Consider the following 113,880-nt stretch of genomic DNA (forward strand, 5'->3'; position numbering starts at 1 on the left):
TCGACCTCAAGGGCGCGGGTGAAGAAGTACCCGGCATCGTCAAGCCGGTCCAGTGAAAGGCAGAGGTTGGCCAAGGCCGACAGCACCTCCAGATCCTTGGGCTGAACTGCCAAAAGCTTCACATAGATCTGCAGCGCCTCCTCGGTTCTACCCATCACAATATGGTACAAGTCGGCCAGGTTCTTCTGAATGTTTACATTTGCCGGCTCCAGCCGGGCTGCTTCCTCGTAGTGGGCAAGGGCCTTCTCCATTTCTCCGGTATTGCTGTAGAGGACCCCCAGATCATTGTGGGCCAGGGCAAAATCCGGGTAAGCCCTCACCAGTTCCTGCAGAGCCGTCATCGCTTCAACAGGCAGCCCTTCGCGGGCAAGGCCTTGAGCTTTCCTGTACAGCTCTTCAGCGCTGATCCCTGCAGCAACTTTCTCCGGTTGGTTTTCAAAGTTTCGCAGTGCCTCCAGCTTTGCCGGATGTCCATGTTCCATGGCTCGATTTCCAGAGCTCGGGTGAAAAAATATTCGGCGTCATCCAGTTTGTCCTGGGTGATGCAGAGTTTGCCGAGAGCCGTCAGTACTTCCAGGTCCTTCGGCTGCACTGCCAGAAGCTTCACATAAATTTGCAGGGCTTCTTCCGTCCTGCCAAGAACGACCTGGTAAAAGTCGGCAAGATTTTTCCGGAAGGTGGCATTGCCCGGCTCCAGGCGTGCCGCCTGCTCATGGTGAAACAGGGCCTTGTCCATTTGGCCGCCGTTGCAGCAGAGGACTCCCAGGCCATTATGGGCCAGGGCAAACTCAGGGTGCAGGGAAACCAGCCTTTCCAGTACGGCGCTCGCCTCGCTCGGCTTGCCGGCATCGGCCAGGGAAACGGCTGCAGCATAAGCGGCTGCGGGGGATTCCTGTTGCTCGCCTTCCACTGGACGATCAAGCGCAGAAGAAGCATTACTGGTGTCGCCAAAGAAGGCCCAGTACCATCTGACCCCTTCGGCCACCTCCTGATCGTCGATGGTGACCTTATCCAACCCGCTGTTATGGATCAGTTCTTCAATTTCCCCCATAGACCAACGGACATTCGGCTCGTAAGCCGCCAGGTGTGCATCGTCGGACCCACCTGCCGCATCGCAGAACTGGCAGAGGAACCTGCCGCCGGGGGCCATTTTTTTTGCCAGGCCGTTGACGTAGTTTCGCACCAGGTCCTTGGTGAGATGCTGGAAGACGACAATGGAGTAGACCAGGTCGATTCCCTGGGGAATGACCTTCTCCCATTCCTCGGCCAGCACGGCAGTGAAGTTGTCGATGCCCTGCTCTTTCATGAACCGTTCTGTTTTGTCGAGGAGGGTCCGACTGACGTCGATACCGTAGACATGTTTGACGTGCCGTGCCAGCAGCGCCGATTCCCTCCCGTAACCACAGCCGATGACCACGACCTTCATTTCCCGTTTCAGAGGAAGGAACTGCTGTACAAAGGCATCATCGTCTCCGAACAGCTTCAAGCCGTTATGTTCTTTGCCATAAAGGGGATGGTTTTCGAAATAGCCATCTTCCTGCAGTTTCTGCCAGAAGGGGACATTGGTGGCGAAAGAAGTATCCCGCCCGGTTGCCTTTGCGAGATATTTTCGCAGGGCAGAGGCCTCGGCAATTTTCTGCTCCCGGTCGAGGCATTCCGCCTTCCTTTCCAGGTCCTGAATGGGATCGTGCTTTTTGTAGGAAAAGGATTGGCCAAAGGAGGATGGCAACCGTTGAAAGGCCTGGCGGATCTCCTCGGGGTAGAAATCCTGCTGAAAGCTTTCGACGATGCCGGGCAGGTGTGCTTCAAGCTGTGCCTGCAGCTGCTCGCCTGCGCTTGTCAGCCATTCGTACATCCGTTCCAGCAGAGCCGGACCGTAGCCGCAGAGGTTGATCAGCGAACCGGGATTGGCAAGTATATGCAGGGTAAACTGCACCGCCTGCAGGGACTGGCTGGTGTCCCCCAGATCCGCCTTGGGAAAGAGGGCGGGAAAAGGATGGTTGTTGAGGAAATCGAGGCAGCTCCTGCCCGAGTCATAGATGCCGGCTTCAACGGAAAGACTGGTTCCCTGGGCGGGGTGGATGCGGGTGACGACAGTTCTCTCGTTTAGATACAGGGGCTGGTAGTGGGAGACGATGCGCAGCCACATGTCAAAGTCCTGACCGTTGCGCAGCCGTTCATCAAAATGACCCACCAGGTCAAATACCTGTCGATGGATGGCGATGCTGATGCCGTTGACCTGGTTTGCCTCCAGAAAGGCCGCCAGCTGCCGGGCCGGGTCGTTGAGTCCCTCCCCGTTCCGCTCCACCGGCACCTTTTCTCCTGTCTGATCATAGAGGAGGGAATAATTGGTGTGCATGAAGCGCACGTCGGGATGGTTGCGGATGGTTTCCAGGTGCAGGGACAGCTTGCCCGGCTCGAAGAGGTCATCGGAAGAAAGCCAGCAGATCCATTGGCCGCGGGCATGCTGCAGGCCAACGTTGAGGGCGGAGGCAACGCCACCGTTTTCCTGGTGAAAGGTCCTTATCCGGGGATCAAGGCTGGAATATCGTTCCATTACGGCGGCAGTGCCGTCGGTGGAACCGTCGTTTACCACCAGCGCCTCCCAGTTGGGGTAATCCTGGGCCAGTATGCTGTCGAGGGTTGCCGGGAGGAAGTTGGCCTGATTATAGGACGGGACGAGAATGGAAAACAGTAAGCCGCTATTCTCAGCGGACTCCTTAGGATAATGATCCATGGCAGCCTCAAGTTCCTTCATTTTTTTATTTGTCAGACAAGCATCCGGTTGTCGACCTGTTATCTTCTGGAACTCTGCAACTAGCATTCCGTATTGATGGGGGAGAGCATATCCAGCTGCGGTGGCCATGCCGCCGGCGATGATTCGCTGTCGCAGGTCGTGGTCTGTCAGCAGCCGTTCCAGGGCTTCGGCAATGGTTGCAGCATCCTGTTCGGCCACAAGCAAGCAGTTCCGGCCGTCCTCGATGATGCCCTCCAGGCCGTGATTGGCCACCTGCACCACCGGTGTGCCGCAGGCCATCGCTTCCAGCGACGGCAGGCCGAAACCCTCGTACCATGAGGCATTTACATAGACATCAGCATCCCGGTACTCCCGGCACATCTCCTCCGGCTCCAGCCTGGACTGAAGCCTGCTGGTGAAACCCGTGGCGTCGCTCTTTTCTGGCACGTCTTGCCCGCTGATGCTGGTGAGAACCAGTTGCCGGCCGGGATGCTTCCGGGCAAGCAGGGCAACCGCCTCGCGTACCACCGGTATTCCCTTGAGCGGATGCTGCGGATCGCCGGTGATGAGGATATGGTACCTGCCGGCCGGTCTTGCCGGTTTTTCCCCCGGCGAAAAGGCGCCCAGGTCAATGCCGTTGAAGATGGGGAAGCACCTCTGCCGGTAGCGGTCCTCGAAATAGAGCTGCAGATGGGGCGAAACGACAATCCTCCCCACCGGCAGGGAATTGAGGATCTGGAAGATGGGAGCGGCCTGGGGCAGTTCGCCGGCAGGGGGCCTGGTGACGTGGAACTCCTCCAGCCCCTGGCAGAGGTGAAAAATGCGCTTGCCCCTGGTGTGGCAGTAACGGAGCACCTGGGGCAGCTCCAACAGGGAATAGACGACGACAATCGGCTCGGTGATGGCCCCGTAGCGGCCGTTGTCGTGGACGATCTTGTAGAAAGTCGCCTTAAGCTCGACCCAATCGGGAGGATCGTCGTCGGAATAGACGGAGACCTTGAAGCCAAGTTCGGCGAGCCAGTTGATGTAGCGGTAGACGGTGATGGGCCCCTTGATGGAGGAGTGACGGATGGTGAAGGCAATGGCCGGCTTGACGGAGGTGGCGGCCGGGTTGCCGAAGTATTCACTGGAGCTTGCGGCGAAGTCGTAGCTGTTGGCAAAGACGGCGTAGAGGCTTTCACCGGAAATATTCAGCTCGTTACCGTGCTGGTCGGTCAGCTTTAGGTTCGCCAATTCCTGCCCATAGGGGAGGGTCACCATGGAGGTGAATATCCTGCCGCTGCTGTTGCGATAGTCGAAGCAGAGATGGTAGAGACCGTCGTAGGTGGTGCTGACGAAACAGTTGAGGATTTGAAGCTTGTCGTTGTTGAACAGAGGAGCTGTATCTTTCCGGTAAGCGGGAGAGACCTGAGGCAGGTACACAGAGTATGGTAGATTCATAGGTATTTTCCCTATCAGCTAAGGCCTTCAGTGCAGCTTCAACTCGCCTTATTTCTTTCTGAAAAATTGAATGTCGAGACTCCCATTTCTCCACCGGCAGCTCTTCAGCAGAATCTACAGCTTGCGCAGCTGCTATGTCATATATTTTTGGTGCCTGTTAAAACCAGTAAGCAACCTCTGCGATTTTTCTTTTGTAAAAGTCAGTAAATGCCCATTCAAGCCAGTCCTTTGATCTCCAGATGTTGTCAAATTCAAACATAATGGAGTCCGTTGTCTCAGGGATGATACCAAAGTTTTGATATGGGGTTGCGAACCTGTATCGGATAGACCCTGTGTCATCTACTAATGTCCCGCCGTAAAGATCTATCTGGGGCTTCCAATTAAAAATGTAATAGGGCTTTTCTGAAAAATATATTAATAAGGAGGGGCCTGAGGGGTTTCCCAAATGAAAGGCCGAATGGTGCAATAGCGATAAATCGTCAACCAGGCTTGTGCAATACTGCTTTGCATAGACTACATTCTTAAGCTTAGATATTTCAGAATCGATTTCGCCGAAAGAACTAATTATTATAAATTTGACCGGGTATTGGTCCGCTGCCGTTGCGAAAAAAATTTTCCACTCAGAAAGCAACGCATTTCTGTCACCATGGAAAAAAGGATTATTCCTTAAATTTACTGTGACAGGAACAAAAGGATAAGCATAATTTCTGTAGATTGGTGGGCCTTGTTTATCTGAAAATCAGAAAAATTTAAAACCGGATATGTCCTGGTTTCAAGTATATGATTGCAAATTAATTGTGCCGCATCATAAAAAAAATATTTTTGTTCAGCTAAATGTTCCAGTGATGGCCAAAAAACCTGGCTTTGATAAATAGTGGTTTTGTAATGCTCTATCACTTCAGTTGCTTGACGGTAAAATTTAATGTTCCTGATGTTAGGAACAAGTTGAAGTGATTGTATGATATCGAAGATTTTCCGTTTTTTGTTGCCTTCTGAGAGCAAATGGGCAATTTGCGGATCTGCATGTTCAAGTTCTGGATCATTGATTATGTTGACATCAATCGCTTCAAGAATATTTCTATCAACAAGGATGGAACAGACTAATAAGTTTTGTATGAAATCGCCTATGTTGATTGGTTGGCAATTGTAATCCATGCTAAGGACTAATGTTTTCATAATAAATGGATCCATGTAAAAACTGTTAGGAAGTCAATTTACTTTAATTGCATTCTGCTTGTTGTATGCGTTGAATGAGACAAACATTTTCTCAATGTAATCTTCCATATCGGCAGTCAGTTCAACGCAGCTATCACGGTTCAGTTGGAATAAATCTTTGAACTGCAAGTTTTATGAGCAAAATATTCCTTATAAATCTGAGTACCCGGATAGGGGGTAAATCTGTTCATAGAAACAAAGCTTGGTCTGATTTTCTGAATCAATTCTTCTGTGCGCTTTAGGTCATCTATCGTTTCAAAAGGGAATCCCACCACAAAAAAAGCCGACCAGGGAATACCGGCTTTATTGAGCCACCTGGTCCGGGAAATGATCTCTTCAATCCGCAACCTCTTTTCAACTTTATCCAAAATCCGCTGAGAGCCACTCTCGACGCCGACCAGAAGCTTGATGCCACCTTGTTGTGCAAAGAGTTCGATCTTTTCAGGGGTGAGAGCCATAATCCTGGAACCAGCGGTAAACTGGAACTGAAGTTCATTCAGCAATGCACTGACACTCCTAAAATGCTTTGTGTTCGAAAAAAAGCAGTCATCCATGATGTAAATAGGTGCGGCACCGTTATACCGATCCTTGATTTCTTCCAGTTCCATACGAATATCGTTGATATTTCTGTAAACAAGGCTTTTTTCAAAGGAGTGACAACAGAATGTGCATGTATTCGGACACCCAGTAGATGTCATGATCCCTGAAAAATTTGCTGCTGAATAAGTTTCATGCTGCATGATCAATTTTTTGTTTGGCCGAAGGCGGATTATTTCAGGTATCCGAGGGACAACAAAATCATATACATCACCAAAATCATACTCTGGATGCATTGTCAGCATACCCTGAACATGTGCGCCTCCAAGCATGATGATAATGTCTCTTCCCAACTCCCTTCTTATCATTGCAGCAATGATATTTGCAGAATCAATTTTTGCAGTGATTGATGTCAAACCAACCACATCGGGATTAAATTCCTTTATGACACGAAGGGTTTCTTCCCAAATCGGATGTTCTCTATCTGAAAGAGCAGCCTCATACTGCGGATAGTTATCCATTACCTCTAATCGGGTCAGTGATCTGCAATCGGGGGTCGGTTTGTCTGCATCAAAAATCCGTACAAAATGCCCCTGCTGTTCCAGATAAGTACCAACTAGAGTGAGCGTAATGGGATAGTGCCAGCGCTCATACCCGAAAAAACGATAAAAAGGAGGCTCAACCAGAAGGATTCTTGAATTCGGTTTTAGAGATTGCAGTGCTCTATTCACAGATAACCTTTACCTCGGGTAGTGGAACAATGAACTTGCCGCCTTCTTTGGTAAATGCCTCGTGTCTTTTCAAGATAGGCTGCGCGTAATTCCATGCAAGAATGACAACAACGTCGGGTTTCATCTCATACAGCGCCTCTGAGGGCAAAACCGGCAGATGCAACCCCGGCTGAAGGTACCCTGCTTGCGGGGGTTGTCGTCGACCAGATATTGGAGAAATTTTCCCAAACCGAGGTAGTAGATCAGGGTAGTTACCGTTGCCGAGGCCCCATAACCGGCAATTGTGCAGCCTTTTGCAGCCAAATCTTCCAGTAACCCTGTCAATTCCTGTTTAATGCCATCGAGTTCCGACACAAAATGTTCGAAGGTCTCTTCCCGGTCATAGGCGTTGGCCTTTTCGTACTCGATTTGCCTTCGGACGGAAGGTGTTACAGGGCGTAATCCTCCGGCCTGCTGGACAATCCCCCGGAAAGATCCCCCTTTTGTTGGAATGTTTATGAAGTCGATTAATTCGAGTCCGTGGCTTTGGAGGAAGGTCTGAAGGGGTTTTATGGAATGATAGCAGAGATGTTCGTGATAAATGGTATCGAACAGTTTGTTTTCCAGTATATGGGGGAGATATGACACCTCAAAACAGAATATGCCGTCCTGGTCCAGTAATGCCGCAATGCCGTCCGCCATGTCTCCCATGTTGTCGGCATGGGCAAAAACATTATTTGCCGTTATGATGGATGCCCTGCCATGTTTTTCCCTGATTAGGCAGGCGAGTTCTTTCGTGAAAAAGGCGGGGATGGTCTCGATCCCCGAAGCGGTTGCCTTTTCTGCAATGGTTTTTGCCGGATCGATCCCCAGGACACGCAGGCCATGGTTTTTAAAGAAGCGAAGCATGAGCCGTCGTTACTGCCGATGTCAACGACTAACCCTGAGGCTGGGGGTGATGCGTACATCATGATTTCATCGGCATATTTCCTGAAATGCTCGACCAACCCCAGAGAAACAGATGTTTCATAGGTGTAATTCGCGAAGAGAACTTCAGGATTAACCACATCGCAGAGCTGAACATGTCCACACGACCGGCAGAGATATACGTCGAGCGGGAAATATTCCTGCTGCTCCCCCCGCCGCGATGCTGGAACGTACTCATCGGCAATCGGGGTCTGAGGATAGGGAAGGACAATTTTCAGATCATTGCTGGTGCATAACCGACAGGTGGTTTTGTGAATAAAGTTAGCTGCAGGCACTCAGAAACTCCTCGATGTCAAATTTTGCGGGCAAGTGATGGCTGCGCTTGAAGCGATATGCCCCCGTCAACGATGATGTCCTGACCAGTTAAGAAGGAAGCCGCAGGGCTGCATAGAAATGCGATAACGCTGGCAATTTCAGCTGCGGTACCCATTCTGCCCAGAGGCGTAATTTTGCTGAACAGGTCGCACAGATCCGGGTTTTGTTGATAATATTCCCGTGATTCTTCCTTTATGAAAATGCTGGGAGATACCGTGTTGACCCTGATACCACGGCAGCCGAGGGAAACCGCGTAATATCTGGCCAGCTGATTCAGCCCTGCTTTGGCAACGTGATATCCGACCGGTTGTTCGTCTGCTACCAGGTGACTGACAATGGAGCTGGTCAGAACTATGGAATTGCTGGACGAGTCGGTAAATTCGCCTGCCAAATGATCGATTATTCTTTTTGTTGTCGTAAGGCTCGTCTGCAACTCCCCCGTCCATGCGTCATCATTTCCCTTGTAGCGATGGGCAAAAACCAGATTGGAGAGCTTGCCGCGCTCCAGAATAGTTCCAATTATGTTGATGAAGTGAGCTTCATCCGTAAAATCCATAGTCCAATACCTGATATGGCCAGTAACGTCGTCCTGCTTTTCCGGTCGGCGCTTGCCGATAACTGAAACTGCGTGCCCCTGTGAGAGCATGATTTTGGCTGTTTCTCTGCCTATACCGCGTGTGCCGCCAATGATAAGAGTATGGATCATGCAGATTTCCCCATTTCATAAATCTTGTTCTGAATAAACAATTGCCCGGCCTCAATCTCGTTTTCCTTGGGGGACCATTCCGCAAATGTCATGTCTGTTCGAATGAACGGCCCATTTGTGGTTTCGTGGAATACAAAATAGTCCGAACGGATAACCAGGGTATGAAACAGGATTTTATCCAGCCTGAAATAAAAACAGAGCCCTGATGCAGGTTCTCCCAGTTCAATGCATTTTAGAGCTTTGCCGTCATTATCAAATAAAATGACATCGGCACGTCCTTCGATGACGTGGAATGATTCTGATTTCCCTGTATGAAGATGGGGGCGTATGTAGTTTGCCTTCCCAAGTACTACCAACATCTCGTGGAGATTATTCGTCTCATCTGGATGAGCACAGAGGCGAGCCCGCTTTCTTGGATTTCCGGCAGCGTGCAGTTTCAATCCCTCGATATAAGATTGATTTACGCAGACGACGCCATCCAGCGCATACAGCACTTCATCGTTTACAACGGATATATTCACCATGTCTCCTGATAGCGAGCTTGCTTGCCGGGAAAATCGACCTGAACCGACCGCCATTCACCTGGAACTGATGGTGCCGAGCTATCACTTTTTCTTCGTTCAGTGGATTAAGGCCGAGCAGGCAGAGAGCAATCTGTCCGTTATGAAGTACGGAAGACGGAACGATCGGAAGGCGGGAACCGGGCATGTGCAGCCCTTGGCGATTAGGGTCATCATCGATTACGCACTCGATTAAATCCTGCAGCCCTAACAGATTGACGAATGAGCACGTCAGGTGACCGGCGCCAAGAATCGCAATTTTGCTGCCCTGACTTTTATATTCGTTAAGAACTTGATGATATTGTGCCTTTTCGGATGCAAAGGCAGCAAGATAGCCATTGGATAGAGTGCGTTCTTCTTCCTTTTCTGCTTCTGTAACGGTAAGAGCAGCAGAGTTGTCAGTTGCCGCTCTCACAAATGCCACCAGAGAATTCTCCAGTGGGTACTGGTAGTTCTCAATTCGTTCAACCTTGAACCCGTGAGACTCAAGACAGGCACGAAGGGTAGTCGGTGTGAAGTAGAGTACGTGTTCTTCCCAAATAGCACTGTAATCTTTCGTGGTCAGAACAGTTGTACAATCAGGTGCTTCAAACGCCATCAGCGCACCAGGCTTTATAATTTTCTTGAGGGCGGCAAGAAAGGCACCTGTGTCGTGGGCATGTTCCAGGACATGGCGGACAAGGAGGATATCCGGCCGTTCATGTGCAGAAGATATATCTTTAATGGTTTTGCCGCGTGACAGGCGTTCCTGGACAGTCTCGATTTCGATTTTGTTTCCATCCATTCCCAGATCATGCGGAGATATTCGCCAGGTGGTATGGATACCTCGTTCCCTAAGCCGCTCCAGCAGTGTGTCATCCTTGTAGCTGATTCCAGCTGCCACACACTCTTTCTTTGTTTTGATTGGATCACATAACAGGCCTGCAAGGTGGTCGAGATGCCCTTCCGGCTCGTTGTACATGATCCAAGGGAAACGCGGCACAATTTCAGCGACCGGAGGCGGGGAGGATAACTGCAGCAAGCCACAGGAACTGCAGGCAACCATCACCAAGGAATGGGTATATTCCGGTATGGTAGCCGCAGAGGTAAAACGATTGGACAGCACCTGTAAACCCAGGTCCAAGTGTTTTCCTTGCAGCAAGTTGTTACAACCGCGGCAGTTATGGTTACTGGATAAATTCAATTTCTTTCCCATTGATGTTCAAGATCAAATGATACGGCTTAATTTTCCCTCAACCTTGATACTTTATTTCTGATCAGTTGAGCATTTTGTTCTCCGAATTGCTCCGCCCGCTCGTTCACGGTAATGTTGTTTTGCTGTGCTTTAACGATGAGGTCTGCGGCCGCATCAAGGACAGAGCTGGATATAAGGTTGCTGCAAAACTGACGATTCTCCGGAACAACCATGATCCGTCTGATTCCCGCCCTGATGCAGCATTCCACAAATCCATCCAACTCAGATTGGGAAGCGTTATCGTCCATTACGATATATTTGACTGTAATCGGCCCGGTTTGAGCATAGTGGCTCAGGTTGTCCCAGACAGTATCAAAAAAATCTCTGCCTTTGATTCGTTCATAAACGGCTCTGCTCCCTGCATCTACGCTTACCTGTAGGTCAATAACCCCAGAACTCGCTCCCAAAGCAATCAACTGGGAATATTTGATAGCATTTGTATTGATAAATTGATGGATACCGCAACCCATCAAATACTCGGCTACGAAAGGAAAAGCACCATAAAGTGTTACCTCGCCTCCACCCCAATGAACTGTGCCGCTTGGGTTCAGATACCTGAAATCTATGATCTCCTTGATAATGGCTCGGAGATCATGTCTCCGTAGCTGGAAATTGTAGTTTTCATCGACGCAATAAACACAGCGTAAATGGCATTCTTGCCAGTCGTTGATAACCAGGTGGTCGATCAAATACCCGCTTGATGCCCAGTTCTTTTCTACAAATTGCGGACAATCTTGACAAGGAGACGTTCCCCGCTGATTTAGATAGGTTAGCTGGTTCCGAAAAGTGACGATTTCTTCGGTTGGGAATTTTGTGCCACTGAAGCCTAAACGTGTATGGCCATCCATGGCATGGGCGGAAGTACAGAGGGAGAGAAAGTCGGGGCCGATGTTTATTGACGCCTCTAAATTTCTACAGCTTTTCATTTTGCTCTCTCACTGTTGTTGTGCCCACAGTCAACATGCAGCTTTCGCCACTCTGAACGTACTACAACAAAGATGGGTTGTTGTTGCAAAATCACAGAAACTCCAGGTGCTCAGGCGCTGCATCCAGATATTCAATGACCATCTTGTTGCTCCCATCCACTACACAATGGTGGTTGCAGACTTTTGACGGGTCAATGGTGTAAAACCTGTTCTTATCCGAAAGCCATAACTCCCTGAACCCTTTCTCCTTAATCGAGCCAAGCAACCCTTCCTCCAGATTATAGGCCTTGTCGTGGCATGAATAGACATTGAGGTCGGCGCCGATCACCGGGGTAATCTGCAGATACGGGCACCAGTTGTAGGCCTTGGCAAAGGTTTCCAGTTGAGTATGGTAGGAATCGAAGATCTCAAAATCTTTACTGGCATACTCCGCTATCGCCCTGCCGGTCTGGTCCTTCACGGTATTAAAGATCGGATCGTGGTATTCGTTATTCTCATGACCGTTGTTGCTGACGATACAAGGGGAAACCTTGACGCTATTGACGCCGGTGTTGCGGAGGAGCTTGATCATTTCGTAGATGTGATGACAGTTTTTGTGGTCAACGACAATGCAAACCCCCAGATAGCATGGCCCATTCAGTTTCTTGAACTGCTCCATGTTGTGGATGATCCTGGTGAACTCTCCATCGGGGCAGCCGCGGTAATCCCGGTAGCTGGCGTCATCCCAGCCATCCATGGAAACACGCAGCCATGTTGCATGTTGGGCAAATACCCTGGCAACGTCGCCAGTGAGGCGCGAACCGTTGGTGAGTGCAGCAAATTTAATCGGGCTCTCAGCCAGCTTCTCAACCGTTTCCAAAAGATGGGGATAACAGAAGGGATCGCCACCACCACTGAAAGTCACCGCCTTAACCCCCATTGCCACCAGATCATCGATGATTTCCAGCATTTTCTCCCTGGGGATGTAATCCTTCAGGTTCATATCCTGGCCCAACTGGAGGTTTTCAGCGCGGTAGGCGCAGTACCAGCAGTTGTGATTGCAGGCATTGGTCGGCTTGATGCGCACGTTCACCGGGGGGAGGATGTTTTCCGAGGAGGCGGGCAATGAGGCGAGCTTCTCCGGGAAGTGAAAGATTTTCATTCTGGTGTAAAGTAAGCCCATTTGCGCACCTTAATCGAAGAATACAAACTCGTAATCGCCGCTGTAGCCGAATTCATTGAAGAGCCAGACCCATTCTTCGGGGGTGAAGAAGGCGGCACAGGTCAAAGCCCAGCACTGCAGGTTGAAGAGTTCCTCTTCCGTGCGGTATCCCTCCACCACCATGTATTTGCTTTTGCCGACCCGTTCCATTTCGCCCAGTGCCTTCTTCAGGTCGGGCAGGTGCAGGTTGTGCAGGGTGGTGAGCGAGATGGCCAGGTCGAACTCCTTGTCCTTGAATGGGAGGGGATCCTGGGCGCGGTGGAGGAACAGGCTGGTGCGGATCTCTTCCTTGGCATTGGCGATGGCATACGCGGAAATGTCGAAACCGGCGATACGTGCCTTCGGCAGCAGCTGCCGCAACTCATGGAGCAGAAAACCTTTGCCGCAGCCGATGTCCAGAATGGAGGCGTCGGCGGCCAGGTCGTAATCCCTGACCAGCTTTTCCGCGACCGGTTTCCAGCGGCCGTCGTATTTGAATCCGCCATAGCCGTAACGCCGCTCTCCATCCCAGAAATCCGCGCCGAATTTTCGTGCCACCTTCATGCACGCCACCTTGTCGTCGCACATGCGGGACAGGTAGTCCCTTTTGGTGCTTATGTGGAGCGGCGTGAAGTAATTTCTCAAGATTCCCATATCTTCCTCAGAGTAAGTGTCTCACTGCTGCGGCGATGGATACGGCGTCAATGCCGAAAAGCCTGCGCATGCCGGCAGTATCGTGAATTTCATGGATAAAGCGGGAAGGCGCACCCAAGGTGGTCAGGGAGCAGGCCAGGCCGCTTTCCCTGAGGAATTCACCCATGGCGGCCCCGAAACCGCAGGAGTGGTAATGTTCTTCGACGGTTAGCACCGCCCCGATCCCCTGCAGTGCTTCGGTGAGGGCCGGCCGGTTCAAGGGCTGCACCATGGGCACGGAGAGGACACGGGGACGGATGCCGGCGTCGTGGAGGATCTGCACGGCCCTCATGGCCTCTTCGCCGATGGAGCCGTGGCAGAGGAGGGCGACGGCCTCTCCTTCGGCCAGCACCTGAGGCTTGGTGATGTCCAAGTTCTGCTGCCGATGAATATCAGGCTCACCACGCTTGGCAAGGCGCACATAGACGGGGGCCTGGGCCGACAGGGCATATTTCGCGGCCAGACGGGCCTCCACCGGATCGATGGGGGAAAAAACCTCCAGGTTGGGCATGGTGCGGGCCAGACTCAGATCTTCGATGGAATAGTGGGTCATGCCCTGGGGGGCGTAGGTGACCCCGCTGCCGATGCCTGCCAGAATCACCGGCAGGTCCTGGTAGCAGATGTCGTTGCGCACCTGCTCGTAGCAGCGGTAGAGGACAAAGGGGATGATGTTGTAGAGCACCACTTTGTAGCCGGTTATGGCGAGCCCGGCGGCGAAACCGATCATGTTCTGCTCGGCTGCCCCCAGGTTTAGGAAGCGGTCAGGGTGCCGGTCCTTGAATGTATCGAAAACACCGAGCCCCGCATCACCGCTGATGATGAAGATGTCGTCCCGTCCGGCACAAGCGTCGAGGATGGTGTTGATGAAGGCGTTTCTCATGCCAGTTCCTTTAATGCTGCGGCTTTGTGTTCATCGGTAACCACATAGTAATGCCAGATTAGTTGGTCTTCCATGAAGGAAACCCCCTTGCCCTTGGTCGTCCGGGCGATGATCACCTTAGGCCTGCCATGGGCATCTTCTTCCAGGGCCGCCGTGAGTTCCCGGTGGTCATGGCCGTTCACTTCCAGCGCGTGCCAGCCGAAGGCTTCCCACTTTTCCTTGAGGGGTTCGAAGGCGCAGATCTCCGTGGGGCGGCCATACCCCTGCAGGTTGTTATGGTCGATGATGGCGGTAAAGTTGCCGAGGCCGAGCTTCGGCGCGAAGAGCGCCCCTTCCCAGATGGAGCCTTCCTGGGTCTCGCCGTCGCCGATCAGAGCATAGACCTTGCGCCCGTTGCCTGTTTATTGAAGCCGTAGGCAATTCCCATCCCCATGTTGAAGCCGTGCCCCAGGGAACCGGCCGAGACTTCGATCCCCTTCTCAGGGGAGCGGTCCAGGTGGGCCGGCAGGGTGCCGTTATCCCGGTAATAGCCTTCAATATCCTGATCGCTGAGGATGCCGAGGGTGTGGAGCGTCGAATAAAGGGCCATGGCAGCGTGTCCCTTGCTGAGGATGAAGATGTCCCGCTCGCTCCACGGGTCGAGGTGCAAGGTCCGGCAATAGAGGGTGGCCAGAATGTCGGCGCAGGAGAGACAGGAACCCACATGGGGGCTCTTGGAGCGGTTGGCCATTTCGATGATCGTCCGTCTAATTTGCGATGCGGTAGCAGGTGTTTTCATGGGCTAAGGGGGCTCCTAATATTTCGGCGGCAGCTGCCGCTATATTTCTGGTCTGGAAGTGGGCCATGCACTCTTTGCCGCTTCGGCACCTTATATCGAAACAGGGCATGGCGGAACACCGGCAGGATGAGCGGAGCAGCTTGCCCCCCGTGTAGAAACAGACCTCGCTGGGATCGGTGGGGCCGAAGAGGCCGATGACCTTCTTGTGGAAGCCGAAGGCCAGGTGCATTCCCAGGCTGTCGTTGGAGATGATCAGGCGGCAGGAATTGATCCAGTTCATGTATTCGAAGAGGTTCTTGCGTCCCTCCTGCCAGGAGACGGTGTATCCATGGCGGATGAGGAGCTTTTCCAATTGCTGCCATTTTGCCATGGGCATACCCTTGACCGGCCACTTTGCCCCCACCTCGAAGTTCAGGCCCACATCGAAGGTTTCCTCCGTGTTCGGAACATAACCGATGACGTACTCCTGTCCTTTCCATTGGACGCCAAGCATTTCGATCAGCACTTGCTGCCAGAATCTCTTGTCATTTCCCGAATGCTTGCCCTCGATGTAGCTGATGAAGTCGAGCCCCTTTTCATAGGCATGGTAGCTGCCGCTGATGGTCTCGAAGCGGAAGCCGTATTTGACCCAGGCGTCAATCATGTCGGCCAGGGCGCAGACGCCGGGAATTTTTTCCAGGTTGATGAGCACGTCGAACTTTTCCTTCATCAACTGGAAGGGAACGAAATTGTCCCAGACCAGGAGCCGGTCGATGTGGGGATTGCGGTAGAGGAGCGGTTCGGCGTGTTCCGAGACGAGCCAGGTAATCTGGGAGTCCTGGTATCTCTCTTTCAGCGCCGAGAGGATCGGAGTGGTCCGCAGGACGTCCCCCAGGCTGGGGACCTTGCCGATCTCCGGGTCCAGGGTTTCAGAATAGCCGAGCTTGATGACGAGTATCTTAGTGCACATGGCGCCTCTGTCAGATGAAGTTCACATGCTCTACGGACGGGTACCTGATGTCGTAGAGGAAGTCGTTGACTGCATTGGGGCGGCAGTTGGGGGGCAGGTTGCCACATCCAGTAGCTGTTCCAAGTGCTCCTTTATCCGTTGCCGTTTTTCCCCCTGCCAGATCTCCCGGAATGGCCGCTCGTAAATGGAGCCGAAGACGTATTCGCTCCGGTCCCAGTAGGGGAGACAGGAGGCAACTTCTCCGGCCGAATTGACGACTGAGATGAATGAGGTGCCGAAACAACGGCGATAGCGGCGTTGACCATATCCGGAGAAGCTATCTCTCCTGGCGATGACGCGGAAATGATCCCTTGACACGGCCTCCGCCGCTGCCAGACAGTCTTCCAAAAGAGCAGGCTCGATCTGCTGCATCTGGTATCCCTGCCGGCTGCTCTGCTGGACAAAGGGCTTGATGGCCAGGTAATCGGCTCCGGCATCCTTGATGATCGCGGCTGCTTCCTGGAGAGATGCCAGGTTCTCCGGGAGGAGTACGAATTGGGCGCCGATAGTGGTGGCGAGAAAATTTGATTTTCTGATTGCCGCCGCATGCTTTAAAGCCCCGACAACGGTGGCAAAAACCTCGGGTTTTACCTGGTGGATGCGGGCATAGGTGTCGGGGGTGCCGCCGTTGAAGCTGAACCTGACGAAGGTGAGATGGGGGAGGATTTCCTCGGCCAGTTGCGGTGTCAGCAATTGGCCGTTGGTGAAGAGTCCCACGTCGATGCCGTTGCTTCGGGCGCGCCGGACCATGGCGGCACAATCGGGATGGAGGAGCGGCTCCCCTTCCCCGGCGAAGAGCAGACTTTTGAGACCTGCTTCGGCAAGTTCGTCGATAAATGTCAAGGCCCGGCCGGTCTCCAGCCTGCGGTTGGGATAGCCGATGAAGTCATAGGCGCAGAAGATGCAGCGGTGGTTGCAACTGCCCACCGGGCTGATCTCCATATAGATGGGAAAGCAGTCTCCGGAGGTCAGGTACTCGTTGACCCGGTCCAGGTGATAGGCCAGTTTATGTCCCTCGAAGTTATAGTTCTTCATGGAGTCGGGTGCCTTTTCGTTGGGACCGAAAAATTGTCTTGGATATTGCGGATCACGACACTGGTGTGGCCGAAGACCTGAAAGCGATTCGTCTTGACCTTGACATCACAGGGGTTGCAGTGGCCAAAATGGTCGCATGGCCGATACTCTTCAATGGTCTCCTGGGAAAAACCGGCATCGAGGATATGGGCGATGGGTGACCTGCCTTTGTACAGGTCAGAATGGCATTTGTAGACGTGGCCTGCGGGATCGACCAGTATTTCGCTGGTTCTGCACTCGCAATGCTTTGTTTTTTCGCCATCCACGCAGTCCTGGAATTTGAAGGTGCCGTAAAGTTTCCCCTTATAGTTGCCGAGAAATTCCTTTGTCCGGAAATCCAGTTCCAGCTTGCGGCACTTCTCCTGTATCTCAAGGATGTGCTTCCTGATCTCCGGGTCTGGATGCTCGATCCCATAGAGCCCGACCCTGAAGCCGGCATCCTGCATCTTCAGGGTCTTGCGGATCAAGTCATCTATGTCGTTCTGCCCCGGATGGTAGCTGACCCGAATGGCGGCATAGGGGGCATTTCTTGTAAAACGTCCGACCGGTACTTTTTTTATGAACGCATCCACGTCGAACATCATGTTGGTCATGAGGTCCATTTTGATTTCTTCCCTGGCCTCGTTGACTAACCGATAAAACCCCTGGTGAAGGGTGGGCTCGCCCCCTTGCAGGGTGAGTGGCAGATCGTCTCGCAGCACCAGTCGATTTGCTGCAGTGATCCAGTCTTCGGCCGAGAGCATCCGCTTTGCCCGTTGATCCGACCGTTTGGCGTTTTGATGGAGGTTAAGGCAGTAGTTGCAATGAAGGTTGCAGGCAAGAGTGAGGAAAAAAGCCACATAATTATGATGCTCCTTGGGTGTTATGGGAGGCAACTCATCAGCAAAAGCTGTAGCAGATTTCGTCATGTACAATAAATCCTTTACCTAAAGTCTGAGGGTAAACAGCAACTGTCGTGCCACAGGTATAAGTATTGAATTTACAAAGATAATCTATACGTATTCTTTCGTGTCAAATAATTGAAAAGAGATGGGTGAGATTATTCAAGGGAGGAGGTCAAATTTGATGTATCTGTATTTGAGGGTCATCTACAGTGCTAGAACGGTACCAGGGCGAATCCGTCAAATTCATTGGCATTGGGATCCATGGTCTTGCCGTTGACATCGGTGCCTGTGAACTTGAAGACCAGGTGACTAGGGTCGAAGACCCCGTCGCCGGTCTCGTTCTGGGAGAGGGTGAAGGTTACGGTGGCCTGCATCTTGGTGGCGTCGTAGGTAACCATCAGCGGGGTGGGAGGGATGGCGATTTCCGCATCGGGATCTAGGGTGATGCCGTTGTTGTAGGTTCCGCCGGTTCCGCCGGCCGCCTTGGAGATGCTCCAGTTGGCCACGTTCTGCACCGAGACTCCATCCATCTCCGCGTTGAACTGCAGCACCATGGTGAAGTCTGTAGAAGCCGAAGGGGTTGCCAGGGACGGATCCAGGTCGGCGACCCTGGTGCCCGGACCGAGGATGGTGTTGAAGGAGTTTTTCTGATAAATGTTTATGATGAAGGCGGGAGAGAAGAGAATACCTCCCAGTTCATCGGCCAGGGCAGGGTCCAGGGTGCTCAGGGTCTCCACCTCTTCCTGGGCCATGTCCTTTTGCGTGGTCGCCGCATATGCCTTGCCAAGTTCCGAATGGGCAAGCGCGAAGTCCTTGTCGATTTTGACCGCCATCTGCAGCTGCTCTATGGCCTCATCGTATTTGCCCATTTTGCTGTAGGCCATGCCGAGGCCGTAGTATCCATGGGCATCCCTGCGGTCAATGGCGATGACTTTTCTGAACTGGGCTTCCGCTTCCTGTTCCCGGCCGGTGTTCAGATAGAGAAATCCCAGGGTGTAGGGAGCATAGGTGGACGTGGGATCGATACGGGCGGTTGTCTGGAACTCCTTTTCTGCTTCAGAGTAGCGTTTTGCTTCCAGATAGGCATTTCCCAAGTCTTTATGGGCCGAAGAGGAACCGGGCTCAAGCCTGACCGCATTCTTATAGGCGGCAATGGCGTCGTTCGATTTTCCCAGACCGGAATAGGCCATGCCCAGATATTTATAGGCATCGGTTGAGTCCGGGGTGAGCGCGAGGACCCTTTTCAGCTGTGAGGCAGCTCTGTCGTACTTGCCATCCTGCAAAGCCTGCAGCGCGCCGTTCATGGCGTAGTTGGCAGTCAACTGCCGTTGCGACTGAATGTCGCCAAAAGCTGCGAAAAGCTTGTCCGTATTTGACATGGAGTCCATATATACACCCCTTTACTGTACAGCTATCTTTTCTGCTTATCGTCACCCGGCATGGTTAACTTGAGCAAAAAATGGCGTCCGAATCGGGTTGTCAATTTTTTGATTCTTGCTGCAGGCAGATCAGGAAATGCGGTAGGCGATCAGCACGCCGTCACCTACCGGCAGTATGGTGGTGAAAAAACTATCGTGGCGCGACATGATCTCGTTGAACTTTTTCACCGGTTCATTGCTTTTGGTGTCCAGGGTTTCGACCACGCGGCCGCGCCAGAGGGCGTTATCGGCGATCAGCAGAGCTTTGGGGGCCAGGTGCGGCAGCATGGCTTCCAGAGCCGCTGGATAGAGGTACTTGTCCATGTCAATAAAGAGGATGTCTATATCGTCATATTCCTGACCGAGCTCCAGTGCATTGCCGGTGCGGAATTCCGCCTTCTCCGCCAGACCTTCCTCGGTAAAGACTCCTCTGGCGTATGCCAGGTTCTTTTCTGCATATTCGGTCAGCACTATCCGTGCCCCATCTTCCAGGGCACGGGCAATCCACAGGGCCGAGTAGCCGAAGCCCGAGCCAAGCTCCACCACCAGCTTTGGCCGCTTGAGGAGGGTGAGAAGGTGGAGGAATCTTCCACCTGCCGATCGATGATGGGGAAATTCATGGCTGCCGCCTTCTCCTCCATGGCGAGAAGGCGTGGGTCTTCCTCCGGCTGGAGAGTCATCAGGTAGCTTGCAATAAGGGGATCGGTAATGTGGATCATGGCTGCTCCAGTTTTTTTGCTAACTTATGCCACAGCCTTGGGTGGAGAGAAAGGAAAAGTTGCATCGCCAGTGGCCGTTGCTAAAGGGGTCGCAGGGGGTAAAATTGAAACGCCGGCTTAGTGACCAAGGAGGTATCGTGAAATTCCAACTAATCCTGATGAGTCTGGTCTTCACCGTGGCTTTTACTGCGCCATCGCCGCAAATAAAAGTTTACTCGGTGGAAAGAAAAGGATATGTCATGATCGGAAAAGTTGAGAAGACAGATGCCGAATGGCGCAAGCAGTTGACTCCGGAACAGTTTCGGGTAACCCGGAAAAAGGGGACGGAGAAGCCATTTGCCAACGAGTACAACGCCAACCACCGCCAGGGGATATACCAGTGCGTCTGCTGCGGCCTGGACCTTTTCAGTTCCCAGGCGAAGTATGAGTCGGGAACAGGCTGGCCCAGTTTCTGGCAGCCCATCGCCAGGGAGAACATCAGGACCGGGGAAGATAAATCATTCTTTTCCCGCAGAACAGAAGTTCTCTGTGCCAGATGCAATGCCCACCTCGGCCATGTGTTTGAGGACGGACCGCAGCCGACCGGGTTGCGCTACTGCCTGAATTCGGCAGCACTGAAATTCAAGCCGCTATCCATGCGGGAAAGGTTGCCATGACCGCCACGCAAAAACTGCTGTTGTTAGCGCTATTCACATTCTTCTTTGCCGGCTGTGCGCAAATCCAGGACATGGTCATCAGGAGCATGCATATGGATCGTGGTTACCGGGGCCATGTGCTGCCGATGTTGTTTGAACGTTACCGGCTGAAAATGGAACACAACGATTCTCACCGCCAGGGGCCGGTGTTCATAGTGCCTGATTTTGCAGATCAGGCTTGATACCTTTTTGTCGTACCCTGCTGCATTCCCCCAGGCACACGTGCTTTCCCACCACTCCCGGAACTCCTCCGGAATCGGCTTGTCACTTGTTGGTTAATGCTCTAAATTGTATGGCATATTTATTGATAACCTGAGCGCCCACGAGAGGACTTATGAAGAAATCCCTGCACCCCATTGTCTGCTCATGCATCGTAACGCTGCTGCTTTTTTCCTCCTCTGTTGCCGGTGCCTTTACCATCCCCGAGCGGTTGGTTTTCAACATCAGCTGGAGCGGCATCAAGGCGGGAACCGCTACCCAGGAGGTCAGCCGCGAGGGAGAGAGTCTTCGCATGGTTTCCACTGCCCGTTCGGCGGCCTGGCTTTCCGCATTCTTTATGGTCGATGACCGGATCGAGTCATTGATGGGCAAGGGAAGTGCGGAACTTCCCCTGGGGTTGCCTGCCAGCTACACTGAAAAAGTCCATGAAGGGCCTACGCGCCGCCATAAGGTGGTCAATTTCCACCACCGTCAACAGCAGGCAGCTATCGAAGACCTGCTCGGCAAAACCAGGACAACCATCCCTGTTACCCCCATCACCTATGATTCCCTGTCCTGTTTCTACTATGCCCGCATGCAGAAAATGGAGCCCGGCACCTCTTTTTACGTTGATGTTTTCGACGGCAAGAGGCTGCACAATACCCAGGTCAAGGTGGTCAGGCGCGAAACGGTAGAGACGGACCTCGGAGAATTCAGAACTGTCCTCATCATGCCGATTTTGAAGACCGAAGGAATTTTCAGCAAGACGGGAGATATCCACATCTGGCTCACCGATGACGAGCGGCGTATTCCGGTGAAAATGCGGTCCAAGGTCAAGATCGGCAGCATTACCGCCACATTGATGGGAGGGAGTTACTGGCCGGAGAAAAAGTAACATCGGGATTGTTGCCTTCCCGCTGTTTTTGCAGCATAATTGCCGAACTTTTGTGATGAGGAGGAGCAATGAAAAAGTATTTGTCGTTTTTGCTTGTCGTGCTCTGTTTCACAGCAATTACAGCAGGAGTGGCATCGGCAGCTTCTGCCGGGAAGGTTTATCTCAAGGATGGCGCCGTCATAGAATGCCAGAAGGTGTGGCGTTCCGGCAGCAAGATCATGGTGCTGGTCAACAGGGATGTCCTTCTGGATTTTTCCACCGCCGAAGTGGACCTGAAGAAGACTTTTACCAAAAAGGGTGTCGGGGCGAAAGGGAAGAAAAAACACCTGAAAAAGCTTTCGAAACAAGGAAGTACAAGCAAAAAAGCCGCTATGCCGGTCCAGAAGCCGGTCTCATCGGTAAAGAAAGTTGCAGCACCTGCCAAGCCGGTCCCGGCAAAACCTGCCACTCCAACACCTCCGATTAAGCCTGCGACAGTACCTCCAACCACTCTGGCAGTTGCACAGAGAACAGTTGCCCCTGTTCCCGGGGCTCCTCGGCCGGCAACCACACCCATATCTGCTACCCAGGCTGCTCCATCTTCGGCAAAGGTTGCTGCAACTGCGCCCCAACCGCCCAAACCTGCGCCGCGGCCTGCCATAAAATTTGTTCCTCCCCCACCTCCGCCACCGGAACCTTTCTACAAGAACCCGCTGGTCCTTCAATTGGGAGGAGGGGGGCTGCTGATCGTCCTGCTCCTGGTTCTGCTGGTGATGAGGAAGAAGAAAGCTTGAATTATTTCGACAAAAGCCGTTTCCCATGAACAGGAAACGGCTTTTGCGCATCTTTCGGAGGCTGGGTGGTTAGGACAGGAAAGGATTTTCAGGAACAATGAACAATATTCTTCTTTTTTTTCTCATGTTCTGCGGCGGCCTCGCCGTAGCTATGCAACCTTCCATCAACAGCCGTCTGGCACAAAAAATCGGCTTTCTCGAAAGTTCCTGCATCTCATTCGCCGTGGGCACTCTGGCTCTTTATCTCGTTGCCCTTGTGGCGGGGCGCGGCAGCTTCAGAAGCCTGCCGGAGGCTGCCTGGTGGGAGCTGTCCGGGGGGTTGCTGGGAGCTTATTTTGTCTCCATGACCATTCTAGCCGTGCCGCGTATCGGCACCACTGCAGCCCTGGCTGCGACCATCGCAGCCCAGCTTTTGACCGGACTTGTTCTCGATACCTTCGGCCTCTTCGCTTCCGCCAAATCCCCTTCGATTTCAAACGCGCCGTTGGCGTGGGGCTTCTCATCGTTGGGACCAGCCTGATTTTCCGCAGATGAGGGAGAATGAAAGCCCATGTCCACCTTTGCCGTAAGTGAAGAAAAAAACCGCTGGCTGCGCCAGAAGATGGATCTCCTCGGGGTCAGGGAGGAGGATCTGGATGAGCAGTTTATCCGTTCTTCGGGTAAAGGTGGGCAGCATGTGAACAAGACTTCCACCTGTGTCTATCTGAGGCATAGACCGACCGGCATTGAGGTCAAGTGCATGGCCGAACGGAGCCAGTCCCTGAACCGGTTCCTGGCCCGGCGCCAGTTGCTGGAGAAGATTGAAGGGGCGACGGGCAAGCCTACAGCTGCGGATTTGAAGCGTGACAAGGCGCGGAAGCAGAAGGCGAGAAGGAAAAAGAGGGCCATGGACAAGTATGCTGCAAGGTCAGACAGCCCAGGTGAGGAGCAGGCACAGGGTAACGAAAATATAGAGGATGTAGAGGGGTAACTGGCCGTGCTGCAGCTTTCTGATGTGGTTGAACTTGCGATCGGCGGCTACAAAAAGAGGAATGATTGCCAGTTCCAGTACTGTCTCGGGCACATGGCTGCTGAAGCGGGTTTTGGCAGGGACGGCGCCGGTAACCTCTGGATTTTTCATGTGGGGGTGAAGGACCCCACGGAAGAGCTTGACGATCATCTCGGCAAAGGAGGAGGAGCTGTATTGCATGCGAGGCGTCGGCCTCAGGTAACCACAGCCCCAGGTTACCGCGCGTGCATGTCTGCTAGTCCTTGGCTTGCGCAATAGGCTGAAAGCCATGAAAGCCCCTGCTGCCAGCAGGACCATGCCCAACGCGGTGATCCACCCCAAGGGCGCGGCAGAGAAAAGCATCTGACCATTAATGGCCGGTACCGGTAACCAGTTGGAGACGGCCGGTTGCAGGAGACCGGCTGCCAGTTGTGGAAAGAGACCGATTACGGCACAGAGTGAAGCTAAAGCAATCATTGGCAGCCGCATCGGCCAACCGGCCTCATGAATACTGGTTGTTTCACTGTTGCGGGCCGTGCCCAAAAAGGTAATTCCGCAAACCTTGACGAAACAGGCCACCGCCAATGCTCCTACCATAGCCAGGGCCGGTGCAGCCAGAGCCATCACCGGCACGGCAGCACCATTTCCCCCATTAACCCCATTGAATATACCCAGATAAATCAGGTATTCGCTGACGAAGCCGTTCAACGGCGGCAGGCCGCAGATGGCCACTGCCCCCACCAGGAACAGGGCTGAAGTCCATGGCATTGATTTTGCTAATCCACCCATGAGATCGATTTCCCTGGTGTGACTGCCGTGAATTACCGAGCCGCTCCCAGAAAGAGAAGAGATTTGAAGAGGGCATGGTTCAAGGTGTGGAGGAGGGCTCCGGACATTCCCAGCAGGGAGAGCAGGGGCAGGTTGGACGCCAGGCCGATAACCGCCAGGCCGATACCGATGAAGATGATGCCGATGTTTTCGATGCTGTGATAAGCCAGCAGGCGCTTTATGTCATGCTGGCCCAGGGCGAATACGACTCCCATGACTGCTGAAATGATCCCGGCGATCAGTAGCGTCATGCCCCACCACATGGGGGATGGGGGAAAAAGGAGAGTACGCGGAGCAGTCCGTAGACGCCCATTTTGATCATGACTCCTGACATGATGGCAGAGATATGGCTGGGTGCAGAGGCATGGGCCGAAGGAAGCCAGACGTGCAGCGGCATCAGACCTGCTTTCATGCCGAAGCCGAAAAGTGCTGTGCAGAAAATGGCGGCGGCAACCGGGGCTGACGGTGTTAGCCCGGCCATGGCTGAAAACTGGTAGGAGGAGGCGGCAACGCCGAGCAGGCTGAACAGGGCAAACAACGCCAGGGTTCCGGTATGGGTGGCAATCATGTAAAGCAGTCCCGCATCCTGCACATCCTGTTTATGGTCTTCTGTGGTCAGGACGAAAAATGCGGACAATGCCATCACCTCCCAGGCCAGGAGGAAAAGAATGCCATTTCTGGCAGTGATGAGGATCAGAAGCGATGCTGTCAGAATGCCGAAAAAGAAAGTAAGCCTGCGCCAGGTTTTAGGATTGGCATCAGCCGCCCAATAGCTGGTGCTGTACAAACTGCAGCAGGTTGAGACAATGAGCACCGGCAGGAGAAAAAATGCGGAAAGATGATCAACGCCGAGATCACACGGCCCGAATGGCAATGTGTCGAAGACGCTGAACGTTGCAGCTTTTCCGGTGATGAAGAAGACTGCGACGCCTGCCAGGCCTGTCAGTGCGGCCATGATAATAAAAAAAGTGGCTGCTGCCTGGCCGAGCGAGGAACGACCTTTCATGAGCAGGGGGAGCACGCCTGAGACTGCCGAGCGAAACCGGCACTCATTGCCACAAGAACTGCAGGGTCTGTGATGGGTACGTTGACCAGAGGCTTTTCTCCTTCAAAACAGAAGGTGTTAAGATTATATGGTGCAGGTAGGCAAGCGTCAATAAAAGTTATATAGGGAGAAAAAGTAACTTGAAGATTTTAAATAATGTGAGATTATTTTAATATTACGTGTCGGTGGTAATGTCAATAAATTGTATTGACAAAGGCGATAATTGCGGTTTATAAAATTATCAATCCTCGATTGTCCCAGTTTTCATATTGCCTCAGCACTCATACCGAGAAAAACCGACACCCCATAGACGCAGAACCCAACATTAAATTACAAACTCCGACGACCAGCATTCCCCCTTCATTCCTATGTGTAATCACGTGGAAAAAATAAAGCTTATTGAAGTATTGTTTTGCCGACAAAGGCATATTTGCGTCACCGCAGGAGACCTATGAACTTACAAGAATTAAAAGGTAAAAAAATCAATGAACTGGCGGCCATTGCCAAGGGATTGAACATTGAGGGGGCATCAAGCCTGCGCAAGCAGGACCTGATCTTTGCCATCCTCAACGCCCAGACCGAGAAAAACGGCATGATCTTTGGCGAGGGGGTGCTGGAAACCCTTCCCGATGGCTTCGGTTTTCTCCGGGCGCCGGATTACAACTATCTGCCGGGGCCGGATGATATTTATGTGAGCCCCAGCCAGATTCGCCGTTTCAATCTCCATACCGGAGATACGGTTTCAGGCCAGATCAGACCGCCTAAAGAGGGAGAACGCTATTTTGCCCTGCTCAAGGTGGAGTCAGTAAATCATGAGTCTCCTGATGTGGCGCGAGACAAGATCCTTTTTGATAACCTCACTCCCCTGTATCCCGATGAGAAGTTGAAGCTGGAGAGTGCGCCGGACAACATGTCTACGCGGGTCATGGAGCTGATTGCTCCCATCGGCAAGGGGCAGCGCGGCCTGATCGTCGCACCTCCCCGAACCGGCAAGACCATGCTTATCCAGAACATTGCCAACTCCATCGCCGAAAACCATCCGGAAGTTTTCCTGATAGTCCTGTTAATCGATGAAAGGCCGGAAGAGGTTACCGATATGCAGCGGTCGGTCAATGGCGAGGTCATTTCCTCAACCTTTGACGAGCCCGCTTCGCGGCATATTCAGGTGGCCGAGATGGTTATCGAGAAGGCCAAGCGTCTTGTGGAGCACAAACGAGATGTTGTCATCCTCCTTGATTCCATTACCCGTCTGGCCCGTGCCTATAATACCGTCATTCCCCCTTCCGGAAAAATTCTTTCCGGTGGTGTGGATTCCAATGCCCTGCATAAGCCGAAACGCTTTTTCGGCGCGGCCCGCAATATCGAAGAAGGCGGTTCGTTGACCATTATCGCCACTGCCCTGGTGGATACCGGTAGCAAGATGGACGAGGTCATCTTCGAAGAATTCAAAGGCACCGGCAACATGGAGCTGCACCTGGATCGCAAGCTCGTGGAGAAACGGACTTTTCCTGCCATCGATATCAACAAGTCCGGAACCCGGAAGGAAGAACTGCTCATCGAAAAGAACTCCCTCAACCGCATCTGGATTTTGCGCAAGGTTCTCCATCCAATGAATGTTGTCGACAGCATGGAATTTCTCCTTTCAAAACTGGACGGAACCAAGAGTAATCAGGCATTTCTGGACTCCATGAGCAAGTGAAAAAGAGCTTGAAACTTTAAATCAATAGTGCTAATTTTATTACTTTCGATTCGCAAATTAAAATAAGAGCTCAGGGGGATGCCCCTGCTAAGGAGGAAGCTATGAGAGAAGGAATTCATCCCAAGTACAACGAGGTTACGGTAAAATGCCTGTGCGGCAATACCTTCCAGACCCGTTCCACCAAGCCGGAAATTTCGACGGAGATCTGCTCTGCCTGCCACCCGTTCTTTACCGGCAAGCAGAAGCTGGTTGACACCGCTGGTCGTGTCGAGCGGTTCAAGAAAAGATACGGCATGTAACAAGGCCCCAGCCTTGAAGAGTTATGAGGGGATTTTGTCCATGGCGAAATCCCCTCATCTGTTTTTAAGCAGGTCTGCAAAAGTACAAGCCAAGGATATCAATGAAGGTTGCTCTTCTCCAACACACCCCCGATCCGGAACTCACCGTAGCTCTTGCTGCGCGTCTCTGCTATTCCAAAGTGGGCATCGACGAGCTGAAGCAGAAACTCACCAATAGCGATATCGACTCCTTTCTTGACAAGATCATGTCCCTCGGCCATCAATCGGTCCTGGAGCATGCCTCTTTTACCTTCGGTATCGAAGGCATTTCAAGGGTAACTTCCCACCAGTTGGTTCGCCATCGAGTTGCCTCCTACTCCCAGCAGTCCCAGCGCTATGTCTCCCACAAGGAACAGTTTTCGGTGGTGGTACCACCTGAAATTGCCAAAAATGCCGAGATGCTGGAGATGTTCCAGGAACAGATGAGTCAGCTGCATGAATGCTATGCCCGGATGGTTGATGGAGGAATTCCAGCGGAAGATGCCCGGTACCTGCTGCCCAATGCAACCGAGACCAAGATAGTTGTGACCATGAACGCCCGGGAGTTGCTGCACTTTTTTGCCGTAAGGTGTTGCGAACGTGCCCAGTGGGAAATCAGGGCCATGTCCGTTGAGATGCTCAGGCTTGTCCGTGATATTGCCCCGGTTATCTTCCGCAGTGCAGGTCCAGGTTGTATAGGCGGGCCATGTCCTGAGGGAAAAATGACCTGCGGCAGGGCTCAAGAAATCAGGGAGAAATTCCATAACCTGTAAGTGGCAGGGGAATCCTGCCAAAGGCGGTGAGGTCTTAATGAGCAAAATAAATATCGGTGGACAGGCAGTAATTGAAGGAGTGATGATGCGGGCGCCCCGCTCCATGGCCATTGCCGTCAGGCGTCCATCCGGAGAGATCGTGGTAAAGAAGGATGAAGTTATTCCCCTTTCCGAACGATTTCCAGTGGTAAAATTTCCCATCATCCGTGGAGCAGTGGCTCTGTTCTCGTCCCTGATCATCGGCATTACGGCCTTGAATTTTTCTGCAAACGAGGCAATGGCTGAGGAAGAAAAGGAAGAAGGCAAAAAGGACATATCTTCCTGGGCCATGGCAGGCACCATGGCAGTGGCCTTCGGCTTCGGCATCCTCCTCTTTTTCATTCTGCCCCTTTACCTGACCAAGCTTCTTGTCCCCATCATCGGCGATTCAAACATTATTTTTAACCTGGTGGATGGTGTCATCAGGGTAGCGGTGTTCATCCTCTATATCTTTTCCATTTCCCGCATGAATGATATTCAGCGGGTCTTTCAGTATCACGGGGCCGAGCACAAGTCCATCTTCGCCTTTGAGGCCGGAGAGGATCTGACGGTGGAAAACGTGCGCAAGTACAGCTGTCTGCACCCCCGCTGTGGCACCAGTTTCCTGCTAATCGTCATGCTGGTCAGCATCCTGGTTTTTTCCCTTATCCCTAAACTGTGGCCTTTTTATCTCAAGGCGGGCTCAAGGGTGGTGCTTTTGCCGTTGATTGCCGGCTTATCTTACGAGATTCTCAAATGGAGCGCAAAGCATGACCATCTGCCCATAGTCAAGCTCCTTATCTCTCCTGGACTGGCCCTGCAACGCCTGACAACCAGGGAGCCGGACGACAGCCAGCTTGAGGTGGCAATCCGTTCCATGGAGGAAGCACTGGAAGTAAACGCCGGCTACAAGGATGACCGTCTTGTTGTTTAACTGTTGAACATATATATTTTGAGGTTGTCGGATGCTTTTTGACAAGATTGAAGAACTTGAACGGCGCTACCAGGAACTGGAAGCACTGCTGTCCGATCCTGTAGTGCTGGGTAACCAGCCGGAATTCCGCAAGCTGTCGCGGGAACATTTCGACCTGTCCGCCCTGGTCCAAGCCTACCGTAATTATAAAAGAATTGTCAGCGAGATCGAAGGTAACCGGGAGCTTTTGGCCGACCCGGAAATGAAGGAAATGGCCGAGGTTGAGCTGGAATCACTGGAAGAGCAGCGGGATGCGCTGGAATCGGAGATCAAGCTGCTTCTGCTCCCCAAGGACCCCAACGACGACAAGAGTGTTATCCTGGAGATCCGCGCCGGTACCGGTGGCGACGAAGCGGCACTGTTTGCCGGCGACCTTTTTCGCATGTACAGCCGTTTCGCCGAGACCAACCGCTGGCGCGTAGAGGTTATTTCTGCCTCCGAGTCGGAGAAGGGTGGATTCAAGGAGATCGTTGCCTCCGTCGAGGGGGAAGGGGTCTTTGCCAAGCTCAAGTACGAATCGGGTACCCATCGGGTGCAGCGGGTGCCGGAGACGGAAGCCCAGGGCCGGATCCACACCAGCGCCTGTACTGTTGCCATCATGCCCGAGGCAGAGGATGTGGATATCGACATCAACCCCACAGACCTGAAGATAGATGTCTATCGTTCCAGCGGCGCCGGCGGCCAGCACGTCAATACCACCGATTCGGCAGTGCGCATTACCCATCTTCCCACCGGCACGGTGGTGGCCTGCCAGGAGGAACGAAGCCAGATCAAGAACCGGGCCAAGGCCATGAAGGTTTTAAAAACCCGCATCCTCGACAACATCCTGCAGGAGCAGAATGCCAAACTGGCTGCAGACCGTAAGCAACAGGTGGGAAGCGGTGACCGGAGCGAGCGTATCCGCACATATAACTTTCCACAGGGAAGGATGACCGATCACCGGATCGGTCTTACGCTGTACCGTCTCGATGCCATCATGGCCGGTGACATTGCCGAGATTGCGGATGCGCTGAGGGCTCATTATCAGATGGAGGCGCTCCAGGCCCAATCCGAAGCCGCCTGAGGAACTCGCCTTTTCCGCGATGCCGGCGTTGCTCCTTGTGGGGTGTAGCGCTGTTTATGCCCCGCGGGTACTTAGCCTCCGCGTCGCGTCTCGGGTGCCTTGGCCTAGCGAAAAAATCGAGTTCCTCAGACTCGGGCGCCTTGCACCTGGATATTTTTGAGCGCGAATCGATGGGGTCGTTGATTTATGGTACAGCAAGAAACGTGGACTGTTTTAAAGGTTCTGACTTGGACCAAGGAATTCCTGACCCAGAAAGGGGTGGAAAATGCCCGGCTGGAGTCGGAGTGGATGCTCTGTGCCGTGCTCGGCCTTGATCGGATGGGGCTCTACGTCAATTTCGACAAGCCGCTGACGCCGAAAGAGCTGGCCGACTACCGGGGGATGATCGCCCGCCGTGGTCGTCGCGAGCCGCTCCAGTATATCCTGGGCTCCCAGGAATTCATGGGGCTGGACTTTGCTGTGACACCCGCGGTGCTTATTCCGCGCCACGACACCGAGGTTTTGGTAAACGAGACCGTAAAAAGGCCGGTAAAACGTCGAGCATCCTTGATGTGGGCACCGGCAGCGGTTGCATCAGCATCTCGCTGGCCAAGGCCTTGCCCGGTGCCGCTATCACCGGTGTTGACACTTCCGTGGACGCCCTTGCGGTGGCGGAGAAGAACTGCAATACCCATGGAGTTGCGGTAAAACTGCTGCACGGTTCGCTGTTCGAGCCGGTTCAAGGGCAGCAGTTCCATATGGTCGTTTCAAACCCCCCCTATATCCCCAGTGACGACCTGAAAACGCTGCAACCGGAAGTCCGCGATTACGAGCCGGCCGGGGCGCTTGACGGGGGGAAGGATGGCCTGGATTTCTATCGTCAGATCGTTGCTGCTGCCACGGATTACCTTGTTTGCGGCGGATGGCTTCTCCTTGAGGTTGGCATAGACCAGGCTGAACAGGTTAGGAAACTTTTTTTAGACAATGGCAAATTTGCCGAAGTCTTTGCGGCAAAGGACACTGCCGACATCGAACGGGTGGTAGGCGGGCAGCTGAAGTAGCCTTTTGGGGCTAGCTAATCAATCAGACAGAGGTATCATTTTGGACAAATTAATCATCAAAGGTGGCAAGAAACTCTCCGGTGAAGTTACCGTAAGCGGCTCGAAAAACGCTTCCCTTCCCGTCTTCGTTTCCACCATTCTGGCTCCAGCGAAGCATGAATTCAGCAATGTCCCCTTCCTGCGCGACATCAATACCACCATCAAGGTAATGGAGCAGCTGGGTGCAAAGATCGAAGGCAACGGCAATGTGGTCAGGATCGACACCAGGGGCATCGACAAACACGAGGCCACCTACGAGCTGGTCAAGACCATGCGCGCTTCGGTGCTGGTTTTGGGGCCGCTTCTTTCCCGCTTTGGCATAGCTCGTGTTTCCCTCCCTGGTGGCTGTGCCATCGGTGCCAGGCCGATCAATCTTCACCTGAAAGGTCTGGCAGCCATGGGGGCAGATATTACCCTCTCCCACGGTTATGTCGAGGCAAAGGCGAAGCAACTGAAAGGTGCGCGGATAAATTTCGATGTCTCCACGGTTGGCGGGACTGAACATCTTATGATGCAGCTGCCACAGCCAAAGGTGAAACGATCCTGGAAAACGCCGCAAGGGAACCGGAAATAGTCGATCTGGCCAATGTGCTGATCAAGATGGGAGCGCGCATCGATGGGGCCGGCACCGATACCATCCGTATCGATGGCGTCAAAGAGCTCGGCCCGGTAACGCACCGCATGATGCCGGACCGCATTGAGGCCGGTACATTCATGATCGCCGCCGCCATTACCGGTGGGGACGTAAAAATCCATAACATGCAGTTGGAGCATCTGGATGCATTGGTCTTCAAGCTTCAGGATGCGGGCGTGGAGATCATCAACAAGGATAATGTGGTAAGGGTTAAGGGGCCGAAAAAGGTCAGATCTGTCAATATCAAGACCCGTCCCTACCCAGGCTTTCCCACTGACATGCAGGCGCAGTTCATGGCACTCATGTGTCTGGCCGATGGCGCCAGCGTCATCAGTGAAAACATCTTCGAAAACCGCTTCATGCACGTTTCCGAATTGATGCGTTTTGGTGCAGATATCACCACTGAGGGAAATGCGGCCACGGTTAAAGGAGTGAAAAAGCTTTCCGGCGCTCCGGTGATGGCAACCGACCTGCGTGCTTCCGCATCGCTGATCCTTGCCGGTCTTGCCTCTGATAATACCACCGAAATATCCCGCATCTATCACCTGGATCGCGGGTATGAGTTTATAGAAAAGAAGTTGGCCGGACTCGGAGCAGATATTAAACGGGTGCAAGAATGACTGATTTTATTACCATCGCTATTCCAAAGGGACGGATCCTGCACGATTCGGTGGCCCTGTTCAAAAAGATCGGCATCGACTGCGAGGAATTGCTCTCGGATACCCGTAAGCTCATCTTCGAGAATTCGGTGCAGCGCATGCGTTACATGATTGTTCGCGCCACCGATGTCCCCACCTATGTGGAGTATGGATGTGCCGACCTGGGGATTGTCGGTAAGGATACCCTCCTTGAGCAGGAAAAGGACGTCTATGAGCCACTTGATCTCAAGTTCGGCTACTGCCGGATGATGGTTGCCGAACCCGCAGAGCTTTCACGCACCGATGATCCATCGGGCTGGAATAACATCCGCATTGCCACCAAGTATCCCAATTTCACGGAAAAATATTTCACCGGCAAAGGGATTCAGGTGGAGATCATCAAACTATACGGTTCCATCGAACTGGCGCCGCTGGTCGGGTTGTCCGAGCGGATCGTCGACCTGGTTTCCACCGGCGAAACTCTGAAGCAAAACGGCCTGGTGGAGGTGGAGACCATTGCCGAGATAACCACCCGCCTTATCGTCAACAGGGCCAGTCTCAAGACCAAACATCAGCGCATTACCCATATTATCGAAGGGCTTGAAAAGCACGTTTAAACAAATTGCCGTTTGTTCACGGCCAGATGGAAGAGGCTTTTATGAAATTCCTCGATATTCGCGACAATTCCTTTGATGACGATTTTGCCGCCATACTCTCCCGCAGTGAGGAGACCGGCAGAGACGTCGAGCAGGTCGTAGTTGATATTATCGCCCAAGTCCGCAGCCGTGGCGATGCGGCCGTTCTGGATTATACCCGCCGCTTTGATCGGCTTGAGGCCGATTCAGTTCAGTCGCTGGAAGTAACGGAAAGAGAATTTAATGAAGCTTTTGCCCGTGTGGCAGATGAAGACATCGCCGCCCTGAAGCTGGCAGTGGAACGGGTGGCCCGGTTCCACCAGAAGCAGAAGCAGGAGACTTGGCTTTCCACAGACGAGCCGGACATCATGCTTGGCCAGATGGTTACCCCGCTGCAAAGGGTAGGTATCTATGTTCCTGGCGGCAAGGCCAGCTACCCCTCCAGCGTCATCATGAATGCAGTACCGGCCAAGGTTGCCGGGGTGGGTGAGGTAATCATGGTGGCGCCGACCCCCGGCGGCGAGATCAATCCCCATGTGCTGGTGGCGGCGCGTCTTTCCGGTGTGGACCGGGTTTTCAGGATTGGCGGTGCCCAGGCCGTCGCTGCCCTTGCCTATGGCACGGCAACCATTCCCAGGGTTGAAAAGATCACCGGCCCCGGCAATATTTATGTGGCCACGGCAAAGAAGCTGGTCTTCGGCCAGGTGGGAATCGACATGATCGCCGGACCGTCGGAGATCCTGGTCATCAATGACGGCAGCGGCAATCCAGCCCATATTGCGGCGGATCTCCTTTCCCAGGCGGAGCACGATGAATTGGCATCTTCCATTCTTATTACTACCGACCGTGCCTTTGGCGAGCGGGTGGCAGATGAGGTGGAGTTGCAATTGGGGCAGCTGTCCCGGGAATCCATCGCCCGCAAATCCTGGGAGACCTATGGCGCAATCATCATATCGGGCAGCCTCTCGGAGGCCATCGATTTTTCTAATCGCATCGCTCCGGAGCACCTGGAACTGGCGGTGGCCGATCCTTTTGCCATACTGCCGCAGATCCGCAATGCCGGTGCTATCTTCCTCGGCCATTTTACACCGGAAGCAGCCGGTGATTATCTGGCAGGCCCTAACCATACTTTGCCCACCGGCGGCACGGCCCGCTTCTTTTCACCGTTGTCCCTGGATGATTTCGTCAAGAAGTCGTCCATCGTTTACTTCAGTGAAGGCGGCCTGAGCAGGCTAGGCGGTCACATCGTCCGTATCGCCGAGCTGGAAGGTCTTGAAGCACATGCCAAATCGGTCAGCAAGCGATTGAAATAATTTGAGGGAGGCGCACATGTCGAGGAAAGCCGTCGTCGAACGCATCACCAAGGAAACCCAGATCAAGCTTTCTCTGGATATTGACGGAGCCGGGGAGGCAAAGGTATGCACTTCGGTTCCCTTTCTCGACCACATGCTCAATCTTTTCGCCCGCCATGGCCTGTTCAACCTGGAGGTGGAGGCGAAAGGGGACATCGATATCGACTTTCACCACACGGTTGAGGATATCGGCATCGTTCTGGGTGACGCTCTGAAAAAGGCTCTCGGCGACAAGAGCGGCATCCGCCGTTACGGTCAGGCCTCTGTCCCCATGGATGAAACCCTGGCTAGCGTGGCAATCGATCTCTCAGGCCGTCCCTACCTGGTATACAACGTCAGGCTCCCAAAGGTGAAGATCGGGGAGTTCGATGTGGAGCTGGCCCGTGAATTTTTCCAGGCTCTGACCAACAATCTGGCTGCCAATATCCACATCAATGTCATGTACGGCGACAATGTGCACCATATCCTGGAGGCATGTTTCAAGGCGCTGGCCCGGGCACTGGATCAGGCGACCCGGCACGATCCCCGTATTTCCGGGGTTATGTCCACCAAGGGCAAACTCTAAATCCGGTGAGGGGTGAGGAGTGAGGTGGGAGGCGTTAAAGCCTTTCCCTCCCTCCGTTCTCCTCACCCCTCACAGGTTTTCAACAATGATAGCTATAATCGATTATGGCATGGGCAACCTTCGCTCGGTGCAGAAGGCATTTGAAAAGGTCGGTTTTGAGGCCACCGTAACCTCGGATCCAAACGTGGTGCTTGAGGCGGACAAGATTGTCTTGCCAGGGGTCGGAGCATTTCCTGATTGCATGCGCAACCTGGAACAGGGGGGATTCATCGATCCCATCCTCAAGGTAATCGCCGATGGGAGACCCTTTTTCGGCATCTGTCTCGGGTTGCAGCTCCTCTTTACCGAGAGTGAGGAATTCGGCCTCCACCGGGGACTCGACGTCATTCCAGGCAGGGTGCTGCGCTTTCCGGAAGGGCTGAAAGAGAAAGGCGAGGAACTGAAGGTGCCGCACATGGGCTGGAACCAGCTGACACTGTGCAGGGAATCACCGGTTTTCGAAGGGATCGATGACGGCACCAACGTCTACTTCGTCCATTCCTATTATGTGAAGCCGGACGACGAGAAGGTCGCGGCCGCCAGTACAACCTACGGCATGGATTTTTGTTCCGCCATCTGCAAGAATAATGTGGTCGCCACCCAGTTCCATCCCGAGAAGTCCCAGGAGAAGGGGCTGCAGATATTGAAGAATTTTGCCGGACTCAAGGCATAAACTACTTGTCCCCGAGGAAATAGATGATAGTCATACCTGCCATTGATCTGAAAGAAGGGAAATGCGTCCGACTTGAGCAAGGGCTCATGGACGTGACACGGTATACAACGACAACCCTGCTGCCCAGGCGCTTGCATGGGAAGCCAAAGGGGCGGAACTGCTCCATATCGTCGATTTGGACGGCGCCTTTGCCGGCAAACCCAAGAACAGGGGGGCCATCGAGGCCATTGTCAATGCCCTGAAGATCCCAACCCAGCTGGGTGGCGTATCCGCGACCTGGCCACCATCGAGGCCTATTTTCGCATGGGGGTCGGCCGGGTGATCATCGGTACTGCCGCCCAGCGCAATCCGGAACTGGTGCAGGAGGCCTGCAGGAAGTTTCCGGGGCGAATTGTTGTCGGCATTGATGCCAAGAACGGCATGGTGGCGGTCCAGGGTTGGGCCGAGGTGACCGGGGTGACGGCGATCGATCTGGCGAAGAAATTCGAAGGGTTCGGCGTTGCTGCCATTGTCTACACGGACATCAACCGTGACGGCATGATGCAGGGTCCCAACATCGAGGCGACCAAGGCGCTTGCTGAGGCAATTGATATTCCGGTGATCGCATCCGGTGGAGTATCGACGCTTCGGGATCTGGAAAATTTAATGGCTGTGGAAACTGCAGGGATCAGCGGCGCCATTACCGGCAAGGCCATCTACTCCGGCGCCATCGATCTTTCCGAGGCTGTAGCCCTGACCAAAAGGGGTGTTGCATGCTGACGAAGCGTATCATCCCCTGCCTGGACGTTAAAGGTGGACGGGTTGTCAAGGGGGTCCAGTTTCTCGAGTTGAGAGATGCCGGGGATCCGGTGGAGATAGCCGAGATCTATGACCGACAAGGGGCCGATGAACTGACATTCCTCGATATCACCGCCTCCAGTGACGCCCGTGATATTATCATCGATGTGGTTCGCCGCACGGCCGAGAGGGTGTTCATGCCGCTCACCGTAGGGGGCGGGGTCAGGACCGTCGATGACATCCGCCGCTTGCTCAATGCCGGCGCCGACAAGGTTTCCATCAATACCGCAGCCGTTCACCGTCCTGAATTCGTCAAGGAGGCTGCTGAACGTTTTGGTTCACAGTGCACGGTGGTGGCCATCGACGCCCGCCGCGTGCCCGGTGAGGACCGTTGGGAAGTCTATACCCATGGGGGACGCAATCCCACTGGTATCGACGCTGTCGAATGGGCCCAGCGCATGGAGCATACGGCTCCGGCGAAATCCTTCTTACCAGCATGGATTGCGATGGCACCAAGGATGGTTATGATCTCTCCCTGACCAGGTCGGTAGCCGATGCCGTTGGGATACCGGTTATTGCCTCCGGTGGTGTTGGGAACCTGGAGCACCTTTATGACGGTTTTACCAAAGGGGGGGCAAGTGCCTGTCTGGCCGCATCAATCTTCCACTACCGGGAGTACACCATTCAAGAGGCCAAGGAATACCTGAAGGGCAAAGGGGTGCCGGTACGGCTTTAAACAGTGATTGGTGATTGGTGATTGGTGATTGGTGATTGGTGACATTTGACGGGTGAGGAGTGAGGAGTGAGGAAGGAAAAATGAATGACATGAATGACGATATCTTGCAGGCTGTCTACCGGGTGATTCTGGAGCGCAAGGCCAATCCTTCCGAACAGTCATACACGGCTTCTCTCATGGCCAAAGGGATCGACAAAATTCTGAAGAAGCTGGGAGAAGAGGCAACCGAGGTGGTGATAGCCGGTAAAGGGGGGGCGCGTGAAGAGATCATCTATGAAACCGCCGACCTTTTTTTTCACACCCTGGTCCTACTGGGATATTGTGGTATAAATCCTGATGAGATATACGATGAACTGCGACGCAGGTTCGGTATGTCGGGAATTGCCGAAAAGGAATCCCGTGACAGGTGAAAAACCGTTAAAGTTTTTCCTTGACATTATAGTGACGGGTGCTATTATGCATAGTCCTTGTAAATAGTCTGCCGGCCTTAACCTTGATTTATAAGTAAATTTATATACAGGAGGGAGGGGAACATGAATGCCGGGAGTAAGGGTAAAAGAAGCTGAGCCGTTTGAGCTCGCCTTGAAAAAATTCAAGAAACAGTGCGAAAAAGCGGGAATTCTGTCTGAAGTCCGCAAAAGAGAGCACTACGAAAAGCCTAGCATCAAAAAGAAGAAAAAGGCAATTGCTGCTCGCAAGAGAGCCTTGAAAAAACAGCGTAAGATGATAGATTAAGAGGGTTTTATATGTCTTTACGGGAACGGCTTAACGATGAACTGAAGACTTCGATGAAGTCAAAGGATGATCTCAAGCTGTCCGTAATCCGTATGGTTCGCTCGTCAGTAAAGAACCGGGAAATCGATCAGCAGCACGAGCTGGATGACCGGGAAATTATTGAGATCATCAGTACACTTTGCAAACAGCGCAGGGAATCCATAAGACTCTTTAGGGAAGCAAAACGTCAGGACCTTGTGGATAAGGAAGAAAAAGAGTTGGCGCTGCTTCAGGAATTTCTGCCGCAGCAGCTTACTCTTGAAGAACTAGAAAATCTTGTCAGAAAGACAATTGTCCAATGCGGCGCCCAGGGGTCCAAGGATATGGGCCGGGTCATGAAGGCCCTGCAACCGAGCGTTGCAGGTCGCGCAGACGGCAAATTAGTCAGCGATGTGGTCAAGGAACAGCTGGCCTGAGCTATGGCAAGGTCCAGATTCCTCTGACGACCAGCGGACTTTCAGGTGGGGGCGATTCTCGTAATTGCCCCTACTTTTACTTTATGGCTAGGAACTAGCGGCATCGGGTATTTGAATGATCCTTCTTGATATCCTTATCTGGGCCTTTCTCATCGGTTTTGTCGTAAAAGGTTTCATGAAAGGTCTGGTGGGAGAGGCCTGTTCTCTCCTGGGCCTGGTGACGGGAGGCTGGGCAGCCTTCAGATATTATTCATATATTGCAGAAGCAATCAGACCGTTTATTCACCTACCTCAGCGTGTGGCGCTGGTCCTGTCGTTTTTCCTAATATTCCTTGTTCTCGGACTGCTTTTCTATCTTCTCGGACACCTGCTGACTGCAATTTTGAAGATCATGCTGCTGGGTGGACTGAACCGCGCCGGCGGCATAGTCTTCGGTTTTCTCGAAGGCGCGTTTATTCTCTGCATGGTTCTTTACCTGGCAACGACCAAGCCGGCTCCTGAATTGATAAAAGGATACCTGCTGCGATCGGGAACAGCCCGGCCCTTCATTTCGTCGGGCAGGGAAATAATTTCTGGCTGGGACAGTGCTGCAGCCCATGGGAAAGGGGCGAACCGGCACAATTAGTTTGACGGTAACATGAAGGTTCAAGATGTCGATGATCCCCGACGATAAGATTAATGAGGTAAGAACGGGCGTCAATCCTGGAGATTGTTTCCGATTACGTCAGCTTGAGGAAATCAGGCGCAAATTATCAAGGGATCTGCCCCTTTCATGGGGAAAAGACTGGATCGTTTAACGTCAATCCGGCACGGGGCATCTTTCATTGCTTTGGTTGCGGAGTTGGCGGCAATGCCATCTCCTTCATCATGAAGATAGAGGGTCTTTCCTTTCCTGAAGCGGTCAAGTTCCTGGCGAAGCGCGTTGGAGTCATCATTGAAGAGCGTCCGCGCACGGCAACGGAAAAACGGCAGAGCGATGAACGGGAACTGCTGTACCGGATAAACGAACAGGCGGCAAAATTTTATCGCCGGTTGTTGCTTGGTGATCCGGCAGGCGAAGCCGGCCGTCGATACCTGGAGCAGCGCGGGGTTGATTCGGCCACCTCAGAGGCATATGCCATCGGTTATGCCGCTGACAAATGGGACAGCCTGACCAAACATCTGGAGCAGCAGCGGGTGCCCCTTGATCTGGCCGAGAAGTTGGGTTTGATCAAGCGACGTGAAGGCGGGCGCTATTACGATGCCTTTCGCAATCGGCTTCTCTTTGTCATAGCCGACATGCATGGCCGGCCGATCGGCTTTGGTGGCCGGGTCCTTGATGATTCGCTGCCGAAATACATTAATTCGCCTGAGTCTCCCATTTACCACAAGAGCGAAGTGCTGTTTGGCCTGAACCTTGCCAAGCACGCAATGCGGGAGAAGGGCAATGGCATTATCGTCGAAGGTTACTTTGACCATCTGGCCCTCTACCAGGCCGGCATAAAAAATGTGGTTGCCACCTGCGGCACGGCGTTGACGACCGGGCATATCAAGGTGTTGCAGCGCTATGCAAGCAAAGTTTTCACCCTGTTTGACGGGGACAGCGCCGGCAGGAAAGCCACCCTTCGCAGCATGGAGCTTTTCCTGGATGAAAGGCTTTCTGCCAGTGTCATTGAGCTGCCTCCGGGGACGACCCTGATACTTTTCTGAAAACTCAGGGCAATGGCGCCTTTGCCGATCATCTGGCCAAAGCGAAACCCATATTCGAGTTCTTCTTCACCGAACTCCTCGGTCAGTACGATAGTGGAACCGTCGAAGGGAAAATCAGCGTTATTGAAGCCTTGACGCCGCGCCTGATGAAGATTGTCAACCCCATAGAGCGGGAGCTGTACATAAAGGAAATATCCCGGAAACTGGGGGTGGATTCTCGTCAGATGCAGAAGAAGATCGGCCGGTCACCCATTTCCAGTGCCGATCTTGCCGCACCGAAGGAACGGACCAAACCGAGAAGCAACAAGGTCCGGAAGAGACGCTGATTTCACTTATGGGCAAATATGCCGGTGTTATCAAGCGGGTCCGCGATTATGGTGCGGCCAATCTGTTCTCCGCCGACCTTCTGCCGATAGCAGAAGCCATCATGGCCCAGAATGACTCTGAAACCGGTATCGACTGGGCGCTGCTCCTTGAGCAGGTCGATTCCACCGAAGAGCGCAGTCGGCTTGCCGGCATCTTCATGGATGACGATCACCTGGACGAGATCGATGCCAATAAGGCCTTTGATCAGTGCCGCATGAGCCGTGACCGGTCAATGTTGAAGGATGGGGATGTCAAGGAGTTGAAAAAGGAACTGTCCCGACTGGATTCGGACTCGGAGCGCTACTGGGAAATATTAAGGAAGTTGGATACCTTGCGAAACAAAAAATCGCAATTACTATAGATATACAGCTGCAATGAGGTGGTGTAATGGCTAAGAAAAACATGGATGAAGTAAAACAGCTGATCGACCTGGGCAAGGAGAAGGGCTTCCTCACCTATGAAGAGGTCAATGATCTTCTTCCCCCCGATATTGTCTCATCCGAACAGATCGATGATGTCATGAGCATGTTCGGCGATATGGATATTGAAATAGTCGATTCGGCGCAGAAGGTGAAGATCCCCAAGGTCAAGCTGGACTTGGAGGATGAAGAGGAAATGGAAGGGGAGCAGGAAGAAGTTGAGTTCGAGCCTGGCACTTTAGGCCGGACCAGCGATCCTGTGCGTATGTACCTGCGGGAAATGGGTTCCGTGTCACTTCTGACCCGTGAAGGGGAGGTGGAGATCGCCAAGCGGATTGAAGTGGGTGAAAGGGATGTGGCCAGTGTCATTCTCAACACGCCGATCACCGTGAAAGAGGTAATTTCCCTTGGGGATAAGCTGCGCAAGTTCCAGATTGCCGCCATCGAGATCAGTAAAGAGGTTGAGGAGGAGGAACTGGAGGAAGGTGAAGAGGATGTCCAGGCAAACCGCCTGCTGGCAACCATCGATGAGATTCGCGACCATGACCGGCGCATGGAGGAGATCTTCCTCTCCCTTGAACAGACCACCCTGTCAGCCAAGGAACGCGAGGCGCTATTGGCAGAACAGCAGGACTTCAAGGCGAAGCTGGCGGAACTGCTGAAATCCCTGCGTCTCAAGGACCGCCACATAGAAAAGATCTCCCAGCGGCTGAAGGAGCTTTCCCACAAGGTCGACAAGATGATGCATGAGATTGCCGATCTGGAGAAGGAAGCAGGTGTTTCCTCGGCAGATCTGGCGGCTATGCTGGGAAAAATGGCCAAGAGCGCCGACGAGGAGAAAAAGGTCCTGAAGAAATTGGGCATCTCCCTGGAAGATGTGCAGAAGCTGGAAAAAAGATTCAAGAGCGCTGAAAGAAAACTTAAAAAGATCGAACAGGAGTCGGGTTTCAAGGCTTCCGAGCTGTCGACGGCATTGCAGGCCATCGAAGAGGGGGAGCGGAAAGCCAAACTGGCCAAGTCGGAGCTGGTTGAAGCCAACCTGCGTCTGGTCGTCTCCATAGCCAAAAAATACACCAACAGGGGCCTGCAGTTTCTCGACCTGATCCAGGAAGGCAATATCGGCCTGATGAAGGCGGTGGACAAGTTCGAATACCAGCGGGGCTATAAGTTCTCCACCTATGCCACCTGGTGGATCCGTCAGGCCATTACCCGTGCCATAGCCGATCAGGCCCGGACTATCCGTATCCCGGTGCACATGATCGAGACTATCAACAAGCTGATCCGCACCAGCCGCCAGCTGGTCCAGGAGATCGGCCGCGAGCCTTCGCCGGAGGAGATCGCCGAGCGCATGAGCCTGCCCCTGGACAAGGTGCGCAAGGTGCTGAAGATCGCCAAAGAGCCTATTTCCCTTGAAACTCCCATCGGTGAAGAGGAAGATTCCCACCTTGGCGACTTTATCGAGGACAAGGGGGTCGTTTCTCCGCTTGAAGCGGTAATCAAGGCGAATCTCTCCGAGCAGACCTCCCGGGTGCTTTCCACCCTTACCCCACGGGAGGAAAAGGTCCTGCGCATGCGTTTCGGTATCGGCGAAAAGAGCGACCATACCTTGAGGAGGTGGGACAGGACTTCGAGGTTACCCGGGAAAGGATCCGCCAGATCGAGGCCAAGGCGCTGAGAAAGCTGCGCCACCCGAGCCGGGCGAAAAAGCTCAAGAGTTTCGTTGAATAAGAATTGTACCAGGCCGCACCGTCCAGAACGGCGCGGCCTTTTTAATAGCAGGGAAGGTCTCCACTGCAGCGAGGTTAAGGGATGAAAAAGAAAGCAGTAGTTCTCTACAGCGGTGGTCTTGACTCCACTACTTGCATGGCAATTGCCCGTGAAAAGGGCTTTGAGCCTATGCCATGAGCTTTGACTATGGCCAGCGGCACTCCGTGGAGTTGGCGACGGCCAAGGCCAACGCAAAGACAATGGGGGCCGCTGAACACCTGGTGGTCAGCTTCGACCTGCGCAAAGTCGGGGGAAGCGCACTGACGGCCGACTTGGATGTGCCGAAAGAAGGTGTCGGGGCGGGAATCCCGGTAACCTATGTCCCGGCAAGAAATACCATTTTTCTTTCCTTTGCCCTGGGCTGGGCAGAAGTGCTTGGCGCCTTCGACATCTTTATTGGCGTAAATGCACTTGATTACTCGGGTTATCCCGATTGTCGTCCTGAATATATCGCAGCCTATGAGGCAACGGCCAATCTGGCCACCAGGGCTGGAGTTGAAGGGACTGGCAGATTTGTCATTCATGCTCCACTCATTGCCATGACCAAGGCAGAAATAATCCGCAAGGGTCTTGCCCTCGGTGTGGACTACGGCAAAACCCATTCCTGCTATGACCCTACCCCCGAGGCCATGCCTGTGGCCTCTGCGATTCATGTCGCTTGCGTCTGAAGGGCTTTGCCGAGGCAGGTGTGACTGATCCGGTCCCATATGCAGTGAGGAGCAAGAAGTGAGGAGTGAAGAGAAACAACCAATGAAGGTAAAACAAATGACTACCTCACCCATCACCCATCACCCCTCACCCGACGGTATGCCGGACATGCAGAAATCCCGCGATAACCGCAATATCCCCATCAGCAAGGTTGGGGTCAAGGATATCTCCTATCCGATCGTCGTCATGGACAAGAACAAGTCCATCCAGCATACCGTTGCCCGTATCAACATGTACGTCGACCTTCCCCATCACTTCAAGGGAACGCACATGAGCCGCTTCATCGAGATCCTCAACGTCTACCGGGAAGAGATTGCCCTGGACAAGATGGAGGCCATGCTGCAGAAAATGAAGGAAAAACTAGGAGCGAGCACCGCCCATCTGGAGATAGAATTTCCCTATTTCATCGAGAAGAAGGCCCCTGCTTCGGGAGCCAAAAGCCTGATGGAATATACCTGCGAGTTCAGCGCCAGCCTTGCCTCCGACTTCGACTTCGTTCTCGGCGTCAGGGTGCCCGTTACCTCCCTCTGTCCTTGCAGCAAGGAACTTTCCCGGTATGGCGCCCATAACCAGCGCAGCATCATGACGGTCAAGGTCCGTTACCGTGAGTTCATCTGGATCGAGGATCTCATCGAGATCGTTGAAGGGTGCGGTTCCAGCCCTGTTTACTCACTGCTGAAGCGTGAGGATGAAAAGCTGGTTACGGAAAGGGCTTACGAAAACCCGAAGTTCGTCGAGGACATGGTGCGTGAGGCAACCGAGAAGCTTCTCTCCATGGACAAAATCACCTGGTTCTCCGTGGAGGCAGAGAACTTCGAGTCAATTCACAAACATTCAGCCTATGCCGCCATAGAGCGGGATAAGATGGCCTGAATCTGGTTGTGGATAAATCTGTTGAAAATCCCGGAAATTGTGGATAAAGCTAAAATTTTACCAGCTCATTAGTGAGTGTTGAGGCCTGCAATTTGACGAAAAAAGCCCTCCTCATCTTTGCCAAAGAGCCTGTGGCAGGAGAGGTGAAAACCCGCCTCATACCATATCTGTCGCCAGAAGCCGCTGCCGAATTATACCGCTGCATGCTTATGGATACGCTGTCCAAGACAGCTACGCTCAAAGACGTGGACCTCTTTCTTTTTTACCATGGAGGTGCGGAGGCGGCTGCCTATTTTGATGGGTTGACAGAGGGCATGAATTTTCTGCCCCAGAGCGGTGGCGATCTTGGCGATCGGATGAAGCGCGCATTCAGGCAAGTCTTTGAGCTTGGCTACGGCAGTGCAGCGGTTATCGGGACAGATTCGCCGGATCTGCCCCTTGCCTACATCGGGGAGGCATTCCTCAAGCTGGAAGATGAGCACGTCCAGGCAGTCTTCGGCCCCAGCCATGACGGAGGTTATTATCTGCTGGGACTGAAACGGCTGCATGGGGAACTTTTCCAGGGAATTGCCTGGTCCAGCAGCACGGTACTGGCTGACAGTCTTGCCGCGGCTGGAAAAGGGGGCATTGGCGCGGCGCTCCTGGCACCGTGGCACGATGTGGATACCGCCAACGACCTGCTCAGACCTGAGCTTTTGGAATCAGCTAACGGCGCTGAACTGACGCGTGCTTTTCTCCTTGGCAGGATGAGTCCGGATCATTTCAATACCTCCAGTCCATAGCCCCGCTTATCCAGATATTCAACGGTCTCCCGGATATGCTCGAACCCCCGCGTTTCCAGTTCCAGCAGGACTTCCGTCTTGCCGATGGGAAGTGCTTTAGAACGCCGGTCGTGGGTGATGAGCGAAATGTTTGCGTTGGTGGCTGCGATATCCGCTGACAGCCTTGCCAGCGAGCCTGGCACGTCATCCAGTTCCACCTTCAGCTTCAGATAGCGGCCGGCGGCTAAAAGACCTCGCTCCACCACGATGGAGATGGTCTTGACATCGATATTCCCACCTGAAAGCAGGCATACCGTCTTCCCCGTCAGCATCCACCTTGCCGTTCAAAAGTGCAGCCAGCGTAACAGCGCCGGCGCCTTCCACCAAGAGCTTGCTTCTCTCCAGCAGAGATACGATTGCCTGGGCGATCTCTTCCTCCTCAACCAGCACCACTTCGTCCACCAGCTTTCCAATGATGGGAAAGGTGTTCTTGCCGACCTTTTTCACGGCGATGCCGTCGGCCAGCGTCACCTTAACCGGGGTATCGGCGATTGCCCCCCGTTGCAGCGAAGCATGCATGGATGGGGCGGCAACCGACTCGACGCCGATGATCCGCACCTGGGGACGAGTCTCCTTGATGGCCGAGCTATGCCGGCGATGAGCCCACCACCGCCTATGGGGACGAGGATGTTGTCCACGTCAGGCAGTTGTTGGAGGATTTCCAGGCCGATGGTCCCTTGGCCCGCCATTACCAGCGGATCGTCGAAGGGATGAACGAACAGTGCCCCCGTCTCCTTTTGGGTCAGGAGAGCGGCTGCATATGCTTCGTCGAAGTTTTTTCCAGTCAGCACCACCTCTGCTCCGTAATCCCTGGTGGCAAAGACCTTCTGGGGCGGGGTGCTTTCCGGCATGAAAACGACCGCTTTAACTCCGAGCAAATCGGCGGAAAAAGCAACTCCCTGGGCATGGTTGCCTGCCGAGGCGGTAATTACCCCCTTTTCCAGCTTGGTCCTCGGCTGTGCCGTCATAAAATTAAGAGCGCCGCGGATCTTGAAGGAGCCCGTCCGTTGCAGGTTCTCACATTTGAGGAAGACCTGTGTACCGATTTTCTCTGTGAAATAATGGGAATGGATCAGTTCGGTGCGGCGCACCCTTTTTTTCAGGCGGTCATCCGCTTCATGGATCAGGCTGTATTCAAGCATGGAGGGAAACTCCGAAGTGAAAAACAGTTGCGGGGGCTGGTCTGCTGTGTTGCCGTCCTTCATACCGGCCGACCCATGACGTTTTTCAATCAATATCGTTAATGGTGATGGTGACCGTGGCTGCAGGCGCCGTGGTCATGGCTGTGGACTGCACGGGGACGATGGCGCATTTCCTTGATAATGGGGCCTTCGATACATTTTGTGCACTCGGCCTGCAACGTGGTATGGGATATGTGGTAGCGTTCGAAAAGAAGCTCCTCAATGCGGCGCAGTACGGCTGTCTGGTCATCCTTGTAGTCGGGCAGGATGTCAACGTGGGCCGACAGGGCCAGGATATGGGAGCAGATGGTCCAGACGTTCAGGTGGTGAACGCTGTTGACTCCCTCTATGGTGCGGATCGCTTCCGATACCTGGGTGATACTCATGTTCCGCGGCACTCCTTCCAGCAGGATATGGACGGATTCCCTGATGACGCGCCATGAACCCCAGAAAATGACAAAGCCGATGCCTACGGATACAATTGCATCCAGCACATACCAGCCGGTGAAATACATGATCACGCCGCCGGCAATAACCCCGACGGAGGCGGCGGCATCACCGATAACATGGAGGAAGGCGCTGTGGACGTTGAGGTCGTCGTGGGAGTGCTGATGGAGGGCCGAGGCGGACAGGAGATTCATGGCCAGGCCGACCAGGGCGATGATGAACATGGGGAGGCTCTTCACCTCTTCTGGGTGAAGGAACCTCCCCCATGCTTCATACATGATGCCGAAAGCGATGAGGAGAATCGAAACGCCGTTGATGAACGAGGCGAAGACCTCGGCCCGGTGCCAGCCGAAGGTGCGGGTTTCGGAAACGGGCATAGCAGCAAGCCTGATCGCTCCCAGGGACAAAAGCAGGGCGAACAGGTCGAGGAAGACATGGGCCGCATCGGATAACAGGGCCAGGGAGTTGGTCCAGATGCCGCCGGCCACCTCGGCCACCAGTGTCAGGGAAGTCAGGACGATGGCATATTTGAACCTGCCGGCAATGCTTTTATCCAGATGGGCTTCTGCGCTCATGTCCGTTCCTGTTGAAAACTATCAATATTAAAAGCTGACCGCTGCCTTCAGTGAATAAATGGGGCGCGCTGCGTACTCAACCTCGGCGGTGATGCCCAAAAGCGGCAGCGGGGTCAGCTTCAGCCCGCCGAAGACGCGGGGCTGCCAGATCTTTTCGCTTGTGAGACCCGGGGAAAGGGTCAGTAGATTGCCCTTTGCCTTGCTGTCGATCCAGACAGCGCCCGCACCGGCATAGGGGGTGACCAGAACGAAACCCTTGCTGATAGAAGCGTCGACGCCGACCGTCTGCAGGTCCAGATCGCCGACACCTGCCAGCTTGGTGTAGGTGGCGCGGATGCCGAGGGCGGGAGATACGGTCGTTCCTTCCAGGATTGCCTTGCTGATCTCGGCGCCATAGAGCTTGATGTTGCTGTCCGGGACATAGGAATACATGGCGCCGACGTCGATGCCGAAGGGAAGGCCCTTGCGGACGCGGATTTTCGGCAGGTAGAGATAGGAAGGAGCATTACCATTAAAGGCGTTTTGCCAATAATTGTTAGTTCCATCTTTCTTAATGGAAACGGCGGACACTTCGATTCCTGCATCGAAACCGGTGATGCCCAGCGGCTCTGCAGGGGCGGTATTTCTGTAGGCCATGGCCGTGCCGGCTTCCTTGGTCAAATGCTTGAAATCATCCTGCGTGAGTCCCGAGCTGAAACTGATGTCCCTTGCTGCAGCACTGCCGGCCATAAACAGGCCCAGGCATAAAACCAACAAAGAAATACGCTTAACCATTGCTTCCTCCTTGTGCATAGCAAATATATGTGTGTGAAGTTTAACAGAGCCCTGGCGCACGGTCAATGACAAAGACCCTGTTGCTGCCTTGCAATTTGCCTATCATACTGGTATCTTATCGCCAAACTTAGACTATCGGGAGAGTTTCGAATGGCAATAACACATCACAGGCTGATTATTCTCGGTTCCGGACCGGCGGGCTATACGGCGGCCATATATGCAGCCAGAGCCAATCTCAACCCGGTGATAATCACCGGTCTGCAGCAGGGTGGACAGCTGACGACGACAACCGAGGTTGACAACTGGCCGGGGGACTTCGAAGGGGTCCAGGGGCCTGAGCTGATGGAGCGTATGCTCAAGCATGCGGAGCGATTCAACACCCGGATCATCTATGACCACATCAATAAAACGGATTTGCAGCAGCGTCCTTTTATCCTCGAAGGGGATTCCGGCGCCTACAGCTGCGATGCCCTCATCATTGCCACAGGAGCTTCTGCCAATACCTGGGGCTTCCCTCGGAGCAGGCCTTCAAGGGCAGGGGGGTTTCGGCCTGCGCCACCTGTGACGGGTTCTTTTACCGCAACAAGCCCGTTGCCGTCATCGGCGGCGGCAATACTGCCGTCGAAGAGGCACTATACCTGGCCAATATAGCCAGCCACGTCTTCGTCATCCACCGCCGCGACCAGTTCCGCGCGGAAAAGATCCTGGCCGACCGCTTGATCGAAAAGACCAAGGGGGGCAATGTCACCATTGAATGGCATCACACCCTGGATGAAGTGCTTGGCGACGAGTCCGGGGTAACCGGCATCCGTATCCGCCATACCAGCGGTTCCACCAAGGACCTCTCGGTCCATGGCTGCTTCATTGCCATCGGCCACACCCCCAATACCCAGATTTTCGAAGGACAACTGGACATGGAAGGTGGCTATATTCGCACCCTTTGCGGCACAGAGGGTAACATGACCGCCACCAGTATCCCCGGCGTCTTTGCTGCCGGCGACGTGCAGGACCAGTATTACCGTCAGGCCATTACCTCAGCCGGTACCGGCTGTATGGCGGCGCTGGATGCGGAGCGTTATCTGGATATGCTGAAATCGTGAGGGGTAAGGAGTAAGGGGTGAGGTGAAAAAACTGTCTTACCTCCTCACTCCTCACCCTTCACCCCTCACCGAAAAGACGGAGGTTCCATGCTTGCCAAGGTTCTCAGCAGTGCGCTCTTGGGTATCGATGCCATAATGGTCGATGTGGAGGTGGATATTGCCCAGGGACTGCCCCAGTTCGCAACGGTTGGGCTCCCTGATGGGGCAGTGAAGGAGAGCAAGGATCGGGTAAAATCGGCGCTGAAAAATTCCGGCTATGAATTCCCCAATCGCAAGATCACCGTCAACCTGGCCCCTGCCGATGTGAAAAAGGAAGGGGCAGCCTTCGACCTCCCCATCTCCATCGGCATCATGGCCGCAACCGGGATCGTCAAGCCCGACCACCTGAAAAAATACCTGCTTCTGGGGGAACTCTCCCTGGATGGGGGCGTCAAACCGGTTCGAGGTTGTCTTTCCGTGGCAGTGGCGGCAAAAAATGCCGGGCTTGCCGGTATCATCGTTCCCGAAGAGAATGCCCGCGAAGGGGCGGTGGTCGAGGGAATAGAAGTTATCGGCGTATCCGAACTGGCCCAGGTTGTAGAATTTCTCAACGGCGAACGCCCCATCATTCCCTATTCAGTAGATATTCAACAGCTCTTCAGCCAAAACTCCGAGCACAACGACGATTTTTCTGAAGTCAAGGGGCAGGAACACGCCAAGCGGGCGCTGGAGGTGGCGGCTGCCGGCGGGCACAATATTTTGATGATCGGTCCACCAGGTTCGGGCAAGACCATGCTTGCCCGGCGGATTCCTTCCATTCTCCCCACCATGTCCTTCAACGAGGCAATAGAAACTTCGAAAATCTACAGCGTCATGGGGCTACTCGACCGTGACCGGGCGCTGGTTTCCGGTCGTCCCTTCCGCAGCCCCCACCATACCATCTCCGACATCGGTCTGATCGGCGGCGGCAATACCCCCAAACCGGGGGAGGTGAGCCTTTCCCACAACGGGGTCCTGTTCCTCGACGAGCTGCCGGAATTTAAAAAACATGTGCTGGAAGTGCTGCGCCAACCCCTTGAGGACGGCCGGGTTACCATTTCCCGCGCCCTTACCTCACTTACCTATCCGTCCCGGATCATGCTCGTCACCGCCATGAATCCCTGCCCCTGCGGTTACCTGGGTGACCCCCTCCACCAATGCTCATGCACGCCGGTAATGATTCACCGCTATCGTTCCCGCATCTCCGGTCCTCTCCTGGACCGCATTGACATCCACATCGAGGTGCCTGCCGTCAAATATCGAGATCTGGCCGATCGCAGTGAGGGTGAGAGCTCTGCAGCCATAGCAGGCAGGGTAGAGCATTCGAGAAACCTCCAGCTGGAGCGCTTCAAGGGAAGCAAAGTCCACTGCAATGCCCAGATGACGCCGCGCTTTATCAAGAAATTCTGCGAACCGGACGCAGCAGGTCAGCGTATGCTGGAGATGGTCACCGACCGCCTCGGCCTCTCCGCGCGGACCTATACCCGGATTCTTAAGGTTGCCCGGACCATCGCCGATCTGGAGGGAAGCGACGGGATTAGAGAAAATCATATCTCGGAAGCGATTCAATATCGCAGCCTGGATCGGAAGATTTCCTAGGAGTCTGTCTGACTTAGGGGATCGTAGGGAGAGGATAGCAGGTCGAGGACAGATTTACGAAAATTTGAAGACGAATAGTGGACCTATTGGTCGAAAATTTCCGGGGAATATGGGCCGTTCTGCTATTCTCGCAGCAGATTCATTCCTAAGTCCGACAGACTCCTAGATATCGAACTGCCGCACCAGTCTATAACAGTCTGTGCAGCAGCCGGAAAACCGGATTGTACCTTATGATCGTAGTGCACTGCGGTGGAGTCACAGATGGTTTCAAGATCTTTCGTCTTATTGCTACTCCTGGTACCGATTTTTGCCGCCACTGTCAGCAGCGCTGGAACCGATAAGCCTATCGTCCGTTTCGGCATCAATCTCCGCCACAGCCCCATCGCACTCTATGAGCGCTACCAGCCGCTTATGGATTACCTGACCAGGAATACTCCCTATCGTTTTGAGCTTAAAGTCAGCCGCAGTTATCGGGAGGCGCTCCGGGACCTTGAACAAGGAAGAACCCAGATAGCTTCCCTGGGGGATGGCGCATTCCTCGATGCAATGCTGATATACGGAGCGACACCGGTAGTTAAACCTCTTAACCGCGAAGGAAAACCCTTTTATCGGTGCTTGATAGTTGCACAGAGCGGCGTAGGGTTGACACGGATGACTGATTTACCGGGGAAAAGGGTTGCCTTCGGTTCACACCATTCCATCAGCGGTAATCTCATTCCCAGGATTCTCCTGGGCAATCAGGGGATCTCATCGGCGGAACTTGCCGATTCAGTCAACCTGGAAAATCACACCGCCGTCACCAAGGCAGTTTTGAAGGGTATGTTCGATGCCGGTGCGGTGAAAGACGTTTTCGCCGAAAGGTACCAGCGATTCGGCTTGCGGGTGCTGGCTGTGTCGGACCCGATCCCCTCGGCGCCCTTGGTCGCCGGAGGTACTGCACCGAAAGGGCTTGTCAAAGCTGTTGCCGAGGCGCTTTTAAAACTGGATCCCGGTAATCCCCATGACCGCAGAACCATGTCGACTTGGGACAGGGAGTTTCAGAACGGTTTTGCGCCCGCCCATCCCGTTGATTACCGTGATCTCCTCAGGCAGTTCAAATCCATTCCCAATGGTTGCGGCGCAGCGTGCCACAGATGAAGACCCCGTTCGTCCTCAGTATCAAGACCAAGTTTTTCCTGACCGCAGCTGTTATCATGGCGTTTTCTTCCGCAACGTGGGGGGGCTGGGCATGGTACAACGAGCGCCAGCATCTTCACCAGAAGCTGAGGGAAAACGGCAAACTTCTGGTGACTGCCTTCGTGCGCCAATCATCAATGCCTTCATTTATGAAGATGCCGGCCTCCTTGACGATGTGGGGGTACTGGACACATTCGTCGAAGAGGTGATCAAATCCCCCGAGCTTTCCACCGTCTATGTATTCATCACCGACAAGGACGGAAAGATCCTTGCCCACAATGATTATACAAACTTCGGCTCCATCGCTTCAGACCACCTTACCCGCACCGCCCTGCAAAGCCAGCATTTTCTGAGTGAGGTCACCCGGTTAAAATCCAATGAAGATGTTCTTGATCTGGCCCTGCCGCTCCTGGTGGCGGGAAAGAGCTGGGGGACCCTGCGCGTGGGGCTTTCAATGACCCCACTGCAGCGTGAGCTGGACACCTTGAAATGGCAGGTTTTTACCTTCGCCGGCATTTTTTTTCTTTTTGGAACTGCCGCATTCTACATTATCGGCTTGACCATGTCGCGACCGTTGGAGCAGCTTTCCCAGGCCATGTCAGACCTGAACCAGGACTCGCTCCCGGCGGTGCCGGAGGCGACCGGGAGGCAGGATGAAATAGGAGACCTGCAGGAGAGCTTCCGTCAAATGGTGCTCAGGCTGCAGCAAAGTGAGAAGGGACGTCAGCTTGCGGTGAGCCGCCTGCTCCGAGCCGAAAAACTCGCTACCATCGGTGAGATTGTGGCTGGGGTCGCCCATGAGGTCAATAACCCGCTGGGAGCCATGGCTTTCAGTATCGCGTCACTGGAGAAAAAAGCCCCCCAGGAACTCATTCGTCATATCGGAATTGTCAAAGGTGGATTGTCACGCATCGAAACCATTGTCCGCCAGTTGTCGGAATTCAGCCGGGCGGGGAGTCTCGATCTTGGATGCATAAAAAGCGATGTGTTCTTCAAGGAGACAGCGCAATTTGCTGTCATGGCATTGAAGAGGTTTCCGGTCCGCTTCACGGCACTGGATGAATGTGTGCCATGCAGCCTCTTTCTCGACAAGGGAAAGATGCATCAGGTGGTGCTGAACCTGTTGCTTAATGCCGGGAATGCCTCGCCCGCCGGCGGCTGCGTCCGATTGACGGCTGCCGTTGCTGACGGGTTCTACCTGCTCTCGGTAAAGGATCAGGGGAAGGGGATAGCAGCAGAGCAGCAACCACTCATTTTTGAACTGTTCTATACCACCAATCTGGCTGGTGAAGGGAGCGGCATTGGTCTTGCAATCTGCAAAAACATCGTGGAAATGCACCGGGGCGAAATAGTCGTCGTCAGCACCCCGGGAGAGACCATCTTTACCGTCAAGATCCCCTTAGTCACCGGAGAAATGAATGGAAGCCCTGAAGTTACTGATTGTCGAGGATGACCCACTCTTTGGTGAAGCGGTAGTCGATGCCATCAGGGAGGCCGGGTATGGGGTCAGACTGGCCGTGAATGGCGCAGAGGCATTGGAAGCTGCAACCGACGAGAGCTTTGACATGGTCCTGCAGGACATCAGGCTTCCTGATGCCAATGGGCTCCATGTTCTGCGTGAAATACTGCTTCTGCAACCCCACTGCAAGGCTCTCGTCATTACCGGTCATGCAACAGTCGACAGTGCCATCGAAGCAATGAAACTCGGTGCCTGCGATTTGCTGACCAAGCCTTTTCCCCTTGAGTTCCTGCTCGTGAAGCTGGAAAAAGCCCTAAAAATCAGAGCCATGGAGCACGAACTTGATGGTTTCAGGAAAACGGCTGCAGCCAGGGTGCAGATTATAAGCCGTAGCCCGGCCATGAGGAATGTGATGGAAATGGCTCGTGCCGTGGCCAATACGGACGCAACCGTACTCATCCATGGTGAAAGCGGCACCGGCAAAGAGCTTCTGGCCGACGCAATCCATAGGCAGAGTCGGCGCGCCGGGCACGCCTGCGTCAAGATCAACTGCGCCGCCATTCCTGAGAACCTCGTGGAGAGCGAGCTTTTCGGTGTGGAACGGGGAGCCTTTACCGGAGCGGATCGCAGTCGTCGCGGTTTGCTGGAGATGGCAGCCGGCGGATCTCTCTTTCTCGATGAGATCGGAGAGATGCCCCTGCCGGTCCAGGGCAAGCTTCTCAGGGTGCTTGAAGAAAAGGTCGCCTTCCGGGTCGGCGGTACCAGCGCCTACAAGGCGGATTTCAGGCTCATTGCGGCGACCCACCGCGATCTGAAGGCGATGATCGATCAACGGATCTTCAGGGAAGACCTCTTTTTCAGGCTCAATGTGGTTCCTATTTCTATTCCGCCTTTGAGAGAGCGGCGGGAAGACATACCGCTGCTTGTGGTGCATTTTCTGAAGCAAATTGCCAAGGAGGGCGGCCGGAGAGTCACCTTTGCGCCTGAAACGATGCATTTGCTCAGCAACTATGACTTTCCGGGCAATGTCCGGGAGTTGCGAAATATCATTGAGCAGTTCTCCATCTTGTATCCGGGTGAGATCATCAAGCCTCACCATATACCGGTTTCGCTCAAGAGCGACTCTCAACTAGGCAGTATCTTTGAGCGCCATACCGTAGGCAGGCCGCTCAAGGAGGCTGTCTCGGAATTCGAACACCGCTACATCGAGAAAGTCATCAGAAGCACCTCGGGTAACAGGTCACGAGCCGCTGAAGTCCTGGGCCTGTCCCGAAAAGTGCTTTGGGAAAAGCTTAAACGCAAATCTGATGATTGAGAAGGCTTGCCTTCGCACGTGATCCCACCGAACTGCTACTTTTTCGTAACAATTCACTCGCCGATTATAAGCATTGCCTAATCCGCTGAAATGACCAGCTGCCCCCTTTTTCATATTTTCCCACAAACGCTCCACTCTTCATTCCTATCCCCGCTATTGTTTCTTGTCCTTTAACAACAACCCTTTAAGGGTGGCGCCCTTGGTGCCCTCAACTGCGATTATTGAGAGGTCTTTAATTTTTTACGCCGTTTTCTGGTGCTTGGCACAATTATTGGTAATATATAGCAATTCCAGGAAGGGGGTGGATATACAAATCAGAAGGATCCAATGTTTTTGAATCAAAAATCATGCAGGAGGATTATTAATGAGACAAAAAACGATGTTAAAAACACTGTTGCTACTTTCGACGCTCACCGGTTGCCTGATGCTGTCACCTGTTGAAGCCGCTCACCGTAATCGCCGAAGGTTTCTGGGAAGGATGGGACCGGGAGCAACTGCGGATTGACGGCACCAACGAAGTTGGCGTGGGCGGCGGATTCGTATACAAACCCGGTAAGGCAGCAAGACTGAACGGTAACTATCGCTATTCCCACCGCACCGTCGATGGCTACAAAACAGGAAACACTCCTGAAAACCCGGAAGCCGTAGGCTTGGTCAACTATGACTGGGCAGACAGGCTCCGGCACAAGGCCGATCTCCGTTTCCAGATGATACCTCTTGACGCTCTTACTGTCGCACTCTCCGGCCAGTATCTGAATGACGAATACGGCAACGACAACCTGTTTGGTCTGAAGAAGAACGAAAATTACACCGGCGCAATCGATATCAGTTACGCCGTTTCGGAGGCTCTCTCTTTCTACGGCAACTACGTGAAGGAATTCCGCAAAGGGGCGATGCAATCAGCCGCAAAGGACGACGCCTTCGACAACCCTGCAACAGCGGCCAACGAAACGACTATCGGAGGGTTCAATCCTGAGAACTACTGGAATACCGACATCTATGAAAAGGTTAATTCATTCGGTGTCGGAGCGACAGTGCAGGTCATTCCGAGCAAGCTGGCTGTCACCACCGGTTACACCTATTCCAGCAGCAAGATGGACTTCAATACCATCAACCCCAACGGGGCAGTTAAGCTGGCAAACGCCGCCGCTCAAGCCTGGCCGACGGTTAGAAACCGCCTCCAGGAAGTGAAGACCGATATCAGCTACACCTTCACCAAGAACCTGAAGGCCGGCCTTACCTATGTTTATGAGTGGTATAAGCTTGATGATTTCACCAACACACCAGCTTATATGGCTGGCTCCTCTGTGGAAAACAGCACCAAGTACTTGTTCACCGGCGCCAACAACTACAGCTATGACGCCCATGTGGCAGGAGCATACCTGACCTACAAGTTCTAAAATAAAGTTCCTTCATCGTTGTTATGGGCGCCGGCAACGGCGCCCTTTTTTCTTCCATCTCCGTCCCACAAGATTTACCTATCAATTAGCAAGGGAGAAGAGTAAAGTTAATCGTTGGCATACCTTCAGAATCATTGACAAGCGGTTATTGGTAAACTTTCCAGTATAAAAAAGGAAAAAATGGATAGAGTTAGAATCGGCTGCAACTATTCGAGGCAGCCCTTCTGGAAGGTATGCCTCGGTGTTCCACTCATATATCTGCCGATTATTACCACCGTGCCTTTCGTGGTTACCGGTGTTTTTTTGATTAAGACCCACTTGAGATACGTAGGCGGCATGAACGTCAAATCCTACTGGGATTTTGTACCTGCTGGATTTCTCATCGGTATGGGAATTCGGAGCAGCCCACCATCAATGTTTCCCGGCTCCATTTTGCCCACTACAGGTTTTTCTGGATATTTAACTGCAAGCTCTACTGTCCGTTGAGCGTTGCACTCTTCAGGTATGCCGTATACCTGGTTAAAATAGTGGAAAACTGGTGGTGTCCCTTTGCCCACGACCAGAAACAGGATTATGTAGAAAGCGCTGTCGATAAGTCCTTCTGGCATGTGGACCCGGATGAACTAAACAAGTTGCATCCCGACGACAAGGAGAACCGGATCTGGAATGAGAAAGGGGCGCAGTAGCTCGTTTCAGTCCAGAACGGCTATTACGGGTTGAGCATCAGGCTTGGATATGGTGGATACAAGGTCCATACAGTCAAGCCATGGGCCAGGCCCTTTAAATGAGGTGTAAAACAATGACGATCAAATGCGGTAAGGTTGTAAGTCACACAGTAGCCCAGGAATGGGGTACCGGAAAGGTGGTCGAGGTTGGTCCCGTCAGTGCGACGATTCTATTCAGTGACGGAGTTACCAGGAAAATTGCCTCCTCCCATTACACTAACCTTTTACCGGCCGATCCGGCTTCATTCGTGCCGATTCCCGAAGTTATCCCCGTTGCCAAGGTACGGGTGGCGGCCAAACGGGTGAAAAAAGTGAAACAAGTGGAAATCTGAAATTGATGCGCTTGTTTGCAAGACCTCTTCGCCTCGTTTCTCTGTTTTGATTGTGAAGCGGGGCTGGAGGGGCCAACAGCCCCGCTCCCAAGCATCAATCCAGTCGCCAAAGGGCGGATAGGTCGAAGGTAGTTTGAAGACCAGCCACACGGCGGCCAGGAAGATGGGGATGCCGAAGAAGGTGGCAAAACGTACCGCCACAATTTCCCCTTTTTCATTCATACTAACAGAGCCAGTGGCACCATCAGTTATCTCCTTAAAACCGGTAAGCAATTCCTGCCAGGTATGAAACATCAGCTTCGGGGCCATTGAGGCCTCCTTTGATACCCAGATCCAGATCCAGATCCTCCGTCACCGAATAGATCACTCCTCCGAGCAGGAAGGCGGGCCAGGCGTGAGAGCCACGACTACCGTTTGTCTCCACCCCGATATTGGCCACCAGCTGCAGGTCCTTGACAATTTCACAGGATGCTGCTGCCGAGCATGCCAGATGTTGCTGCGATTACTCTCCTTGTCTGCATCAAGCTTGAACTCGTTTCTGGTATAGGCGGCATTTACGTGGAAGGTGAACGGCTCAAGTTCCTGGGAGGCGATCATGGCCACCCCGTATGAGACTTTGCCATTGCCCAGCCCACGGTTCTCGTTGCCGGAGGGAATGGTCAACCCAGGCTTTACCGCCATACTGAAGCTCTTGTAGTTCAGAAAACGCCATTTGAGCTCCAGCGAGACGTCGCCAGCGCCGTTCTCGTCACCGGCCAAAATGCCGTCTTCCTTGACCCGGCTCCAAACCCACGGAGCGCCGATAACCAGATCGACGTTATCGAAGATGCCGGCAGAGAATGCCGCTGCCAGTTCTGCGCCGGTCTCCCTGGTCTCCACTCCGTCGAACACTTCCTTGTCCCGGCTTACTTCGCCGTTCAGCTCCAGTTGAAATTTACCCTTCCCCTGGGTTCCCGTGTCATCAGTAATCAACGGGTGTGCCGCGAATGCGGAACCGCTCAAGCTAACGACAAGACCACCAACTACCGCCAATTTTCTGATCATACCGGTACTACCCCCATTAATTATTATTTTTAACTTTTGGCTTCCGCGTTACGTCTGACCTGCCAGTCAGGCATTCAGACGGTGATGCGCCTTTGGACAAATCAGCAGCCATCCGGCTGCGGCAACAGCGGAAGGTTTCGGCAAGGCAAAGGCTGGCCTGGGGCTCGCCGTATATCTTCACGGGCCCTGGCAGGTGAAGGGGATTCGTGCCAATCCCATGAATCCGACCACATCCTTCAAGGGGTATCCGAGGAAAATACCGATCTCATGGGGAAACCCGTCGGCAGCAAGACACCTGGCAAATCGAGCGAGCACCTGTGGGAGAGCCACCTCTTCCGCATAACCTGCGCGAGCCAGGATGGCACGAACAGCGGGTTTTTCGAGGAGATTGGCGAGCGCATCGGGGCGATAAAGGAGAAGCAGCACAGAATCTCCCGGTCTGTCAGCTCGTAGGCCTCCAGGGGGGTGGTCGCCACGACCGTTTTCCCCCACTTTTTCCAAAGCTGGTACGGATTTCTGCCGCAGGCGTAGGTGCGGTTCGGAATGGAAAAGAGGTTTGCCGGCTTGATACCGGCGACTACCTCTGCCGATTCAAGGGCCAGAAAGGAAGCAAGGCATTCCCTGGGCTCGATAAAACGCGTGGCTATATCTCTCCAGACCGTCCGGCGAGAGCTCGGTTCTTTTGCCGGAACATCTTTGCCGGCATTGGCCCCAGTATGGAAAACATGATCGCTTAAAAGCTGTGATTGCCCCACTTTCTCCTCCTAAAAATATAGGACGAATTTACGGAAATTGAAAATCAATGTCAACTAAAATTTGCTCTTGCTTGCTATGTTCATGTGCGAGCGCAATTTTCAACAGTTACTTATTGTGACAGGATTACAATAGTGGACCTTTTGCAATTTCATCTTGACCGGTTATCTGTCATCGATTAATATGCGAATTAATATTCGCATGAGGTGGTTGATGTTACAAAAAAAAAGCACCCGTGTCCGCAAGGAAGAGATCGTTCAGGCTGCCCTTGAGGTGATCGGCCGTAAGGGGGTACGTGCACTTACCATCTCCGCCATTGCCGATGCAGCCGGCATGAGTGAGGCCAACATTTATCGTCATTTTGCCGGCAAGGATGAGATTTTCTCTGCTCTTGGGGAATTCATCGGCAGTGCGGTCATGGGCAAGGCAGCCACCATTGCCGGAGGAAGCCGTAAGCCGCTGGAAAAACTGGAAATCATCTTCTTTTCCCATATCGCTCTTCTCGCAGAACATCCGGGGATACCACGCTTTGTTTTTGCCGACGATATTCATCTTGGAAACCGCAATCTGGCGGACATGCTGGCTCTGCGCATCAATAACTACATTGAAACCATAACCGGCGTCATTGCTGCAGGGGTTGCCGAAGGCGAGCTGAGGCAGGGACTTGCTCCCCGGCAAACCGCCCTGACACTCCTCGGCATGATCCAGTTCACCGCCGTACGATGGAATATGAGCAATGCATCCTTTGATATTCAAGCAGAGGCGGAAAAGCTCTGGCAAAATTTCATCTCCCTGGTCGGCTGATTTTTTTTCGCATATATGTGAATAGACAATCACTTTACATTGCTTTTATCATATAATTAAATTATAAGGGATTATGTGGAGAAATGAAATGAAGGTGAAGAACCGATGCAGCAAAAAGTTATCAAGGAGGAATTGCCCGATGAGTGATTCCCGAGCAGAGAACCATGACGTCCAGATAAGAAAATCGATTTGGTTGCTTTTCATTTTGTTGTTAGCGGTTTCCCCTTCGCCGCTCTTCGCTGCTTCACCTCTGTCCCTTGATGAAGCATTGGTGATGGCTCTAAAAAAACACCCCCAGCTGCTCGAAGCAAGAGAAAACGTGAATGGCTCCGAGGCCAGGACAGGTCTGGCTCTGGCTAACTACTATCCCCAGATCAGTGTCGTTGCCGATTGGAGCAAAGGGCGTTCTTATTTTGGTCCTCTTGAAAGAGCCATATCAACAGAGGTACATACGGAAGCCATGTACCTGAAGCAGACCATATATGATTTCGGTCGCACAAAGGGAGCAGTTGACGCAGCGCAGAGCGCTCGTGAGGCTGCAGCTGAAACTGTCGCCGTTGCGCGGCAAGACATAGCTCTCAGGGTGCGCATTGCATTCTATCTTCTGCTGGCCGCTGAGAAACAGGTTTTGGCCACCGGGGAAACAGTCCGGGCGAGGGAGGCAGTCTTTCAGCAGGCCCAGGAATTCTTCAGTCAGGGAATCAGGGCAAAGGTTGAGGTGTCCAGGGCAGAAGCAAATCTGTATGCAGCCAGGACCGCCCTGATCCGGGCGGAGAACAACAGGACCTTGCCAGGGTCGAACTGGCCAACGCCATCGGCATTCCATCATTGGCCGACCGCCAACCTGTGGCGCCGGCAATTGGCTCAGCACCCTTACCCGATGAGGGCCAGGTGCTGCAGGAGGCAATCAGCCGCAGGTCAGAGCTGAAGCAGCTGGATTCCTTGGGATCTGTGGCAGCGGCAAATTTCAAAACGGCAAGAAGCGGTTATCTCCCAATCCTGTCAGGTACCGCCAGTATCGGCTACGCGACCGGAGTTTCCCTCCTGGAGACAATGTCTGGGGAGTTGGCTTGAACCTGACCATGCCGCTCTTCAGCGGGTTTTCCACCAGGGAGCAGGAAAAGGAGTCTTTGGCGGCACTGCGGGGGATTGAAGCCCGGAAAAATAGCGTGAAGCTGCAAGTAGTAAAGGATGTTAAATTCGCCTGGCTTGGGATCAGGGAGGCAACCGACCGTATTCTCTCGACGGAAAAGGAAGTGGCGGCGGCCGGGGAGAATCAGGCTCTGGCCATGGGCCGCTACCAGGAAGGGGTCGGCACTATCGTCGAGGTAACCGATGCTCAGGCTCAGCACTGGATGCGGACACGGCCCACATCCAGGCGGTATATGATTACCAGATCGCCCTGGCCCGTCTTGACCGGGCTGTGGGGAAAGAGTGAGAAGCATTTTCAAAGGGGTGGGGTATGGAACTGTTCAAAACATTGAAGCGGAAGAAGAAGTACCTGATCTGGGTTGTGACCCTGGTAGCTGTAGTCATCCTGCTTAAAGTCACCCTTCTTGCACCGAAGCGGGTCAAGGTGGTCAGGGTTGAAAAACGTGACCTGACGGCTGAAGTATATGGCAACGGCACAGTGGAGGCCAAGGTGGTGGTTGGCGTCTCGAGCAAGATCACCGGCCGGATTGTTGAGCTTTATGCCGATCAGGGTGATCGGGTGAAACGGGGACAGCTTCTGGCGAAACTGGATAATGAAGACTTTCTGCAGCAGGAGCAGCAATCCTGGGCAGGGCTCAATCGATCCGCAGCCAGCTTAAGTGTCGCACAGGCCAACCTGCAGAAGGCGAAAGCCAGTCTGGTTCTTGCTGAAAAAAATGCCAACCGCTTCAAAAACCTGGCTGAAAAAAATCTTGTCTCAAAACTGGAGGCAGAGCAGTACGATACGGCTTGCCGGGTGGCCAGGGAAGAGGTGGCCCGAAGTCAGGCGGAGGTGAAGGCCATGCATATGGAACAGCGAGCAAGTCGCGCCAATCTGGGGTTTGCCCGGAGCAAAGTGAGCGACACCCTTATTTATGCCCCCCAGGACGGCGTTATCATCACCCGTGATCTGGAACAGGGTGCGACGGTCACTCCCGGCGTGTCGATCTTTACCATGGCCGATCCCCGAGTCGTCTGGGTCAAGGCAAACGTGGATGAGTCGCAGCTTAAAGGAGTGGCAATCGGCAAAAAAGCCATGATCACCTTGCGTTCTTCAGCTGCTGAACCGGTTCCCGGCCAGGTGGCCCGACTGGGGCATCAGAGCGACCGGGTGACTGAAGAGCTGGAAGTTGAGGTGGCCTTTACCGACACCTTAAAAGACTTCCGGTTGGGTGAACAGGCGGATGTATATATCGTCACCGGGACGAAAAAAGACGCTCCTGCACTCCCCTCAGCCGCCATTCTTACCAAGGAAAAAAAGCGGGGTGTCTGGGTCATTGTCGAGGGGAGACTTGCCTTCAGACCGGTGACTGTTGGCATCGAAGATCGCCGAAATTCCAGTGAAATTCTTGCCGGGCTTGACGGAACCGATCAGGTTGCCTTGGCACCCCCCTCAAGCATGGCAAAGTTCAAGGATGGCATGCGGGTGAGGCGCTCGCCATGAATCTGGCCATCAGGGATATACGTTATCACCGGGGGAGGTTCATTCTCACCTCCATCGGACTGGGACTGCTCATAGGGATAGTAATGAGCATGGGGGGATCTACCGCGGTCTGGTGGCCGATGCCCTTGAGATAATGACTGCCACCGGAGCTGACCTGTGGGTAGTGCAGGCACATACGAACGGCCCCTTTGCCGAAAGCTCGAGGATTCCCGAAGACATCAAATATCGCATACAGGCAGTGCCTGGAGTAGAAAAAGCATCTCCCTTTCATTTCAAACCATTCAGATCGAGAGAAAGGGGAAACAGTTCCGATTCTTTCTCATCGGTTATAACCTCAGTGGCTTGGGGGGGCCGCCGAATATCATCGCCGGCCGGGATATCCGGCAAAAGCATTATGAGATGGTGGCGGCCAAAGGGATGAAAATGGAGGTCGGCGAGAAAATTCACCTGGGGCTCCACGATTACACGGTCGTGGGCATTACGGACAGGATCGTTTCATCCGGCGGTGACCCGGCAGCTTACGTGAGTCTGGCTGACGCCCAGGAAATACAGTTCAAGAAAGATAACAATGCCATCAGAAACAACCGGGCACGGATCGGAGCAAGTCTGGCCGGCAACCGGTCACTTCCTCCGGCTCAGGCAGGAACCCTCCTGCAGGACGTTACCAACATAGCCGAATCTACTCACACGGTAAACGCGGTGGTGGCACGAATTACTCCCGGGGCGAACCTTCATGAGGTGCAGGAGCGGATCAGCCGTTGGAACCACTTTCGTCCCATTTCGGCGGAAGAACAGACAAAGATCCTCACCAAGGGCATGATCGAGCAGGCGCGGATGCAACTGGGGCTTTTCCGGGTCATGCTGCTGGTAATATCAGGGGTCATCATTGCCCTTATCATCTATACCTCGACCATGGACAAGATCAAGGTTATAGCAACCCTGAAGCTGATCGGCGCCCAAAACCGGGTCATCATCGGCATGATCCTCGAGCAGTCACTCTTGATGGGTCTGATCGCCTATGGCATCGGCTACCTGCTGATCAACCTCACCTATGATAATTTCCCGCGCCGTGTTGTCCTGCAATCATTTGACCTGCAGGTTCTCTTCTTCATAGTTCTCGTAATCTGTACCATTTCAAGCTTTGTCGGCATACGCAAGGCATTCAAGGTCGAGCCGGCTGAGGCCCTGGGAGGGTAAATACCATGTATGCCGTTGAAGTGGAACAACTGACAAAAAGGTACGGCAAGGGTGATACCCTGGTGACCGCCATTGCCGACGCCACCTTTCAGGTCAGGCCGGGGGAACTGGTCGCCATTCTTGGTCCTCCGGGTCGGGGAAGACTACCCTCCTTACTTCGATCGGCCTGATCAACGAGCCGACCCACGGCAAGGTTGTCATTGACGGAGAAAAGGTGGCCGACGAAGGATGGCTGCCGGGACTGGATCTGAAGAAGCTGCGTCGGGAAAAGCTGGGTTTCATCTTCCAGGCCCACAACCTGATCCCCTTTCTCACCGCCCTGGAAAATGTCATGATCGCCCTGGAGATCAACGATCTGCCACGGAAGGAAGCTAAAGCCAGGGCCATCGAACTGCTCCATGCCCTTAACCTCGGCCATCGCCTCAACAGCTACCCCATGTCCCTTTCCAGTGGGGAAGCCCAGCGCGTAGCCATTGCCCGAGCCATGGCCAACAAGCCGCGGGTAATCCTGGCCGATGAACCGACCGCGGCATTGGATACGGAAAACGGGAAAAACGTCATGACTCTGCTGAAAAAGCTGGCTGTGGAAAATCAGTCGGCCATTCTCGTCGTTACCCATGACCATCGTATGGTGGAAGGCTTCGACCGTATTTTCCATGTGAGCGACGGCAGGATTGCCGCCAGGCTCACCGCTCGGGGAAGCGAATTATTCTCGACGCCGACCGGCGACTGAACGTGCTGCGGCCGTTACCAAGGTGATGAAACAATGAACAGACTGCTCGACTACCGGTTTCTTATCCCGATGGCGCTGCTCCTGGGCTTAGCCCCATTTTTCCCCAAACCGCATCTGGTGGAGAAACTCAGCATGCTGCTGGCCGGCACGTTGAAAAGGCCCATCGACATCTTTGACCTGCTTTGGCATATTTGGCCTTTTGTTTTGCTTGGTTGCCGGGTATTCCTGGATTTGAGGGCGCGAAAACAATAATCGCAACTGCCGCTCGATTTCGTTGGGCCATGAACGGGTCTTCGCGCCCTGCCCAATCCCCTGATCGTTAGTCGTGGCAGCTGCAGCTGCATGAGCAGGCAAGGCCGGCGGCCTTGCCGAAGGCTTCCTTTCCTTCCTTCCACGATAAATATGCGATGATCAGTGCTCCGATTGCATCGAGACTGCCGATGCCGGTCAACTCATAGCCGACGCTGGCAGCCATCAGCACCAGGGATAGATAGAGACATGCCCTGGAGCAGGCGGCGTCGGCCAGGATGGCGGGGGACGAGAGCGCCTTGCCGACCTTCATTTTCTGCCGGATCAACAGCCACATGAAGGAGATGGAAACGCCGGAAATGACGATTCCCCAAAGGGTGGTTTCCGGCTTGTGATGTTGCAACATGCTGATGACAGCCGACGCTATCAGCCGGCCGTCAGGATGTAAAACGCCCCACCGGTGATCCTGAGGGCGGTCTGCTCGAACCTGTCCCGCTCTTCTTCACCATTGATCCTTATCCTGCCGAGCATGTGCCACACCCCTACCGCAGAAATGACCTCGATGAAAGAATCGACTCCGAAGCCGAAGAGCGCCAGGGTTTCATCTGCAGCACCGAGTCCCATGGAGGCGACTCCTTCCACAAGGTTGTAGATAATGGTAATAACTGCGAGCAGATGCGCCTTCCCATAGAGATCCTTTATTCCTTTTTCACCCATACTGGCCGCACTCCTTTTTGCTTATTCTGCAGCTACCTTTTACGAAACAATTACAGTAACAAGCCTTTAAGAACTTACAATAGTAGATAAGTACTTAATTTACAACGGGAGATCCTCATGAAAATTTTGCTGGTTTATCCACACTATCCGGATACTTTCTGGAGTTTTCGCCATGCATTGAAGTTCATCGGCAGGAAGGCCAGTTTTCCCCCCTTGGGTCTTCTTACTGTGGCGGCCATGCTCCCGGCCCAATGGGAAAAGAAGCTTGTGGATATGAACGTAGCCGAGCTGACCGACAGGGATATCAAGTGGGCTGACCTTGTTTTCATCAGTGCCATGAGTATTCAACGGGAATCCGCAGAAACGGTTATCGGTCGTTGCCGTAATCTGGGGGTGAAAACCGTAGCTGGTGGTCCCCTTTTCATCGCCTTCCACGATCAATTTTCCCAAGTGGATCATCTGGTGCTGGGAGAGGCAGAGATAACCCTCCAGAGATTTCTCGACGATCTGGAAATGGGAGTGCCCGGCCACATTTATCAAGATGAACGCCGCGCCGATCTGGCCGACACCCCTGTGCCACTTTGGGAACTGGCAGATCTGCGCAAATATGCGGGAATGAACATTCAGTATTCCAGGGGGTGCCCCTTCGACTGCGAGTTTTGCGACATTACAGGGCTGTTTGGGCGCAAACCCCGGACCAAGCAAACTGTTCAGCTGCTGGTGGAACTGGAAAGCCTGTATTCAAGAGGTTGGCGTGGATCAATCTTTTTTGTAGACGATAATTTCATCGGCGACAAGCAAAAACTTAAAAGGGAAATTCTGCCTGCCATAAGGGGCTGGATGGAGAAGAGAAACTATCCTTTCTATTTTTACACAGAGGCGTCCATAGACCTTGCCGATGATGGGGAATTGATGCGGATGATGGTCGAGGCCGGTTTCCAGGAGGTCTTCATCGGTATAGAAACCCCCCATGGCGAGGTGCTGACCGAGATTGGAAAAGTACAGAATAAGAACCGGGACCTTCTTGTTTCGGTAAAACGCATACAGCAAGCCGGCCTGCAGGTGCATGGCGGTTTTATCGTCGGTTTCGACAGTGACCCGCCAACGATCTTCGACAGCCAGATCAGGTTTATACAGGAGAGTGGCATTGCCACGGCTATGGTCGGGATACTCACCGCCCTTCGCGGCACAAGACTTTATCAGCGTCTGCGCCAGGAGGGAAGGCTTGTTGGCGATACTACCGGCAATAATATGGCCGTCTCCCTCAACTTCGTGCCGAGGATGGAAAGGTCTGCCCTGATAGGCGGCTATCGTGCCTTGCTCGATCATATTTACTCTCCGGATAATTATTACAAGCGGGTGAAGAAGCTCCTCAAGGAATACCGTCCGCTATACACCGGCAGATTCAATGTCCAACGGGGTTACCTGCCGGCTCTCTGGAAGTCAATTTTCTTCCTGGGTGTTCTTGGCAAGGAGCGGGTCCAATTCTGGAACCTTTTCTTCTGGTCGCTTTTGCGCAAGCCACGGCTTTTCCCGTTGGCCATCACCTATGCCATATATGGTTTTCATTTCAGGAAAATCACAGAGAAGCTGAGAGAAAATGTGGCTTGAAATGGTTAGTAAAATTTTAATAACAAATTACAATTAAAAATGTTGACATTGATGCTGGTTAGATTAAAATAAGTTTAAATTTGTGGGCTGACCGGAACCTGTCTACAGGCAACTGCAACGATATCTGGTGGAACGAATGGGAAAAATAGAAAATGCATCTGATGCTTTGGCCGGGGCGCTGCTCCTCCTTCGGGCACCCGGCTCTTTTTTCTCTGAAAAACCCTTCCAATTTAGCAGGGAAAGATTCCATGCAGAGAATTTGCTGTTTGTCCTGATGCTGACCAATACGTTCATTCATCAACTTCCCGCAGGATCTGCAGCTCCGCCTGCCGTTGAAAATCCCCTTATACGGCCCGATGAAGATTAGCTTCAGTAGTTACCGTACCACGAGGAAATTATGGATAAAGCTTTACGGCTTTTGATTGTAGACGATTCAAGGGATGATGCAGAGCTGATGCTTCATACCCTTAATCAGAATGGATATGAAACCAAATGCCAGGTTGTTGATACTTTGGAGGCGATGCGCGCTGCTCTGGAAACGGAAGAGTGGGACATCATCTTTTCAGATCATGCCATGCCACATTTCAGCGCTCCCGAGGCCCTTGCCGTGGCAAAGGAGTTGCATCCCGAGCTGCCGTTCATAATACTTTCCGGCGAAATCGATCTCAATCTGGCTGTTTCCCTGATGAAGGGGGGAGCGCAGGACTATATCCAGAAGAGGGAAATGGCCCGCATCGTTCCGGCAATAGAGAGGGAGCTGCGGGAAGTTGAAGCCTGCCGCCAGCGCAGGCGCATGGAAACGGCACTGTTGGCATCGGAAATCCGTTACCGCCGTCTTTTTGAAACGGCCAAGGATGGCATTCTGATACTGGATGCCGACACCGGGAAGATTACCGACGCCAATCCATCGCTGATGGAGATGCTTGGCTGTTCCAGCGATGAGTTGATCGGCAAGAAGTTATGGAAGACGGACATTTTCGCCGATACCTTTGCCAGCAAAAGGGCCTTCAACGAGCTGGAGAAGAAGGGCTATATCCGATATGACGATATGAGTCTGAAAACTCGCGAGGGCCAGCAGATAGATGTGGAGTTCATCAGCAACGTCTATCCGGTTGACGACATGAAGGTGATCCAGTGCAACATGCGCAATATCACCGACCGCAAAAGGGCCGAAGGCAGGTTAAAATCCTGGATACCTATCTGGAAGCCAGGGCGGCCGAGCTGGAAGCCGCCAACAGTCAGCTTGAGGCTTTCAATTATACAGTATCCCACGACCTCCGGGCACCGCTGACCAACATCAACGGTTACTGCCAGTTGCTGATGGAGCTGTGCCGCAACATCCTGGAACCGAAGTACATGGGCTACCTGCAAGAAATAAACAACGGCGTTTTGCGGATGAACAGACTTATCGACAGCTTCTCAATCTTTCGCTCGTATCACGGGCTGAATTGCACCGGGAAAAGGTAAATCTTTCCCAAACGGCAAAGGCGGTGGCGGCGGAGCTCAAGTTGATGGAGCCGCAACGGAAGGTGACCTTTAAAATAGCTGATGATGTGATGGTGTACGGAGATGTAAGCCTGCTGCAAGTAGTAATGGAGAACCTGTTTGGCAATGCATGGAAATACACCAGCAAAAGGGATTTGGCGCACATTGAATTCGGCGTTACGGATCATGGCGGGAAGCGCGCCTGTTATGTCCGGGATAATGGTGCAGGCTTTGATATGACCAATGCAGAAAAGCTTTTTAATGTCTTTCAGCGCCTGGATGACACTGGGGAATTTGAAGGATTCGGCATCGGGCTGGCAACGGTGAAAAGGATCATTCAGAGTCATGGCGGCTGGATAATCGGTGAGGGTGAAGCAGGCAAAGGCGCAACATTTTACTTTACCCTGGATGATCAGCTTCAGTACGAGTCCATAAATACAGAGAGGAAAGGAGAAGTCATCATGGCGCAGACCTAATCCATCGGAGCTGGCAGGTTGTGTACGAAGTACATCCAATATTGCAAGGAGGAATAAATGAAAAAGATTACCCTTTTTTCCCTGGTCATTGCATTTCTTCTTAGCGTAAACCTCTCGTGGGCTGCAGATGAAGCTGATAAGCCGGCTAATTATCTGGCTATCAAGGGTGGTATTTACTCTCCCAGCAATGATTTTGACGTACAGGAAATCCCTGGTGACAGCACCGTTAGCCGCCTTGACAACAAAATCGGGTTTGCTGGAGAGGTTGCTCTTGGTCATTATATCATGCCGGTGCTTGCCATGGAGCTTGGAGCCGGATACTTCGAGAGCAAAGGCTCCGGGGAAGCTGTTGCAGGTCAAGACGCCAGGCTGAGGGTCGTGCCGGTGGTCCTTACTGCAAAGGTACTACTTCCGCTTGGGCCGGTCGAACCCTATGGTGAGTTTGGTGTAGGAGGTTATTTTTCCAAGGTTCGGGATTTTAAAATTGATGAAAGTACCAATACGAAGGCAATGTTCGGTCTTCATGCCGGGGCGGGGCTCAATTTCAACATTACCGACAGTTTCTTTTTGGGCCTTGAAGGAAGATATCTGTGGACGGACGACTCATGGGGCAGTTCGGATGCAAATTTGGACGGCTTTATTACCACGGCAGCTCTCGGTTTCCGTTACTGAAGCCATGCAGCTGTTGTCATGGGATCATTCGGGGAGCTGACGGTGATGTTCAATAAAAGCATGAGAGAAGATCTGATGGCAGGCATTTCACATTGCCTGCCATCGATGTTTTCTTGCTGTCGCAATTACTATTTGACGATGAGATCGTTTTTTACCTCTCTGACACCCTCCACGCTGCTGGCAACTTCGCCTGCCCTTTTCACGCTTTGCGGAGAATCGACAAAGCCGCTCAGCTGGACCTTGCCCTGGTATGTCTCAACGGCAATCTGCATCACTTTCAAAGCAGGATCTCCCAGAATTGCCGATTTGACCTTTGTCGTGATCACTGAATCATCAAGGTATTGACCTGCGGTTTCACTCTTCTGGTGGGATGCGCACCCCCCCAGCATCAATATCAAGCCGAAGGTAAGCATGGATCTTGTTATGAGATTCATAACAGCCTCCTGTATGGGTTTAGATTAACTATAACTAATTGCACAGGTGTGTCAATTTATGTCCTTGCTGATGAAGACCGGGAGGAGAAGAGGCATTAAGGATGGAGGGAATGCCATTTAGAGCTTGTGCAAATCGATCATCTTTTCGTTGCAAAGATATTCGGTCTGGGAGATACGGGTTGTCCTGGCAAGTTTTGCTACAATATCACGTATTTTTCCCATCTCCTGTCGAATCTGCTGTAGAGCGGACGATACATGCTCATGATGGGAATTATTGTCTTTTTCCAGCATATAGAGGGAACCATAAATAGATGTTAAGGGATTGTTGATTTCATGGCTCAGGGCAATGGCCATTTCCTTGAACAGTTTCAGCTTTTCAAGTTCCATGGACTGCCGGGCAAGGCTTTGTGCAGCCAGATGGGATCTTATCCTTGCCAGCAGTTCCTGGGGATAAAATGGTTTTACTATATAATCCACGGCACCGGCTTCGAATCCCTTTACCTTTTCTCTTTCTGCATCCATGGCAGTGATGAAGATTACCGGAATGTCTTTCGTAGTTTCAATATGTTTGAGCTTTTTGCACACCTCGTAGCCGTTAAGTGCAGGGAGATGAACATCAAGCAAAATGAGGTCAGGATGATTTTCCAGGGCAATGGCAATACCTTGTGCTCCGTCATCACTGAAATCGAGCGCATAGCTGCCCGATAGAATGTCTGCCAACTGGGCCTGTGCAACACTGCTGTCTTCTATAACCAGTATTCTTGCCATGAATGGGGTGTCCCTTATTTATAAAAAACGATATTCTATCTCTTTCAAAAAAGTTGTCAACGCTGGAAAGAGAGATGAGCGTGGAAATATAAATGTAAAACATAAATTTAGTAATAGTGAACAAGTTGTGATAACAGTAAAACAAATTGTAAGGCAATCGATGAGCAAATCATTTGTTGAAACGCCTTGTGATTGCAACTATTGTTTAAATTCTCAATAGCTGTGGAGCAGATGTTTCAGTGCCGAAAGCGACTTTTTAAATTATTTTTTAACTTGACTAAAAGGTGGCCCTTAAGTAGAATGCGGTTCTAATTTTTGCCGGAAGACGGTTCCTCCCACTGTCTTTAGCGGTCTGAATCATCAGGTTTCAATGTTGTTCTTATTACAAAAGATCTTTGTTGATCTTGTTTGTAAACATCAAAACAAAACAGGAGGAAGAAAATGTCTGAGTACGGCACCCTGCAAGACCGCGTCCGTTGTAAATCCCTCATGAACAAGGTCATGAAGGCAGAGGACACAATCCAGTTTTTCAAAAACGGTATGAACTTGGGTTGGTCCGGCTTTACCCCTGCCGGTTATCCCAAAGAGGTCCCCATCGCTCTTGCCGAGCATGTTGAAAAGAACAACCTGCAGGGCAAGTTGAAATTCAATCTTTTCATTGGCGCCTCTGTTGGCGCCGAGACCGAAGATCGCTGGGCTATTAACGATATGATCGACCGCCGCTGGCCTTATCAGACCGGTAAGAATATCGCTGCCGGCATCAATGAAGGTCGCATCCGTATGGGGGACAAACACCTTTCCCTTTTCGCCCAGGACCTTGGCTACGGCTTCTATACCAAAGATACCGAGTCCGGAAAACTGGACCTGGCCATAATCGAAGTTTCGGCCATAACAGAGGACGGTGGCCTGGTTCCCACCACCTCATGCGGCGTCATTCCCGAAATACTGATGGTTTGTGACAAGATCATTGTCGAGGTAAATACCGGTGAGCCTTCTTTCGAGGGAATCCATGACATTATCTCCTGCAAGACCCCGCCTAATCGTGAAGTTTTCAACATCACCAAGGCCGGCAGCCGTATCGGAACCACCTATTGCCCCTGTGATCCGAGCAAGATCATTGCCGTCGTCGAATCGAAGCGGCGTGACAAAGGGCGTGCCTTTGCCGAGCAGGATGATACCTCCGAGGCCATTGCCAACCACATCATCGACTTCTTCAGCCATGAAGTGAAAATGGGCAGATTGCCGAAAAACCTGCTGCCGCTCCAGTCCGGCGTCGGTTCCATCGCCAACGCCGTCATCGGCGGTCTGGCAAAAGGTCCTTTCTCCAACCTGACCGTATACACCGAAGTGCTTCAGGACACCATGCTCGACCTGTTCGACTCGGGCAAGCTGCTGGATGCTGCTTCATCCTGCTCCCTGTCCCTTTCCGAGACCCCTGGTTTTCCCCGCTTCTTCGAGAACTGGGACAAGTACTTCGACAAGATCACCCTGCGTCCGCTTTCCATCTCCAACGCTCCTGAGCCGATCCGTCGCCTCGGGTGCATCGCCATGAATACCCCGGTCGAAATCGACATCTATGCCCATGCTAACTCTACCCTGGTTGGCGGTACCAGGATGATCAACGGCCTCGGCGGTTCCGGCGACTTCCTCCGCAACGGCTTCCTCAAGATCATGCATACTCCATCGAGCCGTCCTTCCAAGACTGATCCGAACGGTATCTCTTGCGTTGTTCCGCACTGCTCGCACATCGACCATACCGAGCATGACCTGGACTGCGTCGTTACCGAGCAGGGTCTGGCAGACCTTCGTGGTATGGCTCCGAAAGACCGCGCCAAGCGGATCATCGAGAAGTGTGCCCACCCGGATTACAAGCCGATCCTCACCGAGTACCTCAGCATTGCCACAGCTGACTGTCTGAAGCGCAAGGTGGGGCATGAGCCAGTTGTGGGACCGCGCCTTCAAAATGCACCTCAACCTGGAGCGCAACGGCACCATGAAGATCAAGAACTGGGATGTGAAGGTCGACCTCTGCGAATAGAGAGATTTGGATTCATGTAATGCAATGCAGGCCCCGCGGATTTTCTCCGCGGGGCTTTTTTTTGTCGGCGTGGCTTCGGGAATGAATGACCGAGCTGCCACGGCGACTGAACGAACGGACGAAGTCTCGGCAACCTGGCCCTTCAACGAAAATGTTTGGAGGTAGGAAGACGCTTATATTTATCCGGCAATCCCGGTTGCCTGGAATAATCCCATCATCTTTAGTGTCTGTGTTGTAGAAGCTGCCTGAGTCGTTCAGGAATCGATGACGGCAAACAACGCATCGACGATCTCCGGATCGAGATAGGTGCCGCGCATGCCATCGATTGTTTCAATGATCTGCTCCCGGGAAAGTTTGCTGCGGTATGGCCGGTCCACGGAGAGCGCATCGTAGACGTCTGCGACAGCCACGATCCGGGCTTCCAACGGAATATCGTTTCCCTGCAGGCCTGAAGGATAGCCACGACCGTCATAGCGTTCGTGATGATAGAGGACGATGTTCTGTACGGCCTCAGAAAGGTTTGCCTTGCGAACCACGGTGCATCCCCAGACCGAGTGATTCTTTACCAGCTCGAATTCCTCCTCTGTCAGTTGGCGGGGGGCATTCAGTACCGCCTCCGGAACGCCTATCTTGCCGCAGTCGTGGAGCCAACTGCCGAATTTGATTTCTTCCTGTTTGTTCTCGCTCACACCCAGTTTTACCGCGATCTGCAGGGCAATGGTGGCCACACGGTCGCAGTGCCCTTTGGTACAGGCATCTTTCAGCTCGATGGTCTGCGCCAGGGAGTGGAGAACGAATTCGTCCTCTCTCTTCAGGGATTGCAAGATGCGGAATCTGCGGATACCGTCCTTTACAGCCTTGACCATCTCCGTGTCTTTCCATGGTTTGACGACAAAGCGGAAGACTTCCCCATTGTTGATTGCGGAAAGGGTTGTTGCCAAGTCGGCGCTGCCGGTCATCATGATCTTCACCGTATGTGGTGAAATCTCCTTGATCTTTGCCAGCAGCTCAAGTCCGTTCATGCCAGGCATCTGGTTGTCGGCCACAACAACGGCAATTATATTCTGGTTGACAATCTGCAGCGCTTCAATCCCCGAACTGGCTGTCAGAACAGTCAGACCCCTGTTTTCGAAGAGTCCGCAGGTGTAGTCAAGATAGACCTTCTCGTCATCGACAAAAAGAATTGTTTCCGCCATTTTTACCCCTCGATACAGCAAAACGCGCAGAGTATACTGTTGAACTATTCGGCGCTTATGGCGTAAAACTTAGCCTGAAATTCACCTCACACTTCTTTATTTGCCAATTTGGCGCAAACCGGCTATCCTTGCTGCTGCTTGAAAACACCACCAAAGAAATGGAGTCCGCATGCTCACTATTTGCAGAAGTGCCGCAGTTATGCTCATTCTTTTTGCCCTTCCTTACCTTTCCCATGCCGAGGCCGGTATCGACAGCCGGTCCGGCTGATAAACCTGCTGCACAGACGGCGGCTCCGACTGTAATCGTCGAGCCGGCGCCAACCGGAGAGACAAAGGCGGAGCGGGTGATAAAGTTCGGCTACGTGGATATGGTCAAAATCGGCAACGATTCAAGCCAGGGGAAGGCGGCCAAGGCCAAATTCGAGGCCAAGGCCGATAAATACAAGGGCCAGATAGCTGCAAAACAGAAACAGCTTGAGAAGCAGAAGAATGCCATTCAGGCAAAACTGGCCACCATGAGCTCCGAGCAGCGGGCAGCCAAAGCCAAAGAGTTCGACAAAAAGGTTAATGATTTCCAAAAATATGTGCAGAAAGCGGAAAAGGAGATGCAGGATCTGCAGGAGGAAGTTTCCCGCAAGCTCTTTCTTGACATTGAACAGGCGGTGGACGCCTATGGCAAAACTAACGGATTCACTGCCATATGCGTCAAAAAGGATGTTCTTTATCTGGCCAGTGGCGTTGACGTCCAGGATGTTACAGACTCGATCCTGAAACTGGTGAATGAAAAGGGATCAAAACCTTGAACTTTTGAATTTGGCTGAATGAAAAAGGCCTGCCGATGCAGGCTTTTTTTATGTCATCGCTATCAATGAACTGCTTCACTTGTATTGATCCAAAACAATAAGAGTAAAGATGGAGAGAGAAGATGATTCACCTGTCGAGCATCACAAAACAGCACGGTTCACGCTGCTTTTCCGCGACGCTTCGTTCCAGATTCTGCCTGGCAGCCGCACCGGCCTGGTGGGCCCTAACGGTGCGGGCAAAACCAGCATCTTTCGCATCATTACCGGCGAAGAGGAGGTGGATGCCGGGGAGATTACCCTGGCAAAGAATACCACCATCGGCTACTTCTCCCAGGATGTGGGGGACATGGCAGGGCGTTCCGCCCTTGCGGAGGTCATGGCCGGCGCCGGGGATACGGTTCAACTGGCAGCCGAGCTTAAAAAGATGGAGGAAGCCATGTGTCTGCCCATGGCGGACGATGAAATGGCTGACCTGCTTGAACGGTACGGCGCTGCATGGAGGAATTCGAGCACAAGGGTGGCTATGATCTGGATTCTCGCGCCCAGGCGGTGCTGACCGGGCTCGGGATAGGTCCGGACCGGTTCAACCATTCCGTAGAATCCTTCAGCGGCGGCTGGAAGATGCGCATCGCACTGGCGAAGATCCTGACCCTGAATCCTGATGTACTTCTTCTGGATGAGCCTACCAACACCTGGATGTGGAATCCATCGTCTGGCTAGAGGAATGGCTGGCAACGGAGTTCAAGGGGGCTCTGCTCATGACCAGCCACGACCGTGACTTCATGAACCGCATCGTCAGCCGCATTGTAGAGGTGGCCAACAAAACCGTCACCACCTATGGCGGTAATTACGATTTTTACGAGCGGGAGCGCGCTGTTCGCCATGAGCAGCTCCTGGCAAGCCATAAACGGCAGCAGGAGATGCTGGCCAAGGAGGAGGAATTCATTTCCCGTTTTGCTGCCCGTGCCTCACATGCCGCCCAGGTTCAGTCACGGGTGAAAAAGCTGGAGAAGATTGATCGGATCGAGATACCACCTGAGGAAAAAACGGTGCGCTTTCAGTTCAATGAGCCGCCGAGAAGCGGTGACGATGTGGCGGCAATGGACCGGCTGGGGAAGTGCTGGCTGACCCCGGATGGTGTGGAAAAATCAGTGTTCGGCGGGGTCTCGGGTATCATCCGCAGGCAGAACAAGGTGGCGGTGGTCGGGGTTAACGGCGCCGGCAAATCGACCTTTTTGAAGATCCTTGCCGGTCAGACCGAGCCCACAACTGGCCGCGTTGCCCTTGGAGCCAATGTGGAGGTCGGATACTTCAGTCAACACGCCATGGAACTTCTCGATGCGAGAAAGACGGTGTTCGAGACCATGCAGGATGCCATGCCCCTTGCCAACATCGGCGTCATCAGGAACCTTCTTGGTGCTTTCCTCTTTCAGGGGGATGCAGTGGATAAAAAGGTAGGCAACCTGTCCGGGGGAGAGAAAAGCCGGGTGGTGCTGGCAACGCTGCTGGCCAGGCCGGTGAATTTCCTCATTCTTGATGAACCTACCAACCATCTGGATATCAGATCCCGTGAGATTCTGCTGGAAGCGCTGCAGAGCTTCACCGGCACGGTGGTACTGGTCAGCCACGACCGGCATTTTCTCCGGTTGCTGGTAGACCGCGTTTTTGAGGTTGATCATGGTGAGATGAGGGTCTACGAGGGGGATTATTCCTACTATCTTGCAAAATCACGAGCCGAGGCTGCTTGAGGTGGAGCTGGCTCAGATTTCTTCCCCGCCATTCAGGGACTGCGTTCTCACCTTCACCGGCAGACTGCGGCCGGTCAGCTTGCGACAAAGGCCGGCAAGGAACCTGATAGTTACCGCCTTGTGGATATAGGCCTGGGTCAGCTTGTAAGAGACCTTCCTCAATCGGGAAGGCCTGCTGCTCCCCAGGAGGAGCGGACAGTAGTCGCTTAATTCGACACTTAGGGTGACACCGCCGTCAGATCTTTTTGCCGTAAGACGAAACCTGCCCCGCTCGCATTCGCCCTGTTGGACAAGAAAACCGCCACAGAGGCAGAGGGTTGCATCGTATGACTCTGTATCCCCTTTTATTTCAGGAGGAGAGAAGCTAAGCAGGCTGAGGCTGGACCCCAACAGTCGGAAATGTATGCCCCCGTTGACCTTCGCTGGCCTGACAAGAGTCAAGGTGCATCGCCTGATATGGCTCAAATAAAGGTCAAGGAGTTCAGGGGGAAACCCGGCAAATTTGATACTTCATGCTCTATCTGTAACCATTGTTTTGAATATACCGAGGTATCGGGCAGCAGAACCTGCTGTGACCACACCTCCAGTTTTTCATCATCCTTGATTGGCAAAGCTTCCCTCCAAGCTGGCAATTTAGACAGTGTATCACCTTTTGTCCTTGCTGTGCCCCTTGTCATGTGAGGAAATGTTGCTTTTGGGAGAATCTGTGTAAAACTGCCTATGAGTTTGATTGGCTGGAGGCAGTATGAAACCGGGAGAAGGAACGGTTGTCACTGGGGCTAACAGCTTTATCCGGCAGGACTGTCGGACCACCTATGATGAAGCAGTCCCGCCTTGCTTTGGCAGAGACGTCATCGGAAATGAATAAGGATAAAAAGTGAGGACTGAAGCCAATGCTGGAAATCGGTAGATACAATGAGCTAGAGGTGAAAAAGCTGAGCCCACAGGGGGCGTACCTGCAGTCAGAGTTGGGCGAGATACTGCTGCCGCGGAGATATGTCCCTGCTGGTTTGCAACAGGGGGACCGGCTGCGGGTTTTCATCTATCTCGATTCCGAAGACAGGCTGATTGCCACGACACAGAGAGCACGGGCGCAGGTTGGAGAATTTGCTCTGCTGTCAGTGAAAGAAGCCGGTGCCATTGGCGCCTTTCTCGATTGGGGGCTGGATAAAGACATTCTCGTGCCCTTCGCCGAGCAAAATGTCCCCATGAAAAGAGGAGAAAAACATCTGGTCAGACTGTACCTGGACAAGTCGGAACGGGTATCGGCATCGGCACGCATCGACAGGTTTTTGGATAATGAACGGATAGGGCTGGAGCAAGGCCAAGAGGTTGACCTTATCATTTACCAATTTACCGATTTGGGCGCCAAGGTAATCATAAACGGCATCCATTCCGGGCTGTTGTTCAAGAACGAGTTGTATGGCCGGCAGGAATAGGGAACAGGCTGAAGGGGTACGTGAAAAAGGTCAGGGACGACAAAAAAATCGACGTCACTTTGAAGAAAAGCGGTATTCAAGGCCTCGATACCAGTCGGGATAGAATCCTGAAAACTTTGGCGACGACCGGTGGTTTTCTGCCCCTGACCGATAAAAGTTCACCGGATGTCATAGCAGAAGTGTTGAAGATGAGTAAGAAGACCTTTAAAAAAGCAATCGGCGGCCTTTACAAGGATGGATTTATCGATCTCAAGGAAGAAGGGATCGAGATTAGAGGCAGTCGAGAGAAATAGTCCCAGTCGGGAGGCGCTTGCCTAACCAGCCTTTTTTACATTTGCCGCCTGTGGCCCCTTCGGCCCCTTGACCACGTCAAAGGTCACGGCATCCCCTTCGTTGAGGGTCTTGAAACCTTCGCCGCTGATGGCCGAAAAATGCACAAAGACATCCTCACCAGTATCTCTGGAAATGAAGCCGAAACCCTTGCTTTCATTGAACCACTTCACTATTCCCTTTTCCATTGCTTCCTCTCTTTATTCGCTGGATAAGCTTCTTTATTGGTAAACTCTAACAACGGGGTGGCTCTTGTCAAGGTACTCCTGTTTTCAGAGGCATGGGTTTTTATGTGCAAAATTTATGTAATCATGATTTTAAATTTGTGTTATAAACCCAAGTCGCTTTGGAAATAAGCCGTCGACTACTATCATTTTTTGAGATTAAAATGGACCTGTCTATGAAAATCAAACGGTATCGCAATTGGCCCATACTGCTGAAGATCATGTCTATTCCAGTTCTGAGCCTTTTGTTGATAGTTCTTGGCACCAAGCTGGTCATCGTTCCCCGAATAGAAGCCTGGCTGATGGAGCAGGAAAAACTCAAGGTTCAGAGTGTGGTAGAGGTTGCCTATCAGCAGGTAGTCCAGGGAGCCCTGGCAGTGTCGCAGCGGAACATTCCCGTGGAGGAAGCGCAGAAAGAGGTGGTTGCCAGGATAAAAGAGCTGCGCTATGCGGGCAAGGAATATTTCTGGATCAACGACCTGTCCCCGCGGATGATCATGCACCCTACCAAACCCGAGCTCGATGGCACGGACCTCACCGACTACAAGGATCCCAATGGCAAGCATCTCTTCAAGGAGTTTGCCAGGGTTTGTGAAACGAAGGGGGAGGGTTTTGTTGATTATATGTGGCCCAAACCCAATGAAACCGAGCCTTCGCCTAAAATTTCCTACGTCAAGCTCTATGAACCCTGGGGCTGGATTATCGGCAGCGGGCTCTATGTGGACGCCTTCCAAGCCAAGGTGAAGAATCTGCACAACTTCATTCTGGCGTCTTCCCTGATTGCTTCCCTGCTGTTGGTCATCCTTGCCTGGTCTGTGGGCAGGGGGATAAAGCGTTCCATCGGCCAGGGCTGTACTTTCGCCGCTGCAGTGGCGTCGGGGGACCTGACCAGGACCCTTAACATCAACCGTGAAGATGAAACTGGCACCCTCGGCAGTTCTCTTAATTCAATGGTGAACGGTCTACGCTCCATGATCGGCAGAGTTACCATGACTGCCGGTGAGCTTACTATCTCTGCTGGAGAGATAGCAGGCGCCTCGCGGAAGATGGTCATGTCTGCAGAGCAGCAGACCGCGGATGTTGCTGAAGTCTCAGACGCTTCAGCCCACATCCACGAAGTGACCGACAAGGTAGCTACCGATGTGGACGGACTTACCAGCCTGGCCGCGGAAAGCTCATCGGCGGTAACTGAGCTTGCAGCGAGCATCGAATCTGTAGCCGGCAACATGGAAAGCCTTGCTGCATCCGTTGATGGCATCGGTGTTTCCATTACGCAAATGACCGATTCAATCAGAAGCATCGATACAGGGGGTCCAGGCCCTGACCGATACCTCGGTGACGACTGCATCATCGGTCTTTGAATTTGATGCTTCCATACGACAAATAGAGGCTTATGCAAAGGAAAGCGCAGCCATTTCAGGTGAAGTGAGAAATGACGCAGAGACCGGCAGAAAAGCGGTAGAGGAAACAATAGCCGGCATTTACGGCATTACCGAGGCTTCCCGGGTTGCAGCCGATGCCATCGATGCACTTTCAGTCAAGGCCGAGAGTATCGGCTCCATCGTCACGGTCATCGATGAGATCGCGCGACAGACCAATCTGCTTGCTCTTAATGCCTCGATAATTGCCGCCCAGACCGGGGAGCACGGCAAGGGATTCGGCGTCGTTGCTGCCGAGATCAAGCAGCTTGCTGAAAGGACAACCATGTCGACACGGGAGATTGCCGAGGCAATCAATGGTGTTCAAAGTGAGACCAACAGGCTGTGGACGCAATAGCCCTTGCCGAAGAGAGTATCAAGGCAGGTGAGACGCTTTCGCTGCAGGCACGGGGCGCACTGGGCAAAATTGTCCAGGGTGTCGAGCGCACGGCGGTGCAACTGGCGGAAATAGCGCGAGCAACCAGGGAACAGGCTCTCGGCAGTGATCAGATCCGCAATGCCATGGAGCATGTGACGGCCATGGCAAATTCCATCGCTGGGACCACCTTCGAGCAGCGCAAGGTGAGCGAGCTGATCCACGGCGAGGTTCGGGCGGGTGAGGGCGTTTTCTTCGGAGGTTATGCTGTCCATGAAAGAACAGGCAAGGGTAGGCGATATGATCAGCCATATGGCAAGGCAGGTGTCGGAGTCCAGCAGCGCCATCAGGGAGGCGTGTATCGAGCAGACCAGCGGCAGTTTGCGCATCAAAAGGATGGTGCATAGCATAAGCACCTCTACCCGGGCGGTGCTGGAGGAGACCAAGGTTGTCAACAGGGGAGTCTCAAATATGGGGTCAAACACGGAGTTGCTGCAAAAGGAGATGGCAGGGTTCAATCTCTGACCCTTGTTAATGATCGCTGAATCCCAGAGCAATCAGGATGCAGCTGCCATCACCGATGACATTGATGCCGCGGTCGCGGCAATAGGCGATGGCTGACTGGCTCTCAGCTCCCGGCTGCATCCAGATGTTTTTGATCCCCTTCCGGGCCGCTTCTTCCACAACCTTTTCCGTCACTGCCGGAGGGGTGATGATCGAGATACTGGTCACCTCAGCAGGCAGTTCTGAAACGGAACTTACACATTCCTTCCCTTCGACCTGCCTTTCCTTCGGATTTACCGGTATGGCCATCAGACCGTGCTCCTGATAGCAGCGTAACACCCGGTTCCCATATTTACTGCGGTCACTTGATGCACCGACCACCCCGAATGCTTCTGCTTTGAAAAACTCTTCCATCTCTTTTCTCATAAATCCCTCCTGTGGCAGCAGTTGGACATTTTTTTTCAAAAGAAGGGATACCCTTTCTGTCGTCGTCTTATGATGTGCTCAACCAGGAAATAGGCGCGGATGAAGGGTATCTTCTTGCGAAACAGATCGAAAAGGTCGACCCCGAAGTGAACAAGAGCCTGATAGAAACGGGATAAAGATGGGGTATAAATAGGCTAGGATGGCGACAAGGAAGAAGAAATCGAAGGTATGGAACAGGCACAGACCGTAGTAGGGTATGTCGTGTTCAATCTTCCGCAGTTCCTCGAAATACCTGAACATTCCTGATACACTGTAACGTTTGGTGCGCTGGATATAGCAGAGATAATGGTCGACATCGATCAGAACACTACCGGTGCAAAAGATAGCGACTTCCGCGTTTGACCAGAAGGGAAGCAAGGCGGCAGCAGCGACACCGGTAATGGCAAGATGTTGGTTCAGTGTCATTCATTTCTCCCAGATCGATTGTACCTTCCCTGGTTTTGCTTGTAAAGGATGGGCATTCAACATTAAATATCTCCTCTTCTTCATATCAAAATCATCCTGTTATTTCTTGCGCGCTTTAGGGTGGGCTTTGTCATACACTTCCATGAGCCGGTCTATACTCACATGGGTATACTTTTGCGTGGTGGAAAGGGATGCATGGCCGAGAAGCTCCTGGATGGCCCGCAGGTCGGCGCCCCCTTCCAGCATGTGGGTGGCAAAGGTGTGACGCAGTGTGTGTGGTGAGATCTTTTTCATGGTAGCAATTTTGACTATATGTCTATCGACGATCCGGGCAACGCTCCGGCTTGTAAGGCGCGTGCCACGGGCATTCAAGATCAGTGGCGCTTCTTCAGGGGGGGTGTTCCTTGCTGAGAGGTAGTCCGCCAATGCCTCAAGGGCTTTTCTGCCAATGGGGACTATTCGTTCCTTGTTCCCCTTGCCGCAAACCCTTACAAGTCGCTCATTCATCTCCACCTCACCCACATTAAGCGCAGTAAGCTCGGAGACCCTTATACCGCATGAATAAAGTAATTCCAGGATGGCTCGATCACGGAGTGAAAGGAGGTCTTCCTGCTGTGGTGCCTCAACAAGGGTGGTCACTTCATCGATGGTAAGGTGGTAAGGTATTTTCTTTTCTTTCTTCGGGGTGCTGACCAGTTCGGCCGGGTTTTTGGAGACAAGACCCTGACGCAGCAGATATTTGAAGAGTGCGCGAATGGCGGCAAGCTGGCGGCCGATTGAGCTTTTCTGGTGGTCCTTGTAAAGTCCGGCAATATAGCGCCTGATCAGCAGGTGACTGATACTGCCCACATCGGCCTGGACTTTTTCACGATCGAGGAATGACAGAAAAAAGGTCAGATCACTGCGGTAGCCGGCGACGGTGTGGGGAGAGGCATTTCTTTCAACGGCAAGGTAGCGGCAAAATTGATCAATCAGCTTTTTCATGCTATGAAGTTAAACAATGATTGGTTTTTTTTCAACTTCTAACTGTGGCGGGTGAGACCATGAAACTGGTCGGCATAGAAAGGGTCGACAGCTACGAGCGGGCTGTCGTTAAGGAAGGTATGGCCAGGCTCCTGAAGCCATTAGGTGGAATGGAGGCCTTCGTTCAACCGGGGGAGAAGGTCCTGCTGAAGCCGAATATGCTCTCGGCCAAAACTCCGGATGCTGCAGTGACCACACATCCCGAAGTGCTGCGGGCGGCTATCGAGCTGGTGCAACAGGCGGGAGGCCTGCCATTGGTCGGAGACTCGCCTGGCGTCGGCAGCCAGAAGAGGGTGGCTGAAAAACAGGCTTGCTGCAAGTGATTGAAGAGACCGGCGCTGAGATTGCTGACTTTTCCGAGCCCGTGGAGGTTGCAGGAACGGGCACCTTCAAACGGTTCGCTCTGGCTCGTCCGTACCTGGGAGCAGACAGGATCATCAATCTGCCGAAATTGAAGACCCACGAAATGATGACCATGACCTGTGCGGTAAAAAACCTCTTTGGGGCTGTCGTCGGGACGGGCAAAGCCGGCTGGCACCTGAAGGCGGGCGCGGATCGGGACCTGTTTGCCAGAATGCTGGTGGAACTTTATCTGTTGCGCAAGCCGGATCTGAATATAGTCGATGCTGTCGCTGCCATGGAGGGCGATGGCCCGGGCAGTGGCGATCCGCGCCATGTGGGACTGCTTTTGGCTGGGGAAAATGCGGTGGCGGTGGATGTTGTAGCCGCTGAGATTGCCGGTATCCCCAAAAAACTGCTCTATATTCAAAGGGCCGCCGCCAGCCTCGGTGTTGATGGCGCCGACCGCTCGGAGATTGAAACTACCGGTTTACCACTTGAAGAGGCTTGTGTACCTGGTTTTCGACTGCCCCATATCTCCGATGTGCAGTTTGGTCTTCCCCAGTTCCTGAAGAACCGTCTGCGCCATTACCTTACCTCCCGCCCCTGTTTGGCGGAAGAGAGGTGCAGGCTTTGCGGCGTCTGCAAAGATGCCTGCCCACCCCATGCAATCCACATAAGAGAGGGGAGATTAAGCTTTGATTACCATGCCTGCATCCGCTGCTTCTGTTGCCGTGAACTCTGTCCGGAAGGAGCACTGGATGTTGTAGAAGGAACCCTGGTAAAGATAATAAAGAAATTCAAATAAATATATTTAATGCCCGTCGTGGTTGACATCGTTAGGGCTCAGGATTATTATTGAAACATCATCAAGAAAATGATGAGGGATAGAAAATTACAGCGAAAGGAGACCAACTGATCTATGTGGACAACAATCTATATGCTTCGCCCGGTAACCCGCTGCAAAGAAGGTTGCCCTAGTTAGCCCGCCAGCTTCGGTGGCGGGCGTTCCCACAAAGCCCCCTTTACTACGAAAGGGGGCTTTTTTATTCATGCCGTTAGCATCTGCCATTTGCCTTGCATTGACCCCGGTTCCCGCCTGCATATGCAATAAACCCCTTTCACATTGACAAAACAGCGTTTTTCATCTAGTCTTTCACCTTTCAAACTTCTGCCATAAACGGCTTCCATTGCTTTTATCCGTCAATTTCTTGTGGAAGGATGTTCAATGAAAAAGCTACTGGTTGTGGCAATGATACTGCTTTCTGCAGAGGTATCTCTTGCTGCGGAGCAACCACATTTACTGCAGGAAATGATAGCCCACGATCAGGCTGTGTCCATACCTGAATTGGCCAGACTCGGCGTAATGGATGCAGTTCAGCCACTGGATCGTGTCGCGGCCTTGTCAGGTGAAACGCGCATCATCGAGGGGGTGGAACTGTCCCCTTCGGAAATATTCTCCCTCGAAGCCGCCCTGAGCAAGCAGGTGGAAGAGGGATTCGAACTCAAGCTGCCGGATGAGGAGCTGCCTGAATCGGACCTTCCCCTGACCTTCAACAACAAGGTGGAATACTTTGTTCGCTATTTTCAAACCGGCGGCAGAAAATCCTTTTCAAAATGGCTTTCCCGGTCCGAGCGCTTCATCCCAATGATGTGCAAGGTGCTGAAAGAAAAGGGGCTTCCCGAAGACCTTGTCTATCTGGCCATGATCGAGAGTGGTTTTTACCCCCATGCCTATTCCGTTGCTGCAGCTGTAGGGCCTTGGCAATTCATGTCCGGCACAGGCAAGCGGTATTCCCTTCGCATCAATTCTTGGATCGATGAGCGGCGCGACCCTTTGAAATCCACTGTCGCTGCTGCACTTTATCTCAAGGAACTGTATGCCCTGTTCAATAATGACTGGTATCTGGCAGCTGCGGGATACAATGCCGGCGAAAACAAGATCATGCGCGCTATCAGCAGGTATAACAGTCGGGATTTCTGGGAATTGTCAAAAGGCTCATATCTCAAGCGTGAGACCAAGGATTACGTGCCGAAACTTTTGGCTGCGGCAATTATAGCCAAGGAGCCTGCCAAATATGGGTTTGCCGATGTGGCTTATCTTCCTCCCATAGAATTCGATACGGTAACCGTAGCCTCCAGAACCGATCTGGAGTTGGTTGCCAAAATCTGTGATGTACCATATGAGACCATCAAGGGTCTTAATCCCGAGCTCAGACGCTGGACTACTCCCCCTGATTATCCAGACTACCAACTGAAAATACCCAAGGGAAAGAAATCTGTTTTCGAGGCCGGGTACGCAGCGATACCGGCAGACAAAAGATTTACGGAGAAAATCGAGTATACTCGCTACCGGGCAAAAAAAAGAGATACCCTGGTCTCGATCGCCAAGCGCTTCGGTACGACCACATCTACTCTGGAGGAGCTTAACCACCTGGGGAAGCATAGACGTCTGCAGGGCCGGACTCTGACCATTCCAATAATGATGTCGTCTGCTGCAGAGTCTACTGCAAAAGCATCATCGAAACCGGCTGTTACTGCAAAAACTGAAAAAACCTTCAACAAGTACTACACAGTCAAGAAGGGGGATACCCTTGCCTCTCTCGCCAGACGCTTCAACGTCTCTGCCAGTATTCTCTCCGCATGGAATAACATCAGGACAAAGGTTGCACTTCGTCCCGGCAAGAGGATAATTGTTGCCAAGTACGTGGAAAAGAAGGGTGGGATGGAGAGTGCCGAGGATAATGGCTGATCATTCACCGCTGATTACACGACCTATTTTACTGAAAGGATATAAAAGATGTATAACCTGCTGATTTCTGCCGGCACCGCCATCATCGTTTTCATACTGCTGAAGTTTGCTTTTCACCTGCCCTGGTGGGGTTCTATCCTTATCGCATTGCCTTTTTTTCTCGGCTCGTTCCTGCTTATCTCCCGCATTGTTACCAAAAAATTGGAAGCCATCATGTCCGGTGCAATGAAGGACATTCAGGCACAACGTTTTGAGAAGGGGCTGAGGGAGCTGAAGGCTGCCTTCAAGTACGGCAAGTGGCAGATTTATGTTACCGGCCAGATCAATTCCACCATCGGCATGGTTTACTATGTGAAACGGGATTTTTCCAACGCCTTCCCTTACCTGGAAAAAGGGTTCTTCAAGAACTGGGTTACCATGGGCATGCTCGCCATTACCTACATGAAGCGCAACAAAAGGGACAAGATGAAGGATACCTTCGAAAAGGCGGTGGTTGCAAGCCCGAAGGAATCTTTGCTGTGGAGCCTTTATGCCTATTGTCTGAGCGATGGCGGCGATAATGGCAAGGCAAAGGAAGTGCTTGAGCGTGGGCTGAAGAAGCTGCCCGGCGATGAGAAAATAAAGCAGAATTTACAGCTGCTTAACGATGGCAAGAAAATGAAGATGAAGGCCTATGGCGACATGTGGCTTCAGTTCCATCTGGAAAGCATCGGCACAATCCAGAAACAACAGATGGCGGCTATGGGTGTGAAAAGGCGGATTATCAGAAAATAAGCTTGTAATTATCTGTAAAACCTGCCATATTGACCGTTTGAAAGGCGGGCTACAAAGCCCGTCTTTTCTTTTGTTATGGCTCATATAAACTGTGGCAAACGCTGCAAAAGGAAAAGAGGAGTATTGTAACCATGCAGGAACTGATCAGAAACATCGCCATTATTGCCCACGTCGATCATGGCAAGACTACCCTGGTTGACGCCATGCTCAAGCATGCCGGCGTTTTCCGCGAAAATGAACAGATCACGGAAAGGGTAATGGATTCCAACGACCTGGAGAAGGAGCGGGGGATCACCATTCTTTCCAAGAACCTTTCCGTGCACCATGGACGCTTCAAGATAAACATCGTCGACACCCCCGGCCATGCCGACTTCGGTGGCGAGGTGGAACGGGTCCTGAAAATGGTGGATTCGGTGCTGCTCCTGGTTGATGCCCTGGACGGCCCCATGCCCCAGACACGATTTGTCCTGAAGAAATCCCTCGATCTCGGTCTAAAGCCGATCGTGGTCATCAACAAGGTGGACCGGCCCGGAGCCCGCCCCGCAGAAGTGGTGGACATGGTGTTCGACCTCTTCTGCGAGCTGAATGCAACTGACGAACAGCTGGATTTCGCCATTGTCTATACCAGTGCAAAGCTGGGCTATGCCATGCTGGATATGAATGCAGCTTCATCCAGCATGGAACCTCTCTTTGCCGTTATCGAGTCCAACGTCCGCCCCCCCACAGGGGACCAGAATGCACCCTTCCAGATGCTGGTTACCAATATCGATTACAATGACTACATCGGCAGGATTGCCACCGGCAAGATCTTCAACGGCAAGGTTACTGCCGGTGAAAACATCGCCCTGGTAAGACGGGACGGCAGTGTCGTCAAGGGAAGGATTTCAAAACTTCTTGGCTACGAGGGGCTGAAACAGGTGGATATCCCGTCAGCGTGTACTGGTGATATCGTTACTGTTGCCGGTTTCAGCGAGGTGGGTATCGGCGAGACCCTGGCGGCAGCGATAATCCTATCGGCCTTCCCTATGTCTCCATAGATGAACCGACCATTGCATGAACTTTATCGTTAACAATTCCCCCTTTGCCGGTCGGGAAGGAAAGATGGTCACTTCTCGCAACATTCGCGAGCGTCTGGATCGGGAACTGCGTACAAACGTGTCCCTCCGGGTTGAGGATACCGCCAATCCCGATACATTCAAGGTCTCGGGGCGTGGCGAGCTGCACCTCTCGATTCTCATCGAAAACATGCGGCGCGAGGGTTTCGAAATGGCCGTATCTAAGCCAGAAGTAATCTTCCGTGAGGAGGAAGGCAAAAAACTGGAGCCGATGGAGTATCTGGTTGTGGATGTGCCCTCCGAATACCAGGGTTCAATTATTGAGAAGATGGGACCGAGGAAGGGGGAGATGGTTGCCATGAATCCCATGGGCGATACCATCCGTCTTGAATTCATCATCCCGGCTCGTGGTCTCATCGGGTTGCGGGGCGAGGTTATGACCGAAACCAGGGGCACGGCTGTGGTCACCCATACCTTCCATGATTACGCGCCCTACAAGGGGGACATTCCGGGACGCAAAAACGGGGTCTTGATAGCCATGGAACTCGGAGAAACGACAGCTACTCGCTGGATGCCCTGCAGCCGAGAGGGGTCCTTTTCATCGGAGCCGGTGTCGAGGTTTACGGCGGCATGATCATTGGCCAGCACGCCAAGGACAACGACCTGGATGTCAATCCATGCAAGGGTAAAAAACTGACCAACGTCCGGGCCTCCGGCTCTGACGATGCCATTAAACTTACGCCGCCACGTCTGCTTACTCTGGAGCAGGCCCTGGAATTCATCGATGATGATGAGCTGGTCGAGGTAACGCCCCAGTCGATCAGGCTGCGCAAAAAAGAGCTGGATCCGAACCGGCGCAAACGTTCATCAAAGGCATGACAGAAAAAGGCGAGGGATTATCCTTCGCCTTTTTTACAGCCGTGCCGGTAGTTTGAATTTGACAACATGAGGATTTTACACTAATTTCTTCAAAAAAATTCTGCAGGTGGACTTATGAATATGAAAAAATTCCTTGTCGGTCTGGTTCTTTTTATTACAGGTTGCGCCGGTACTTCCGAGACGGTAAAAACGGCTGATACTTATTTCAAGGAAGGAGAGGACTTCTATGCCTCTCGCCGCTACGAGGATGCCATTGCCGAGTGGAAAAAGGTGAAGGAGAGTTTCTCTTCGCCGGAGCTGACCACTATGGCCGAACTTAAAATAGCTGACGCTTATTTTGAAAATCGCAGCTACATTGAGGCTGCCGCAGCCTATGATGATTTTCGCAAGCTTCACCCCAATCATGATCAGGCCGCCTATGCATACTACCGCTTGGCGCTGTGCTACTACAACCAGATAACCGGTATCGATACCGACCAGACCCCCGTGAAGAATGCAGTAAAATTCCTCGATTCCTTCATCAAACTTTACCCCAAGACTGAATATGTCCCTGAAGCAAAAGCGAAGCTCGATGAATGCATTGGCAAGCAGGTTGAATATGAGGTCTACGTCGGTCACTTTTACCTCCGATCAGGCAAATACCAGGCAGCCATCAAGCGGCTTGAAGAAACACTTGCCAAATATCCGAAGGTGGAGAATTCCGACCAAGTACTGTTTTACATCGGCAAAGCCTATTTCCTGTCCGGTGACAAGACCAAGGGGAAGGAGGCTTTCAACAGACTTGCCAAACAGTATGTATCCAGTAGGTACCTGGAGGAGGCTAGGCAGGTAATGGAAAAGTACTATTGAGACCACTTTTCATATTTGGGGTCGTGCTGCTGTTTTCCGGCTGCACAGGCGGAGACGATGACCGCCAGGCGATACAGACGGTCATGAGTCAGCGCCAGCAGGCATTTCGCAATAAAGATATCAATGTTTATCTTTCCCTGATTTCTCCCCACTACCAGGATCAAGGGCAGGACCTTGCCGCCAAGAAAAGGGAGCTTGCCTTAAACTTCGCCTCATTCGAGCAGGTCGATTACCGTTCTGACGGCTACAAGATTGAGGTGAACGGCAAATTCGCAACTGTATCCGGCACTTATCGCTTGAAAATCGTCAGAAAGGGGCAAGTGTTGGAGCTGGCAGGTAAAGAGTCTCTACACCTTCGTAAGGAAGGGAAAGGCTGGCTGATCGTCGGCGGGCTGTAACAATATTAACCATGATTGGGAGGTATTAGTGGCAGAGGACAAAAAGGAGCCGTGGCTTAATTACCTGCCTTGACCACCATTATACTGGCTGTCTGCGCCACACTTTCCACCTTTAAAGGCGGAGCGTTTTCCACCCGCTCGGTGATGAGCCAGACACAGGCATCTGATCAATGGGCCTTTTACCAGTCGAAGAGCATCAAGGGATACCTGTATGAGATGCAGAAGGAAAAGCTGGAACTGGAATTTAAGGCTGACAATGGCAGGATGCCCCTGACCCTTGCCGCTGACTATGGGCAGAAGATAGAGACCTACACGAATAAAATTGCCAAATACGAGGAAGAAAAAACGGCTATCCAGAAAGATGCAAAGCGGTTTGAAAAAATCCGTGATGACGCGCAGAAACATTCCCAAGCATTCGGGCTCGCCGTGATATTTCTGCAGATTGCCATTCTGCTTTCTTCCGTCGCCGCTTTGATGAAAAAGAAGTATGTCTGGTTGATAGGATCAGCTGTGGGAGTTGTCGGCATCGCCTATTTCATCAACGGTTTTTTTCTCTACTTCTGATCGCCCCTTTTTGAAACAGGCTCCGGTAGCGGCCGGTGCCTGCTTTCTGCCTATGCTTTTTTCCCCTTGGTTTTCCCTATCCCCATGACAGCCTGCATAGTCTCCCCCATTTGGGTCGGCTGGTGGAAACAGTGACGCCGCATCCCCGTAATACCTGAATCTTGTCTTCCGCTCTCCCCTTGCCACCGGTGATGATGGCCCCTGCATGCCCCATCCGTTTTCCAGGTGGGGCGGTTATGCCGGCAATGAATGCCGCCACCGGTTTCCTCATGTTTTCCTTGATCCATTCAGCTGCTTCTTCTTCGGCGCCTCCGCCGATTTCACCGATCATGAAAACACCATCGGTAGCCGGGTCTTCATTGAACAGTTGAAGGACATCTATGAATTTCATGCCGATGATCGGGTCTCCGCCGATTCCGACACAGGTGGACTGGCCGAGCCCCACGTCGGTCAGTTGCTTTACCGCCTCATAGGTCAGGGTGCCGCTTCTGGAAACCACGCCGATCCTTCCTTTTTTATGGATGTGCCCGGGCATGATACCGACCTTGCATTCACCTGGAGTAATAACCCCTGGACAATTGGGGCCGACCAGCCGCATTTTTTTGCTTTCCAGCACCCGCCGGGCCAGGACCATGTCCCGTACCGGTATTCCTTCGGTGATGCAGACGGCAAGATCCATACCCGCATCGGCCGCTTCCAGAATTGCATCTGCTGCTGCCGGAGGCGGGACGAAAATCATCGAGACGTTGGCCTGGGTGTAATGCACCGCTTCTTCAACGGTATTGAAAACCGGGATCCCTTCGATGTGAATTCCTCCCTTACCGGGAGTGACACCAGCGACGATCCTGCTGCCGTAATCACGGCACTGCTGGGTATGAAACAGCCCGCTACGGCCTGTTATTCCCTGGACCAGTATTTTTGAGTCTTTATTCAAAAGGATTGACATTGTTTATCTCCATCATTTGCGCAGTATATATGTCAATGGGGGCGGCCTGCCTGCAGCATCTGAACAATGCGGGTTGCACCATCCCCCAGATTATTGCCGATCTGTACATTGAGCCCCGACTGCATCAGGAGCTTTTTCCCCTCTTCCACCTTGCTGCCATCCATTCTGACCACTATCGGTAGCGCGCAGTGTACTTCCGATGCCGCCTCGATGATTCCCTGGGCGATAATGTCGCAGCGCATGATGCCGCCGAAGATATTGACAAACACTCCCTTGACGTCTGTGTCCTGAAGGATGATTTTGAAGGCCTCAGTGACCTTCTCCCTGGTCGCGCCGCCCCCCACATCGAGAAAATTGGCTGGTTCGCCACCCGACTCCTTGAGTACATCCAGCGTGGCCATGGCCAGCCCTGCGCCGTTGACCATGCAACCGATGTTCCCCTGCAATTTTATGTATGAAAGATCGAATTTGCCGGCGGTAATTTCCAACGGGTCAAGCTGGGAGTAGTCCTGCATGTCGGGATATTCCCGGTGGCGAAACATCGAATTGTCATCGAAATTAATCTTTGCATCCATGGCCATCAGCATCCGGCCTTGGTAATGACCAGAGGATTAATTTCCACAAGAAAGCAGTCTCTTTCAGTGCAGCATCGGTAGAGATTGAGGATGAGGTCTACGCAATCTTCGCAGATACTGCCCTTGAGCCCCAAGGCAAGGGCAATTTTTCTCGCCTGGTAAGGACGCAGCCCGGTGAAGGGGTCAATGGTGAGGATATGTATCTTTTCCGGTGATTTTTGCGCAACTTCTTCGATTTCGACCCCTCCTTCGGCGGAAGCGATCAGACAATATCGGGAGGTTTCCCGATCAAGGGTTATGGAAAGATAGAATTCGCGGGCGATTTCCACGGCTTCTTCGACAAGGATCCTGCGCACTTTCAAACCCTGAGGGCCGGTCTGAGGTGTAACCAGCTTTCTGCCGAAGAGATCCTTTGCCAGTTCCTGTGCCTGTTCGGATGGTGGACCAATTTGACGCCACCAGCTTTACCCCTGCCTCCGGCATAGATCTGCGCCTTGACGATGCATCTCCCTCCCATCTCCTTGGCAGCACGTTCCACCTGGTCGGACGTCAGTGCGACCCGGCCACGCGGCACGGCAATGCCAAAGGAACCTAGGATCTCCTTTGCCTGATATTCATGTATGTTCACAGGCACCCCTTTTATTCAAATTGACTTTACGATTATCATAAATCCTGCTGATTGCAAGGCTGAACCGGATATTTTGCATATTTGCCATATTTATTCAATTATTCAATTTTATTTAAAACCTGTTATCATTCGTCATTGACACTGCATTATTAGTCTACTATTATTTATCCCTACTATTGAAGGCGGTACGGGGGGCGCACCATGAAAAAGGTTTTCATTGTCACATTACTGTTCGTTGCCATGGCGGGACTAGCTTTTGCCCAGGTAGGGGTGAAGAAGAAGAGGCAACCTCCCTATGAATACGGAAAAGTGGTGATGAACAACTACTCCGAGAAGGTAGGGCTGAAATCAGTGCAATTCGACCACTGGATACACCGGAGTAAGTTCACCTGCCGACTTTGCCATATGGATATAGGCTTCTCCATGAAGGCGGGGGAAACCCAGCTGAAAGCCGCTGACAACATGCGCGGTTACTTTTGCGGCACATGTCATAACGGCAAGATGGTCTATGGCGAGAGAGTCGTTTTCAAGGCCTGCTCAAAGGAGTTTTCAAAGGAAGAGGTTAAGACCTGTGAACGATGTCACCAGACCGGCTCAAACATGAAAAAGGAAGCAGAGTTTGAGAAGTTTGCCGAAAAAATGCCAAAGGAACGCTACGGAAATGGAATAAACTGGGAACAGGCGGAACAGCTGGGCTTGATTAAGCCAGTGGATTTTATCGAGGGAGTATCCATCAAAAAAGCACCCTTGGCCACACAAAAGGACTTTGCCCTAGGTTCAAAAATAGAAGGTATACCAGATATTATTTTTTCACACAAAAAACACACCATCTGGAATGGCTGTGAGGTCTGCCATCCGGAGATTTTCATCGGCATGAAGAAGGGTGCCGATAAATACACGATGGTAGATTTGTTTCAAGGCAAGTATTGTGGAGTCTGTCACGATACGGTAGCTTTTCCCCAGACAGACTGCCAGCGATGTCATGCCAAGCCCGTATGAAAAATTTCATCGGGTGGTTAATTATTTTGTTGTTGGGTCTGGGGATTTCGGCAGTAGAGGCGGCATTCTTCAATCTGCCGCAACTTCCCCCTGCCGAGGAGTATGGCAATATCCTCATCAACCGGGCTTCCGCAGCGAACAACGTCAAATCCGTGAGTTTCTCCCATTGGCAACACAGGCTCAAGTATACGTGCCGGGTCTGCCACTCCGAGCTTGGCTTCAACATGAAAACCAATACTACTGAGATCACCGAACTTGCCAACAGGAAAGGTAAATACTGCGGCGCCTGCCATAACGGAAAGATCGCTTTCAGGCATAACGGCAACTGCGATAAGTGCCACAATGGCAACATTGCCTATGCGCAGGGGAAGTTCGATGTCTTCTCCAAGTTCCCCTTTGCCCGTACTTCATATGGCGATGGCATAAACTGGTGGAGTCCCTCTCACAGGTACCCTCTCTCCTGCCAAGTACGTCAAGACCAAATCCCAGGATATTTCGTTCGACAAGATGCTGGTTCTTGATTCGGAAATGAGTATTATTCCGCCATCCATATTTCCCCACAAGGCCCACACCGCTTGGCTTGATTGTGATAGCTGCCATCCGGAAATATTCAACATCAAGAAGAAAACAACCAAATTTTTTTCCATGTCTTACATACTAAGGGGTGAATTCTGCGGCGTATGCCACCTCAATGTGGCATTCCCCATGGATGACTGCAGAAGATGTCACCCCGGAATCAGGGAAGGTTAAATGACTAAAATATCAGCAGGTCTCATGATAGTCTTTCTTGTGTTCCTCTCAATTACAGCTGATTTGAATGGCGGTCTAACCACGGCTGCTTTTGGAGAAGAGGCATGGAAAGAGAAGCTCATGGGGTTATGCGCCAAAACGGATGTAGCCATGACTCTGTCACCCCAGGAGTTGAAGGAGCTGATTGCAGGCTGTGAGAAGTTACAGCCGATAATCGATGGCCTTGAAGAAAGTCCACGAAAAGTCTACGGTAAGCGTCTTAAGATGTGCATAGATCTCTTTGTCTACGTACTTGAGGCCAAAGGGAGGGATGCGAAATAACCTACCCGGAATGACAATAGGGGCAATGGAAGGGGGATGAAAATTATCCCCCTTTCTTTATGGCTGTTTTTAAGGTAATGGTATTGGGTGAAAGGCTTGCCATACAGCCGGCCTTACCTGTCTGAGCAGGAGCTATAGCATAATGGAACAACGCTTTTTTGCCACTACTGCCAAAGGTTTGGAAGAAGCCCTTGGCAACGAGCTGAAGACCCTGGGGATAAAGGGCATACACGTGCAGACCGGGGGCGTAGGTTTCTCTGGGGACATGTCTGACTGTTACCGGGCGAACCTCTGGCTGAGAACAGCAAACAGGGTATTGATGGTTGTCGCCGAGTTTGCCTGCGATTCTCCACAGAGCCTGTACGACGGAGTGCGGGCGGTATCCTGGAACAATTTCCTCAACCCGAGAATGACCATCGCCGTTGACTGCAACCTGCGAGATTCCACTTTGACCCATTCCGGCTTTGTGGCCCTCAAGGCTAAGGATGCAATAGTCGACGAGATTCGCGATCATTGTGGAAGCCGTCCTGATGTGGATGTGAAAAACCCGGACCTGCGGGTCAATATTCACCTGTTTCGCAATCACTGCACAGTGAGTCTGGATACTTCCGGCGATCCTCTGGATAGGCGTGGTTACAGGCTGGAGAGAACAGTGGCGCCCCTACGGGAGACTCTTGCTGCAGGGCTTCTGGAACTGAGTGGCTGGGATGGAAATACTGCCCTGGTTGATCCCATGTGTGGTTCCGGGACCATTCCCATTGAGGCTGCTTTAAAAGCGAGCAGGTGTGCGCCGGGGCTCCTTAGGGAAGGTTTCGGCTTTCAGCGCTGGCCGGGATTCGAACAGCATAAATGGAAGGAGCTGGTGCGGGGGGCGCGGCAGGTGGTCGAGGAAAAGATTGCAGCGCCCATAATCGGCAGCGATATTTCAGCCAAGGCTATCGCGGTTGCCTGCAGTAATGCCATCAGAGCCGACGTGGGAGACATGATCCAGTTCCAGATCTCTGACATAAGGTCTCTTACTCCCCCATCCGGTCCGGGGGTAATTTTGTTTAATCCTCCATATGGGCAGAGGCTTGGCGAGGAGGAGGAACTGAAGGTTTTGTACAAGGAGATTGGCGATACCATGAAGCAACGCTGCAAAGGATATGTGGCGCATCTATTCACGGGCAACCTGGAACTGGCTAAATATGTAGGGTTGAAAGCTTCGAGGCGGGTGGTTCTATTCAATGGCCCGATTGAATGCAGGCTTTTAAAATATGAACTCTATTGAAGAATATATGTAACTTATTGGAGGAAAACCAAAAAATTCTTGACACCACTTCAGCTGTATCATATTATTAATCTTCGCTTTGCGGGCCTATAGCTCAGTTGGCTAGAGCTACCGGCTCATAACCGGTCGGTCCCAGGTTCGAGTCCTGGTGGGCCCACCATCTAAAAAATAGGATGATGTGGGGATGCCCTTAAAGCACCTGGTCAGAAGAAGGCATAATCAATATGTAAAGAAAAGAGTGCACACCAAAAGGTTGCACTCTTTTTCTTTTGAGGGCGATGAAAACTCCACGAGTTTCAGACATAGTTGGAATCATTAATAAAATTGCCCCCTTCAGTTATGCTGAGGATTGGGATAATGTAGGGCTTCAGACGGGAGACCCTGCTTCTACGGTAGAGAAAATCATGGTGGCCCTTGATCCAAGCCGAGGAGCAGTAGATGCTGCGGTGGCTGCCCATAGCCAGCTTCTGCTTACCCACCACCCCTTATTTTTCGCACCCATCAAGAAGATTGCCCTCAATGACCCCACCGGCTCTATCGTCTCACTTTCCCTGAAAAACAACCTGTCGATCATCTCTTTGCATACAAATTACGATATTGCCCAAGGCGGTCTGAATGACCTGCTGGCCACGCGTCTTGAAATGACTTGTTGCGAACCGCTGAAGGTCGCAGGGACAGAGGAATTGGTTAAGCTGAGCGTTTTCGTGCCCCGGGACCATGAGACGCAGGTGCTTGATTCGCTGTTCAAGTTTGGTGTCAGCCTCGGCAATTACCGTGACTGTACTTTTCGTACCTACGGAGTGGGGACATTTACTCCACTGGAAGGCGCGCAGCCTTTTCTCGGTCGTATCGGAACCCGTGAACAGGCTGAAGAGACCAGAATTGAAGTGCTTGTCAGCAAAGAGAATATACCTGCGGCCGTAAGCGCAATGGTGTCTGCACACCCTTACGAAGAGCCTGCCTATGATCTTTACCCTCTCCTCAACAGGGGGAAAACCCGTGGATTGGGCCGGATCGGCGTTCTTGAGGAGACTGTTTCGCTGGGGGATTTTGCCGCCATTGTGAAGCATAAGCTGGCAGCTGCCGGCATCCGCTATGTGGGGGATTCCGGGCGCCAGGTGAAAAAGGTCGCCGTTTGTGGCGGAAGCGGAGCATTCTTATTCAAGCTGCGTTGCGCCAGGGGGCGGATGTGCTGGTTACCGGCGATATAAAGTACCATGAGGCCCGAGAGGCCGAAGCTCTGGCTTGGGCCTGATAGATGCCGGTCATTTTGCTACGGAAGTCCTCATGGTTGACGGCATAACCGAGCGAATAAACGATGCATTGAGAATAAAAGGCTACGGGTCTGAAGTTGTTGCTTACAAAGGGGAGACGGATCCATTTACATTTGCTTGATCTCTTCTGGTGTTAGAAAATAAAAGGTAATGGGGAGGCTGATTTTGCGGAAGAATTTGAAATTGTTGGGAGAGTTGCAGGGTATTGATCTTAAAATTGATGTACTGCATGGAGAGAAAGATGCCCTCCTTGGGGAAATAGCCGCTCTGGAAGACAATGTTACCATTGCTCGTAATGCAATCGATGAGAAAAACGGTCAAGCGGAAGAGTTGGAGACAGCTAAGAAGAGTCTGGAAGAGAATCTGGCTACGGAAGCCGAAAACATTGCCAGGTCTGAAGCGCGTTTAAAGGAAATAAAAACCCAGAAGGAATATCAAGCAGTTTCCAAAGAAATCTCCAGCGCCAAAAAGCTCACTTCCGAACTGGAAGAGCAGATTTTGCAGAAAACCGCTCAGCTCGAAGAATTGCAGGCGCAGATAGCAGAGAAAGAGGAGAATCTCAAATCGTTGGAAACAAATATATCTGCACAGCAGGGCGAGGTGCAGTCAAAGGTGGACAAGCTGGAGTCGGATATTGCCATCGGCATAGCAGCAAAAGACGCAACGGTAAAAAGCCTCCCTGCTTCCATGGTGAAGCGGTACCAAAAACTGAGAGATCAACGTAAGGGGATTGCTGTCGTTGAAGCCAAGGATGGCTGCTGTCTTGGTTGCAATATGAACCTGCCTCCCCAGGTATACAATCTGCTGTTTCGCGGCGAGGAAATCATTACCTGTCCCCACTGCCAGAGAGTTTTACTTCTTCATCAGGAACCGAATAACAACTAACAGACGCAGTTTGATTTTGGCCGAAGCAGACCAGGTGGTCGCCGCCCGCAAGGGGGAGGAAAGTCCGGGCTCCACAGGGCATGACGCTGGATAACGTCCAGCGGGGGCAACCCCAGGGAAAGTGCCACAGAGAGAAGTCCGCCTGTCGGAAGCGTGCGAAGACAGGTAAGGGTGAAAGGGTGAGGTAAGAGCTCACCGGATCCGGCGGTGACGTCGGATGTCAGGTAAACCCCGTCAGGAGCAAGACCAAATAGGGAAGCGTCAAGGACGGCCCGTCCGTGCTTCCGGGTTGGTTGCTTGAGGCCGTCGGCAACGACGGTCCTAGATGAATGACCGCCGCCTGCTTCAGGGAAACCTGTTGCAGGAACAGAACCCGGCTTATGGCTGCTTCGGCCAAATATATAGCTTGAAATCAGGGTAACGGTCAATGGCCATGGGTTGTGCGAATGGCCATTTTCTTTATGGGGAGTTCTCATTGCAGGAAAAGGCGGCATGCGCTGAAGATGCTGACAATACCACGACCGACTATGAGCTGTGGCGGCAGGGAGTGGTGCAGATTACCCGGACAGTGGAGAATCTCCCCGCTATGGTGGTTGCCCAGGCTAAATCTGCAATCCGGGAACTGCTGGACCTGAAATCGGCAATGCATGCTGTCGTGGAAAAATCTGCCGGCGCATCAATCTGCGCAGTTTGTGGTGGAAAGTGCTGCCGGTGCGGCAAGTACCACTTCTCTGCCGTGGATCTGGTTGCATATCTGATGACGGGAAAGGACATTTTTACGCCGAATTTTAGCGGAAAGGGCTGCCTCTTCCTTAATCTCGACAGTTGTCTCATGCCGCCTGAGTATCGCCCATTCAACTGTATTACCTTTGCCTGCGAATTGCTGGAAGACAATTTTGCCGGGCAGGATAAAGATTCTTTCTATTCGATGGAACGGGAACTGCGGCTTCTATACCAGGAACTGCAGCAAATCTTCCCTGATCAAAGAATGCGCAAATCGGTTATGAGCTTCAATGACGGAATGTGATATTACGGAGGCTTTTTTATGACATCTGTAAACGATCTGGTCCTTGTTCATATAGACAACAAGCCGGGATTTTATGCACGCCTGGAAGACATTTCTCCCGATGTCAAGCCCGGATGGTGGAAGGTAAAGTTGCTTGTTCTGACCATACCGGTACAGATCTATACCTGGATTCTGGACGAAAGCCAGATAAACGGCGCACCTTTTACCATGGGGGGGACACCCGTCCTGCTGGAAAAGATAATTCCACCGGAACCGGACACCCACCATGGCAATGAAGAGTCCGAAAGAAAAGATCCTGAGAAAAAAGGGGGAGCCAAGGTCGTATCGCTGATGGACCGAAAAAAAGAGAAATAAGGAAGCTTGTCAACCCCGATGGTGGCCATGCCGCCTGTCTTGCATTCCTTGAAGTATTCATTATCGGAGTAGTTCCCGCCTGAATTGTTCTTTCTTGCAGTGTTCCTGCCTGTTACCACCTGTGCCGGTCAAAATCCCCGAGTCCACCTTATTTAACCCCGGACCGGTATCTCATTCAGCAGTTCCAGCGACAAAATCCTGTCAAGGACCAGGAAAATAAGTTTTTTCTTATGTTTCCTTTTCGTCTGATCTTAACTGCCTAAAAAAACGGAAAAAATAGAAAAAAATCATCCTAAATTTGCCTTGACAACCATCTTGACCGCTAGTATAGTTTCTCCGTAAAGTGGTAAAAAGTGGTAAGGCGTGGTAAAAAGTGCCAGGGTGAACATGTTTAGAGGGAATTTCGAGACCAGCATTGATGTTAAAGGGCGAACCAGTCTGCCTGCCAAGTTCCGGGAGGTGCTCGTCGATTCTTTCGGTGACGAGCGCTTTTTCATGACGAACTCAAATCCGGTCAGGCTGGGAGACGGAGGCTACAGCTCCGGTCTCGTCATCTATCCCTATAACGAATGGCTGGCCCTGGAAGAAAAACTAAAGGTGGGTACCGGTCTCGGGCTATCCTCTGCAGAGCTTGCATCCGTGAAAAGAAGGATAGTCGCGCCAGCCGTAGAATGTGTTGCCGACAAGCTGGGGCGGATCCTCGTCCCCCCCCATTTGCGCAAGAGCGCCTGTCTGGAGCGGGAAATACTCTTTGTCGGCATGTTGAACAAAGCTGAGATCTGGAGCCAGGCCGAATGGGAGAAGGTCTTCAGGCAGGATATCGAGAACTTCCCTGTCGATTCGCCGGTATTGGCTGAGTTGGGGCTTTAGGTGGCGGATTTTAAACATGTTTCTGTTCTACCTGCAGAAGTTGTTGCCTATCTGGCACCACGACCAGGTGGTATATACGTGGACGGTACCCTTGGCGGGGCAGGGCACGCCCGCCTGATACTTGAAGCCTCCGCGCCCGATGGGTTGCTCATCGGGTTCGATCAGGATGGGCAGGCATTAGCGTCTGCAGGTGAACGATTGGCGCCATTCGGCAAAAGGGTGGTTCTTGTAAAAAGAAATTTTGCCTTTCTGGAAGAGTGCTGGCAGAGATTGGGATAAAGGCGATTGACGGTTTTCTCCTGGATGTGGGGGTTTCCTCTCACCAGCTGGATACAGTGGAGCGGGGATTCAGTTTTCAGCATGACGCTCCGCTGGACATGCGTATGGACCAGAGTGCCGAGACCACGGCTGCGGAGCTGGTCAATACACTATCAGAAGAAGATTTGTGCCGTGTGATACGTGAATACGGGGAAGAGCGATGGGCAAAACGGATTGCAGCTTTCATAATCAAAAGGCGTGAAGAGACTCCCATAGCTACCACTTTACAGTTGGTAGACGTGATTAAAGCCGCCGTACCCAAGGGTGCATGGGAAGTGCGCCTTCATCCGGCAACGCGGACCTTTCAGGCGCTTCGCATTGCCGTTAATGACGAACTTGCCAGCTTGGAAAAAGGCCTGTCAGGCGGGGTCAGGCTTTTGAAAAAGGGGAAGGGGTGGTGATATCGTTCCATTCATTGGAAGATCGCATTGCCAAAACAACCTTCCGATCCCTTGCTCAAGGTTGCAAATGTCCACGGGAGATCCCTCGCTGCGTATGCGGAAATTTGCCGCAGGTGAAGGTCCTGACCGGCAAGCCGGTAGTTGCAAATGAAGTGGAAGTTTCTTCCAATCCCCGCTCGCGAAGCGCCAGACTCAGGGCCGTCGAAAAGATTTAGAAACCAGGAGGTAACGGGAAATGGAACATACCAAGGCAACATTCAGCAAGGTAGCTGCACCGGTAAATACAGCCGCAGCCATCGATACACGCTGGAATTCCTTCCCCTATCTGGTTGCAGTGATGGTGATGGTGACTCTTGTTTCCGTATTCCATGTCTGGTCCAGGGTCAAAGTCATCGACCTCAACCTGGAGATTTCGGCAACAAACCGCCTGTTCCAGGAGATGCAGCAGGAAAATAAAAGATTGAAAGTGGAGATTGCTTCACTGAAGACACCCGCGAGGATCGAGGCTCTTGCCAAGGGAGATCTCGGCATGGCGATGCCGACCGACCAGCAAGTGATTGTGATAAAATGAATGATAAGAAGGAAAAATGGACAAGAATCCGTATTCGCATCATAGGTGCGGTTTTTGTCTCTATTTTCGTTCTGATTGCAGCAAGAGCATTTTATCTGCAGGTAGTTAAAAAGGAATCCCTGGTAAAGCTGGCGGAAAAGCAGCATCAGCGGATTGTGCCACTGACGCCGGTACGAGGGGCGATTTTTGACAGCAACAATGCGCCCCTGGCGCTTTCTATCGAGATGGATTCCTGTTTTGCAGAACCGCGCAATGTGGAAAACATTCCCGATGCGGCGGCAAAACTGGCGCCTCTATTGTCAATGCCCGCCGATCAGGTGGAGAAAAAGCTGAAAGGCAGCAGGAATTTCGTCTGGCTTCAGCGCCGGATGGCCCCTGATCAGGTTGCCGCAATCAAGGTCCTGGCGTTGGAAGGCATAGGCTTTGTCAAGGAGAGCAAGCGCTTCTATCCGAACTCGGAGATTGCTGCCCATGTGGTCGGCTTTACCGGGATGGATCCTGAAGGGTTGGAAGGGATCGAGCTGAAGTACGATTCAACCATTCTCGGCAGTACCGGTTATCTGGTGACTGAGCGTGACGCCCTTGGCAGGGAGGTTTATAGCAAGGGGACCGTGGTCAAAAATCCAGCCAAGGGACAGAATGTTACCCTGACCCTGGATAAGAATATCCAGTATATAGCTGAAAAAGAGCTGATCAAGGCGGTGGAGACAAATGGGGCAAAGGCGGGGATTGCACTGGTTATGGAACCTGCAACAGGTCGCATATTGGCTATGGCCAATTACCCCAACTTCAACCCCAATACCTACTCCAAGTATGCGCAGCAGGCACTGCGCAACAGGTCCATAGCCGACAGTTTCGAGCCGGGTTCGACCTTCAAGATATTTCTGGCTGCAACAGCATTGGAGCAAAAGGCGATCAGGCCCGGCGACGGGTTCAACTGTGAAAACGGCAGCTACAGCATCGGCGGCAGGACCATCCATGATACCCACAAGTACGGGTATCTGAGTATTGCGCAGATTCTCAAGTACTCAAGCAATATCGGAGCGGCCAAGATTGGTGCAAGACTGGGCAATGATAAACTCTATGCCGGCCTCACCGGCTTCGGCTTCGGCGAAAAGACCGGCATCGATCTGCCTGGCGAATCGAGCGGCACCCTGCGCAACAAGAGCCAATGGTTCGGCGTCGATCTGGCCACAATTTCCTTCGGTCAAGGAGTTACCGCAACTCCTCTCCAGATTGCTACCGGAGTTTCGGCGGTAGCAACGGGGGCCTGCTGATGAAGCCATACCTGGTGGAAAAGATCAGCGACGATAATGGCAACGTGGTGCGGAGCTTTGCGCCGGAGGTGAAACGCCGGGTCATCTCCGAGGAAACGGCGAAAACTGTGGCCCGCATGCTGGAAGGAGTGGTTGCCGAAGGGGGAACGGGGGTCAATGCCGCTGTGGATGGTTATCGTTCGGCCGGCAAAACCGGTACTGCCCAAAAGGTGGACCACCTGACGCGAGGGTACTCGGCCGACAAGAGAACAGCTTCCTATGTCGGTTTTGTGCCTTTGGAAAAGCCGAGACTGACAATCCTGGTGGTGGTTGATGAACCTAAGACAAGCTCTTATGGCGGGATTGTAGCCGCACCGGCCTTCAGCGCCATTGCCGAACAATCCCTGTGCTATTTGAAGGTGCCAACCGATCATGCGTTAAAGAAAAAAGCAGAGCAGGTAGAGGTAAAATCAGCTCCTTCGGTCGAAACGGTTGACGCCGTTGTGGACGGGGGCGTTGTCGCAGGGGCGGCAGGAGCCATAATGCCTAATTTCCGAGGCCTCAGCATGCGACAGGCACTGAAGGTAATGCAGCAACGTGGCCTTAACGTGACGCTCCAGGGGAGCGGTCGCGCCGTAGAGCAGAATCCGATGCCGGGCAGTATTATCAGCGGAAACGATCGGGTCTGGGTCAGATTTGTTCCCTCAGCCTGAGTAAAAACAACGGGTATCCCATGCGACTTTCACAACTTGTTAAATCTGCCGCGGTTCTTGATATGGTCGGCGATGTCGACCCTGATATAACCGGCCTGTTTTACGATTCCCGAAAGGTTCAGCCAGGCGGCTTGTTCTTCGCCCTGAAAGGGGTGGCAAGCGACGGCTATGCTTTTATTGAGGTAGCGGTAAAGGCCGGGGCAGCAGCAGTGGTCATCGAAGATGATCGGACTCCTGCCGGTGTTGCCTGGGTGAGGGTAGCGGACGGGCGGTTGGCGATGTCGCTGATGGCTGCCGCTTTTTATGGCAACCCCGCGTCAGGTTTGCCTGTTGTCGGTATCACCGGCACCAACGGCAAAACGACCACCACTTTTCTGCTGGAATCCATCTTCGAAAAAGGCGGTTTGCCGGCTGCCGTGCTTGGTACCGTCAATTATCGCTTTGGAGATCTGTCCATCCCGGCCCCAAACACGACTCCGGAGTCGGTGGACCTGCAGCAGACCCTGAGAAAGTTGGTCGATGCAGGCGCAAAAGGGATCGTCATGGAGGTTTCGTCCCATGCACTGCAGCAGCGTCGAATCGACGGCTGCTCTTTCGATGTGGGAGTCTTCACCAACCTGACCAGGGATCACCTGGACTACCATCTGGACATGGAATCCTATCTGCAGAGCAAAACGCGTCTTTTTTCCGAGCTTCTGGTCCCGGATGAGAAAAAGCCCGAGCGGCATGCGGTGATTAATACCGATGACGAATACGGCCGGCGCATAGCCAGGCGGCAGCATGCCCTGTGGTGACCTACGGCATTGAGAAAAGCGCAGACATCAATGCGAGAATGTGGAATTTTCCGTCAGCGGCATCAGCTGCACTCTGGCTACTCCAAAAGGCCGGATCGAGCTTCGGTCAATGCTTGTCGGCCGCTTCAATCTGTACAATATCATGGCTGCGGCGGGTGCGGGTGTTGCTCTGGGGTTGCCGCTCGAATCCATCAAGGAAGGGCTTGAGCATCATGGTCAGGTTCCGGGCAGATTGGAGAGGGTGGAGAATGCTCTGGGGGTGACGGTACTTGTGGATTATGCCCATACCGGCGACGCCCTGGAAAATGTTTTATTGACCATGACCGAGTTGAAGAAGGTAGAATCATCACCCTCTTTGGTTGTGGTGGCGACCGGGACAAGGGCAAACGTCCGATCATGGGCGAGATTGCCGGACGCTACAGCGATCTGAGCATCATTACCTCGGACAATCCTCGCACGGAAAATCCAGCGGAGATCATGGCCCAGGTTCGGGAAGGGATTGTCCGTCTCGGTATCCGCGAATATGCAGCCCATGAGGCAGCCACCTTCCAGGAGAAGGGTTTTGTCAGCATAGAACGGCGACAGGATGCCATCAATCTGGCGGTCAAGGCGGCGCGGCCGGGAGACATAGTACTGCTGGCGGGCAAGGGACATGAGGACTATCAGATCATCGGCAAAGAAAAATTCCATTTCGACGATCGGGAAGTGGCTGCTCAGGCCTGCCGGGAAAAAGCCGGCCAAAACCAGTAGCAGGAAAGGCGCAAATGCTCTCCATTGACGAAATAATCCAGGCTACTGGCGGGACACTGATCGGCAGTGGCGGCAAGATGGTGTCCGGTGTATCGACGGACTCACGCAGTGTGGTTGCCGGACAACTCTTCGTAGCCCTGAAGGGGGATCGCTTCGATGGCCATGAGTTCATTGAGACCGCTCTGGCGAAGGGGGTCAGGACATTTCTTGTGGCTGCGGATTCGATCGCTGCAAGAGCTCCCGCCGAAAAGGCCTCCTACATTGCAGTTACCGACACTCTCAGGGCGCTTGGTGATCTTGCTGCCGGCTACCGGAGGAAATTCAGCATTCCCCTGATTGGCATAACCGGCAGCAACGGCAAGACGACCACCAAGGAAATGCTGGCCACTATTCTCGGTCAGACTGGCCCGGGCCTAAAAACCAGCGGCAATCTCAACAACCTGATCGGGCTGCCGCTCATGCTCCTGCGTATGACCGGCCGCGACCGTTGGGCGGTACTGGAAATGGGGATGAGTGAACCGGGTGAGATCGACCGTCTGGCGGAGATAGCAGAACCCGGGGTCGGTATCATCACCAACGCCTTTACTGCCCACCTGGCAAGCATGGGCAGTGTGGAGGCTGTGGCAAAGGCCAAGGGGGAACTGTTTCAGAGGCTGAAAACGGGAGGCGTCGCCGTGTATAACGCCGATGACCCCTGATCTCGCGTTTGCCCACTGCTGCAGGTGTTAGCAGGCTTTCCTTCGGTCTGCGCGGGGCGGAGGTCAGTTCGGAAGGGATCAAAACGCTTGGCCTGGAAGGGGTCCATTTTACCCTTCGCCTGCCCGACGGCGAGATACCCGTGAAGATGAGGGCCTTCGGTCAGCACAATATTTATAATGCACTGGCTGCAGCAGCAGCTGCCCATGCCCTCGGGTTGGATCATCAGACCATACGCGCCGGGCTGGAGGAGTTCACCCCATATGACAAGCGCTTTCATGTGGAGCAGGTGGGGGACATCGTGCTTATTGATGACAGTTACAATGCCAATCCTGCATCCATCGCGGCTGCGTTGGTGACCTTGAAGGACATCCGCCAGCAGAACAGGGCCATAGCTGTGCTTGGCGACATGCTGGAATTGGGTAGCGGAGCGCCCGCTGCCCACCGGGAAGTGGGACTTCTTGCTGCAACATGCGTGGAGCGGTTGTATGTGATGGGAGAATACGCAGAGACGGTTGCCGCCGGCGCTGTTGATGGCGGCATGGGCGCAGATCATATCTGTGTTGCCGGAAGTCATGGTGAAATTGTCGAGGACCTGCGTCGGAAGGTGACGAAAGGGGATAATATCCTGGTCAAGGGCTCACGAGGTATGCATATGGAAAAAGTGGCCGAGGCGATCCGCAACGGTTTTTCCCTTGCCGATGAAAAGAAAGGAGTAGCCTGATGCTTTATCATCTGCTCTATCCCTTGGCCTCCGATTACAGATTATTCAATGTCTTCAAGTATCTGACCTTCAGAACCATCTATGCCATGATTACGGCGCTGGTGGTGGCGTTTATCCTCGGACCGTGGCTGATACGGAAGCTGGAGAAGCTGCAGGCCCGCCAGGTAATCCGCACCGACGGTCCCGAGTCTCACCTGAAAAAACAGGGAACCCCCACCATGGGGGAGTGTTGATATTGGCGGCCATCATCATACCGACCCTTCTTTGGGCGGATCTGACCAATGCCTTCGTCTGGCTGACCCTGTTCATCATCGGTGGCTACGGTGTGATCGGTTTCTTCGACGACTATAAGAAGGTGGTGGAGAAGAACCCGAAAGGGCTTTCTCCGCGGCAGAAAATGTTCTGGCAGATTCTCCTGGCCTCTGGAGTGGGGATATTTCTTTTCGTCATGCCCGGTTTTTCCAAGGAACTTTTCTTCCCATTTTTTAAAAGGCTTCACCCTGACTTGGGAATATTGTTCATCCCGTTCATCACTCTGGTGATCGTCGGTGCAAGTAATGCGGTGAACCTGACCGACGGCTGGATGGTCTGGCCATTGGTCCGGTTTCCATTAATGCGGCTACTTATCTGCTGTTTACCTATATTGCCGGTAACGCCAGGCTGTCTGGTTATCTGCAGATCCCATACGTGCCGGGATCGGGAGAACTTGCCGTGCTTTGCGGCGCCATGGTCGGGGCTGGTCTGGGATTTCTCTGGTACAACTCCTATCCGGCAGAGGTCTTCATGGGGGATGTGGGGTCCCTTTCCCTTGGGGGAGGGCTGGGAACGCTGGCGGTCATCACCAAGCAGGAGATTCTGCTGGTAATTGTCGGTGGTGTTTTTGTCACTGAAGCACTGTCGGTAATATTTCAGGTAGGCTCCTATAAGTACCGTGGCAAGAGGATTTTCCGCATGGCCCCTATTCATCACCACTTTGAACTGAAGGGGGTTGCAGAACCCAAGATAATAGTGCGTTTCTGGATTATCACCTTTATTCTGGCGCTGGTGGCAATTTCGACTTTGAAGATGCGCTGAAAGATTACTGCGCCAGTAATGGCGGCAGGGGAACAGGTTATGGAAATCAAAGGTAAGAAAATACTGGTGGTTGGTCTGGCCAGAACCGGCGTGGCAGTGGCAAGATTCCTGGCCTCCCGCGGAGCAAAGGTCACCGTTACCGATATGAAGGAAGAGTCGGAGCTTGCCGATTATCTCATGCAGTTGGAGGATCTTGACCTGAACCTTGAGCTGGGCCGTCATGACAAGCATACATTCCTCATGTCCGATCTCATCGTCGTCAGTCCGGGTGTCCCCATGGACATTTCTCCGCTGCTTATGGCGAAGGCACAGCGGAGGGTCGTGATCAGCGAAATAGAGCTGGCCGCTGCATTCATCAAGGCTCCCATGGTTGCCATTACTGGCACCAACGGCAAGACGACGACAACAACCCTTGCAGGGGAGATATTCAAGGCTTGCGGCGTTGAGACCTTTGTCGGCGGTAATATAGGCAATCCCCTGATTGAGTTGGTCACGTCTGGCAATGATGTGGCGCAGGTGGTAGTAGAACTGAGCTCATTTCAGTTGGAAGGAATTCAACGCTTCAGGCCGAAGGTAGCAGTGCTGCTAAATATCACTGAGGACCACCTGGACCGGTATGCCAGCTACCAGGATTACATCGATGCGAAACTCCGCATCTTTGAAAACCAGACAGTCGATGATTTCGCTGTTCTTAATGTGGATGATCCATTGGTGGCAGCCTGTGCCGCGACTGTTAAATCAAGGGTTTTCCCTTTCAGCCAGCGGAAGGAGTTGGCAGAAGGCATTTTCTGCAGCAAAGGCATTATCGTATACCGATGGCAAGGGAGCGAGCTGCGCTTTGATACGGCCGCCTTCAAACTGAAAGGGGTTCACAATATAGAGAATATCATGGCGGCACTGGCCAGCACCCTTTTGTCCGGGGCCGATCCGATCAAAGCTGGGCGCGCGGTAGAGTCCTTTAAAGGTCTGCGTCACCGGATGGAATTTATACGTGAAGTAGGCGGAGTTGCTACTATGAGGACAGCAAAGGAACCAACGTGGGGAGTGTAGTCAAGTCCCTTGAGAGCTTCGACAAAGGTATTACCCTTATCGCCGGCGGAAAGGACAAAGGGGGATCATATGCGCCCCTGGCAGATCTGGTGCGGGAGAGGGTAAAGCACCTTATCCTCATTGGTGAGGCCAAAGAAAGGATCGAAGCAGAGCTGGGAAACCTTACCGATACACACAAGGCAGCCACCCTGGAAGATGCCGTGGCAATAGCACATAGGTTGGCCAAGGCTGGGGAGGTTGTTCTTTTTTCTCCGGCCTGTTCCAGCTTCGACATGTTCAAAGATTATGCAGAGCGCGCTGAGCGGTTCAATGCTGCGGTGCGGGCCCTTGCCGGTGGAGATTGCCGATGAAGAGGCTTGAGGGATACGACATGATCATTTTGCTGCTGGTGGTAATGCTCACCTGCTTCGGAATCGTCATGGTCTATTCCGCTTCCTCGGTGATGGCGGCAAAGAAATACAACGATGGTTTCTATTTTTTGAAGCGGCAGGGGCTTTATGCCATTCTGGGGTTCGGTGCCATGGCCTTTGCCATGCAGGTCGACTACCACCATTGGCGTCGCTTTGCCGTGCCTCTGCTGCTGGCCTGCCTGGGGCTGCTCATTCTGGTCTTCATCCCTGGTATCGGCGGTACGGCAAAGGGTGCATCAAGATGGATTCGCCTGCCGGGCTTCAACTTTCAGCCTTCCGAAATGGCCAAGGTGGCGCTGATAATTTACATGGCTTATTCTCTGGACAAAAAGCAGGAGAAGCTGAAGGAATTCATGGCCGGCTTTCTGCCGTACATGGTCATTCTGGCCGTCCTGCTGGCGATACTCTTGAAGCAGCATGACATGGGAGCTGCACTGACCATGGGTGCCGTTGCCCTCGCCATGCTGTTTGCAGCCGGGACACGACCCCGGTATATATTCGGCATGGGAGTGCTGGCGGCCCCCTTTGTCTGTTATCTGGTGGTGACCGAAGCATACCGGATGCGGCGCATCACCGCCTTTCTCGATCCCTGGCAGGACCCTACCAACTCCGGCTTCCAGATCATACAGTCCTGGATCGCTTTCGGTACGGGGGGGATTTTGGGGCAGGGACTTGGCGAAGGAAAGCAGAAGCTGTTCTATCTGCCCGAGGCCCACACCGACTTTATTCTTTCAGTGGTTGGTGAGGAACTTGGTTTTATCGGCGTCATGGTCATTGCGGCCATGTTTCTGGTTCTGCTTCAGCGTAGCATCCGGGTAGCAATCGGCGCCGAGGACAGCTTCGGGCGGTACCTCGCATTCGGAATTGCCGTGCTGGTAGGTCTAGAAGCATTCATCAACATGGGGGTGGTGACCGGCCTGCTGCCGACAAAGGGGCTGGCGTTGCCATTCATCAGTTACGGGGGCAGTTCGTTGATTATCAGCCTTTTTGCCGTTGGCCTGTTGCTCAACGTCTCGTCTAAGGCAAGGGGGCTGTCATGAGACTGATCGTTGCCGGGGGCGGGACGGGGGGGCATCTTTTCCCCGGCATTGCCGTTGCCGAAGAATTCCTGGCGAGAAACAGCGCCAACGAGGTGCTCTTCATCGGCACCGAAAGGGGAATTGAAGCAAGGCTGCTGCCAAAGCTGGGCTACCGGCTGGAGTGCATTTCCGCCAGCGGAATCAAGGGGCAAAGCCCACTTACCAAGGTGAAGAGTGCGGCACTGCTGCTTTACGGTTACTCCCAGTCGCGAAAGATCCTCAAGGAGTTCCGGCCGGATGTGGTGCTCGGCGTAGGTGGTTATGCATCGGCCCCGGTGGTGCTTTCTGCCCGCGGCTTGCAGATCAGGCGATTCATCCACGAACAGAATGCCATACCAGGCCTAACCAACAAGGTGCTGGCACGGATCGCCGACAAGGTCTTCATCTCCATCGAGGAGTCAAGGAAATTTTTTCCGGAAGACAGGACGATGCTGACGGGAAATCCGCTGCGTAAAGAAATTTTGTGGAATGTGCAGCAGGGGAAAACAGCACCGAAGGATGGCCGGCTGAGACTGCTGGTTTTTGGCGGCAGCGCCGGCGCACACCGGATCAACACCGCCATGGTCGAAGCCTTGCCCCACCTGGCAAAAGTAAAGGAGCACCTTCTCATAACCCATCAGACCGGGGAGAAGGACCATGGGGAAATGAAAAAAGCTTATGGGGCGGCAGGCTTCAATGCAGAGGTTACTCCTTTCATCGACAACATGGCGGCGGCGTACGCAGCTGCTGACTTTATCGTCTGTCGGGCCGGCGCAACGACCCTTGCCGAAGTGGCGGTGAGCGGCAAGGCCTGTATTTTCATTCCCTATCCCTATGCGGCCGATGACCACCAGCGGCGGAATGCAGAGGCCCTGCTGAAAGAGGATGCAGGCTTCATGATTCTGGAACGTGAGCTGACGGGGGACACCCTGGCCGGGCAGATTATCAGGCTGATGCAGGAGCCGGAACTTGTTGAAAAAACGGCGGCAAATATCCGTAAATTCGGTCAACTTGATGCCGCCCAAGTGATAGTGGACGAGATGACCGGTAAACAGGAGCCCTTGTGTACGGAAAAATAGAAAGAATCCATTTTGTCGGCATCGGCGGCATCGGCATGAGCGGTATTGCCGAGGTGCTGCTCAACCTGGGATACAAGGTGTCCGGTTCCGACCTGAGAAAGTCGGAGATCACGGAACGCCTGGAGCAGCTGGGGGGGGAAATCCACCTGGGTCACACCGGCAGTAATGTTGAGCGTGCCGATGTCGTGGTCATTTCCAGCGCCGTCCACGACGATAATCCAGAGGTGATCGAGGCTAGAGAGCGGCTGATCCCGGTGATACCACGAGCAGAAATGCTCGCCGAACTGATGCGGATGAAGTACGGCATTGCCATTGCCGGCACTCACGGCAAAACGACCACCACCTCCATGGTGGCAACCATTCTGGCAACGGGTGGAATCGATCCGACCATTGTCATCGGCGGCAGGCTGAATTCCATCGGCACCAACGCCCGTCTTGGTCAGGGGAAATTCCTGGTGGCCGAAGCCGACGAATCTGACGGCTCCTTTCTCAAGCTTTCCCCGACCATAGCCGTAGTAACCAATATCGATGCGGACCATCTGGATTTTTACAGCGGTATCGAGGAGATCAAGGATACCTTCGTCGAGTTTATCAACAAGATTCCCTTCTATGGCCTTGCCGTGCTCTGCCTGGATAACGGCAACGTTGCCGACATTATTCCCCAGGTGAAGAAGCGGTTCACCACCTATGGTTTGACGGCCCAGGCAGATTTTCGCGCCACCGAGATCCGCCATGAAGGCTTCACCACCTCCTTCGTCGCCCATTATAAGGGACAGAAGTTGGGGGAAATAAGCTTCAACATGCCCGGCGCCCACAACGTACTTAACGCCCTGGCGACCATTGCCGTTGCCACTGAGCTGGATATGCGCTTCGAAGATATTCAGGCCGGCTTCAAAAGCTTCGGCGGAGTGGGACGCCGCTTTCAGGTCAAGGGGGAAGTGAACGGCATCATGGTTGTGGATGATTACGGACACCATCCCACTGAGATCAAGGCAACCCTGGCGGCTGCAAAGGGGGGCTGGGACCGGCGCCTGGTGGTGGTGTTCCAGCCACACCGTTACACACGCACCAAGGAGCTGTTCGAAGAATTCGTCAAAGCTTTTTACGATGCCGACATTCTGATTCTGACCGATATCTATCCTGCCGGAGAACAACCCATCGAAGGGGTTACGGCGGAAGCACTGTCTGCAAGGATCAAACGCCATGGTCAGCGAGAGGTGACCTTCGTTGCCGATCGTAACAAGGTCTGCGACCATCTTTTAAGCATCGTCAAGGAAGGGGATATAGTCCTCACCCTCGGTGCAGGCAACATTCTCCAGGCCGGCGAACAGCTGGTGGAAAAGCTCAGGGAAGCTCCTTGACAGTGGATACGCTTGCACGCCTCTGTACCGCCGTACGGGGCAGGGTGCTGGTGAATGAGCCCCTGGCGGGGCACACCTCATTGAAGGTGGGGGGCCGGCCGACTACTTTGCCATTCCGGCCGATCTGGCCGATCTGGAAGAACTTATCAAGGTTGTGCGGAGCTTGTCTCTGCCATATTTCATCATCGGCGGTGGTTTCAACGTGCTGGTCGGTGACGGGGGCTTCAGGGGGGTCGCCATATCCCTCAAGGAACTGAACGGCATGGAGAGCCCCTCCCGTGGCCGGATCCGTGCAGAGGCAGGGGCTACCAATCAGCATCTGGTGAATTACGCCACGGACAAGGAGCTTACCGGCTTGGAGTTTCTCAGCTGCATTCCGGGAACCGTAGGCGGGGCGCTCAGCGTAAATGCCGGAGCCCACGGCCGGTCGATGATGGAGCAGGTGGAGACCCTGATAACTATGAGGGATGGCCGGATCTGTGAAAATGAAGGCCGGAAACGGAACTTCGGTTACAGGTACCTTGAGTTGGAGGCGGGAGAGATCGTTGTGGCAGCGGTTTTCAGCCTGAGCGAAGGGAAGGCGGAGGCCATTGGGGAAAAGCTGGAAAGCTATCGCCGCCATCGCCTGGAAAGTCAGAAGATCGGTTATCCCAATGCCGGCTCATTTTTCAAAAACCCGGAAGGCCGGCAGGCATGGCGTTTGATAGACGAGGCAGGTTTCAGAGGCTTCCAGGTGGGAGGAGCCCTGGTTTCCCAGATCCACACCAACTTTCTGGTCAACAGGGGTGGGGCGAGTGCGGCAGATTTCATCACCCTGGCTGGGATGATCAAGCAAAAGGTCCTTGAACGGAACGGGATCGTTCTCCAGGAGGAAGTGCGTATCCTGGGTGAATTTGAGCAGAAATAAGTCGTGAGGATAGGTGGCCATGACCAGTTCAGATAACAAAAAAATCGGCGTATTGATGGGAGGACTTTCGGCGGAGCGCGAGGTTTCCCTGAAGAGCGGCGCAGCGTGTTGAAAGCGCTTGTGGGGCTCGGCTACAATGCAGTTGGCATTGACGTTGACCGCAACGTGGCAACTAAGATCGCAGCGGAAGGCATTGATGCCGCCTTTATCGCCCTCCATGGCCGATATGGTGAAGATGGCGCTATACAGGGCCTGCTGGAATTGATGGCCATCCCCTATACCGGCTCGGGTGTGTTGGCCAGTGCCCTGGCCATGAACAAGATATTTGCCAAA

General features: G+C 53.0%; 108 protein-coding genes, 1 tRNA gene, 1 other RNA gene and 26 pseudogenes (2 of these 136 only partly in view). 93 read left to right on the top strand and 43 right to left on the bottom strand.

Annotated elements, in window-relative coordinates; genetic code table 11:
• The 22 genes and pseudogenes from JCM15764_RS27645 to JCM15764_RS21135 all read right to left on the bottom strand — a co-directional run.
• Positions 1-341, bottom strand: a pseudogene (locus tag JCM15764_RS27645) (tetratricopeptide repeat protein); its annotated part reaches 10 nt to the left of the window's first position; the annotation flags it as partial.
• Entirely contained in the window at positions 338-4,177 is a 3,840-nt protein-coding gene (locus JCM15764_RS21125; RefSeq protein WP_243688134.1) for a glycosyltransferase, read from the bottom strand. The gene JCM15764_RS21125 and the pseudogene JCM15764_RS27645, both read right to left, overlap by 4 nt.
• 157 nt (positions 4,178-4,334) lie before the next feature.
• Positions 4,335-4,808 (bottom strand): hypothetical protein, encoded by a 474-nt coding sequence (locus tag JCM15764_RS01480; protein WP_054691849.1) that lies wholly within the window; start codon positions 4,806-4,808, stop codon positions 4,335-4,337.
• A gap of 41 nt (positions 4,809-4,849) precedes the next feature.
• Complete coding sequence (locus JCM15764_RS01485) at positions 4,850-5,353, bottom strand: hypothetical protein (protein WP_243688135.1); 504 nt, start codon at positions 5,351-5,353, stop codon at positions 4,850-4,852.
• A 140-nt stretch (positions 5,354-5,493) separates the two neighbouring features.
• A complete protein-coding gene (locus JCM15764_RS01490; protein WP_243688136.1) occupies positions 5,494-6,660 on the bottom strand; it encodes a B12-binding domain-containing radical SAM protein in 1,167 nt (388 codons plus the stop codon).
• Positions 6,653-7,548, bottom strand: a pseudogene (locus tag JCM15764_RS01495) (methyltransferase domain-containing protein). Before JCM15764_RS01495 ends, JCM15764_RS01490 begins: the two are co-directional and overlap by 8 nt.
• Before the next feature lie 194 nt (positions 7,549-7,742).
• A pseudogene (locus JCM15764_RS27650) lies at positions 7,743-7,901 on the bottom strand (hypothetical protein); the annotation flags it as partial.
• Between the two features lie 17 nt (positions 7,902-7,918).
• Complete coding sequence (locus tag JCM15764_RS01505) at positions 7,919-8,647, bottom strand: SDR family NAD(P)-dependent oxidoreductase (protein ID WP_054691870.1); 729 nt, start codon at positions 8,645-8,647, stop codon at positions 7,919-7,921.
• On the bottom strand, positions 8,644-9,171 hold the full coding sequence (locus tag JCM15764_RS01510) for a WbuC family cupin fold metalloprotein (RefSeq protein WP_054691873.1): 528 nt from the start codon (positions 9,169-9,171) through the stop codon (positions 8,644-8,646). Before JCM15764_RS01510 ends, JCM15764_RS01505 begins: the two co-directional genes overlap by 4 nt.
• Complete coding sequence (locus tag JCM15764_RS01515; RefSeq protein WP_279384197.1) at positions 9,143-10,402, bottom strand: methyltransferase domain-containing protein; 1,260 nt, start codon at positions 10,400-10,402, stop codon at positions 9,143-9,145. The genes JCM15764_RS01510 and JCM15764_RS01515 overlap by 29 nt, the downstream gene beginning before the upstream one ends.
• Positions 10,403-10,428: 26 nt before the next feature.
• Positions 10,429-11,367, bottom strand: coding sequence for a radical SAM protein (locus JCM15764_RS01520; RefSeq protein ID WP_243688138.1), 939 nt, complete (start codon positions 11,365-11,367; stop codon positions 10,429-10,431).
• 91 nt (positions 11,368-11,458) lie between these two features.
• Positions 11,459-12,529: a radical SAM/SPASM domain-containing protein gene (locus tag JCM15764_RS01525; RefSeq protein WP_054691883.1), complete on the bottom strand. Its 1,071-nt coding sequence runs from the start codon at positions 12,527-12,529 to the stop codon at positions 11,459-11,461.
• 9 nt (positions 12,530-12,538) lie between these two features.
• Positions 12,539-13,201, bottom strand: a complete 663-nt coding sequence (locus tag JCM15764_RS01530) for a class I SAM-dependent methyltransferase (protein WP_054691886.1) — start codon at positions 13,199-13,201, stop codon at positions 12,539-12,541.
• Between the two features lie 7 nt (positions 13,202-13,208).
• Positions 13,209-14,120 (bottom strand): transketolase family protein, encoded by a 912-nt coding sequence (locus tag JCM15764_RS01535; protein WP_054691889.1) that lies wholly within the window; start codon positions 14,118-14,120, stop codon positions 13,209-13,211.
• Positions 14,117-14,494: a thiamine pyrophosphate-binding protein gene (locus JCM15764_RS25815; RefSeq protein WP_369412221.1), complete on the bottom strand. Its 378-nt coding sequence runs from the start codon at positions 14,492-14,494 to the stop codon at positions 14,117-14,119. The genes JCM15764_RS01535 and JCM15764_RS25815 overlap by 4 nt, the downstream gene beginning before the upstream one ends.
• On the bottom strand, positions 14,491-14,898 hold the full coding sequence (locus JCM15764_RS25820) for a thiamine pyrophosphate-binding protein (protein WP_279384198.1): 408 nt from the start codon (positions 14,896-14,898) through the stop codon (positions 14,491-14,493). The genes JCM15764_RS25815 and JCM15764_RS25820 overlap by 4 nt, the downstream gene beginning before the upstream one ends.
• On the bottom strand, positions 14,867-15,847 hold the full coding sequence (locus tag JCM15764_RS01545; RefSeq protein WP_054691892.1) for a glycosyltransferase family 9 protein: 981 nt from the start codon (positions 15,845-15,847) through the stop codon (positions 14,867-14,869). The genes JCM15764_RS25820 and JCM15764_RS01545 overlap by 32 nt, the downstream gene beginning before the upstream one ends.
• 30 nt (positions 15,848-15,877) lie before the next feature.
• Entirely contained in the window at positions 15,878-16,921 is a 1,044-nt protein-coding gene (locus tag JCM15764_RS01550; protein ID WP_243688139.1) for a radical SAM protein, read from the bottom strand.
• Entirely contained in the window at positions 16,918-17,868 is a 951-nt protein-coding gene (locus JCM15764_RS01555; protein ID WP_054691894.1) for a radical SAM protein, read from the bottom strand. The genes JCM15764_RS01550 and JCM15764_RS01555 overlap by 4 nt, the downstream gene beginning before the upstream one ends.
• Positions 17,869-18,056: 188 nt before the next feature.
• Positions 18,057-19,232, bottom strand: a complete 1,176-nt coding sequence (locus JCM15764_RS01560) for a tetratricopeptide repeat protein (RefSeq protein WP_054691897.1) — start codon at positions 19,230-19,232, stop codon at positions 18,057-18,059.
• Positions 19,233-19,352: 120 nt separating this feature from the next.
• Positions 19,353-19,808 (bottom strand): O-methyltransferase, encoded by a 456-nt coding sequence (locus JCM15764_RS01565; protein WP_243688140.1) that lies wholly within the window; start codon positions 19,806-19,808, stop codon positions 19,353-19,355.
• The gene (locus tag JCM15764_RS21135; protein WP_243688141.1) at positions 19,733-19,981 is read right to left on the bottom strand and encodes a hypothetical protein; all 249 of its coding nucleotides are present in this window, start codon (positions 19,979-19,981) and stop codon (positions 19,733-19,735) included. The genes JCM15764_RS01565 and JCM15764_RS21135 overlap by 76 nt, the downstream gene beginning before the upstream one ends.
• 137 nt (positions 19,982-20,118) lie before the next feature.
• Between JCM15764_RS21135 and msrB the strand changes: the two genes are divergently transcribed.
• The 6 genes from msrB to JCM15764_RS01595 all read left to right on the top strand — a co-directional run bounded on the left by msrB (position 20,119) and on the right by JCM15764_RS01595 (position 23,512).
• Positions 20,119-20,637 (top strand): peptide-methionine (R)-S-oxide reductase MsrB, encoded by a 519-nt coding sequence (gene msrB, locus JCM15764_RS01570; RefSeq protein ID WP_243688142.1) that lies wholly within the window; start codon positions 20,119-20,121, stop codon positions 20,635-20,637.
• Positions 20,634-20,858, top strand: a complete 225-nt coding sequence (locus JCM15764_RS01575) for a hypothetical protein (protein ID WP_054691900.1) — start codon at positions 20,634-20,636, stop codon at positions 20,856-20,858. The genes msrB and JCM15764_RS01575 overlap by 4 nt, the downstream gene beginning before the upstream one ends.
• 152 nt (positions 20,859-21,010) lie before the next feature.
• On the top strand, positions 21,011-21,769 hold the full coding sequence (locus JCM15764_RS01580; protein WP_054691903.1) for a DUF3108 domain-containing protein: 759 nt from the start codon (positions 21,011-21,013) through the stop codon (positions 21,767-21,769).
• Between the two features lie 68 nt (positions 21,770-21,837).
• Positions 21,838-22,542: a hypothetical protein gene (locus JCM15764_RS01585; protein WP_054691904.1), complete on the top strand. Its 705-nt coding sequence runs from the start codon at positions 21,838-21,840 to the stop codon at positions 22,540-22,542.
• Between the two features lie 97 nt (positions 22,543-22,639).
• Complete coding sequence (locus tag JCM15764_RS01590) at positions 22,640-23,062, top strand: DMT family transporter (RefSeq protein ID WP_243688143.1); 423 nt, start codon at positions 22,640-22,642, stop codon at positions 23,060-23,062.
• Positions 23,063-23,092: 30 nt separating this feature from the next.
• On the top strand, positions 23,093-23,512 hold the full coding sequence (locus JCM15764_RS01595) for a peptide chain release factor family protein (RefSeq protein ID WP_054691907.1): 420 nt from the start codon (positions 23,093-23,095) through the stop codon (positions 23,510-23,512).
• Here JCM15764_RS01595 and JCM15764_RS27655 read toward each other — a convergent pair.
• Positions 23,450-25,364: pseudogene (locus JCM15764_RS27655) on the bottom strand (proton-conducting transporter transmembrane domain-containing protein). The gene JCM15764_RS01595 and the pseudogene JCM15764_RS27655 overlap by 63 nt on opposite strands.
• A gap of 490 nt (positions 25,365-25,854) precedes the next feature.
• On the opposite strand from JCM15764_RS27655, the gene rho reads away from it, so the two are divergent.
• The 24 genes and pseudogenes from rho (at position 25,855) to JCM15764_RS01710 (ending at position 45,168) form a co-directional block, all read left to right on the top strand.
• Positions 25,855-27,102 carry a transcription termination factor Rho gene (gene rho, locus JCM15764_RS01605; RefSeq protein WP_054691910.1) on the top strand — a complete coding sequence of 416 codons (1,248 nt, stop codon included), beginning with the start codon at positions 25,855-25,857 and terminating at the stop codon, positions 27,100-27,102.
• Between the two features lie 101 nt (positions 27,103-27,203).
• Complete coding sequence (gene rpmE, locus JCM15764_RS01610; protein ID WP_012645775.1) at positions 27,204-27,401, top strand: 50S ribosomal protein L31; 198 nt, start codon at positions 27,204-27,206, stop codon at positions 27,399-27,401.
• Positions 27,402-27,502: 101 nt separating this feature from the next.
• Positions 27,503-28,192: an FAD-dependent thymidylate synthase gene (gene thyX / locus JCM15764_RS01615; RefSeq protein WP_054691913.1), complete on the top strand. Its 690-nt coding sequence runs from the start codon at positions 27,503-27,505 to the stop codon at positions 28,190-28,192.
• A gap of 37 nt (positions 28,193-28,229) precedes the next feature.
• Positions 28,230-29,144 (top strand): DUF1385 domain-containing protein, encoded by a 915-nt coding sequence (locus JCM15764_RS01620; protein ID WP_054691916.1) that lies wholly within the window; start codon positions 28,230-28,232, stop codon positions 29,142-29,144.
• Between the two features lie 31 nt (positions 29,145-29,175).
• Positions 29,176-30,246, top strand: coding sequence for a peptide chain release factor 1 (gene prfA / locus JCM15764_RS01625; protein WP_054691919.1), 1,071 nt, complete (start codon positions 29,176-29,178; stop codon positions 30,244-30,246).
• Between the two features lie 186 nt (positions 30,247-30,432).
• Positions 30,433-31,286: pseudogene (gene prmC / locus JCM15764_RS01630) on the top strand (peptide chain release factor N(5)-glutamine methyltransferase).
• A gap of 40 nt (positions 31,287-31,326) precedes the next feature.
• A pseudogene (murA, locus tag JCM15764_RS01635) lies at positions 31,327-32,579 on the top strand (UDP-N-acetylglucosamine 1-carboxyvinyltransferase).
• Positions 32,576-33,214 (top strand): ATP phosphoribosyltransferase, encoded by a 639-nt coding sequence (hisG, locus tag JCM15764_RS01640; protein ID WP_054691923.1) that lies wholly within the window; start codon positions 32,576-32,578, stop codon positions 33,212-33,214. The pseudogene murA and the gene hisG overlap by 4 nt, the downstream one beginning before the upstream one ends.
• 41 nt (positions 33,215-33,255) lie before the next feature.
• Positions 33,256-34,545, top strand: a complete 1,290-nt coding sequence (gene hisD, locus JCM15764_RS01645) for a histidinol dehydrogenase (protein ID WP_054691926.1) — start codon at positions 33,256-33,258, stop codon at positions 34,543-34,545.
• A 16-nt stretch (positions 34,546-34,561) separates the two neighbouring features.
• On the top strand, positions 34,562-35,149 hold the full coding sequence (gene hisB, locus JCM15764_RS01650; RefSeq protein WP_054691929.1) for an imidazoleglycerol-phosphate dehydratase HisB: 588 nt from the start codon (positions 34,562-34,564) through the stop codon (positions 35,147-35,149).
• An 85-nt stretch (positions 35,150-35,234) separates the two neighbouring features.
• Complete coding sequence (gene hisH, locus JCM15764_RS01655; protein ID WP_054691931.1) at positions 35,235-35,861, top strand: imidazole glycerol phosphate synthase subunit HisH; 627 nt, start codon at positions 35,235-35,237, stop codon at positions 35,859-35,861.
• Positions 35,862-35,884: 23 nt separating this feature from the next.
• Positions 35,885-36,620 (top strand): annotated as a pseudogene (hisA, locus tag JCM15764_RS01660) (1-(5-phosphoribosyl)-5-[(5-phosphoribosylamino)methylideneamino]imidazole-4-carboxamide isomerase).
• Positions 36,614-37,374: pseudogene (gene hisF, locus JCM15764_RS01665) on the top strand (imidazole glycerol phosphate synthase subunit HisF). The pseudogenes hisA and hisF overlap by 7 nt, the downstream one beginning before the upstream one ends.
• Before the next feature lie 80 nt (positions 37,375-37,454).
• Complete coding sequence (locus JCM15764_RS01670) at positions 37,455-37,784, top strand: phosphoribosyl-ATP diphosphatase (RefSeq protein WP_054691934.1); 330 nt, start codon at positions 37,455-37,457, stop codon at positions 37,782-37,784.
• Positions 37,785-37,911: 127 nt separating this feature from the next.
• Complete coding sequence (rpsU, locus tag JCM15764_RS01675; RefSeq protein WP_012645788.1) at positions 37,912-38,109, top strand: 30S ribosomal protein S21; 198 nt, start codon at positions 37,912-37,914, stop codon at positions 38,107-38,109.
• Positions 38,110-38,120: 11 nt separating this feature from the next.
• Positions 38,121-38,564, top strand: coding sequence for a GatB/YqeY domain-containing protein (locus JCM15764_RS01680; protein WP_054691937.1), 444 nt, complete (start codon positions 38,121-38,123; stop codon positions 38,562-38,564).
• Positions 38,565-38,679: 115 nt separating this feature from the next.
• Positions 38,680-39,189: a CvpA family protein gene (locus JCM15764_RS01685; protein ID WP_054691940.1), complete on the top strand. Its 510-nt coding sequence runs from the start codon at positions 38,680-38,682 to the stop codon at positions 39,187-39,189.
• 104 nt (positions 39,190-39,293) lie between these two features.
• Positions 39,294-40,253 (top strand): DNA primase, encoded by a 960-nt coding sequence (gene dnaG, locus JCM15764_RS21155; RefSeq protein WP_243688147.1) that lies wholly within the window; start codon positions 39,294-39,296, stop codon positions 40,251-40,253.
• Positions 40,254-40,366: 113 nt separating this feature from the next.
• A complete protein-coding gene (locus JCM15764_RS21160) occupies positions 40,367-40,579 on the top strand; it encodes a hypothetical protein (protein WP_243688179.1) in 213 nt (70 codons plus the stop codon).
• An 8-nt stretch (positions 40,580-40,587) separates the two neighbouring features.
• On the top strand, positions 40,588-40,980 hold the full coding sequence (locus JCM15764_RS21165; RefSeq protein WP_243688148.1) for a hypothetical protein: 393 nt from the start codon (positions 40,588-40,590) through the stop codon (positions 40,978-40,980).
• Between the two features lie 26 nt (positions 40,981-41,006).
• Positions 41,007-42,766, top strand: a pseudogene (gene rpoD, locus JCM15764_RS01695) (RNA polymerase sigma factor RpoD).
• An 81-nt stretch (positions 42,767-42,847) separates the two neighbouring features.
• Positions 42,848-43,514 (top strand): annotated as a pseudogene (queC, locus tag JCM15764_RS01700) (7-cyano-7-deazaguanine synthase QueC); the annotation flags it as partial.
• 98 nt (positions 43,515-43,612) lie between these two features.
• The gene (folE2, locus tag JCM15764_RS01705) at positions 43,613-44,386 is read left to right on the top strand and encodes a GTP cyclohydrolase FolE2 (RefSeq protein ID WP_054692127.1); all 774 of its coding nucleotides are present in this window, start codon (positions 43,613-43,615) and stop codon (positions 44,384-44,386) included.
• Positions 44,387-44,478: 92 nt separating this feature from the next.
• Positions 44,479-45,168 carry a TIGR04282 family arsenosugar biosynthesis glycosyltransferase gene (locus JCM15764_RS01710; RefSeq protein ID WP_243688149.1) on the top strand — a complete coding sequence of 230 codons (690 nt, stop codon included), beginning with the start codon at positions 44,479-44,481 and terminating at the stop codon, positions 45,166-45,168.
• Here JCM15764_RS01710 and JCM15764_RS21170 read toward each other — a convergent pair.
• From JCM15764_RS21170 to JCM15764_RS01725, 4 genes and pseudogenes are all read right to left on the bottom strand, one after another.
• Positions 45,144-45,365, bottom strand: coding sequence for an ACT domain-containing protein (locus tag JCM15764_RS21170; RefSeq protein WP_243688150.1), 222 nt, complete (start codon positions 45,363-45,365; stop codon positions 45,144-45,146). The genes JCM15764_RS01710 and JCM15764_RS21170 overlap by 25 nt on opposite strands.
• Positions 45,352-46,412 (bottom strand): annotated as a pseudogene (ilvA, locus tag JCM15764_RS27660) (threonine ammonia-lyase). Before ilvA ends, JCM15764_RS21170 begins: the two are co-directional and overlap by 14 nt.
• A gap of 35 nt (positions 46,413-46,447) precedes the next feature.
• Positions 46,448-47,410 (bottom strand): cation diffusion facilitator family transporter, encoded by a 963-nt coding sequence (locus tag JCM15764_RS01720; protein WP_054691947.1) that lies wholly within the window; start codon positions 47,408-47,410, stop codon positions 46,448-46,450.
• 27 nt (positions 47,411-47,437) lie between these two features.
• On the bottom strand, positions 47,438-48,184 hold the full coding sequence (locus tag JCM15764_RS01725; RefSeq protein ID WP_054691950.1) for a hypothetical protein: 747 nt from the start codon (positions 48,182-48,184) through the stop codon (positions 47,438-47,440).
• 150 nt (positions 48,185-48,334) lie between these two features.
• Here JCM15764_RS01725 and trxB point away from each other — a divergent pair.
• The 7 genes and pseudogenes from trxB to JCM15764_RS21185 all read left to right on the top strand — a co-directional run bounded on the left by trxB (position 48,335) and on the right by JCM15764_RS21185 (position 56,937).
• Positions 48,335-49,284: pseudogene (trxB, locus tag JCM15764_RS01730) on the top strand (thioredoxin-disulfide reductase).
• 87 nt (positions 49,285-49,371) lie between these two features.
• Entirely contained in the window at positions 49,372-50,901 is a 1,530-nt protein-coding gene (locus JCM15764_RS01735) for a YifB family Mg chelatase-like AAA ATPase (RefSeq protein WP_054691955.1), read from the top strand.
• A 261-nt stretch (positions 50,902-51,162) separates the two neighbouring features.
• On the top strand, positions 51,163-52,038 hold the full coding sequence (locus tag JCM15764_RS01740) for a PhnD/SsuA/transferrin family substrate-binding protein (protein ID WP_054691959.1): 876 nt from the start codon (positions 51,163-51,165) through the stop codon (positions 52,036-52,038).
• 91 nt (positions 52,039-52,129) lie between these two features.
• A complete protein-coding gene (locus JCM15764_RS01745) occupies positions 52,130-53,530 on the top strand; it encodes an ATP-binding protein (protein WP_243688153.1) in 1,401 nt (466 codons plus the stop codon).
• Complete coding sequence (locus JCM15764_RS01750; RefSeq protein WP_054691964.1) at positions 53,496-54,851, top strand: sigma-54-dependent transcriptional regulator; 1,356 nt, start codon at positions 53,496-53,498, stop codon at positions 54,849-54,851. Before JCM15764_RS01745 ends, JCM15764_RS01750 begins: the two co-directional genes overlap by 35 nt.
• Before the next feature lie 437 nt (positions 54,852-55,288).
• Entirely contained in the window at positions 55,289-56,251 is a 963-nt protein-coding gene (locus tag JCM15764_RS01755) for an MtrB/PioB family outer membrane beta-barrel protein (RefSeq protein WP_054691967.1), read from the top strand.
• A 482-nt stretch (positions 56,252-56,733) separates the two neighbouring features.
• The gene (locus tag JCM15764_RS21185; protein WP_243688154.1) at positions 56,734-56,937 is read left to right on the top strand and encodes a hypothetical protein; all 204 of its coding nucleotides are present in this window, start codon (positions 56,734-56,736) and stop codon (positions 56,935-56,937) included.
• A gap of 281 nt (positions 56,938-57,218) precedes the next feature.
• Here the strand turns inward: JCM15764_RS21185 and JCM15764_RS01765 are convergent, their stop codons facing one another.
• The 3 genes and pseudogenes from JCM15764_RS01765 to JCM15764_RS21195 all read right to left on the bottom strand — a co-directional run bounded on the left by JCM15764_RS01765 (position 57,219) and on the right by JCM15764_RS21195 (position 58,844).
• Positions 57,219-57,617: a hypothetical protein gene (locus JCM15764_RS01765; protein ID WP_243688182.1), complete on the bottom strand. Its 399-nt coding sequence runs from the start codon at positions 57,615-57,617 to the stop codon at positions 57,219-57,221.
• Positions 57,565-58,352, bottom strand: a pseudogene (locus tag JCM15764_RS01770) (transporter). Before JCM15764_RS01770 ends, JCM15764_RS01765 begins: the two are co-directional and overlap by 53 nt.
• A 177-nt stretch (positions 58,353-58,529) precedes the next feature.
• Positions 58,530-58,844, bottom strand: a complete 315-nt coding sequence (locus JCM15764_RS21195) for a DUF3793 family protein (protein ID WP_369412218.1) — start codon at positions 58,842-58,844, stop codon at positions 58,530-58,532.
• 474 nt (positions 58,845-59,318) lie between these two features.
• Between JCM15764_RS21195 and JCM15764_RS01780 the strand changes: the two genes are divergently transcribed.
• From JCM15764_RS01780 to JCM15764_RS01805, 10 genes are all read left to right on the top strand, one after another.
• On the top strand, positions 59,319-59,909 hold the full coding sequence (locus JCM15764_RS01780) for a TetR/AcrR family transcriptional regulator (protein WP_054691974.1): 591 nt from the start codon (positions 59,319-59,321) through the stop codon (positions 59,907-59,909).
• A gap of 139 nt (positions 59,910-60,048) precedes the next feature.
• Positions 60,049-60,837 carry a TolC family protein gene (locus JCM15764_RS21200; protein WP_243688157.1) on the top strand — a complete coding sequence of 263 codons (789 nt, stop codon included), beginning with the start codon at positions 60,049-60,051 and terminating at the stop codon, positions 60,835-60,837.
• Entirely contained in the window at positions 60,801-60,983 is a 183-nt protein-coding gene (locus JCM15764_RS27665; RefSeq protein ID WP_369412219.1) for a hypothetical protein, read from the top strand. The genes JCM15764_RS21200 and JCM15764_RS27665 overlap by 37 nt, the downstream gene beginning before the upstream one ends.
• Positions 60,980-61,393, top strand: a complete 414-nt coding sequence (locus JCM15764_RS21205) for a TolC family protein (protein WP_369412220.1) — start codon at positions 60,980-60,982, stop codon at positions 61,391-61,393. The genes JCM15764_RS27665 and JCM15764_RS21205 overlap by 4 nt, the downstream gene beginning before the upstream one ends.
• Positions 61,372-62,544: an efflux RND transporter periplasmic adaptor subunit gene (locus tag JCM15764_RS01790; protein ID WP_054691977.1), complete on the top strand. Its 1,173-nt coding sequence runs from the start codon at positions 61,372-61,374 to the stop codon at positions 62,542-62,544. The genes JCM15764_RS21205 and JCM15764_RS01790 overlap by 22 nt, the downstream gene beginning before the upstream one ends.
• Positions 62,541-62,678, top strand: a complete 138-nt coding sequence (locus tag JCM15764_RS29135) for a hypothetical protein (protein ID WP_279384200.1) — start codon at positions 62,541-62,543, stop codon at positions 62,676-62,678. The genes JCM15764_RS01790 and JCM15764_RS29135 overlap by 4 nt, the downstream gene beginning before the upstream one ends.
• Positions 62,679-62,886: 208 nt before the next feature.
• The gene (locus JCM15764_RS01795; protein WP_279384201.1) at positions 62,887-63,741 is read left to right on the top strand and encodes an ABC transporter permease; all 855 of its coding nucleotides are present in this window, start codon (positions 62,887-62,889) and stop codon (positions 63,739-63,741) included.
• 5 nt (positions 63,742-63,746) lie between these two features.
• On the top strand, positions 63,747-63,911 hold the full coding sequence (locus tag JCM15764_RS29140) for a hypothetical protein (protein WP_279384202.1): 165 nt from the start codon (positions 63,747-63,749) through the stop codon (positions 63,909-63,911).
• Complete coding sequence (locus JCM15764_RS01800; protein WP_279384219.1) at positions 63,911-64,474, top strand: ABC transporter ATP-binding protein; 564 nt, start codon at positions 63,911-63,913, stop codon at positions 64,472-64,474. Before JCM15764_RS29140 ends, JCM15764_RS01800 begins: the two co-directional genes overlap by 1 nt.
• 33 nt (positions 64,475-64,507) lie before the next feature.
• Complete coding sequence (locus tag JCM15764_RS01805) at positions 64,508-64,726, top strand: hypothetical protein (protein WP_054691979.1); 219 nt, start codon at positions 64,508-64,510, stop codon at positions 64,724-64,726.
• A gap of 67 nt (positions 64,727-64,793) precedes the next feature.
• Here the strand turns inward: JCM15764_RS01805 and JCM15764_RS29145 are convergent, their stop codons facing one another.
• Both JCM15764_RS29145 and JCM15764_RS29150 read right to left on the bottom strand, forming a co-directional pair.
• A complete protein-coding gene (locus JCM15764_RS29145) occupies positions 64,794-65,129 on the bottom strand; it encodes a cation efflux transmembrane domain-containing protein (RefSeq protein WP_439645242.1) in 336 nt (111 codons plus the stop codon).
• 20 nt (positions 65,130-65,149) lie between these two features.
• Positions 65,150-65,440 carry a hypothetical protein gene (locus JCM15764_RS29150; protein WP_439645243.1) on the bottom strand — a complete coding sequence of 97 codons (291 nt, stop codon included), beginning with the start codon at positions 65,438-65,440 and terminating at the stop codon, positions 65,150-65,152.
• 117 nt (positions 65,441-65,557) lie between these two features.
• Here JCM15764_RS29150 and JCM15764_RS01815 point away from each other — a divergent pair, with 117 nt between their 5' ends.
• The 6 genes from JCM15764_RS01815 to JCM15764_RS01835 all read left to right on the top strand — a co-directional run bounded on the left by JCM15764_RS01815 (position 65,558) and on the right by JCM15764_RS01835 (position 69,684).
• Complete coding sequence (locus JCM15764_RS01815) at positions 65,558-67,051, top strand: B12-binding domain-containing radical SAM protein (protein ID WP_054691982.1); 1,494 nt, start codon at positions 65,558-65,560, stop codon at positions 67,049-67,051.
• A gap of 136 nt (positions 67,052-67,187) precedes the next feature.
• A complete protein-coding gene (locus JCM15764_RS01820; RefSeq protein WP_054691985.1) occupies positions 67,188-67,418 on the top strand; it encodes a hypothetical protein in 231 nt (76 codons plus the stop codon).
• 30 nt (positions 67,419-67,448) lie between these two features.
• On the top strand, positions 67,449-68,342 hold the full coding sequence (locus JCM15764_RS01825) for a PAS domain-containing response regulator (RefSeq protein ID WP_054691987.1): 894 nt from the start codon (positions 67,449-67,451) through the stop codon (positions 68,340-68,342).
• Between the two features lie 5 nt (positions 68,343-68,347).
• Complete coding sequence (locus JCM15764_RS27670) at positions 68,348-68,518, top strand: hypothetical protein (protein ID WP_369412222.1); 171 nt, start codon at positions 68,348-68,350, stop codon at positions 68,516-68,518.
• The gene (locus tag JCM15764_RS01830) at positions 68,500-69,012 is read left to right on the top strand and encodes a sensor histidine kinase (protein ID WP_243688158.1); all 513 of its coding nucleotides are present in this window, start codon (positions 68,500-68,502) and stop codon (positions 69,010-69,012) included. Before JCM15764_RS27670 ends, JCM15764_RS01830 begins: the two co-directional genes overlap by 19 nt.
• A gap of 57 nt (positions 69,013-69,069) precedes the next feature.
• Complete coding sequence (locus tag JCM15764_RS01835; protein ID WP_054691992.1) at positions 69,070-69,684, top strand: outer membrane beta-barrel protein; 615 nt, start codon at positions 69,070-69,072, stop codon at positions 69,682-69,684.
• Between the two features lie 128 nt (positions 69,685-69,812).
• Here JCM15764_RS01835 and JCM15764_RS01840 read toward each other — a convergent pair whose 3' ends face one another.
• Both JCM15764_RS01840 and JCM15764_RS01845 read right to left on the bottom strand, forming a co-directional pair.
• Positions 69,813-70,118, bottom strand: a complete 306-nt coding sequence (locus tag JCM15764_RS01840) for a BON domain-containing protein (RefSeq protein WP_054691995.1) — start codon at positions 70,116-70,118, stop codon at positions 69,813-69,815.
• Between the two features lie 117 nt (positions 70,119-70,235).
• Positions 70,236-70,886: an ATP-binding response regulator gene (locus JCM15764_RS01845; protein WP_054691998.1), complete on the bottom strand. Its 651-nt coding sequence runs from the start codon at positions 70,884-70,886 to the stop codon at positions 70,236-70,238.
• Between the two features lie 441 nt (positions 70,887-71,327).
• Between JCM15764_RS01845 and scpC the strand changes: the two are divergent.
• A pseudogene (gene scpC / locus JCM15764_RS01850) lies at positions 71,328-72,924 on the top strand (succinyl-CoA:acetate CoA-transferase ScpC).
• A 254-nt stretch (positions 72,925-73,178) separates the two neighbouring features.
• Here scpC and JCM15764_RS01855 read toward each other — a convergent pair.
• A complete protein-coding gene (locus tag JCM15764_RS01855) occupies positions 73,179-74,120 on the bottom strand; it encodes an HD domain-containing phosphohydrolase (RefSeq protein WP_054692003.1) in 942 nt (313 codons plus the stop codon).
• 128 nt (positions 74,121-74,248) lie between these two features.
• On the opposite strand from JCM15764_RS01855, the gene JCM15764_RS01860 reads away from it, so the two are divergent.
• Together JCM15764_RS01860 and JCM15764_RS27675 are read left to right on the top strand one after the other, a co-directional pair.
• Positions 74,249-74,923 carry an OmpH family outer membrane protein gene (locus tag JCM15764_RS01860; protein ID WP_243688159.1) on the top strand — a complete coding sequence of 225 codons (675 nt, stop codon included), beginning with the start codon at positions 74,249-74,251 and terminating at the stop codon, positions 74,921-74,923.
• A 122-nt stretch (positions 74,924-75,045) separates the two neighbouring features.
• A pseudogene (locus JCM15764_RS27675) lies at positions 75,046-76,671 on the top strand (ABC-F family ATP-binding cassette domain-containing protein).
• 12 nt (positions 76,672-76,683) lie between these two features.
• On the opposite strand, the gene JCM15764_RS01870 reads toward JCM15764_RS27675, so the two are convergent.
• The gene (locus JCM15764_RS01870) at positions 76,684-77,112 is read right to left on the bottom strand and encodes a hypothetical protein (RefSeq protein WP_243688160.1); all 429 of its coding nucleotides are present in this window, start codon (positions 77,110-77,112) and stop codon (positions 76,684-76,686) included.
• A gap of 20 nt (positions 77,113-77,132) precedes the next feature.
• A complete protein-coding gene (locus JCM15764_RS21210) occupies positions 77,133-77,282 on the bottom strand; it encodes a hypothetical protein (RefSeq protein WP_243688161.1) in 150 nt (49 codons plus the stop codon).
• 282 nt (positions 77,283-77,564) lie between these two features.
• On the opposite strand from JCM15764_RS21210, the gene JCM15764_RS01875 reads away from it, so the two are divergent.
• Both JCM15764_RS01875 and JCM15764_RS25850 read left to right on the top strand, forming a co-directional pair.
• Complete coding sequence (locus JCM15764_RS01875) at positions 77,565-78,110, top strand: CvfB family protein (protein ID WP_279384206.1); 546 nt, start codon at positions 77,565-77,567, stop codon at positions 78,108-78,110.
• 20 nt (positions 78,111-78,130) lie between these two features.
• Positions 78,131-78,403: a S1 RNA-binding domain-containing protein gene (locus JCM15764_RS25850; RefSeq protein ID WP_279384207.1), complete on the top strand. Its 273-nt coding sequence runs from the start codon at positions 78,131-78,133 to the stop codon at positions 78,401-78,403.
• A gap of 21 nt (positions 78,404-78,424) precedes the next feature.
• On the opposite strand, the gene JCM15764_RS01880 is transcribed toward JCM15764_RS25850, so the two are convergent.
• Positions 78,425-78,628, bottom strand: coding sequence for a cold-shock protein (locus tag JCM15764_RS01880; protein ID WP_054692006.1), 204 nt, complete (start codon positions 78,626-78,628; stop codon positions 78,425-78,427).
• Positions 78,629-78,840: 212 nt separating this feature from the next.
• Here JCM15764_RS01880 and JCM15764_RS21215 point away from each other — a divergent pair, with 212 nt between their 5' ends.
• The 3 genes from JCM15764_RS21215 to JCM15764_RS21225 all read left to right on the top strand — a co-directional run bounded on the left by JCM15764_RS21215 (position 78,841) and on the right by JCM15764_RS21225 (position 80,865).
• The gene (locus tag JCM15764_RS21215) at positions 78,841-80,025 is read left to right on the top strand and encodes a cache domain-containing protein (protein ID WP_243688162.1); all 1,185 of its coding nucleotides are present in this window, start codon (positions 78,841-78,843) and stop codon (positions 80,023-80,025) included.
• 64 nt (positions 80,026-80,089) lie between these two features.
• Positions 80,090-80,440, top strand: a complete 351-nt coding sequence (locus JCM15764_RS21220) for a methyl-accepting chemotaxis protein (protein WP_243688163.1) — start codon at positions 80,090-80,092, stop codon at positions 80,438-80,440.
• A complete protein-coding gene (locus JCM15764_RS21225; protein WP_243688164.1) occupies positions 80,428-80,865 on the top strand; it encodes a hypothetical protein in 438 nt (145 codons plus the stop codon). The genes JCM15764_RS21220 and JCM15764_RS21225 overlap by 13 nt, the downstream gene beginning before the upstream one ends.
• Positions 80,866-80,989: 124 nt before the next feature.
• Here JCM15764_RS21225 and JCM15764_RS01890 read toward each other — a convergent pair whose 3' ends face one another.
• From JCM15764_RS01890 to xerC, 3 genes are all read right to left on the bottom strand, one after another.
• Positions 80,990-81,388 (bottom strand): CoA-binding protein, encoded by a 399-nt coding sequence (locus JCM15764_RS01890; RefSeq protein ID WP_054692009.1) that lies wholly within the window; start codon positions 81,386-81,388, stop codon positions 80,990-80,992.
• Positions 81,389-81,466: 78 nt separating this feature from the next.
• On the bottom strand, positions 81,467-81,853 hold the full coding sequence (locus JCM15764_RS21230) for a hypothetical protein (protein ID WP_243688165.1): 387 nt from the start codon (positions 81,851-81,853) through the stop codon (positions 81,467-81,469).
• Between the two features lie 99 nt (positions 81,854-81,952).
• Positions 81,953-82,837, bottom strand: coding sequence for a tyrosine recombinase XerC (gene xerC, locus JCM15764_RS01895; RefSeq protein ID WP_054692013.1), 885 nt, complete (start codon positions 82,835-82,837; stop codon positions 81,953-81,955).
• A gap of 59 nt (positions 82,838-82,896) precedes the next feature.
• Here xerC and JCM15764_RS01900 point away from each other — a divergent pair.
• From JCM15764_RS01900 to JCM15764_RS01935, 7 genes and pseudogenes are all read left to right on the top strand, one after another.
• Positions 82,897-84,023, top strand: a pseudogene (locus JCM15764_RS01900) (DUF362 domain-containing protein).
• Positions 84,024-84,443: 420 nt separating this feature from the next.
• On the top strand, positions 84,444-85,967 hold the full coding sequence (locus tag JCM15764_RS01910) for a transglycosylase SLT domain-containing protein (protein WP_054692019.1): 1,524 nt from the start codon (positions 84,444-84,446) through the stop codon (positions 85,965-85,967).
• Positions 85,968-86,015: 48 nt separating this feature from the next.
• A complete protein-coding gene (locus JCM15764_RS01915) occupies positions 86,016-86,741 on the top strand; it encodes a tetratricopeptide repeat protein (RefSeq protein WP_054692022.1) in 726 nt (241 codons plus the stop codon).
• A 131-nt stretch (positions 86,742-86,872) separates the two neighbouring features.
• Positions 86,873-88,675: pseudogene (gene typA / locus JCM15764_RS01920) on the top strand (translational GTPase TypA).
• 114 nt (positions 88,676-88,789) lie between these two features.
• Positions 88,790-89,524: an outer membrane protein assembly factor BamD gene (locus tag JCM15764_RS01925; protein ID WP_054692025.1), complete on the top strand. Its 735-nt coding sequence runs from the start codon at positions 88,790-88,792 to the stop codon at positions 89,522-89,524.
• A 23-nt stretch (positions 89,525-89,547) separates the two neighbouring features.
• Complete coding sequence (locus JCM15764_RS01930) at positions 89,548-89,922, top strand: YybH family protein (RefSeq protein ID WP_243688166.1); 375 nt, start codon at positions 89,548-89,550, stop codon at positions 89,920-89,922.
• A gap of 69 nt (positions 89,923-89,991) precedes the next feature.
• A complete protein-coding gene (locus tag JCM15764_RS01935; protein ID WP_243688167.1) occupies positions 89,992-90,486 on the top strand; it encodes a DUF4337 domain-containing protein in 495 nt (164 codons plus the stop codon).
• A 76-nt stretch (positions 90,487-90,562) separates the two neighbouring features.
• Here the strand turns inward: JCM15764_RS01935 and sucD are convergent, their stop codons facing one another.
• Together sucD and sucC are read right to left on the bottom strand one after the other, a co-directional pair.
• Entirely contained in the window at positions 90,563-91,432 is an 870-nt protein-coding gene (gene sucD, locus JCM15764_RS01940) for a succinate--CoA ligase subunit alpha (protein ID WP_054692031.1), read from the bottom strand.
• Positions 91,433-91,464: 32 nt separating this feature from the next.
• Positions 91,465-92,635: pseudogene (gene sucC / locus JCM15764_RS01945) on the bottom strand (ADP-forming succinate--CoA ligase subunit beta).
• A gap of 201 nt (positions 92,636-92,836) precedes the next feature.
• On the opposite strand from sucC, the gene JCM15764_RS01950 reads away from it, so the two are divergent.
• From JCM15764_RS01950 to JCM15764_RS02055, 25 genes and pseudogenes are all read left to right on the top strand, one after another.
• A complete protein-coding gene (locus JCM15764_RS01950; protein ID WP_054692034.1) occupies positions 92,837-93,634 on the top strand; it encodes a c(7)-type cytochrome triheme domain-containing protein in 798 nt (265 codons plus the stop codon).
• Between the two features lie 26 nt (positions 93,635-93,660).
• Complete coding sequence (locus JCM15764_RS21235) at positions 93,661-94,155, top strand: cytochrome c3 family protein (RefSeq protein WP_243688168.1); 495 nt, start codon at positions 93,661-93,663, stop codon at positions 94,153-94,155.
• On the top strand, positions 94,142-94,384 hold the full coding sequence (locus JCM15764_RS21240) for a c(7)-type cytochrome triheme domain-containing protein (RefSeq protein ID WP_243688169.1): 243 nt from the start codon (positions 94,142-94,144) through the stop codon (positions 94,382-94,384). Before JCM15764_RS21235 ends, JCM15764_RS21240 begins: the two co-directional genes overlap by 14 nt.
• The gene (locus JCM15764_RS01960) at positions 94,385-94,705 is read left to right on the top strand and encodes a hypothetical protein (protein ID WP_054692037.1); all 321 of its coding nucleotides are present in this window, start codon (positions 94,385-94,387) and stop codon (positions 94,703-94,705) included.
• Between the two features lie 142 nt (positions 94,706-94,847).
• A complete protein-coding gene (locus JCM15764_RS01965; RefSeq protein ID WP_054692040.1) occupies positions 94,848-95,975 on the top strand; it encodes a THUMP domain-containing class I SAM-dependent RNA methyltransferase in 1,128 nt (375 codons plus the stop codon).
• Positions 95,976-96,058: 83 nt separating this feature from the next.
• Positions 96,059-96,135, top strand: a tRNA-Ile gene (locus JCM15764_RS01970).
• Positions 96,136-96,253: 118 nt separating this feature from the next.
• Positions 96,254-97,230 (top strand): annotated as a pseudogene (locus JCM15764_RS01975) (Nif3-like dinuclear metal center hexameric protein).
• Positions 97,231-97,414: 184 nt separating this feature from the next.
• Positions 97,415-98,134: a zinc ribbon domain-containing protein gene (locus JCM15764_RS01980; protein WP_054692129.1), complete on the top strand. Its 720-nt coding sequence runs from the start codon at positions 97,415-97,417 to the stop codon at positions 98,132-98,134.
• A 22-nt stretch (positions 98,135-98,156) separates the two neighbouring features.
• Positions 98,157-98,529: RNase P RNA component class A (rnpB, locus tag JCM15764_RS02215), an RNA gene on the top strand.
• A 32-nt stretch (positions 98,530-98,561) separates the two neighbouring features.
• Positions 98,562-99,161, top strand: coding sequence for a hypothetical protein (locus tag JCM15764_RS01985; protein ID WP_054692044.1), 600 nt, complete (start codon positions 98,562-98,564; stop codon positions 99,159-99,161).
• Positions 99,162-99,179: 18 nt separating this feature from the next.
• The gene (locus JCM15764_RS01990; protein WP_054692046.1) at positions 99,180-99,515 is read left to right on the top strand and encodes a hypothetical protein; all 336 of its coding nucleotides are present in this window, start codon (positions 99,180-99,182) and stop codon (positions 99,513-99,515) included.
• Positions 99,516-99,902: 387 nt separating this feature from the next.
• Positions 99,903-100,385: a division/cell wall cluster transcriptional repressor MraZ gene (gene mraZ, locus JCM15764_RS01995; protein WP_054692050.1), complete on the top strand. Its 483-nt coding sequence runs from the start codon at positions 99,903-99,905 to the stop codon at positions 100,383-100,385.
• Positions 100,386-101,319: pseudogene (gene rsmH / locus JCM15764_RS02000) on the top strand (16S rRNA (cytosine(1402)-N(4))-methyltransferase RsmH).
• A gap of 20 nt (positions 101,320-101,339) precedes the next feature.
• Complete coding sequence (gene ftsL, locus JCM15764_RS02005; RefSeq protein WP_012645864.1) at positions 101,340-101,675, top strand: cell division protein FtsL; 336 nt, start codon at positions 101,340-101,342, stop codon at positions 101,673-101,675.
• Positions 101,672-103,644 (top strand): annotated as a pseudogene (locus tag JCM15764_RS02010) (penicillin-binding protein). Before ftsL ends, JCM15764_RS02010 begins: the two are co-directional and overlap by 4 nt.
• A 20-nt stretch (positions 103,645-103,664) precedes the next feature.
• A pseudogene (locus tag JCM15764_RS02015) lies at positions 103,665-105,188 on the top strand (UDP-N-acetylmuramoyl-L-alanyl-D-glutamate--2,6-diaminopimelate ligase).
• A 14-nt stretch (positions 105,189-105,202) separates the two neighbouring features.
• The gene (locus JCM15764_RS29155; RefSeq protein ID WP_439645244.1) at positions 105,203-105,886 is read left to right on the top strand and encodes a UDP-N-acetylmuramoyl-tripeptide--D-alanyl-D-alanine ligase; all 684 of its coding nucleotides are present in this window, start codon (positions 105,203-105,205) and stop codon (positions 105,884-105,886) included.
• A gap of 8 nt (positions 105,887-105,894) precedes the next feature.
• Positions 105,895-106,608, top strand: a complete 714-nt coding sequence (locus JCM15764_RS29160) for a glutamate ligase domain-containing protein (protein ID WP_439645245.1) — start codon at positions 105,895-105,897, stop codon at positions 106,606-106,608.
• A pseudogene (gene mraY, locus JCM15764_RS02025) lies at positions 106,608-107,682 on the top strand (phospho-N-acetylmuramoyl-pentapeptide-transferase). Before JCM15764_RS29160 ends, mraY begins: the two are co-directional and overlap by 1 nt.
• Before the next feature lie 39 nt (positions 107,683-107,721).
• Positions 107,722-109,082, top strand: a pseudogene (murD, locus tag JCM15764_RS02030) (UDP-N-acetylmuramoyl-L-alanine--D-glutamate ligase).
• Complete coding sequence (gene ftsW / locus JCM15764_RS02035; RefSeq protein WP_054692053.1) at positions 109,079-110,182, top strand: putative lipid II flippase FtsW; 1,104 nt, start codon at positions 109,079-109,081, stop codon at positions 110,180-110,182. Before murD ends, ftsW begins: the two are co-directional and overlap by 4 nt.
• The gene (murG, locus tag JCM15764_RS02040; protein WP_054692055.1) at positions 110,179-111,279 is read left to right on the top strand and encodes an undecaprenyldiphospho-muramoylpentapeptide beta-N-acetylglucosaminyltransferase; all 1,101 of its coding nucleotides are present in this window, start codon (positions 110,179-110,181) and stop codon (positions 111,277-111,279) included. Before ftsW ends, murG begins: the two co-directional genes overlap by 4 nt.
• Entirely contained in the window at positions 111,264-112,640 is a 1,377-nt protein-coding gene (murC, locus tag JCM15764_RS02045) for a UDP-N-acetylmuramate--L-alanine ligase (protein WP_054692058.1), read from the top strand. The genes murG and murC overlap by 16 nt, the downstream gene beginning before the upstream one ends.
• Positions 112,637-113,547 (top strand): annotated as a pseudogene (murB, locus tag JCM15764_RS02050) (UDP-N-acetylmuramate dehydrogenase). The gene murC and the pseudogene murB overlap by 4 nt, the downstream one beginning before the upstream one ends.
• 19 nt (positions 113,548-113,566) lie before the next feature.
• Positions 113,567-113,880 (top strand): annotated as a pseudogene (locus JCM15764_RS02055) (D-alanine--D-alanine ligase) (it continues 611 nt past the right edge of the window).

This window comes from Geotalea toluenoxydans JCM 15764 (genome assembly GCF_001311985.1).
Taxonomy (GTDB): domain Bacteria; phylum Desulfobacterota; class Desulfuromonadia; order Geobacterales; family Geobacteraceae; genus Geotalea; species Geotalea toluenoxydans.

What these genes read in the sequence shown, in the direction of transcription:
- JCM15764_RS29135 (WP_279384200.1), top strand. Translation starts at nt 62,541, where the DNA reads ATGAATCTGGCCATCAGGGATATACGTTATCACCGGGGGAGGTTCATT.
- JCM15764_RS01915 (WP_054692022.1), top strand. Translation starts at nt 86,016, where the DNA reads ATGTATAACCTGCTGATTTCTGCCGGCACCGCCATCATCGTTTTCATA.
- rho (WP_054691910.1), top strand. Translation starts at nt 25,855, where the DNA reads ATGAACTTACAAGAATTAAAAGGTAAAAAAATCAATGAACTGGCGGCC.
- rpmE (WP_012645775.1), top strand. Translation starts at nt 27,204, where the DNA reads ATGAGAGAAGGAATTCATCCCAAGTACAACGAGGTTACGGTAAAATGC.
- JCM15764_RS01555 (WP_054691894.1), bottom strand. Translation starts at nt 17,868, where the DNA reads ATGACGAAATCTGCTACAGCTTTTGCTGATGAGTTGCCTCCCATAACA.
- folE2 (WP_054692127.1), top strand. Translation starts at nt 43,613, where the DNA reads ATGCCGGACATGCAGAAATCCCGCGATAACCGCAATATCCCCATCAGC.
- JCM15764_RS21200 (WP_243688157.1), top strand. Translation starts at nt 60,049, where the DNA reads ATGAGTGATTCCCGAGCAGAGAACCATGACGTCCAGATAAGAAAATCG.
- JCM15764_RS01550 (WP_243688139.1), bottom strand. Translation starts at nt 16,921, where the DNA reads ATGAAGAACTATAACTTCGAGGGACATAAACTGGCCTATCACCTGGAC.
- JCM15764_RS01890 (WP_054692009.1), bottom strand. Translation starts at nt 81,388, where the DNA reads ATGAGAAAAGAGATGGAAGAGTTTTTCAAAGCAGAAGCATTCGGGGTG.
- JCM15764_RS01545 (WP_054691892.1), bottom strand. Translation starts at nt 15,847, where the DNA reads ATGTGCACTAAGATACTCGTCATCAAGCTCGGCTATTCTGAAACCCTG.
- JCM15764_RS01595 (WP_054691907.1), top strand. Translation starts at nt 23,093, where the DNA reads ATGTCCACCTTTGCCGTAAGTGAAGAAAAAAACCGCTGGCTGCGCCAG.
- JCM15764_RS01515 (WP_279384197.1), bottom strand. Translation starts at nt 10,402, where the DNA reads ATGGGAAAGAAATTGAATTTATCCAGTAACCATAACTGCCGCGGTTGT.
- sucD (WP_054692031.1), bottom strand. Translation starts at nt 91,432, where the DNA reads ATGTCAATCCTTTTGAATAAAGACTCAAAAATACTGGTCCAGGGAATA.
- JCM15764_RS29150 (WP_439645243.1), bottom strand. Translation starts at nt 65,440, where the DNA reads ATGGGTGAAAAAGGAATAAAGGATCTCTATGGGAAGGCGCATCTGCTC.
- JCM15764_RS01510 (WP_054691873.1), bottom strand. Translation starts at nt 9,171, where the DNA reads ATGGTGAATATATCCGTTGTAAACGATGAAGTGCTGTATGCGCTGGAT.
- JCM15764_RS01525 (WP_054691883.1), bottom strand. Translation starts at nt 12,529, where the DNA reads ATGGGCTTACTTTACACCAGAATGAAAATCTTTCACTTCCCGGAGAAG.
- JCM15764_RS01960 (WP_054692037.1), top strand. Translation starts at nt 94,385, where the DNA reads ATGACTAAAATATCAGCAGGTCTCATGATAGTCTTTCTTGTGTTCCTC.
- JCM15764_RS01685 (WP_054691940.1), top strand. Translation starts at nt 38,680, where the DNA reads ATGATCCTTCTTGATATCCTTATCTGGGCCTTTCTCATCGGTTTTGTC.
- JCM15764_RS01485 (WP_243688135.1), bottom strand. Translation starts at nt 5,353, where the DNA reads ATGAAAACATTAGTCCTTAGCATGGATTACAATTGCCAACCAATCAAC.
- JCM15764_RS01965 (WP_054692040.1), top strand. Translation starts at nt 94,848, where the DNA reads ATGGAACAACGCTTTTTTGCCACTACTGCCAAAGGTTTGGAAGAAGCC.
- JCM15764_RS01520 (WP_243688138.1), bottom strand. Translation starts at nt 11,367, where the DNA reads ATGAAAAGCTGTAGAAATTTAGAGGCGTCAATAAACATCGGCCCCGAC.
- JCM15764_RS25820 (WP_279384198.1), bottom strand. Translation starts at nt 14,898, where the DNA reads ATGAAAACACCTGCTACCGCATCGCAAATTAGACGGACGATCATCGAA.
- JCM15764_RS01575 (WP_054691900.1), top strand. Translation starts at nt 20,634, where the DNA reads ATGACCGCCACGCAAAAACTGCTGTTGTTAGCGCTATTCACATTCTTC.
- JCM15764_RS01840 (WP_054691995.1), bottom strand. Translation starts at nt 70,118, where the DNA reads ATGAATCTCATAACAAGATCCATGCTTACCTTCGGCTTGATATTGATG.
- JCM15764_RS01670 (WP_054691934.1), top strand. Translation starts at nt 37,455, where the DNA reads ATGAATGACATGAATGACGATATCTTGCAGGCTGTCTACCGGGTGATT.
- JCM15764_RS01530 (WP_054691886.1), bottom strand. Translation starts at nt 13,201, where the DNA reads ATGGGAATCTTGAGAAATTACTTCACGCCGCTCCACATAAGCACCAAA.
- JCM15764_RS01535 (WP_054691889.1), bottom strand. Translation starts at nt 14,120, where the DNA reads ATGAGAAACGCCTTCATCAACACCATCCTCGACGCTTGTGCCGGACGG.
- JCM15764_RS01820 (WP_054691985.1), top strand. Translation starts at nt 67,188, where the DNA reads ATGGGAAAAATAGAAAATGCATCTGATGCTTTGGCCGGGGCGCTGCTC.
- JCM15764_RS01740 (WP_054691959.1), top strand. Translation starts at nt 51,163, where the DNA reads ATGGTTTCAAGATCTTTCGTCTTATTGCTACTCCTGGTACCGATTTTT.
- JCM15764_RS01925 (WP_054692025.1), top strand. Translation starts at nt 88,790, where the DNA reads ATGAATATGAAAAAATTCCTTGTCGGTCTGGTTCTTTTTATTACAGGT.
- JCM15764_RS01805 (WP_054691979.1), top strand. Translation starts at nt 64,508, where the DNA reads ATGAACAGACTGCTCGACTACCGGTTTCTTATCCCGATGGCGCTGCTC.
- murG (WP_054692055.1), top strand. Translation starts at nt 110,179, where the DNA reads ATGAGACTGATCGTTGCCGGGGGCGGGACGGGGGGGCATCTTTTCCCC.
- prfA (WP_054691919.1), top strand. Translation starts at nt 29,176, where the DNA reads ATGCTTTTTGACAAGATTGAAGAACTTGAACGGCGCTACCAGGAACTG.
- JCM15764_RS01725 (WP_054691950.1), bottom strand. Translation starts at nt 48,184, where the DNA reads ATGGTTAAGCGTATTTCTTTGTTGGTTTTATGCCTGGGCCTGTTTATG.
- hisB (WP_054691929.1), top strand. Translation starts at nt 34,562, where the DNA reads ATGTCGAGGAAAGCCGTCGTCGAACGCATCACCAAGGAAACCCAGATC.
- JCM15764_RS01845 (WP_054691998.1), bottom strand. Translation starts at nt 70,886, where the DNA reads ATGGCAAGAATACTGGTTATAGAAGACAGCAGTGTTGCACAGGCCCAG.
- JCM15764_RS01985 (WP_054692044.1), top strand. Translation starts at nt 98,562, where the DNA reads ATGGCCATGGGTTGTGCGAATGGCCATTTTCTTTATGGGGAGTTCTCA.
- xerC (WP_054692013.1), bottom strand. Translation starts at nt 82,837, where the DNA reads ATGAAAAAGCTGATTGATCAATTTTGCCGCTACCTTGCCGTTGAAAGA.
- JCM15764_RS01505 (WP_054691870.1), bottom strand. Translation starts at nt 8,647, where the DNA reads ATGATCCATACTCTTATCATTGGCGGCACACGCGGTATAGGCAGAGAA.
- JCM15764_RS01825 (WP_054691987.1), top strand. Translation starts at nt 67,449, where the DNA reads ATGGATAAAGCTTTACGGCTTTTGATTGTAGACGATTCAAGGGATGAT.
- JCM15764_RS01855 (WP_054692003.1), bottom strand. Translation starts at nt 74,120, where the DNA reads ATGGCGGAAACAATTCTTTTTGTCGATGACGAGAAGGTCTATCTTGAC.
- JCM15764_RS29140 (WP_279384202.1), top strand. Translation starts at nt 63,747, where the DNA reads ATGTATGCCGTTGAAGTGGAACAACTGACAAAAAGGTACGGCAAGGGT.
- JCM15764_RS01765 (WP_243688182.1), bottom strand. Translation starts at nt 57,617, where the DNA reads ATGGCCCCGAAGCTGATGTTTCATACCTGGCAGGAATTGCTTACCGGT.
- JCM15764_RS01750 (WP_054691964.1), top strand. Translation starts at nt 53,496, where the DNA reads ATGGAAGCCCTGAAGTTACTGATTGTCGAGGATGACCCACTCTTTGGT.
- JCM15764_RS01910 (WP_054692019.1), top strand. Translation starts at nt 84,444, where the DNA reads ATGAAAAAGCTACTGGTTGTGGCAATGATACTGCTTTCTGCAGAGGTA.
- JCM15764_RS01580 (WP_054691903.1), top strand. Translation starts at nt 21,011, where the DNA reads ATGAAGAAATCCCTGCACCCCATTGTCTGCTCATGCATCGTAACGCTG.
- hisD (WP_054691926.1), top strand. Translation starts at nt 33,256, where the DNA reads ATGAAATTCCTCGATATTCGCGACAATTCCTTTGATGACGATTTTGCC.
- JCM15764_RS01880 (WP_054692006.1), bottom strand. Translation starts at nt 78,628, where the DNA reads ATGGAAAAGGGAATAGTGAAGTGGTTCAATGAAAGCAAGGGTTTCGGC.
- JCM15764_RS01950 (WP_054692034.1), top strand. Translation starts at nt 92,837, where the DNA reads ATGAAAAAGGTTTTCATTGTCACATTACTGTTCGTTGCCATGGCGGGA.
- hisH (WP_054691931.1), top strand. Translation starts at nt 35,235, where the DNA reads ATGATAGCTATAATCGATTATGGCATGGGCAACCTTCGCTCGGTGCAG.
- JCM15764_RS01780 (WP_054691974.1), top strand. Translation starts at nt 59,319, where the DNA reads ATGTTACAAAAAAAAAGCACCCGTGTCCGCAAGGAAGAGATCGTTCAG.
- JCM15764_RS01620 (WP_054691916.1), top strand. Translation starts at nt 28,230, where the DNA reads ATGAGCAAAATAAATATCGGTGGACAGGCAGTAATTGAAGGAGTGATG.
- mraZ (WP_054692050.1), top strand. Translation starts at nt 99,903, where the DNA reads ATGTTTAGAGGGAATTTCGAGACCAGCATTGATGTTAAAGGGCGAACC.
- JCM15764_RS29155 (WP_439645244.1), top strand. Translation starts at nt 105,203, where the DNA reads ATGCTCTCCATTGACGAAATAATCCAGGCTACTGGCGGGACACTGATC.
- ftsL (WP_012645864.1), top strand. Translation starts at nt 101,340, where the DNA reads ATGGAACATACCAAGGCAACATTCAGCAAGGTAGCTGCACCGGTAAAT.
- JCM15764_RS01815 (WP_054691982.1), top strand. Translation starts at nt 65,558, where the DNA reads ATGAAAATTTTGCTGGTTTATCCACACTATCCGGATACTTTCTGGAGT.
- JCM15764_RS21125 (WP_243688134.1), bottom strand. Translation starts at nt 4,177, where the DNA reads ATGAATCTACCATACTCTGTGTACCTGCCTCAGGTCTCTCCCGCTTAC.
- JCM15764_RS01990 (WP_054692046.1), top strand. Translation starts at nt 99,180, where the DNA reads ATGACATCTGTAAACGATCTGGTCCTTGTTCATATAGACAACAAGCCG.
- JCM15764_RS01790 (WP_054691977.1), top strand. Translation starts at nt 61,372, where the DNA reads ATGGAACTGTTCAAAACATTGAAGCGGAAGAAGAAGTACCTGATCTGG.
- JCM15764_RS01680 (WP_054691937.1), top strand. Translation starts at nt 38,121, where the DNA reads ATGTCTTTACGGGAACGGCTTAACGATGAACTGAAGACTTCGATGAAG.
- JCM15764_RS01745 (WP_243688153.1), top strand. Translation starts at nt 52,130, where the DNA reads ATGGTACAACGAGCGCCAGCATCTTCACCAGAAGCTGAGGGAAAACGG.
- thyX (WP_054691913.1), top strand. Translation starts at nt 27,503, where the DNA reads ATGAAGGTTGCTCTTCTCCAACACACCCCCGATCCGGAACTCACCGTA.
- JCM15764_RS01835 (WP_054691992.1), top strand. Translation starts at nt 69,070, where the DNA reads ATGAAAAAGATTACCCTTTTTTCCCTGGTCATTGCATTTCTTCTTAGC.
- JCM15764_RS21230 (WP_243688165.1), bottom strand. Translation starts at nt 81,853, where the DNA reads ATGACACTGAACCAACATCTTGCCATTACCGGTGTCGCTGCTGCCGCC.
- ftsW (WP_054692053.1), top strand. Translation starts at nt 109,079, where the DNA reads ATGAAGAGGCTTGAGGGATACGACATGATCATTTTGCTGCTGGTGGTA.
- hisG (WP_054691923.1), top strand. Translation starts at nt 32,576, where the DNA reads ATGACTGATTTTATTACCATCGCTATTCCAAAGGGACGGATCCTGCAC.
- JCM15764_RS01585 (WP_054691904.1), top strand. Translation starts at nt 21,838, where the DNA reads ATGAAAAAGTATTTGTCGTTTTTGCTTGTCGTGCTCTGTTTCACAGCA.
- JCM15764_RS21135 (WP_243688141.1), bottom strand. Translation starts at nt 19,981, where the DNA reads ATGATCCACATTACCGATCCCCTTATTGCAAGCTACCTGATGACTCTC.
- JCM15764_RS29145 (WP_439645242.1), bottom strand. Translation starts at nt 65,129, where the DNA reads ATGTTGCAACATCACAAGCCGGAAACCACCCTTTGGGGAATCGTCATT.
- JCM15764_RS21165 (WP_243688148.1), top strand. Translation starts at nt 40,588, where the DNA reads ATGGGCAAATATGCCGGTGTTATCAAGCGGGTCCGCGATTATGGTGCG.
- JCM15764_RS01875 (WP_279384206.1), top strand. Translation starts at nt 77,565, where the DNA reads ATGCTGGAAATCGGTAGATACAATGAGCTAGAGGTGAAAAAGCTGAGC.
- JCM15764_RS21240 (WP_243688169.1), top strand. Translation starts at nt 94,142, where the DNA reads ATGCTGGTTCTTGATTCGGAAATGAGTATTATTCCGCCATCCATATTT.
- rpsU (WP_012645788.1), top strand. Translation starts at nt 37,912, where the DNA reads ATGCCGGGAGTAAGGGTAAAAGAAGCTGAGCCGTTTGAGCTCGCCTTG.
- JCM15764_RS21215 (WP_243688162.1), top strand. Translation starts at nt 78,841, where the DNA reads ATGAAAATCAAACGGTATCGCAATTGGCCCATACTGCTGAAGATCATG.
- JCM15764_RS01590 (WP_243688143.1), top strand. Translation starts at nt 22,640, where the DNA reads ATGAACAATATTCTTCTTTTTTTTCTCATGTTCTGCGGCGGCCTCGCC.
- JCM15764_RS01735 (WP_054691955.1), top strand. Translation starts at nt 49,372, where the DNA reads ATGCTTGCCAAGGTTCTCAGCAGTGCGCTCTTGGGTATCGATGCCATA.
- JCM15764_RS01560 (WP_054691897.1), bottom strand. Translation starts at nt 19,232, where the DNA reads ATGGACTCCATGTCAAATACGGACAAGCTTTTCGCAGCTTTTGGCGAC.
- JCM15764_RS01720 (WP_054691947.1), bottom strand. Translation starts at nt 47,410, where the DNA reads ATGAGCGCAGAAGCCCATCTGGATAAAAGCATTGCCGGCAGGTTCAAA.